Raw genomic sequence first — 112832 nt, 5'->3', positions numbered from 1 at the left:
GAGGTCGGCCTGCAGAAGGACGTGGTCGAGGGGCTCGGGCAACCGCGCGGCGAGCAGCGCGACGGCCCGGGCGCGCCGGGCGGCATGGGCGTCCGGGGCGGTCTCCCCGGCCCGATAGGCGACGGGGCCGGGCCGCGGGGCGGTGGCGACGACCGTCCCGGATTCGCCTCCGGTCCCGGACGACGGGTGGGGCGGCATGCCGGACGGGCCGGGTACGAAGGGAACAGGTCCGGATGCGGCCGCGTCCCCGGACGAGCCCGCGGTCTCGGTCCCCTCCGGCAGGGCCAGCAGTGCGCGGGCGTGGCTCGACAGCGCGCCGCGGCCTGTCATGCCGAGGAGTTCGGATTCCGTCAGGGTCCATGCCGCCAGGCGCGCGCGCAGGTCCGTGGTGCCGTCGCCGCGCAGGGGGCGCTCCCAGCGCAGGCGTGCCAGGAGCGTCTCCGGGTCGGGGGCCGTGCCCGCGGGGAGTGTGGACAGCAGGTGCAGGACCCGGTGGCGGACCTCGGAGGCGGCCGAACGGTCGAGCTCGGGGCCGAGGACCGAGAGGGTGCGGCCCTTGGTGTCCTGGGTGCCGACGAGGCCCGGCGTGCGGGTGGCCGTCAGCCAGGCCGTCGCCAGGTCCGCCCAGCGCTCCGCCGCCGGGCGGGTGAGCCACTCGTCGTAGGCGGGGGTGGGCGCGTACCGCTCGTCCGCCTCGCCGTCCGACGCCAGCAGGCCCGCCGCATAAGCCAGTTCCAGCCAGAACGCCGCCAGCTGCTCGGTGGTGTCCAGCGCCTGCGCCGTCCGCTTGAGGTCACGTACCGACAGGCCGCCCGCGCGCAGCACCGCGGGGCCGCCCTCGTGCCAGTCCTTCAGCAGGTCCTCGATCGTCGCCAGCGCCGTGTACGCCTGCCCCGCCGCAGCGTTGTCCACAACCTGTGGACGGTATTCGGCGCCGGGCCCGACGGAAGGCGGGGCCGGCTCGGGCGACCGGTGCGCGCGTCCCGCGCGCAGATGCAGCGCCGCCTCGCGCGGCAGCACCACCGTGCGCAGGGTTGTCGGCAGCAGCAGTCCGCGGTCCCGCAACCACTGCACCGGCGGCGTCGGGCTGGCCGTGACCTCTCCGTACGGCGGCCCCCACACCAGCCGGTCCAGGACCGCCAGCGCCTCGGGCGGGGCCGTGTCCAGCAGCGCTGCCATGCGCGTGCGGTCCGTGAACAGCGCGCTCAGTGCCGTCACGGCGGACACCGGGTCATGCGTGGTCGGGAGCCCCGCGGCTGCCAGGATCTCCTGCAGCCGGCCGGGTGACATCCCGGCCGTGGCCTCGGCGACGGTCGGGCCGAGTCCCGTCGGCGACGGGCGGGTCGGCGACGGGGCGAGCAGTTCGCGCGCCGTGCGCACCAGACGCAGCCGGTCGTCGCCGCCCCACACCAGCGCCTGGTCGCGCAGCACGCCCAGCGCGTGGGGCAGGGCCGCCTCGATGTCCCCCGTCGCCGTGCCGGCATGGGAGGTGCCCCCATCGCCCTCGTCGCCCGTCAGCAACGCGAGCAGCGTGTCGTAGGGGGCGGGGTCGGGGGCCACGGCCAGCGCCTCGGCGGTCTGCAGGGTGAACCGGTCGAGACGTTCCAGAGCGCGTATGACGGAAGCCCGGGTGCCGGCCCTGGTGGCGAGCTGGGTGACGTCGTTCGGCACCGGATTCAGCAGATCGGGGCGGGCGCGCAGCAGCGCGGCCAGCTTCTCGTCGTCGCGGCCGCGCAGCGCTTCGGCGAGCGTGCGCGGGCTGCCGCCGCTGCCGCCGCTTCCTTCGGGCATGGTCCCCATCCGCCCCACGGTAGCCCCTGGAGCGCTACCGTCGGGGGCAGGGCGGCCCCGGCAAGAGGGGGCTTCCGCGCTGGGGAACGTCAGGGGAACGCCGGTGGGGATCGAGAGCGACCAGCTCGTCTACGACTATCTGAGCCGTGTCGGCGACCTGGCGCAACAGGCCCACCTCCCGTCCGGCACCCGGATGCGGCTCGTGACGTCGCTGCGCGGCGAGATCGACAAGCAGCGGGCGACGGCCGACGACGACAGCCCGGCTGCGGTACGCCGGCTCCTCGGGCGGCTCGGTACGCCGGACGAGGTGGTCGCGTCGGCATCGCCCGACGGCGGCGGACAGCCCTTCGTGTCGCAGCCCCCGGCCGCGTACGACGAGCCGGCGCGGCCCTCCGGGTCCGCCCGGTCGGCCAGGCCCCCGGGTTCCTCGAACTCCCCGGGCTCGTCGAATTCCGCCGACTCCTCGAAGTCCGCGCTGCCGCGTCAGCGCGGCCGCCGCCGTGTGCCTCGGCCGCGCAGCGCCGAGACGCCCGTGTACGACCCCCCGCCCCGCGCCGCCGCATCGCCGCCGCATCTCGCCAGGATGGACGAACTCGGCGTCTCCGGCAGTGAGCCGGACTGGTGGCGGATCGAACCGGGGCCGATCGGCGCGGGCGACAGCGTCGCCGGGTTCGTCGGCGGTGTCGAGATCCCCGAAATACTGAAGCCCCCGCCGTCGAAGGACGCCGTGGAGGACGAGCCGGCGGACGAAGGCGCCGAGGCCGACGAGGACAGGGCGCCGCGGCGATGGCGGCTCCGGCTGCGCCGACGCTCCGCGGTGCCGGCCGTGCCCGAAGCCCCGGCCGCCGCCCGCCCGGTCAGCCCGATGCTCCTGCTCGCTGCCGCGCTGCTCGTCGTGGGCGCGATCATCGGTTCTCTGCTCGCGCTCGCAGGCGGCTGGCTCCTTGCCTACGGCTCACGCAGACTCTCGCGCGCCGAGGCGAAATGGGTCGTCGTCGGCCTGCCCGGAACGGTGGCCGCCGCCGGGATCCTGTGGCTGTGGGGCCGTATCAACGGGCATTGGGGAGACCCGATCGCCGACGACGGGATGCGCGAGGCGCTCTCCGGCACCTGGCCGTGGGTGCTGCGGTCGGCGGCCGTCGCCTCCGCGCTCTACCTGGGGTGGCGGGCACGGAGGCGTTAGCAGGCCGCTGGCCCGCTGGTTTCGTGCGGCCGGTCCGCGGCTCGTCGAGGATCTCGGCGACGGTCGTGCGGACGCTGTCGTGGTTCAACTGGCGTACGAGATCCAGCACCTCGACCTGATGTGCGACGCCGAGAACGTCGTCGGCTCGTCGAGCAGCAGCAGGTGCGTCCCCCTGCACGGGCGCCATGGCGATCCCCCACGACGGCGGGTGACTCCCCGCCGGGCCCGCGAGAGTGAGTAACTTTCCGGCCGTACGGTCGTCGTGTCACCGCTCCTGCGTGCCCCCTCGTGCGGTACGCGGATGCGGTGGGGAGCCGCCGTGAAGCCCGTCCGGCGATCGAGGGCGTAAACGGACGAAGGTCGCATGCGTCGGATCCGGGGCTTCCCCGGTCCGGGAAGGGGCGGATCGGGGAAGCGGTAGCGGGAGCAGCATTCCCACCACCCGGGCCCGAGCGCTCCCACGGGCACAATGGCCATCATGGCTTCCCACCCCGCACCGCGGACGCTGACCGTCGGATTCGACCTCGACATGACGCTCATCGACTCCCGGCCCGGCATCCATGCCGCTTACCGGGCGCTCTCCGCCGAGACCGGTGTCCGGATCGACGCCGACCTGGCGGTCACCCGGCTCGGCCCGCCGCTCGAGCAGGAGCTGGCGCACTGGTTCCCCGACGAGCGGATCCAGGAGGTCGGCGACCGCTACCGGGAGATCTACTCCGCGTACGCCATCGAGCCGACCCCCGCGATGCCCGGCGCCCGCGAGGCCGTCGCGGCGGTCAAGGAGCTCGGCGGCCGCGCCATCGTCGTCACCGCCAAGCACGAACCGAACGCCGAACTCCACCTCGCTCATCTGGGCATAGCCCCGGACGAGGTCATCGGGTGGCTGTGGGCCGAGGCCAAGGCGGAGGCGCTGCGCGAGCACGGCGCGAGCGTGTACGTGGGCGACCACATCGGAGACGTACGGGGCGCGCGTGTCGCCGAGGCGCTGTCGGTGGCCGTACCGACCGGGCCGTGCGACGCGGCGGAACTGCGCGAGGCCGGGGCGGACGTGATCCTGGACGATCTCACCGCGTTCCCGGCGTGGCTGCGCGACCACTGCGCGGCAGCCGCCTGACGGCAGGCACCGCGCGGACCTCACCTCGCGACGCCCTCCCTCGCGGACCCGCTCCGCGAGGGACACGGCAGACCCGCCCCGGCGACGCGCTACGGCGTGGATCTGGCCTGACGGCGCTGTGCACCGATCGAGCGCAGCACCCCCGCCGCGGCGATCAGGAACCCGACACCCATCAGCATGCAGACCGCGTACGCGACCGGCGGAAACGGTTCGGTGCCCAGGAACAGCGGGGCCACCGTGACCAGAGTGGCCACGGCGCCGACGATGAAGACGATCGCACCGGCGCGCACCAGGCCGTCACCCGGGGCGGGAGGAGTAGCAGTCATTCGGCCAGGGTAGTTCCCTTGCGCGCAGGAACCGATCGGCAACGTCTTGTCACCAGCCTCTGGACCATTAGCCTTGGGGGTGGCGGGTCAGGCGACCCGCTGTAGTGCTATCAAGAGCCGTTTTTCGGTGCCCACATCCGGGTGCCTCAGCGCCCCGACGAGTACGAGGACGAGGACAGACGTGCCTACCGGCAAGGTCAAGTGGTTCAACAGCGAGAAGGGCTTCGGCTTTCTCTCCCGCGACGACGGCGGCGACGTCTTCGTGCACTCGTCGGTGCTCCCTTCAGGAGTCGATGCCCTCAAGCCGGGCCAGCGTGTCGAGTTCGGCGTCGTAGCGGGGCAGCGGGGCGACCAGGCACTGTCGGTGACGCTTCTCGACCCGACACCGTCGGTGGCGGCGGCGCAGCGGCGCAAGCCGGACGAACTGGCATCCATCGTCCAGGACCTGACGACTCTGCTGGAGAACATCACCCCGATGCTGGAGCGCGGCCGGTACCCCGACAAGGTGCACGGGGGGAAGATCGCGGGACTGCTGCGGGCGGTGGCGGACCAGCTGGACGTATGACCGCCGACCGTCAGACGAAGCTGAGCGCATCGCGGCCGAGGGGAGGCACAAGCCCCTCGGCCGCGGCGCGTGTCAGAAGGCCGCGCACCGCCGCGTAGCCGTCGTCGCCGAGGTCGTGGGTGAACTCGTTGACGTACAGCCCGATGTGCTGGTCGGCCACTGCCGGGTCCATCTCCTGGGCGTGCTCGATGACGTACGGCCGGGAGGCGTCCGGGTCGTCCCATGCCATCCGCACCGAGGTGCGGGCCGAATCGGCGAGCAGGCGCAGCGTGTCCGCGCCCAGGGACCGCTTGGCGATGATCGCGCCGAGGGGGATCGGCAGCGCCGTCGTCGACTCCCAGTGCTCGCCCAGGTCGGCGAGGCAGTGCAGCCCGTAGTTCTGGTAGGTGAAGCGGGCCTCGTGGATCACGAGACCGGCGTCGACCTTGCCGTCGCGCACCGCCGGCATGATCTCGTGGAACGGCATCACGACGACCTCGCCGACGTGGCCGGGCAGGACATCCGCCGCCCAGAGCCGGAACAGCAGATACGCGGTCGAGCGCTCGCTCGGCACCGCGACCGTCTTTCCGCTGATGTCCATGCCCGGCTCGCGTGTGAGCACCAGGGGGCCGCAGCCCCGCCCCACCGCGCCTCCGCAGGGCAGCAGGGCGTACTCCTCGAGAACCCACGGAAGCACGGCGTACGACACCTTCAGCGCGTCGGACTCGCCGCGCTCGGCCATCTGGTTGGTGATGTCGATGTCCGCGAACGTCACGTCGAGCGCGGGCGCGCCCGGGATGCGGCCGTGCGCCCAGGCGTCGAAGACAAAGGTGTCGTTCGGGCAGGGTGAGTACGCGATCTTCAAGGTCACGGCGACTCCTGGAGGACGGGGGCGAGCTGCTGGAAGGCGTGCCGCAGCGCATCCAGGGCCTCGCCGATGCGCCAGGCGGCACGGTCCCGCGGACCGACGGCGTTGGAGACGGCGCGGATCTCGACGACGGGTACCCCGTGGGCCGCGGCGGCCTCGGCGACGCCGAAGCCCTCCATCGCCTCGGCGGCGGCACGCGGGTGGCGGGCGGTCAGCTCGGCGGCGCGGGCGGCGGTGCCGGTCACGGTGGAGACGGTGAGGACGGGCGCGTACGCGGCGTCCAGGGCCTCGGCCATCCGCGCGGCGAGCTCGGCGGGCGGCCGGTGCACGGTGCGTCCGAAGCCCAGTTCGTCGACGGGCAGATAACCGGCGGGGGTCTCGGCACCCAGGTCGGCGGCGACGATCGCGTCGGACACGACAAGGGAACCGATGGGAGCGTGCGGCGCGAAGCCGCCGCCGATCCCGGCACAGACGACGAGGTCGTACGGGTGGGTCGTGAGCGCGGTCGCGGCGGCCGCGGCGGCGGCCGCGGGGCCGACGCCGCCCGCGAGTACGTCGGCCGCCGGGGTGCGCATGAGCGTGTACCCGCCGGCCAGCGCGACCCGGTCCGTGACGCCTGCGGCGACGGAGTCCGCCTCCGCCGCCACCGCGGTCACGACGAGTACGCGCACAGGGTCAGGAGGCCTTCTCGAACTGGAAGTGCCAGATGCCGATGACCTTCTTGCCGCTGGTCTCCATGATGCTGACCATGGTCTTGCTGGTGGGCTCACCGGTCTGCGAGGAGAAGAAGGCGCTGCCGGGGATCGTCCGGTACGTCTTCTTGTACGGTTCCGGCTCGACGGGCTGGCCGCCGAACAGCAGGGTCCAGCCGTTCTCGGCGATCTCCGGGTCGACGCCCATGCGGACCTTGTCGTCGATGGCGACCTTGATGGTCTTGGCCGGCTTCTTGGTCAGGCAGCCCTGCAGCAGGGACTCCTTGATCGCCTTGCCGTCGTTGTAGCAGGCCGCCTCGGTGTGCACCGAGTCCGTGCCGACGGTCACGGTGGCGAGCGGGGTCGGCTTGTCACAGGCGGAAAGGACGAGGAGCCCGGCGGCCACGCCACCGAGGGCGGCGGCGGCCCGGCGGCGCTTGCCGGAGAAGAACGCAACGGTCATGTCCGGAAGGCTATCGGGCCTCCCTGCGCACGCCACCCCCGGGTGCGGCGCGCCGACCGCCACACCCCGGGGTTACGCCACCGGGGCTACGCCACCCGCGATCGGGGCTGGCTTCTTCGTGAGGCGTCCAGCAGCCCCCGGATCGCCGCCAGCGCCCCCACCCCCACGATGCTTGCGGCAACCGACATGCCCAGCACGCCGTTGAGCGGCAGCGCGATGCCGATCGCTCCGCCGACCACCCACGCCATCTGCAGCAGCGTCTCGGAGCGGGCGAACGCCGAGGTGCGGACCTGTTCCGGGACGTCGCGTTGGATCAGCGCGTCCAGGGACAGCTTCGACAGGGCCTGGGTCAGGCCCGCCGTCGCGCCCAGCACCGCCACCATGGCCGCGCTGAAGAAGACCGCCGCGCAGATCGCCGCCGCCAGCACCACCGTGATCATCGTCGCGATGATCACCTCGGGACCGCGGGACTTGAGCCAGGCGCCCACGGCCGTGCCCAGCGCATTGCCCACCCCCGCCGCGACGCCCACCATCGCCAGCGAGACCGCAGCGCTCTGGCCGGGCAGCGGATGCTCGCGCAGCAGGAACGCCAGGAAGAAGATCAGGAACCCGGACAGCGCCCGGTGCGCCGCATTGGCCTGCAGCCCGTGCAGCACGGACGGGCCGACCGTGCGCAGGCTGGGCTTCTTCTCGCCGTGGGTGAGGATGTGCGCCCTGCGCTCGCCCTTCGCCGAGTCGACCTTGGCCGGCATCGTGAAGGCCCAGTACGCACCGAGCAGGAACAGGACGCACGCTCCGTACAGAGGCCACTCGGGACCGATCCGCTGCAGCCCCACGCCGATCGGCGCCGCGATGCCCGTCGCCAGCAGGCCGGCCAGGGTGACCCGTGAGTTCGCCTTCACCAGCGAGAATCCGGGCGGCAGGAGTCGCGGCACGACCGCGCTGCGCACCACTCCGTACGCCTTCGACGACACCAGAACGCCCAGCGCCGCCGGATACAGCTGCAGGCCGCCCGTGACGACAGCCGTGGACATCGCCACCGCCAGCACCGCGCGGGCCAGCATCGATCCGGACATCGCCGCCCGCCGGCCGTGCGGGATGTGGTCGAGCAGCGGGCCGATGACCGGGGCCAGCAGGACGAAAGGGGCCATCGTCACGAGCAGGTAGAGCGCGACCCGGCCACGCGCCTCGTCCGTCGGTACGGAGAAGAACACGGTGGACGCCAGCGCCACGGTGATCATGACGTCGCCGGCGCCGTTCACCGCATGCAGCTCGATGAGTTTGCCGAGGCCCGACTCGCCCGCTCCGTGCGCATGTGTCGCTTTTCGGATACCGCGTGCCGTGCCCGTGAACGGAAGATGCAGGGCGCGGCCGATCGTCCGGCCCGCTCTGGCCATCGGCCCGGATGTTTCGGACGACCTTGCGGCTGTCACCCCGTCATAGTGCCCCAAGGCCCGTCGAGGCGAACCGTGACAGGCCCTGTTCGTCCCATGTTGGGGCGGGCATGTGGGCGCAGGGCGGCAGAGGAGGTAGCGTGCGTAGCGCGCCACCGGCGGTTGTTATCGGCCGCGCGCCTCTTCGGCATCCCGCAGAATGGATGACGTTGGGTGTGCCCGAGACAGGTCGGTCTGGGCGCGGACGTCGATGCGGCCCTCTGGTCCGCTCCGCCCGCGGCTCGAACCTCCGGAATCGGCCGGCGCACCCGTGAGACGGCGTAGGAGAGAAGCGAGACCTGTGAGTGCTGCGACGACGCGAAGCCGTACCCCCGACCGTCTGTGCGCCGAGGCGGTAGACCTTGCCCGGGAGGCGGCCGAAGAGGCCGCCGCGCCGGGCCTGGTCGGTGAGCATGTGGGCCTGGTCCCGGAGGGTGACCGGGTCGTCACACACTTCTTCGAGGCCAAGGAGCCCGGCTACCGCGGCTGGCGCTGGGCGGTGACCGTCACGCGCGCCTCGCGCGCCAAGCTCGTCACCCTCGACGAAACCGTTTTGCTGCCCGGCGAGGACGCCCTGCTCGCCCCCGAGTGGGTGCCCTGGAGCGAGCGGCTGCGGCCCGGCGACATGGGACCCGGCGACCTGCTGCCCACCGAGGCCGAGGACCTGCGCCTCGAGCCCGGCTACACCGGCGAGGACGAACCCCCGCCGAATTCGATCCTGGCCGAGCACCCCCCGTCGCACGATCTGGTGGAGCGTGTCGAGTCGGAGGACGCCGAACTCACCGACCGCAGGCCCGCGATCGAGGCCACCGCCGGCAACGGCCGCGGGGCGATCGCCTCCCTCGCCGAGGAGCTCGGCATGCGCCGCGCTCGCGTGCTGTCCCGCTACGGGCTGCACACCGCGGCCGACCGCTGGGAGGAGTCCTTCGGAGCCAAGACCCCGATGGCACAGGCCGCCCCGGCATCGTGTGCGACCTGTGGCTTCCTGGTGCCGATCGGTGGTTCGCTGGGGCAGGCCTTCGGTGTGTGCGCGAACGAGTTCTCGCCCGCGGACGGACGGCTCGTATCCCTCTCGTACGGCTGCGGCGCGCACTCCGAGGCCGCCGTCATGCCGAAGCCGCCGATCCCGCCGCCGCCGGTGCTCGACTCGATGACCGCGGACGAGTTCCTGCTGCGGCCGGCCCGCGACGGCGGATCCGTCTCGCCCGAGGCCGACACCGCATCGGAGGATCTCGGCCACTCGTAGCCCGGCGCCCGGAGCTCCCCGGTTCCCCGTGGCGTGGTGACCGGGCAGTACGCGGTACCTTCGCCCACAGGGACATGGCATCGGTATCGGTACTGCAGAGAGCGGAGTCGCAGCGTGAGCGTCAGGACGACGGAGTGGGCCGATCCGTTCGGGACGGCGCGGCTGCGGCGCGGGGTGCTCAACGCGTGGGGCGCGAGTCCTGCCCGCTTCCGTGAGGACGCCAATGCCGAGGAGGACCTCGCCCTCGGCGGCTACCGGGACCGTCTGGTCGTCGAGCTCGCCCAGAACGCCGCTGACGCCGCCGCGCGCGCCGGGCTGCCGGGCCGGCTCCGGCTGACGCTGCGGCCGGCCACCGCCACCGACCGGGCGGTGCTCGCCGCCGCGAACACCGGCGCTCCGCTCGATGCCACCGGCGTCGAGTCGCTCAGCACGCTGCGCGCCTCCGCCAAGCGCGAGGGCCATGAGACCTCCGTCGGCCGATTCGGTGTCGGCTTCGCCGCGGTGCTCGCCGTCAGTGACGAGCCCGCGGTCGTGGGCCGGCACGGTGGCGTGCGCTGGTCGCTGGCCGAGGCCAGGGAGCTGGCGGGCGAGGCGGCCAAGGGCAGCCCGGGCCTGGGTGACGAGCTGCGCCGCCGTGACGGTCACGTGCCGCTGCTACGGCTGCCGCTGCCCGCCGAGGGCACTGCCCCCGACGGATACGACACGGTCGTCGTGCTGCCGCTGCGGGACGGGGCCGCGGTCGACCTGGTGGAGAGGCTGCTCGCCGGGGTCGACGACGCGCTGCTGCTCGCGCTCACCGGGCTCTCCGAGATCGTGATCGAAACCCCGGACGGCGTACGGGAGTTGCGACGCTCCACCGACGGCGCGTACGTACGCATCGACGACAGTGCGCAGGGCAGCCGGAGCTGGCGGGTCGTCAGCCACGGCGGCCCCATCGAGCCCGCGCTGCTCGCCGACCGGCCGCTCGAGGAACGGCTGCGGCCACAATGGTCCGTCACCTGGGCCGTGCCCGTCGACGACGAAGGCGCGCCGGTCCGGCCGCGTACCGCACCCGTCGTGCACGCGCCGACCCCCACCGACGAACCCCTCGGCGTACCCGCGCTGCTGATCGCCTCGCTGCCGCTGGACACCACGCGCCGTCACCCGGCCCCCGGGCCGCTCACCGACTTCCTGGTGCAGCGCGCGGCGGACGCGTACGCCGAGCTCCTCGGCGACTGGCAACCGGTGACGGTCGGCACCATCGACCTGGTACCCGGCCCGCTCGGCAAGGGCGAGCTGGACGGGGCGCTGCGGGCCGCGATCCTGCAGCGGCTTCCGCGCACCGCCTTCCTGGAGCCCGCAGCGCCGCGTCAGGTCTCCGGCGACGACTCGGGTCTGCCCGGCCGCGAGCTGCCCATGGGTCTCCGGCCGATCGAGGCGGAGGTTCTCGAGGGTGCGGGCGCGGAGACCGTAGCCGTACTGGCCGAGGTGCTGCCGAGCCTGCTGCCCGCAGGACTCGAGCGCCGGGTCGAGCTGCGCACGCTGGGTGTCGCGCGGGTGCCGCTGACCGAGGCGATCGACCGGCTGGCGGGGCTCGAGCGTGAACCCGACTGGTGGCGGCGGCTGTACGACAGCCTGGCCGGGGTGGACCCGGACCGGCTGTCGGGGCTGCCGGTGCCCCTCGCCGACCGGCGTACGACGATCGGGCCGCGCCAGACCCTGCTGCCGCTCGCGGACACCCCGCAGCATCTGGCCCGTCTCGGCCTGAAGGTCGTGCATCCCGACGCCGCACACCCGCTGCTGGAGAAGCTGGGCGCGCTGCCCGCGACGCCGCGTGCCGTGCTGACGACTCCACAGGTGCGGGCGGCCGTTGCCGGCTCGCTGGATGCCGGCGAGGTCTGGGACGAGGACATGCTGGACGCGGACGAGCTCGCCGAGACCGTGCTGGCGCTCGTACGGGACGCGGGGCTGGAGCCCGGCGACGAGCCGTGGCTGGGCGCGCTGGCCCTCCCGGACGAGGACGGCGAACTCGCGCCCGCCGGTGAACTGGTGCTGCCCGGCAGCCCGTTCGCTACGGTGATGCGCGAGGGCGAACTGGCCCTGTGTGATGCCGAACTGGCCGAACGGTGGGGCGAGCAGCCGCTGGCGGCGTGCGGCGTACTGGCCAACTTCGCGCTGGTGAGGGCCACCGATGTGGTGCTCGACCCCGATGAACTGGAGCCTCGGGATGGGGACTTCGCCGAGCCCGACGACGCCGGCCTGCTGGACGCGGTCGACGTGTGGTGCGAGGACGTGCTCGACCGGCTGCCGGAAACGCCCGTGCCGCCCGTCGCCACGGAGATCGTCGCGGTGCGTGACCTCGACCTGGTGGACGACGACTGCTGGCCGCAGGCCCTGACGCTGCTGGCGCAGCCGCCACTGCGGGACGCGCTCACCCAGTCCGTACGGATCCTGCTGCCGGACGGCACGACCGAGACCGTACGGCCGTACACGGCGTGGTGGCTGCGGGACCATCCCGTACTGGACGGGCGGCGCCCGGCCGGCCTGCGCGCTGCCGGTGCGGACCCGCTGCTGGAGGGCTTGTACGAGTCCGTCGACACCACCGGCTTCGAGGACTCCCAGGTGCTGCGCGCGCTCGGAGTACGTACCTCGGTCGCCGCGCTCCTGGACGAGCCGGGCGGCGCCGCCGAGCTGCTGTCCCGCCTCGCCGACCCCGACCGCCCGGTCCGCGCGGCCCAGCTCCACGCCCTGTACTCCGCGCTGGCGGACCTCGACCCGGAACAGGTCACGCTCCCCGACGAGCTGCGCGCGGTCGTCGACAGCGAGGTCCGGATCGTGGACGCCGCCGACGCGGTCGTCGCGGACGCCCCCGACCTGCTCCCGCTGACGGAGGGCATCCCCCTCCTGCCGGTCGCCCCGACGCGCGCGGCGGACCTGGCGGAGCTGCTCCAGGTACGCCGCCTGAGCGAGACGGTCGATGCGGAGGTCACGGCGTCCGGCGAGGAGCACGAGGTCCCGGAGTCGGTCCGCGTCCTGCTCGGCCCGACGACGCCTTCGTCGTACGTCGAACATGAGGAACTGATCGTCGCGGGCGTGGAGCTGAACTGGCGCCGGACCCCTGACGGCGTCCTCCACGCCGCCACGCTGGAGGGCGTGGCGGCGGCCCTGGCCTGGTCGACGGGCCAATGGCCGCGCCGCTTCGAGGTTGCGGCGCTCCTGGAGGACGACTCCCGCACGGAGGAACTGGCACGGGACCGCTGGTTCGACGCGTAGCCCGGTGGCGGCGCCCGCAGCCTGATCCCCCGGGCGTGGACCACCTCACCGACCCCACTGAACGGGGGGCGCCGCTCGTCCCGGGCACCGGCCTCTGCGCGGCAGGCACCCGGGGCGTGTACGCCTGAAGGTCAGCGCACGGTTGCGGTGCCCGCCAGGCCATACTTGAGGTGGCCCTTGCCGTCGTCGGCGACGTCGGCGTAAATGGTCCCGTCCGCGGTCCAGTTGGTGCTGGTGGTCCGCACGGTGGCGCTGTCGTAGAAGGCTCCGTACGAGCCGGCTTCAGAGTCGTTGATCTGGCTGGTCACATATTCGTCGGCGTGGTCCTTCGAGGTCCCGTAGTGCTCGAGACGGACGCGAACGTAGATCGAGTTGAACCGTTGGCCGCCGGTGTAGAAGCCGGTCCCGTCCCACGAGACCTTGTCCACCCATGCCTCGTAATACCGGTACCCACTGGTCACCTGGTCCAGCCGCACGCAGATCTTCGCCGTCACCTTCACATCCGGCTTGCCGGGCAGCGCAATCGTCGACGACGTCGACTTGCACGCCGACGTAGCCGCCTGGGCCGGACCCGCAGTGATCAGCCCTGACCCGGCGAGGGCGGCGGTCAGGGACAGAGCAGTCATGGCTCGACGTGCAGGCAATGGATTCCCCGTTTGCTTCCTGCATCTCATCGATGACTTTGCGAATAGATGGCGTCGAGTGAAGATCATACGAGCCGAACACGTCAATATCGGCCGGGTTTTGATCCGGCCGTCCGTCGACAGCGGGTCCCAGGTCCGGTCGAGGCCGTGGGCGGTCCAATCGCCGACGGCCCGCGCCGCTTCGGGAAGGTGCTGACCCAGCAGCTGCGGGAACTTGAGACGGACGGGATCGTGCACCGTTTGCCGTCGGCGCGGCAGCCCGCTGTCACGGCAACGTGCGCTCGAGGCGGTCATGCCGTACGGCAGAGGCGGCGGGGCCGCCCTTCTCGATGGCCCGGTACATCGCGGCGGCACACGCCCGGCTCAGCATGCCGCTCGCAGGCGATCGCCGTGGGTGATGTCACGTCGTCGGGCGGTCAGTCACGGCAGTGGCCGGGCTCGGCGGCGCGGAAGGCGCGTTCGCAGTTCTGCCACGGCAGGACGCGAGGTACGGCGGGCGCGGCGACGGGCAGGTCACGGAGCCGGAAGGCCAGGATGCGGGCCGGACGCGCACGGAGGCGGTCCGGGAGGCCCGGTAATGAGCAGCTCGGTGATCTCCTCCTGCCCGACCCACTGGGTGACGGCCGGGGCCAGCCGGGCGACCTCTCCTCGGGACAGGATCAGCCGGCGGTCGCGGATGCGCAGTGAGGCGAGGACGGCGACGGCTCGCGGGTCGGGCTCCGTGAGCGGGGGAGGAGGCCCGGTGCCGACTTCGGGGCCGGATGCCGGTGGGACGACCGGAGTGACCCGAGTCGGCTCAGCGGGTGGCGCTGGTCTGTGGGTTGGGGTTCAGGACCGCCGGTCAGTCTTCGGTGGTGGGGGCCGGGGTGTGGGGACCAGTGGGGCGTCGCCGGGCAATCCCTGTGGGGCAAAAGGGGCATAGTGACCCCCTTCCTGAGTTCTTGTACGCGGATTCCGGTCTCACCGGAATCCGTGTACACGACCTGATCCATACACGGGATATTCAGGTGCATTTCGGGCAAAGGTTCTGCCTCCGAGCCCGCCCCGCGCCCCGATCACCCGCAGCCGCCCCCGCACCCCGGCCCACGCCGGCCCTCCCCCCACCCCGGACGGTGACCAGCGGGGCCTGAACCCCAACTCCCCGACGGCCGACAGCCGCCGAGCCGGCGTGCCACCGCCCCATTCAACTGCCGCGCAACCCACCACCGGCCGGCGGACCGCGCACGGCGAGCGGCCCCAGTCCACCTCCAGCGGCCCCCTTCCCCCGGCCGCCCTCCCAAGTGCATTTCCCGGCGGTGGAGGGGCGGGGGTCAAGGGTGAAGCGCAGCGAAATCGCCAACGGCGACGCGACGAAGGAGCGCCCTTGACGCCCGACCCGCAGCCGCCACCATCAAGACCAGGAGGGCGGCCCCACGTTCACCAGGCCAACCTGGCCGTCCCCCGGACCTGGCCGTCCCCCGGACCTGGCCGTCCCCCGGACCTGGCCGTCCCCCGGACCTGGCCGTCCCCCGGACCTGGCCGTCCCCCGGACCTGGCCCCACGCCGGCCCCCACTCCGCCGGGAGTCGCTGAGCCGGTCCTCCGCCGCCCCATTCAACTCCCGTGCACTCATTGTCGCTTGATTGAGCGATTGATCAGTCTTTGCCCGCTGATTTCTGCTAATCCTATGACCGGGTTCCGGGCGTCAGCCCGTCGCAGCGCCGGTGCGCTGTCTGGAGGGGATACACGTGAGCACGACATCACGGGACGCGGTCGTCGCCGTCGAGCAGAAGGCCGTGGACCGAGCCTACGACTGTTATGAGGCCCGCCTCGCGGAGATGGCCGAAGAGTCGCCCGCGTCGGCGGCGGCCAGTGGCAAGGACGCCATCGCCGCCCGCAAGGAGGCCGAGGACAGGGCTGAGGAGTACGGCGGTCTGGGCGAGGAAGCCCTGGTCGTCAGCAGGGTTGATGTGCAGGAGCCGAACACGCGAGAGCCTGCGACCTACTACGTAGGACGCCGGGGCGTGTCCGACGCCGGCACCCAGGAACGGGTTGTCGTCCTCTGGACCAGCCCCCTGGCCAAGCAGTGGTACAACGCGTTACCGGAGGATCCCGGAGAGGTGCTGCTCCGGAGGCAGTTGCGCTGTACGCAGCGTACTGTCGAGGACTATCTGGACGAGATATCCGTCGATGCCGCTGACCAGGGCGCGGCAGATCCCGCCCTCCTGGAGCAGGACTCGGCCGTGCCGCGTTCTGCCGAAGGCAGTGGCCCGGAGCCCGCAGATGCCGAGGACCACGAGCCCGGCACCGCCCCCTCACCTCGTGACTCCGTCCGCCGGCGCAGGAAGAAGCCGCAGCAGGTGGACGAGTTCCTGCTCCGGGAGCTCCACCGCTCCCGCAGCGGGCGGATGCGGGACATCGTCGAGACGATCCGGCGCGACCAGATGGCTCTGGTCACCGGCTCACCGGCAGATGTGCTCGTGATCCAGGGCGGCCCGGGCACCGGAAAGTCTGCGGTCGGCCTGCACCGCGTGACCTGGCTCGTCAACAACGACCACTTCCGCGCGCAGGACATCCTGGTCGTGGGACCGCATCAGACCTTCCTGGAGTACGTGGGGAAGGTGCTGCCCACACTCGGCACCAGGAACGTCAACGCGGTTCAGCTCGCGCGTCTCTGGGAGGGCGAGGTCCGCGCTACGGACCCCCTCAGGACGCGGCTGGTCAAGTCCGACGACCGGATGGCGACCGTCCTACGGCGGCGCGTGGAGAACGAGTGCAGACCGGAAGCGCTGGATGCCCTCACCACCGCACCCTCGCACGAGGACGACGAGCCGGCCTTCACCGTGGCCGTCGGCGGTACGTCGCTGCGTCTTTCGCGCTCGGAGGTGCTCGACCTTCTCCGAGAGTCTCGCGAGGGTGCCGGGGCCTACCGTGTGCGCCGGGACCGGTTCCGGACCCGGCTGGTCGACCGCCTGCTGAGCGCACTGTTCGAGCTGGCCCCGCGTCGCGGCGCGGACGAGACGATACGCAGGGATCTGGAGCGCAACCGGCAGGTGGTGGCGCTCGTCGACCGGACCTGGCCGGCGCTGAGTCCCGAGGACGCTCTGCGGAGTCTGCTCAACTCGCCGGACAGGCTGCGGGAGTGCGCGTCGCAGGTCCTCGGCGACAGCGAACAGGCCGCGTTGCAGAGGCCGAAGGCCGAGAGCGCGGCGGAGGAGCCCTGGACCCTCGACGATCTGGTGTGTCTGGAGGAGCTGCGCTTCCTCATTGCCGGTGAGACCCCGCAGCGCTACCGGCACATCGTCGTCGACGAGGCCCAGGACCTGACGCCGATGCAGGCGAGGTCGTTGCGGAGGCGTTGCCCGACCGGCTCGATGACCGTACTCGGCGACCTGGCACAGGCCACCGGCCCTCACACGTACGCGGCTTGGGGCCGGCTGGGCGGGCTTCTGTCCGGTCAGGGCGACTGGAATGTCGAGGAGTTGAACACCAGCTACCGAGTGCCCGCTCAGATCATGGAGTACGTGGCTCCCCTCGCCCGGGCGGTCGCGCCGTCGCTTCCCTTTCCCACCGCTGTCCGCCGGTCCGACGGGGATGCCGTGCGGCTGGTTCCGACGACACCGGCGGAGTTGCCGGACGACGTCGTGGCCCGCGTGATCCGCCTCATCGGTACTGATGACGGCCGGTCGCCGAGGTCGGTCGCCGTCATCGTGCCCGACGAATCCCCTTGGCCGGACCGGATCCGCGGGCGGGTGGACGGTGTGGAGGGCGTGCCCCCGGAGCGGCTGCGAGCCGTGTCCGTGCTGGCGGCGGCCGAGGCCAAGGGCATGGAGTTCGACCACGTCCTGGTCGTGGAGCCGACGGCAATCGCCGACAGCGGACCCGCGGGGCTGCGCCGGCTGTACGTGGCACTGACCCGCAGCACGCAGAGCCTGACCGTCTTCCACACCGCACCCCTGCCGGAGGCGCTCGTGGTGGATTCCGACGACGCGTCCGGCGAGGACGCCCCTCCGGTCGGCACCGACGTCCGGGTCAAGGTGCTCGGACCGGGCCCCGGGTCCCACTGGCGGGTCCAGGCGGTTTCGCCCGCGAGTGAGCGCACGTTCCTCCTCGTCCCGCGTCACGGTTCACCCCTCCCCGTCGCCGGATCCACGCTGGACGGCTGGGTGATCCGCAACGAGGCCCGGGTGAGTCTGATCTCGGTCGGCGACTTCGGCCGCAGGCCCATCTCTCTTGGCATGGCGGCCCGCTACGCGGCGGCGCTCGAGGTGCTGGACGAGATCGTGTGCGGCGGCGGCACGGTCCCGGCCGATGCCATGGCCCGGCTTTCTGAGCTGAAGGGGATGGCCAACCGCTGCCTGCGCCGGGACCAGGCGGACTGGCTGAGCGTCTGGCAGTTGCTCGGACGCCCGGACGCAGGTCGGCTGCTCGTCCTGCGCGACCTCGCGAGGAGCGCGCGTGACGCGGTCGCCGCGGGTGATCCGGTGCTCGCGCTCGCGGTCGCATCGGAGGTGACGCGCAGCGGATGGGCGGACTCGCTGGCCGAAGCCGGGCAAGGCCTGCGGCGTGAGCTCGGCACCACGGACGAGCCCGGTGCCGGGCACGAGCCTGCTGACGGCGTCGAGCCTGTTGCCGGGCACGAGCCTGCTGACGGGCCCGAGCCTGCTGCCCCGACCGCGCCCGACGCCGCCGCGCCGGCCGAAATCGAACCCGAATCAGCAACCGACACCGCGACCGGCCCCCGACCGGAACCCGCCGAGCCGCCGGTGACAGAGCACCAGAAGGAGCACGAAGTGCAGGCCATCGCCCTCGATGACAACGAAGTGACAGCCACCGGGCTGCTGCACGACCTGTTGATCGCGTCGGAAGCCGACCGGAACTGCAACACCCATGAGGCAGTGCGGTTCGAGCTGATGGCTGCCCTGCTGCGCGCAGGGCTGAAGCCGTCCGATGCGCCCCTCGTCGACGTCAGCCGTATCGGCCAGGACGGTCACTTCCTCTACGAAGTCCTCGGCGCCGGACGCTCGGCGTATGCGGACATCCGTGCCGGAGCCACCCGTCTGCTGGAGGTCAACCACACTCAGCAGCGCACCGCCGACCGCCTGTACCTGGTGCTCTGCGAACCGCCTGCCGAGGAGTGGGCGGCGGACACCGTACGAGCGGTTTTCGGTGTCCATGTCCTGTGGCGGACGGTGGACGGGTGGGGCGGGGAGGACAAGGAGACGGCGCTCGGCGCCGGGGCGCCGCCCGCTCTCTGAGAACGCGAGGCAGCGGCCCGCACCGAAGCGGCGGCCGCCCAGTGCCAGGAGCGCTGGGCGGCCTCCGCTTCGGCATGTCGGGGCGGCATCCCCGCGCCCAGGAAGGCGAAGAGATGCCCGGCGCGGCCACCCCGCAGAGCGGCATCCCCGGTTCGGTCGACCCTGGGTCGGTTCTCGGCCATCTTCCCGCTTTACTGCGACGCTACTGGATCTCTACAATCCGTTCACCATTCAAGATTCCGTCGGGGGGACACGACGGGATCGTCTTCCCGTGGGGACACATACATGCGCATTCGCGCCACTGGCGCCGCCCTTGTCGGCGCCCTGGCTCTGACCGCCCTTGCCGTTCCGGCCGCTCAGGCCGAAGAAGGGCCGGCGGACCTCAGGAGCTCCATGTTCGCCGCCAACGCACCGGCGGACGACGTCATCGGTGACACCCAGATCACCGGCGTGACGGTGAACGGCGGCAAGGACATCGTCCTGGGCACCACCGTTCCCAAGACCATCACCGTCTCCGTGACCGCCACCGACCCGGAGGGCATCGAGGATGCCTACGTCCACCTGTGGCACGGCACCAGCATGGACGACCCGGACAGCGTGGACGGCGTTCTCATCCCGAACGAGGACGTGGCCGGCTGCACCCCGGTCAGCGCCACCACCTCGACCTGCAAGCTGACCTTCACGATCGACCCGCAGTTCGACCTGGCCGACAACGCCCTCGCCGGCACGTGGAAGGTCACTGCCGCGGCGCTGGGCAAGGACGGCGACATGGTCTGGAAGGACGCCTACAAGACGCACCGTGTCCAGCGCGCCTCGAAGCTCACCGTGAACGCCGGTCCGGAGCCGGTCACCAAGGGCAAGCAGCTCACCGTCACCGGCAAGCTGACCCGGGCCAACTGGCAGACATTCACCTACGCCGGCTACACGGGCCAGCCGGTGAAGCTGCAGTTCCGCAAGGCCGGCACCAGCACGTACACGACCGTGAAGACGGTCAACACCAACTCGACGGGCAACCTGTCGACGACGGTCACGGCCTCGGTCGACGGCTACTGGCGCTGGTCCTTCGCCGGCACGTCCACCACTCCGGCGGTCAGCGCCACGGGTGACTACGTCGACGTGAAGTAACGATCACTCGCCGGCAGCGGCGAAGCGGCGGTCGACCCAGCGCCAGGAGATCTCCAGAAGCGCTGCGGCGGCCGCCGCTATGGCGACTGCCGCCCATGGCATCGTCGTGCCCACCAGCTTCAGTGCGAAGAAGTGCTGGAGCCAGGGCACGACCAGCACCAGCAGGAAGGCCCCGGCCATCGTGGCCACGAGGGCGATCCGCCACCAGGTGTACGGGCGGGCGATGATCACCAGGACCCACATCGCGACCAGGAACAGTGTCAGCGTCGCCGCACTCGTCTCCGCGTCGAGGGCGTCCGGGCCGCTGTAGTGGGAACGGGCCAGCAGGTACGTGCAGAAGGTGGCCGCCCCGGCGATCAGGCCGGCCGGGATCGAGTACCGCATCACCCGGCGCACGAAGTGCGGCTTCGCGCGCTCCTTGTTGGGGGCCAGCGCCAGGAAGAACGCCGGGACACCGATCGTCAGGGTGGACAGCAGGGTCAGATGGCGGGGGAGGAACGGGTACTCCACCTGGCTGCACACCACCAGGATCGCCAGCAGCACCGAGTACACCGTCTTGGTCAGGAACAGGGTGGCGACCCGGGTGATGTTGCCGATCACCCGGCGGCCCTCGGCGACGACCGACGGCAGCGTGGCGAAGCTGTTGTCGAGAAGGACGATCTGGGCCACGGCCTTGGTCGCCTCGGAGCCCGATCCCATCGAGACACCGATGTCGGCGTCCTTGAGGGCGAGGACGTCGTTGACGCCGTCGCCCGTCATCGCCACCGTGTGGCCGCGGTACTGGAGGGCGCCGACCATGTCCCGTTTCTGCTGCGGGCTCACCCGGCCGAAGACGGTGTTCGCGTCGAGTTCCTGGGCCATCGCAGGCCGCTCGGCCGGCAGCCGTCGCGCATCCACCGTGTTCGCGGCGCCCGCGAGCCCCAGCTTGCCCGCCACCGCCCCCACGGCGATCGCGTTGTCACCGGAGATGACCTTGGCCGCGACGTTCTGTTCGGAGAAGTACCGCAGCGTGTCCGACGCCTCGGGCCGCAGCCGTTGCTCCAGCACCACCAGCGCCGCCGGCCTGGCACCCGCCGCCACGTCCGCCGCGTCCAGCTCGCCGGCCGTCCGGGCCAGCAGCAGCACCCGCAGGCCCTGCCGGTTGAGCTGGTCGACCTCCGCGAGCGTCGTATCCGCGGGTGCCAGCAGCACATCGGGCGCGCCCAGCAGCCATGTGGAGTGCTCGCCGTTGCCTTCGCTGAAGGTGGCCCCGCTGTACTTGCGCGCAGAGGAGAAGGGCAGCGACTCGGTGCAGCGCCAGTCCTCGCTGTCCGGATACGCGTCGATGACGGCCTGCAGGCTGGCGTTGGGCCGCGGGTCGGATTCGCCGAACGCGCCCAGCACCTTGCGTACGTAGGTCTCGTCCGAACCGCCCAGCGTGCGCAGCTCGGTGACGTCCATGCCGCCTTCGGTGAGCGTGCCGGTCTTGTCCAGGCAGACCACGTCGACGCGGGCCAGGCCCTCGATCGCGGGCAGCTCCTGAACCAGGCACTGTTTGCGGCCGAGCCGGATGACCCCGATCGCGAAGGCCACCGATGTCAGGAGCACCAGTCCCTCGGGGATCATCGGCACGATCCCGCCGACCGTTCTGGCCACCGAGTCCTTGACGTTGGTGTTCTTGACTACCAGTTGGCTGATGACCAGCCCGATGGCGGTCGGGATCATCATCCAGGTCACGTACTTGAGGATCGTGCTGATGCCGCTGCGCAGTTCGGAGTGGACGAGGGTGAACCGGGACGCCTCCTCGGCGAGCTGTGCCGCGTACGCCTCGCGCCCCACCTTCGTGGCCGTGAACGCGCCGCCGCCCGCGACCACGAAGCTGCCGGACATCACCAGGTCGCCGGGCCGTTTGACCACGGGGTCGGCCTCACCGGTCAGCAGCGACTCGTCGATCTCCAGGCTGTCGGCCTCGCAGATCTCGCCGTCGACCACGACCTTGCCGCCCGGACCGAGTTCGACCAGGTCGTCGAGGACGATCTCGGAGGTGGAGACCTCGGCGGCCACCCCGTCGCGCCGTACCGTCGGTTTCGCCTCGCCGATGACGGCGAGCCCGTCCAGGGTCTTCTTGGCGCGCAGTTCCTGGATGATGCCGATCCCGGTGTTGGCGATGATCACGAAGCCGAAGAGGCTGTCCTGGATCGGCGCGACGAAGAGCATGATCACCCACAGCACGCCGATGATCGCGTTGAAGCGGGTGAGGACATTGCCGCGGACGATGTCGACGGTGGAGCGGGAGCTGCGCAGGGGTACGTCGTTGACCTGACCGCGAGCCACCCGCTCGGCGACCTCGGCGGTCGTCAGCCCGGTGACGGGGGCGACGCGGCGGGTCCGGGCCGCTCCCGGTGGCCGGGCGGGGTGTACGGGGTCGAGTTCGGCGCCCGCGCTGATGACGGGACCGTCCGGGTCGGGGCCTTCCCTGCCGAGTCTCGACCGCTGAGTCATGGTTTCGACGGTACGGCCGCGGGGGCCGGTTCACCCGCCGAGCGCGGCAAGGATCGCGACGGGACGCGCGCGGTCCCGTGGGCATACGGGGGGCCGGGGTCAGGAGTTGTTGCTCGCCGGGGTGCCGCCCGCCGGGTCGTCGCCCGCCTGTGCGCGCTTGATCGCCGCGTCCCGGCTGCGTACGTACCAGATGCCGATGAGCCCGAGGCCGGCACCGGCCAGGCAGGTCCACACCCACCAGGTCAGATCGCGGTCCTCGAACCAGCCGTAGAACGGGAGCTGGGCGAGGAACATGACGAACCACAGGATCGTGCCGCCGGTGATGGTGGCGACGATCGGCCCCTCAAGGGGTTCGGGTGCCTCGTGCCGGGGGGTCCACTTCGCCATGCGGACAGTGTAGGCGGCAGCGTTTTCCGTTTCGTCGGGCAAGGTAGCACCGGTATCTACGCGCGGAGATACCGTTCTTCCCTTTATGTGTTCATACTGAATGAGTTTGTGCCCGACCGGTTTCATTCGTATGAACATCCAGAAGTCGGTCAAGAAATGCCACGACATTCGACGAGGTCTTGCATGCCCCCTACCGCCACCGCTTCTGCGGACGCCCGGCAGCCGCAGAAGCAGCAGCGGCCGGACTCCGGTCCCGTCGGCGCTCTCGACCGTTTCTTCAAGATCTCCGAGCGCGGCTCCACGCTCGCCCGTGAGGTCCGGGGCGGCTTCGCCAGCTTCTTCGCGATGGCCTACATCATCGTGCTGAACCCGATCATCCTCGGCAGTGCGAAGGACATGTACGGGCATCAGCTCGACGGTGGCCAGCTGGTCACCGCCACCGTGCTGACCGCGGCCTTCTCCACCCTGCTCATGGGGGTCATCGGCAATGTCCCCATCGCGCTGGCGGCCGGCCTCGGCGTCAACACCGTCGTCGCCCTCCAGCTGGCGCCCAGGATGTCCTGGCCTGACGCCATGGGCATGGTCGTGCTGGCCGGCCTCGTGGTGATGCTGCTGGTCGCCACCGGGCTGCGCGAGCGCGTGATGAACGCGGTGCCACTCGGCCTGCGCAAGGGCATCGCGATCGGCATCGGCCTGTTCATCATGCTCATCGGCCTGGTCGACTCGGGCTTCGTCTCCCGTATCCCCGACGCCGCCCAGACCGTCGTCCCGCTGCAGCTCGGCACAGGCGGCCAGCTGCTCGGCTGGCCGGTCCTCGTCTTCGCCGTCGGCGTGCTGCTCACCCTCGCGCTGATCATCCGCAAGGTGCCCGGCGCGATCCTGATCTCGATCGTCGCGATGACGGTCGTCGCGATGGTGGTTCACGCGATCGCGGACATTCCGTCCTGGGGTCTGACCACGCCCGAGTGGCCCGGCAACCCGGTCGCGACCCCCGACTTCGGGCTGGTCGGCGAGGTCAGCCTGTTCGGCGGCTTCGAGAAGGTCGGTCTGCTGACCGGCTCCCTCTTCGTCTTCACCGTGCTGCTGTCGTGTTTCTTCGACGCGATGGGCACGATCCTCGGGGTCGGCGACGAGGCCGAGCTGATGGACAAGGACGGCAACTTCCCCGGCATCAACAAGGTGCTGATCGTCGACGGCATCGCGGTCGCCGCGGGCGGCGCGGCCTCCGCCTCCGCCAACACCTGCTTCGTGGAGTCCACGGCCGGTGTGGGCGAGGGGGCCCGGACCGGTTTCGCGTCCGTCGTCACGGGTGCGCTGTTCTCGGTGGCGCTCTTCCTCACGCCGCTCGCCACGATGGTGCCGTCCCAGGCGGCCACGCCCGCGCTGCTGGCGGTCGGCTTCCTGATCCTGGCCGGCTCCGTCAAGGACATCGACTGGAGCGACTTCACGATCGCCGTCCCGGCGTTCCTGGCGATGGTGATGATGCCGTTCACGTACTCGATCACCAACGGCATCGGGATCGGCTTCATCGCGTTCAGCGTGCTGCGGCTGGCGGCCGGGCGCGGCCGCGAGGTGCCGGCCGCGATGTACGCGGTCTCGGCGGTGTTTGTCTTCTACTACGCGATGCCGGCACTCGGTCTCACGTAAGCGGGGCTTCGCGTAACGGGAGTCCCGCGTAACGGCGGGCGGCGTGCGGCCGCGAGCGCGTCATGTGACCCCGTAGAACTTCTCCGTCTCCTCGACGGCCGACTTGAAACGTTCGTCGAAATCGTCCCGAATGAGCGTCCGGACCACATAGTCCTGGACGCTCATTCCTCTTTTGGCGGCATGCTGCCTGAGCCGGTCGAGCAGCTCACCGTCCATCCGAAGGCTGAGCACTGTCGATCCCATGCCAGTCAGGGTCGCCGCACTCCCCTCGCCCGTGCGTCGCTTTTTGGATACCTCTCACTCATACGGGTGATCCACTCCTGTCGGCCGTTACCTCACGGCATGCATCATGATGCAGCGGTGGTATTTAGGCTGGGTAATGAGTTACGCTAACGATATGCCTGACCTTCGCCACGGTACTGACGTCGACGTCGCCGCCGTGAACTCCCTCCGCTCGGCCGTCATGCGGCTGGGCAGGCGCCTGAAACACCAGCGCGTCGACGAATCGCTGAGCCCCACCGAGATGTCGGTGCTCGGCACCCTCGCCCGTTGCGGCTCGGCCACCCCCGGTGAGCTGGCCCGCAAGGAGCACGTACAGCCGCCGTCGATGACCAGGATCGTCGCGCTGCTCGAAGCCAAGGGACTGGTCCGGCTCGAGCCGCACCCCGACGACCGTCGGCAGAAGGTGGTCAGCCAGACCGAGCAGGCCGAAGCCATGCTCGAGGAGAGCCGCCGCAAGCGGAACGCCTGGCTGGCAGCCCTCGCCGAGGGTCTGAGCGATGACGAATGGGCCAAGCTGCGCGCAGCCGCTCCCGTACTGGAGAAGCTCGCGCACCTGACGCCTGCCGCCCGGGGCTGAGACCCCGGGACCCCGCGATTTCCCTACGCCGAGGAGGCGAATCCTTTTGAGTACGGGACCCGGAGCAGACTCCGCCCCCGCACCGACCGCCACCGACACCCCCGCCCGCAAGGCGACCATGTTCAGCTCGCTGAAGATCCGTAACTACCGGCTCTTCGCCACCGGGCAGGTCGTCTCCAACACCGGCACCTGGATGCAGCGCATCGCCCAGGACTGGCTGGTCCTGAGCCTGACCGGATCCGCGTCCGCCGTCGGCATCACCATTGCGCTGCAGTTCCTGCCCATGCTCCTGTTCGGCCTGTACGGCGGGGTGCTCGCGGACCGGCTGCGCAAGCGACCGCTGCTGATCGCCACCAACTCCGCGATGGCCCTTACCGGCATCGCGCTCGCCGTCCTCACCCTGAGCGGCCATGTCCAGGTCTGGCACGTCTACCTCACGGCCTTCGTCCTCGGCCTCGTCACCGTCGTCGACAACCCCGCCCGCCAGTCCTTCGTCGCCGAAATGGTCGGCCCTGCCCAGCTCGGCAACGCCGTCAGCCTCAATTCCGCGAACTTCCAGTCCGCGCGTCTCGTCGGGCCCGCCGTCGCCGGTGTGCTGATCACCGCCGTCGGCAGCGGCTACGCCTTCCTGTTCAACGGCCTGTCGTTCCTCGCCCCCATCGCCGGCCTGCTGCTGATGCGCCCCCGGGAGCTCCACAAGGTCGAGCGCGCACCACGCGGCAAGGGCCAGCTGCGGGAAGGGCTGAGGTACGTCGCGGGCCGGCCCGAGCTGATCTGGCCGATCGTCCTCGTCGGCTTCATCGGCACCTTCGGCTTCAATTTCCCGATCTGGCTCTCCGCCTTCGTCGACGACGTCTTCCACGGGGACGCCGGTACGTACGGCCTGCTCAACACCCTGATGGCGGCCGGTTCACTGGCAGGCGCACTGCTCGCCGCCCGGCGCGGCACCTCCCGTCTGCGGGTACTGGTCGGCGCGGCCGTGCTGTTCGGCCTGCTGGAGATCGTGACCGCGTTCGCCCCGTCCTTCTGGATCTTCGCGGCGCTGCTGGTGCCCATCGGTATGTTCGGTCTGACCGTCAATGTCACGGCCAACTCCAGCGTCCAGATGGCGACCGACCCGCTGATGCGGGGCCGTGTGATGAGCCTGTTCATGATGGTCTTCACCGGCGGCACCCCGCTCGGCGCACCGCTGGTCGGCTGGGTCACCGACACCTACGGGGCCCGGATCGGCTTCGCGGCGGGCGGCGGGGTCGCCCTGCTCGCGGCGATCGGCATCGGGGTGATGCTCGCCCGGGTCGGCGGCCTGCGCCTCTCGGTGGGCTGGTATCACGGTCACCCGAGGCTGCGTTTCGTGCCGCGGGAACAGCTGGCGACGGCGGCGTAGGGGCGGGCGCCTCGTCGTGGTGCGGCGCTTGGCGAAATGGCTACGCCGCGCGGCCACCCCCACGGCAGACTGGCCCGCATGAGACTCTTCGCCGCCGTCATCCCGCCCGCCCGGGAGGTCGACGAACTCGGCCTGACCGTCGAACGGTTGAGGTCCCTGCCCGGCGCCGACGCACTGCGCTGGACAGGCCGGCCCGGCTGGCACTACACCCTCGCCTTCATGGGGGAGGTCGACGAAAGCCTCCTGCCCGAGCTGCATGAGCGGCTCGGGCGGGCCGCCCGGCGCACTCCCGTGTTCCCGCTGCGGATACACGGTGGCGGGCACTTCGGGCGGCGCGCCCTGTGGGTCGGGGCAGCGGGCGGACTGGAGGAGATGCGGCTGCTCGCCGAACGCGCCGACGCGGCGGCCCGGCGCTCAGGCGTCGGCATGGAGGAGCACCGCCGCTACCAGGCCCATCTGACGATCGCCCGCGCCCGCGCCGACGCCGACATGCGTCCGTTCGTCGAGGAGCTGGACACCTTCGAGGGCACGCCCTGGGACGTGGCCGAGCTGACGCTCGTCCGCAGCAATCTGCCGGTGAGCGGGGTACGCGGCGAGCAGCCCCGGTACGAGGTGGTCGGTTCCTGGTCCCTGGGCGGCGCGGGTTAACCTCGTCGGGTGAATCCCAAGACCAGAAACCAGATCATGGCCGGTGTGCTGGTGCTCATGTTCGTGATCATCGCCGCGGCGGCCGTGGCAGGCCAGTAGGCCCGTACCGGCACGGCCTGCGCACGGACGCGCCGCAGGACGGGTGATCACCAGGCGAAGGCCTCCGGGGACGGGCCGGGACCGGGGAAGATCTCCTCCAGTCCGGCCAGCACCTCCTCGCTCAGCTCCAGCTCCACCGCGCGCAGCGCGCTCCGGAGCTGCTCCACGGTCCGCGGACCGACGATCGGGCCGGTGACACCGGGCCGGGTGAGCAGCCATGCCAGCGCGGCCTCGCCCGGCTCCAGACCGTGCTTGCCCAGCAGGTCCTCGTACGCCTGGACCTTCTCGCGCACCGAGGAGTTCGCGAGCGCGTCCGCGCTGCGGCCGCTCGCCCGCCGTGCGCCCTCGTTCTCCTTCTTGAGCACGCCGCCGAGCAGTCCGCCGTGCAGCGGAGACCAGGGGATGACCCCGAGGCCGTACTCCTGCGCGGCCGGGATGACCTCCATCTCGGCGCGGCGCTCGGCGAGGTTGTAGAGGCACTGCTCGCTGACCAGCCCGTACGAGCCGATCCGGCGGGCGGTCTCGTTGGTCTGGGCGATCTTCCAGCCGGGGAAGTTGGAGGAGCCCGCGTACAGGATCTTGCCCTGCTTGATCAGGACGTCGACCGCCTGCCAGATCTCCTCGACCGGGGTGCGGCGGTCGACGTGGTGGAACTGGTACAGGTCGATGTGGTCGGTGTGCAGCCGCTTGAGTGAAGCGTCCACCGCGCGGCGGATGTTGACGGCGGAGAGCCGGTCGTGATTGGGCCAGGCCTCGCCGTCGGTGCCCATGTTCCCGTAGACCTTGGTGGCGAGGACGACCTTGTCGCGCCGGCTCGCGTCACGCGCGAACCAGTTCCCGATGATCGACTCGGTACGGCCCTTGTTCTCGCCCCAGCCGTAGACATTGGCGGTGTCGAAGATGTTCAGACCCGCGTCGAGCGCGGCGTCCATGATCGTGTGGCTGTCGGCCTCCTCGGTCTGCGGCCCGAAGTTCATCGTGCCGAGAACAAGCCGGCTGACCTTGAGTCCGGTGCGTCCGAGCTGCGTGTACTTCATGGGCCTTAGCCAACGCCTTCGAGCGCACTCGAGGCAAGGGAAGCCGGACTGCGGCGGGTTGCGTCGCGCGCGGGGTCGCGGTGTGATCTGCCGGGACGGAGGGCGGTCAGTCGCGGGGGAAGTCCGCGGTGGTGAGGGTGATCCTGTCGTCCACGACGGACATCGTGGCGCTCCTCCCCGCTGCCGCTCGATCGCATGCAGCGCGCAGTACAACGATACGCACGGTGACGGGGACACACCCGGGCCAGCGGTCGGCCAGCGGTCGGCCACGGTCGCCGTCAGGCGCCCAGCCAGCCGGCCGCGTCCAGGCGGAAGCTCTCGGGCGGGACCATGGTCCGCAGGGCGTCCTCGAGGTCGGTGACCCGCTGCGTGCCGAGCGTGCGGGCCCAGTCCGCGCGCAGCTCGTCGAAGATCGCGGCCGAGCGGGCCAGGGCGTCCAGGCCGTGCGGGGTGAGGCGGACGAGCTTGCGGCGGGCGTCGGCGGGGTCGTCGGCGCGCTCCGCGTAGCCGAGGGTCACGAGGCGGTCGACCGTCTTGCCCGCCGCCTGCTTGGAGACCCCTAGCCGCCGGCCGATCTCGCTCGCACTCGCGCCGGACAGGCCGATCGCCTGCATGGCGAAGCCGTGGGCGGGCCGGCCGTCGGGGTGGCCCTGCTCGGCGAGCCGGGCGTGCAGCGTGTCGATCAGCGACCGGAACCCGGCAAGGAGGAGCAGGGGCAGCTCGTAACCGGGCGTGTCGTAACGAGGCGTGCCGGAAAGGGCGTTGCGCCGATCGACAACCTGGTTTACCTTTTCTGTGTCGTCAACCATGTTGTCCATCATAGGAGTGCGCCTTGTTCGTCGATCACACCCTGGAGACCGCCCCGGCCGCGTCCCGCCGTTCCATGGAGGCCGTGACCCGCAACCTGGGGCACCTGCCGCCGGCGGTGGCGAGACTCGCCGCCTCGCCGCACACCCTCGACGGCTTTCTGAAGCTCAGCGCACTCTTCGAGCAGACGACGCTGGACCCCCTCGCCCGTGAGGTCGTCATCATGACGGTCGCCTCGCGCAACGAATGCCACGTCTGCGTAGTGATGCACACCGGCAAGCTGCACAAGCTCGGAGCTGACGACGAGCTGATCGCCGCGGTCACCGAGCAGCGACCGCTTTGCGACGAACGCCTCGAAGCGGTACGGCAGTTCACGCTCGATGTGCTGGCCACGTCGGGCGGGGTCGGGGACGAGGGGCTGCGCGCCTTCTTTGCGCGCGGTTTCACCTCGCAGAACGCACTGGAGGTCGTGATGGGAATCGGTACATACACGATGTCGACGCTCGCCAACCGGCTCACCCGTGCAGGGCTCCGGTAGGGGTCAGTTTTGGCCGTTGCATGTCAAGGGCTGCTGTGTCGCTATTGCCTTCTCGAAGGGTGCGTGCAACCAATGGACAACCGTCACTGACTACCCGTCATCCCCATGTGCTCGGCCGCGGAAATGAGCACTCCGAACGGCATCGGTGGCGCCGGCCCGTGACCCCCACACGAAGGCGGGACTCCCATGAAGCACGGCACACTCGGAATCGGCACCCTTCTGGGCATTGGTGCCATGGCTGCAAGCACCCTGGCCATGGCACCTGTTGGCCATGCGGTGACGCCGGAGACGGCAACGTTGTCATTCGACTGCGGTTCGTACGGCTCCGGTACGGCGACGCTCACCGCGACCCAGGACGGCACGGCGGCGACCATCACTCTCTCCACGTCGGCCATCACCTCCCCGTTCCCCGTCTCCGCGAACTCCGTCAGGTCCACGCTCACCCTGTCCAAGAACGGCACCGGAACGACGACGTTCACCGGCAGGTCCAACCCGGCGATCCCCGCCGGTGGCGCCATCTCCACCGGGGCGCTCAACGGCACGGTCGCCGCGGGCGACAGCCTCGAGGCGAAGTCCCTGACCGTCGTGGTGTTCGGCATCACCGTGATCTGTACGGCCACGTCCCCGCAGGATCCCGGCCCGTTCGTCTTCTGACGGTCGGCCGACCCGCACGGCAAAGGGCGGCGTCACCCCGGCACGGGTGCCGCCGCCCCGCTCTGCGTCCGGTAGCGGCCGGGCCGGCCCGTGGTGCTGACGGCCCCCTCGTCCATCCAGGCCCGGATCGTGCAGACCAGCAGCAGATCGAGGAGACCCGGCACGACCACGCCCCCGCCGGGGCGGGCGGCCCCGGCCTCGCGGCCCAACAGGTCGATGGCCGCGCGGTCGGCGTGGTGAACGTGGGCCGGTCTCGGGGGTGGGCCGGGTTGGTGTGCGTGGGGCGCCGGTCTCGGCCTGGGCCCGGTCGGGTTGCTGGGTGTGGCGTGGGCCGGTCTCGGGTTTGGCCGGGTCCGGGGGTGTGGTGTGGGGCCGTCCCCGGGCCGGTCTCGGGGGTGGCCGGGTCCGCGGCTTCGACGAAGGGGCCGGTCCCGGGTTGGCTGGGGCTGTCGGTTCGGCGTGGGCCGGTCCGGGGGTGACCGGGTCCGCGGCTTCGACGAAGGGCCGGTCCGGGGTTTGGCCGGGTTGGTGGGTGTGGTGTGGGGCCGCCCTCCTGGTCTTGATGGTGGCGGCTTCGGGTCGGGCGTCAAGGGCGCTCGGTCGTTCCTCCCTCGCGTCGCCGTTGGCGATTTCGCTTCGCTTCACCCTTGACCCCCGCCCCTCCACCGCCGGGAAATGCTCTTGGGAGGGCGGCCGGGGGGAGGGTCGGCGCAGGGGGTCCGTCCGGTGCCGTTCGTTTCGGGCGGCTGCGGGCCGTGGGTGGGTTGCGCGGCAGTTGAATGGGGCGGTGACGGCTGCGCTCAGCGACCGCAGGCATGTTCCGGGCTGAGGTTCGGGACCGCTGGTCACTGTCCGGTGGGTGGTGCACGGGGGTTGAGTGGGGTGGCCCGGGTCTGCTCGGTGGGTGACGCTGGTCTGTGGGTGGGGGTTCAGGCCCGCTGGTCACTGTTCGGTGGTGGGGGAGTGGGTGTGTGGGGGGCTGGTGGGGCGTCGCCGGGCATTCCCGATGAACAAAAGGGGCGTAGTGTCCCCTGTCTGAGTTCTTGTACGCGGATTCCGGTCTCACCGGAATCCGTGTACACGACCTGTTCCATACACGGGACATCAAGGTGCATTTCGGGCAAAGGTTCTGCCTCCGAGCCCGCCCCGCACCCCGACCACCCGCAGCCGCCCCCGCACCCCGGCCCACGCCGGCCCTCCCCCCACCCCGGACGGTGACCAGCGGGCCTGAACCCCAACCCACCGACGACCGACGGTCGCTGAGCTCGCCCGTCACCGCCCCATTCAACTGCCGCGCACCCACCCACGGCCCGCAGCCGCCCGAAACGAACGGCACCGCACGGGCCCCACGCGCCGACCCTCCCCCCGGCCGCCCTCCCAAGAGCATTTCCCGGCGGTGGAGGGGCGGGAGTCAAGGGTGAAGCGCAGCGAAATCGCCAACGGCGACGCGAGGGAGGAACGACCGAGCGCCCTTGACACCCGACCCGAAGCCGCCACCATCAAGACCAGGAGGGCGGCCCCACGTTCACCACGCCGACCTGGCAACCCCCGGGGACCGGCCCACGCCACACCGCGCCACACCCACCGCCCCGGCCACCCCTGAGACCGGCCCCCCACCACACACCCCGCCACGCACCCCAACGCCCCGGTCCAACCCACCCCGCCGTGCGCCACCCCGGTCCAACCCACCCCGGTCCAACCCACCCCGCCCTGCGCCGCCCCGCGCAAGGCAGGCGCGCTCATGGCTTCCGAGTACGACTCCACAGGGGCAACGGCCCGAATCCGCGGGTCACGCCCGCCGGAAGCTCAGCGTCTCCCCCGACACACCGTGGCGCCACAAGTCCTGGCACGCGTCCGCCATCTCGTCGAGGCCGTCGACCACGGTGCCCCAGACAATCCCCGGCACCCACCCCGTATCCCCGTTCAGCAGCAGGTTGTTGCGTTCGTAGAACAGGGCCAGGTCCACGGTCACCGGGCCGATCGCGTCCCGGCGCTCGTAGCCGTGCGACGCGGTGCCCAGCTGGACGTCCGAGAACGTGAAGTAGCACAGGTCGCCCGGGATGGGCGTCACCGTGGGGTTCTCCAGCGGTGGCTCCTGCCCGGCAAAAGCTGGAAACAGCGCATAGATCTCATTCCGGGCATACTTCGCGTGGTAGACGTCCCCGGTGAGCGGCAGTGCCTGCCACACCGCCTCACAGGTCAGCGGTGCTTTGTCGGTCAGCAGCCGGGCGGTGCACCGCACACCGCGCTTGTCGAGGGCAACGGTCAGGTATCGGTCGGCCATCTCCTACGCATACCCCGAGCGGCCCCGGGTAGCCGCGCGCCCATGGCTCGAACAAGACAACCAGGATCGATGAGCAGACGCACCATGCTGCTCGGTACCGCGGCCGTCGGCGCGCTGGGTCTCGCCGGGACGGCGGGGTGCAGCAGAGTGCCCTCCGGCGACGCGCTGGCCCGGCTCAAGTCACAGGGAACGGTGCGGCTCGGCATCGCCGGCGAGGTGCCGTACGGCTATGTCGACAGCCAGGGCGAGTTCACCGGCGAGGCGCCGGAACTGGCCCGGGTGATCTTCAAGCGTCTGGGCATCGACCGGGTCCAGCCGGTCGCCACCGACTTCGCCTCCCTCATACCGGGCCTGAACTCGCAGCAGTTCGACGTGGTCTCGGCCGGGATGTACATCAACAAGGAGCGCTGCCAGCAGGTCATCTTCGCCGACCCCGAGTACCAGATGCTGGACTCCTTCATCGTGCGCAAGGGCAATCCGAAGAACCTGCGCAGCTACGAGGACGTCGTGAAGTCCAAGGCCAGGTTCGCCACCGGCACCGGCTATGCGGAGGTCGACTACGCCGTGGCCGCCGGGTACCCGGAGAAGGACATCGTCATTCTCCAGGACCAGGTGGCAGGGCTGAACGCCGTCGAGTCCGGCCGCGTCGACGTCTTCGCAGGCACCGCGCTGACCGCCCGCGAGGTGGTCAGGAAGAGCGCCAAGGCCGAGGCGACCGAGCCGTTCGCCGCCGTCGTCGACGGCAGGAAGAAGATCGACGGCGGCGGCTTCGCCTTCCGCCCCACCGACACCGAACTGCGGGACGCGTTCAACACCGAGATCCACAAGATGAAGAAGAGCGGCGAACTCTTCCGCATCCTGAAGCCGTTCGGCTTCACGAAGAACGAGATGACCACGCTCACTGCCGAGGAGCTGTGCCGATGACAGCCGGACTCTGGCAGACCTGGGTACTCCCGGGCATCTGGACCACCGTGCAACTGCTGGTGTACAGCGCGGCGCTGGCCGCTGCCGTCGCCTTCACGGTCGGCATCGCCCGCACCCACCGCTCCCGCCCGGTCCGCTTCCTGGCGGGCTTCTACACCGAGGTGTTCCGAGGTACATCGGCGCTGGTGCTGATGTTCTGGCTGTTCTTCGTGGTGCCGCCGCTGGCGGGCTGGCAGCTGGTCCCGATGTGGGCCGCGGTCCTCGCGCTCGGTCTGTCCTACGGCGCGTACGGCGCCGAGATCGTGCGCGGCGCGCTGAACGCCGTCCCCGTCTCCCAGCAGGAGGCGGGCATCGCGCTGAGTCTCACGCCCTGGCAGCGGATCCGGCTCGTCCTGCTGCCGCAGGCGGTGCCGGAGATGATCCCTCCCTTCTGCAACCTGCTCATCGAGCTGCTCAAGGGCACCGCCCTGGTGTCACTGCTCGGCGTCGGTGACGTCTCCTTCGCCGCCTACCTGGTGCGGCTGGCGACCCAGGAGAGCGCGCAGATCTACACCATCAGCCTGGTGATCTACTTCGTGCTCGCGTTCGTCCTGACCCGCTCGATGAAGGCACTCGAGAGGAAGACCAAGCGCAATGTCGGCATCGAGCCCGAGCCGGGTGTGCTCGGCGGGATGTTCGCCAAGCGCGCCGAGGCCGATGCGGCCGGCAGCACGGTGACGGGGGGTGTCGCGAAGTGACATGGGACTGGTCCGCGGTCGCGGACTTCATGCCGCGCTTCTGGGAAGGCGTGCTGCTCACGCTCCAGGTGCTGGTGCTGGGCTCGCTGATCTCGTTCACCCTCGGCCTGGTCTGGGCGATGGCATTCAGGGCGCCGACGCGTTTTGTGCGCTGGCCGGTGAACGTCTTCACCGAGTTCATCCGCACCACCCCCCTGCTGGTGCAGCTCTTCTTCCTCTACTTCGTGCTGCCGGAGTGGGGCATCCAGTTCTCCGCCCTGACCACCGGCACGATCGCGATCGGACTGCACTACTCGACGTACACCGCACAGGTCTACCGGGCCGGCATCGAAGCCGTGCCGGCCGGTCAGTGGGAGGCGGCGACGGCACTGAGTCTGCCCGCCCACCGCACCTGGTTCGCGGTGATCCTGCCCCAGGCGGTCCGCCGGATCACCCCGGCGCTCGGCAACTACGTCATCGCGATGCTGAAGGACACTCCGCTGCTCGCCGCGATCGGCGTGCTGGAGATGCTGCAGCAGTCGCGGCTCGAGAGCGCCTCGACGTTCCAGTACACCGAGCCGCTGACGCTGATCGGCATCGCGTTCATCCTCATCGCCTATCCGGCTTCTCTGCTCGTACGAACCCTGGAGCGCCGCCTTGTCCGCTGACACCACGACCCAAGAACTGATCCGCTTCGAGAACGTCACCAAGCGCTTCGGCGACAACACCGTCCTCGACGACCTGTGCTTCTCGGTGAAGCCGGGCAGGCACGTGACGCTGATCGGCCCGTCCGGCTCCGGCAAGACGACGATCCTGCGGCTGCTGATGACGCTGACGTCCCCCGACGAGGGAACGATCCAGGTGAACGGGCACCGGCTGTTTCCGGCCGGTGAGAAGGAACGCCGCGAGGCGCGCAAGAAGATCGGCATGGTCTTCCAGCAGTTCAACCTGTTCCCCAACATGACCGTGCTGAGGAACATCACCGAGGCGCCGGTGCGGGTGCTCGGCCTGTCCAAGGACGAGGCCGAGGAGCGCGCCCGGGAGCTGCTCGAGATGGTCGGACTCGGCGACCGCTGCGACGCCCGGCCGACCCAGCTCTCGGGTGGTCAGCAGCAGCGGGTGGCGATCGCCCGCGCGCTGGCGATGCGGCCGCAGGTGCTGTTGCTGGACGAGGTGACCTCGGCGCTCGACCCCGAGCTGGTCGCCGGCGTGCTGGACGTCCTGCGGGACATCGCGACCACGACGGACATCACCATGCTCTGTGTCACGCACGAGATGAACTTCGCGCGGGACATCTCGGACGAGGTGCTGATGTTCGACTCCGGCAAGGTCATCGAGTCCGGTGCGCCGGAAAAAATCTTTTCCGATCCCGAGCAGGAACGTACCCGCGAGTTCCTGGGTGCGGTGCTCTGACCTCCCACTCTTTCAAGCACCCGCGCCTCTGGCATATGCCATGGTGATGCGCCCCAGCGTATACGGCTGGGGCGCCGCATCATTTGCGCCAACAGCCCACCCTTGAACGGCTCTTGGACGCTATCGTGGTACGAAAGCTTGCGGTCCTAACCTGCTGGGGGGAAACCGTGGCGCTGAAGCCCGAGCCGACCGCGCCGTTCCATTCGGTGCAATACGTCTTGCGCGTCCTGGAGACGATCTCCAAGCACGGCGGCGGTGTCACCGACGCCCAGATCGCACGCGAGACCGGTCTGCCGACCGGCCATCTGGCTCCCCTGCTGTCGATGCTGCGCCGCGAGGGCTATGTCGAGCAGGTCACCGACGGCGCCTATGTGATCGGTGACTCCCTGGTTCTGCTCGGTTCGGGCGCCACCCGCCAGCAGGCCCTGGAGGCCAAACTCCAGGACACCCTCACCCAGCTCCGCGACTCGGTCGGTGCGGCGGTCTACATCAGCCGGTACATCGACGGCGAGGTCAAGATCACCCAGTACGCCGCGGGCCCGCGCACCCCGGCGGTGAACGAGTGGGTGGACTTCCGCTCGGCGGCCCACGCGAGCGCGGTCGGCAAGTGTCTGCTGACCCAGCTGGATGTGAACGGCCGCCGGGACCATCTGTCCCGCCACAAGATCGCGCGGCTCACCTCGCGGACGATCACCAGCGAGAAGCTGCTGTTCTCCAAGCTGGACAGCCAGCCGCCGACCGTCCCCGTGCTGGATCTGCAGGAGTACGCGGTGGGCACGGTCTGCGCGGCGGTGCCGCTGACGGCCGGTGCGGCGGTGGGCTGCCTGGCCCTGTCGCTGCCGATCGAGCACGCGCACCGGCTGCGCGCGGCGGCCGACACGCTGAACCGCAGAGCGGCTCCGGTGGTCCTTTCCCTGGCGATCTAGGACGGCGACGCCGGGCGGCGGTGGATGGTCCGGAGCACCCCTCGGGACCAGGTAGTATTACTTCCGTCGTCAGCCGCCGCGCGCGGTGAGAACGGCAGCCCGCGCCGCTAGCTCAGTTGGTTAGAGCAGCTGACTCTTAATCAGCGGGTCCGGGGTTCGAGTCCCTGGCGGCGCACAACTTCGGATGAGACCCCTCGCATCACGCGAGGGGTCTCATCTGCGTGATCAGGCAGCCGGGGCGTCGGCCGACGCGGAGTACCCGAAGACGGACACCGCGCGGTAGTACGTCCATGCCGTGGCATTGCACGAGGAGAGCGTGGCGCCCGAGTAGCGCGCGCACACCCGCTTCAGGTCCTCGTAGAACGCCGAGTCGAGCCTCGCCTTGTTGGCGCTGAACGTGCCGGCCGCCTTGTAGTTGCGGTAGCCGAAGTCATGACGGGCACATGACAATGCAAAGGGGAAGCCGAACGGGTTGTCGGGCGAGGAGGAGCAGTAGTCCGTCGACCAGTTGAAGCCGTAGGCGCTCCAGGCGGACTGGTTGGCCCGGGCGGCGGCCCAGGTGTTGTAGCTGGATGCGCTGGTCTGTGTCCAGGAGCTGAGCACCTGGGGCTTGTCGGCGGGTGCGGCCGAGGCGGACGCGGCCGGAATCAGGGCGCCGGGCAGAGCCAGCGCGAGGGAAGCGAGCGGAAGGGCGAAACGGCGACGCATGCAGAACCTCCGTGCGTGAGACGGGAGTTGGTGCACGCCTCGTGGCCAGTCCACGGGCGGATACAGAGTCCCGCCCTACGCGCGTCATGCACAGCCTTTGCGCCATATGCGTCAGGTGAATTTCTTTCGAACCACTCCGACCGACGAACCGGACGAGCCGGGTGGGCCGGCCGGGTGGGCTCGAGACCGGCGACGGCGGCCCCGGTGAGGGCCGCCGCGCTGACAGCAGGTCAGAACTGAACGTCCGAGCAGGCGTAGAAGGCGTTCCCGGTGTCGTGCACCGTCCACACCGCGAGGATCAGATGCCGCCCGGACTTCGACGGCAGGTTCCCCGAGTGGCTGAGCGTGGCCGGCGGGCGCTGGCCGTTGTACGGGATCGTGAGGAACGGCTGCGACTCGAGGGAGGCGCGGGTGAGCTTCTGGCTCGGGTTCCAGCCGTTCCTGGTGATGTAGTACTTGAAGTCGGTCGTCGCGTGCATGGCGGTGAACTGCCACCGGAAGGTGTAGTTCTGCCCCGACGAGACCCGGGTCGTGGGCCAGGTGCCGCCCCGCGGGTCGTCGAGCTGCGCGAAGCGGCTGTTGCCGCCGGCACAGAGCGTTCCGTCGGCCGGGCCGGCCGACGGGAAGCCCTTGGGGCCTTCGACGCTCTGGGGTTCGTAGATGATTTCGCCGCAGTTGGCGACCGTGCGGTTGGCACAGAGCTTCTGGCGGCTGATGGGCGAGTCGGTGTAGCCGTGGCTGCTGGCACTGCCGGTGGCGAGCAGGGTCGCGCCCGTCACGGCGAGGCCGACCACGGCCGCGCCTATCTTCTTTCGCATGCTTCGCTCCAGGAGAACGTGGGGGAGTTCTGGGCCGTGCTGCACGCGTGCGGTGGCTCGGTGGTGAGTGGTGCGGTGCTACCGATCGTGAATCGGGGATGGAGGTAGCACCTGTTCCGGTCTAGACCAAGTCCCAATGTATTGATGCCCGTTCAACATGTCCAGACCAATCACGAGGCCTCGACCACGCCCGCCCGGCCCGTGTAGAACGCAACGGTCAGATCCTTGACCAGTGCCTTGCGCTCGTAGTCGTCCAGGTCCATCAGACCCCGCTCGGTCAGCCGGCCGACCGTGTCGTCCACCGCGTCCACCACCGAGGTCAGCACGGTGTCCCGGTGCCGGGCATCGATCTCCGCGATCCTCTTGCGCTGCAGCGCCGCCGCCATCTCGGGCGCGTACTCGATCGAGGTCGGCTGCGCCGAGAACACCTCGATCCCCACCGCGTCGCACTCGGCCGCCAGCAGCCGGGTCAGCGCGTCGCCGACGGCTCCGGCGTTGCGCAGCGCCGAGGTGTCCTCGTCGACCGGCAGTTGCGAGAGCACCCGCGCCATCGCCGCCACCACCTGCTCGCTCAGATACGACTCGTGATGAGCCACGCCGAGCGTCGCGCGCACCGTGTCCTTGACCTGCCACACCACCAGCACGACGACCCGCAGCGGCGTACCGTCCGCGTCCACGACGGGGATCGGCTCGCTGCGCCAGTGCCGCAGTCGCACGTCGACCCGGCGGCGCAGGACCAGCGGGCTGACCCACACCAGTCCCGTACGCCGCACACTCCCCCGGTAGTCGCCGCACAGGGTGAGCACCCAGGCGTGGCCCGCCTTGCCGCGCCCGAGGCCGCCGAAGGAGAACAGCGCCAGGACCACGCCGAGCGTGAGCAGACACCACAGGCCGAAGCCGATGCCCCGGAAGGGGTGCGGCGGCGTCAGCCCGAGCTGCGCGGCGACCACCTCGGGCACGGCTCCGGTACCCCAGAGCACCGCGCCGATCCCGGCCAGCGAGAAGCTGCCCGCGACCAGCGCGGTCCATCCGGACAGCGCGGGTCCGGGCCGTTCGACGAGCTCCGGGTCGCCGGGCGGCACGGGCCTTGCCGGTGCGAAGGCCGGAAGCGGCGGCACGGGTCCGCTGCCGACCTTCGGCTGCTCGCCGGTGCCCTGACGGCGGGCCACGATGTCCGGCTTCACGGTGAGCGGCATGGCGTCGTCCCGGAACAGCAGATGGACCGGGATCTCGGTCGTCGTCTCGGCCGCGATGACCGGGTGGTGCCGGGGGGCGTCGGACGGCACGGCGTCCTCCGGCTCCGCCGTGATCGTGGTCATGCCTGCCGCCTTGGCTGATTGCGCTGTTCGGTCGTCGTCCATTACGTCGTCGTCCATAACGTCGTCGTGCCCTTGTCGGGTGTCTTCGTGAGTGGTCATGAGTCGTCGTGCGCTGCTCTCTCGTGCGTAGCTGTCTCGTACGGCGACGCCTCTTGCGCCGCCGTGGCCTCATGCGCCGCCGTCGCTGCCGCTCTGCCGGCAGACGGGACGTCAGGAGAAGAGCCGTCGCCAGGTCTCCGGGCCCGGGTAGCCGTCGGCCGCGCTGCCGCGCCAGCCCTGTGCCCGCTGGAACGCCTCCACATTGCGCCGGTCCTCCTCGCTCCAGCTCGTCCCGGGACCGAAGGTGTAGTACCTGCCGTAACCTCGCTCGACCAGCTGCCGTCCGAGCTGGCTGACGTACGCGCCGGACCGGCCGGGCCTGAAGTGGCCGGGCCCCGGATAGGCGGGCGCCTTCGTGGTGGGGCTCGCGGGTCCTGCCGTCGAACCGGCCGCCCCGGCGGCCGGGATGCTCCTGCCCTTGCCGCTTGACAGCAGCCGCCAGGTGTCGGGGCCGGGCAGTCCGTCGGCTTCCGCGCCCCGCCAGCCCTGCGCCTGCTGGAACGCCTGGGTCGCACGCCGGTCCGCCTCGCTCCAGCCCGTCGCGGGTCCCTGCTCGTAGAACCGCTCGCCCCCGCGCCGGGCGAGCAGCTCGCCGAGCCGGGTGACGTACTGGTTGTACGTACCTGGCCCGAAGGCCGAGAAGCCCGGGTAAGGCATCGCTGCGGGGAGGGGCACGGGTGGCGGCGCGGGGGCAGGCACAGGCGCGGCTGCGGGTGCGGGTGCGGGGGTAGACGCAGGCGCGGCTGCGGCTGCGGGTGCGGGTGCGGGTGCGGGTGCGGGGGTAGACGCAGGCGCGGCTGCGGGTGCGGGGGTAGACGCAGGCGCGGCTGCGGGCGCCGGCACAGCCACAGGCGTGGGGGTGGACGCGGGGGTGGGCGCAGGTTCGGGGGTGAACGCCGGCGCGGCCACCGGCGTGGGGGTAGGCACAGGCGCGGCTGCAGGCGCGGCCACCGGCGTGGGGGTAGGCACAGGCGCGGCTGCAGGCGCGGCCACCGGCGTGGGGGTGGGGGCAGGTTCGGGGGCCATCTCGCTGCCGCCGGCCGCGCTGACGACTCCCTTGTAGCGGTAGGCCACATAGCTGTCGGAGTTGTTCCAGTACGCCATCGGCGTCGACTGGACGCGGGTGTGCGGCTTCGTCTGCTCGTAGGCCACGTAATAGGTGTGCGTGTAGTCGGTCCAGCCGCCGAAGATCGTGACGTGCGACCCCCGGGACGGATTGGCCAGATTGTGGAACAGCAGGATGTCGCCGGCCTGCAGATCATCACGCAGGATCCGGGTGCCGAACTCGGCCAGGCTGCCGGTCCACTCGTTCCCCGCGAGGTTCCAGGCCATCGACACATAGCCGGAGCAGTCCTGGCGGTAGCCGTCGGACCAGTACTTCTCCATGCTGTACGGCACCTTCGCCTCCACCCACCGCTTGGCGCGGTCGATGATCTCGGCCCGGGTGGACTTGCGCAGGGGGGCCTGGGCAGGGCCGGGCTGCCCGCCCGACGGCCCATGCAGCGGCCCGGCCTTGCCCTGCTCGGTCCCCGGCTCCGGATCGTCGGCGACCAGCGCGGCTCCCGCCGTACGGACCGGTCCGACACCACCGCCCGGGCCGTCGGCCGCGGCGCCCTCGACAGCCTGGGCCGCCGCCCCGCCGCCGCCCAGCACCACGCCCGCCGCGGTCAGCAGCACCAGTGCCCGCCGACAGCCGTGCGCCGACGGATGCCCTCCGGCGGCGAGATTGCGACGCCGCCGGGCGCAACCGGCGCAGCCGCAGTCACCGGCGGGCTCGTACTCCTCGAAGACCGGCACGCTCATACGCGTCGTCCCCTCCGTACTCAGCAAGATCTTCTGACGATGCTTCACGGACGTCAGTGTTCCAACCGTGCAGACAAAACGCATTTTGACGGAAGAAAGGTACAAAACGACGACCCGACAGGCCGAAGGCGGGCAGGGACAGTCGGGAGCATCGTCGGCCGTCCGGTAGAGTTCTCCGGGTCAGCAGGCGCCGCTAGCTCAGTTGGTTAGAGCAGCTGACTCTTAATCAGCGGGTCCGGGGTTCGAGTCCCTGGCGGCGCACGCGAGGCCGAAGCCCCTTCACCGCGAGTGAGGGGGCTTTGGTCGTATCCATGACACTTTTCGGCCGATGACGCCCGAACACCCGCATCACGCTCACGTGAATCCAATTCGCGCATATGACCGACAAACGGTCGGTTTCACCCTTGCGATCAATGCAGGGGTCGTAGACCCTATCCTGAAGCCGACCACCCCAACGGGTCGTCCGGTTTGCGCAGTTGGGGGCGGTTGAAGCGGTCGATTCCGTTGCGGTAACAGGGGACCTGGCCCCCGTTCACAGAACGAACACGTAACGGGCATCATGCAACCGAACGGTGACTGTTTCCTGTCTCAAGGAACGGTGGCCAGCCCACCACTCACTCGTCCGGGCCGGTACAGGGGACCCTGGCCCGGACGACACGAACCGACCACAACACGCAGCCAGGATGCGTGCGGGGGGATGAATCATGACGTCGACGCCAGACGGCGCCGAACAGCCGAACGACCCTGCGCGGACCACGCAGCTCCGGATCCCCGCGCATCTGCGCGCGGCCGGCGCCCGACTGCGCCCCAAGAAGGCGCTTCCGCGGTACGACTACGAGCACTACAGCCGCCTCGCCGGTCCCCTCACCCAGCCGGATCCGACCCGGCCCTACAAGGTGCAGTACCGCTCCCTGCTGTCCCAGGAGCCGCACCGCATCCGGGCCGCCCTGCTGCTGGGCGCGGCCCCGCTGGTGTCGCTGGGCCTGTTCGCCTGGCTGATGCAGCCTCAGCACTGGACCGAGCGCGACCCGAACCTCAAGAACGACACGCTGCTCATCCTCGACATCGTCATGCTCGTCTCGATCGGACTGATCGAGCTCTTCAGGACGATGAACGTGCTGTCGAACGCGCACGCGACCCTGGTGGCGCGTGACCCCGTCCCCGTGGTTCCGGAGACCGGCACCAAGGTCGCCTTCCTCACCTCGTTCGTCCCGGGCAAGGAGCCCCTGGAGATGGTGACGAAGACCCTGGAGGCGGCGGTGAAGATACGTCACCGCGGGCTGATGCACGTCTGGCTGCTCGACGAGGGCGACGACCCGGCCGTCAAGGAGGTCTGCGCCCGGCTCGGCGTCCACCACTTCTCCCGCAAGGGCATAGCGAAGTGGAACCAGGCCAAGGGAGCCCACCGGGCCAAGACCAAGCACGGCAACTACAACGCCTGGCTCGAGGCGCACGGCGGCGACTACGACTTCTTCGCCTCCGTCGACACCGACCACGTCCCGCTGCCCAACTACCTGGAGCGGATGCTCGGCTACTTCCGGGACCCGGACGTCGGCTTCGTCATCGGCCCGCAGGTCTACGGCAACTACGACAGCTTCGTCACCAAGGCCGCCGAGTCGCAGCAGTTCCTCTTCCACGCCCTGATCCAGCGCGCGGGCAACCGCTACGGCGCCCCCATGTTCGTCGGCACGTCCAACGCCGTACGCATCAGGGCGATCAAGCAGATCGGCGGCCTCTACGACTCGATCACCGAGGACATGGCGACGGGCTTCGAGATGCACCGCGCCAAGAACCCGGCCACCGGCAACAAGTGGCGCTCGGTCTACACCCCCGACGTGCTGGCCGTCGGCGAGGGCCCGTCCGCCTGGACGGACTTCTTCACCCAGCAGCTGCGCTGGTCGCGAGGCACGTACGAGACGATCCTCAAGCAGTACTGGAAGGGCTTCGGGACGCTGCCGGCCGGCAAGCTCTTCAACTACACCATGATGATCATCTTCTACCCGATGTCCGCGCTCAACTGGATCCTGGCGGCACTGAGCTGTGCGCTGTTCCTCGGCATGGGCGCCTCGGGTGTGCAGATCGACCCGGCGATCTGGATGATGCTGTACGGCAACGCCTCGGCGCTGCAGATCGGCCTCTACATCTGGAACCGGCGCCACAACGTTTCACCGCACGAGCCCGAGGGCTCCGGCGGTCTGGCCGGCATGGTGATGTCCGCGCTCTCCGCGCCGATCTACGCCCGCTCGCTGATGGACGCCGTGCTGCGCCGCAAGAGCAAGTTCGTGGTGACCCCCAAGGGCGACTCCTCCAGCCCGGACACCCTCTTCGGCACGTTCCGTATCCACCTCTTCTTCATCCTCGTCTTCGGTGGATCGCTCGCCTCGTCGTTCTACCTCGGACACGACCACCCGGCGATGATCACCTGGGCAACCCTGGCCCTGCTGATCACGGCGGCGCCGATCTTCGCCTGGCGGCACGGCATCCGCGCCGAAAAGAAGAAGAAGCGCGGCAAGCGGCGCGCGGACGGGCGGCCGCCCGGCGGGACGGGCGCAGGGGCGGAGCAGTCCCATGTGCCGCAGCAGAAGCCTCACTTCGCAGCCACCGACCAGACCATGCAGATCGCCCTTGGGGGACGTAAGAAATGAGCACGATGCCCGCGCGGCCGAACCACCGCAGGAACCGCGCGCGCCGCATAGCGATAGGCACGGCGGTCATCGTGGCGGTGGCCGGGTTCAATGGGCCCGCCATGTGGCGCTTCGGCTCGGAGCAGTACCACAACTACAAGATCAACAAGCCGGAGTACAAGGCGGCGAACGGCCACTGGGACTACCTCGAGGTCCCGGCCGAGTACAAGATCAATTCGATCCACGCCGCCCTGCTGCACACCGGCAAGGTCCTGCTGATCGCCGGCTCCGGCAACAACCAGAAGAACTTCGACGCCAAGAAGTTCGAGTCGGTGCTCTGGGACCCGAAGACCGACACCTTCAAGAAGATCGCCACGCCCAAGGACATGTTCTGCGCCGGCCACACCCAGCTGCCCGACGGCAAGCTGCTGGTCGCGGGCGGCACCAAGCGCTACGAGAAACTCAAGGGCGACACCACCAAGGCCGGCGGCCTGATGGTCGTCCACAACGAGGACCCGGACGCGCCGAAGACCCTCCCTGCCGGCACCAAGTTCACCGGCAAGAAGAACGGCAGGACGTTCGTCTCCAAGGACCCGGTCCTGGTCGAGAAGGCGAAGAAGGTCTTCGACCCGGCCACGGGCAAGTTCCTGCGCAACGACCCCGGCCTCGGGCGTATCTACGTCGAGGCCGAGAAGTCCGGCAAGGAGTACGAGACCGGCACCGAGGACAACTACCGGGTGCAGGGCCTCAAGGGTTCCGACGCCCGCAACATCTACGGCATCGCGCAGAAGCTCGCCCTCGACAAGAAGGACTTCCAGGGCATCAAGGAGGCCTACGAGTTCGACCCGGTCGCGGAGAAGTACATCACCGTCGACCCGATGAACGAGGCCCGCTGGTACCCGACGCTGACCACCCTGAAGGACGGCAAGGTCCTGTCCCTGTCCGGCCTGGACGAGATAGGTCAGATCGTCCCCGGCAAGGACGAGATCTACGACCCGAAGACCAAGACCTGGGAGTACACCGGACTGATCAGGAAGTTCCCCACCTACCCGGCGATCTTCCTGATGGACAACGGCAAGCTCTTCTACTCCGGCTCCAACGCCGGGTACGGGCCCGCCGACGTCGGCCGCGACCCCGGCGTCTGGGACCTGGACACCAACAAGTTCCAGAAGATCCCCGGCCTCAGCGACCCGGACCAGATGGAGACCTCGGCGACGGTCATGCTGCCCCCAGCCCAGGACCAGCGGTTCATGGTCATCGGCGGCGGCGGGGTCGGCGAGTCCGAGAAGTCCAGCGAGAAGTCCCGGCTGGTCGACCTCAAGGAGGCCTCGCCGCGCTTCGAGGACGGCGCATCCCTCGACAAGGGCACCCGCTACCCGAGCGCCTCGCTGCTCCCCGACGACTCGGTCCTGGTCACCGGCGGCTCCGAGGACTACCGCGGGCGCGGCGGGTCCAATGTGCTCGAGGCCCGTACGTACGACCCGAAGTCCGGCACCTACACGCGGGTCGCCGACCCGCAGGTCGGGCGCAACTACCACTCCGGCTCGGTGCTGCTCCCCGACGGGCGCATCATGATCTTCGGCTCGGACTCGCTGTTCGCGGACGACGCCAACACCAAGCCGGGCGTCTTCGACCAGCGCATCGAGATCTACACCCCGCCGTATCTCTACCGGGACACCAAGCCGGAGGTGACCGGCGGGCCGAAGTCCCTCAAGCGGGGTGACACGGGCACCTTCACCGTGAAGAGCGCGAACGGCGTGAAGACCGCGAAGCTCATGCGGCCCAGCGCGGTCACCCATGTCACCGACGTGGACCAGCGCTCCGTCGCGCTGGAGGTGAAGAAGACCGCGGACGGCATCCAGGTCACCGTGCCCGCCAACCGCGCGCTGGTGCCGTCGGGCTGGTACATGCTCTTCGTGACGGACGACAAGGGCACACCGTCCCAGGGTGTCTGGGTCGAGGTGCCATAGCCGCCGGGGTGCCGTAGTCGCCTCCCGTTCGCACAGCGACCGGTCAAGCCAAGTATCCGGGCGCTGCACCCGGGTCACGCCGTGACCCGCCGGTGAGCCACGAGAGCCGGCCTGAAGGACGTCGGTGGCCCGGCCGGCAGCCGGTCTGGGCCGGGTATACGCATGGCAGAAGGGGTGCCCCACCCGGGGGCACCCCTTCCGACGTCGCGTCTACTTGCTGTTGCGGGCCAGCTCGAGTGCGTACTCGGGATACCAGTCGCCGGCCTTGGGGCCGCCCTTGCAGTCGCCGTCCGACTCCCCCGGCCGCTTGATCCACAGATAGCCGTCGACGAGCGGATCACCGGTTTTCGTCGTGGGCGGCTCACCGAGCGAACGCCCCGGCGGGTTGCACCAGTTCTCCTTGGGATCGCCCTGCGTGTACGGGCCGTTGCCGTTACGGCTGGTGTCGATCACGAAGTGCTTGCCGCCGACCTTCGCAGAGAGCTTGCGGCCGAATTCCTTGCTGGCCGCCGTGGTCTGGAAGTTGGAGACATTGACCGCGAAGCCGTCGGCCTTGGCGATACCGGCCCACTGCAGGGGCTCGAAGAGCGAATCGGGCTGCGACCAGCCCGCATTGCCCGCGTCCAGGTACACCGTGGTCGCGGGCTGCCGCTTGAGCCGCTCGATGGCGCCCTTGAGCAGGTCGTACCGCTCCTCGTGGTACTCGTCCGGGGTGCACCCGTCGACCAGGTGCAGCACGGCGTCCGGCTCCAGGACAACGGTGGCCCGACGGTCGCCGATGCCCTTGGCGACCTTGTCGATCCACTCACGGTAGGCGTTGCCGTCGGCCGCGCCGCCCTTGGAGAACTGCCCGCAGTCGCGGTGCGGGATGTTGTAGAGCACCAGCAGCGCATCCCGGTCGGCCTTCTTGGCCGCCTCCGTGAAGCCCTTGGCCTCGGCCTCCGGGTTGTCGGGGCCGATCCACTCGGCGACCGGCTGCTCGGCGATCTTCTTGATCAGCTCGGCGTTCTTGTCGTCGCCGTCCTCGCGATAGGCGACGATCTGCCGGGCCGCCTTCCCGTCGGGGTTCACCCAGTACGGATCGTCCGCCTTGGGCCGCTGGCCCACCGGCGGCTGCTTCGCCGCGTCGCCGTCACCGTCGGAGGAACAGCCGGCCAGCAGCAGAACCGCTCCCGTGGCCGCCAGGGACACGCCCGCCCGGACACGCCGGACGAACAAACTGCCGTACATCCACTCCCCCTTGGTGCACTGTGCTGGAGACCGTCCCCCAGGCTCCCCCCTGGCAGGGCCGGTCGAATCCATCCTGGCACACGCCGGCGGCGGGCCACGAGGCGTGCCTGTGCTTCGTCGAGATCCTGTGACCGGCCGCAGGCGCGGGCGCTCAGGGCTCGGTTACCCCGCTCAGATAGGCCGACACGACCATATGCGCCGTACAGCCGCGGGTGGCACGGTCGACCGTGTCACCACAGGTGATCAGCCGCAGCTCCGCGCGGCCGCCGCCCCGCGGGCCGTAGCCCTTCCGCGGATCGGACCGGTCCCCGCCGAAGACCTGGACGTCGTCGATGGTGAACTCCGCGACCGAGCCGTCGACCCTGGCCACCCGGATCTTCTGGCCCGCACGGGCGGCGCTCAGCCCATGGAGGGCCGTCGGCTCGCTCCCGGTGCCGGCACGCCCGACGAGCAGCGCGGCACCCCGCGCACCCGGACGGGGCCCGCCGTCGTACCAGCCGACGCCGCGCGGCATCCCGTACGGCGGCGGTTCGACCGAGCCCCTCGCGCCGAGGCCGCGGGGGATCACAGGAGCCGTGATGCCCAGGGCGGGGACGTCCACCCGGCTCGGTGCGACAGGCTCCAGCGGCTCGTGCGCCGGGGGCATGGCGACACCCAGCGGGCGGCCGACAGCGGCCACGTCCCCGGTGGTGGGGCCGAAGCTCCCCCCGGGACCTGCGGCGATGTCCCGGCCCCAGAGGCACAGTCCGACCACCAGGACCGCCCATGCCACTCCGGTGAGCAGCCGGCCCGAGCCCGCCGGGCGTTCTTCGCGGGAGGGGGGCATGTCACTCGGCACCCGTACGACGGCGACGGCGCGTACTGCGCAGGGCCACGGCGACGGCCGCCACGCCCGCGAGCACCAGGCCGACCACAGCATCCTTCAGGCCGGGACCGGTGTCCTTCTGGTGGGCGGGGGCCTCGGCGACCGCGGCCCGCGCGGCGGTGGCGGCACCGCCCGCCGGGACGGGGGCCGCGGTGTTCTCGTACGCCTGGTGGGGCCCTGCCTGCCGGGGCGGCATGAGGGGCGGGCCGGGGAGGATCCCGGCGCCACCGTGGGGGAGGAATCGGATCCCGACCTCACCGCCGGGCAGGATCGGGGACGGGGAGAGCCCGGGCTTCACCCCCTCGGCCGCCCTGGCGGCCGCGGGTGGCATCGCCAGGGCGAGCACCGCGGCCGTCCCCGCGGTACGCACAGCAATCGAACCGACGCGCATCGTGAACCTCCTGACATCGTCAGGTTCACGCGCGCGGCCCGTTTCCGCATCCGCAGGAACGGCTCCACGGCCCGCCCAGGTCGCTGACCTGCTCAGATACGGTCGACGAGATCCGCGATCGAGTCGACCACGGTGGACGGCCGGAACGGGTAGCGGTCGACGTCGGCCGGGGCGGTCAGGCCGGTGAGCACCAGGAAGGTCTCCATCCCCGCCTCCAGGCCCGCGAGCACATCGGTGTCCATCCGGTCGCCGATCATCGCGCTGGTCTCGGAGTGCGCGCCGATCGCGTTCAGCCCGGTGCGCATCATCAGCGGGTTGGGCTTGCCCGCGAAGTACGGGTCCTTGCCGGTGGCCTTGGTGATGAGAGCGGCGACCGAGCCGGTGGCGGGCAGCGGGCCCTCCGGGCTCGGACCGGTCTCGTCCGGGTTGGTGCCGATGAAGCGAGCCCCCGCCTTGATCAGCCGGATGGCCTTGGTGAGGGCCTCGAAGCTGTACGTCCGGGTCTCGCCCAGGACGACGTAGTCCGGCTCGTGGTCGGTCAGGACGTACCCGATGTCGTGCAGGGCGGTGGTCAGCCCGGCTTCGCCGATGACGTACGCCGTGCCGCCGGGCCGCTGGTCGTCCAGGAACTGGGCGGTGGCGAGCGCCGAGGTCCAGATGTTCTCCACAGGCACGTGAAGACCCATCCGCGCCAGCCGGGCGTGCAGGTCGCGCGGGGTGTAGATGGAGTTGTTGGTGAGGACCAGGAAGGGCTTCTCGGCCTCCCGGAGCCTCTTGAGGAACGCGTCCGCGCCGGGAATCGGTACGCCCTCGTGGATGAGGACACCGTCCATGTCGGTGAGCCAGGATTCGATCGGCTTGCGCTCTGCCATGGGGGCGGACTCCTGCCGTACGGGGTGTGCGTGCTGGGGCGCCGCGACAGCGCTGTGGCGACGCCCCCAGCGTAGTCAGGATGCCGTGACCTTCACCCCGTCGATCACCCAGTACCAGTTGTTGGCCCCGGTGCAGCGAAAACGTAAGCTCACGGTGGAGGCTCCGGCCGGGACGGCGACGGAGACCGACTCCGGCCGGGAGACGACGTCCGCGGTGTACCTCTTGACGACGGTGGGCGTGCCCGCGTTGAAGGAAGCCAGGACCTGGGCGGTCTGGCTGCCCTCCTGGCGGTAGAAGGTGGTGAAGTCGACTGTGACCGTGCTCTTTCCGCTCACGTTGTACGCGGGGCTGACCAGCGTGGAGTCGTAACCGCCCGAGTTCGCCCTGTCGTCCCACTCGTCGGAGTCGGCGACCGCGAAGACGCCCCGCGCGCGGACGTTGAGCTCACGCCACTGGTCGCGGTGCGTGCGGGACCAGAACTCGTCGGTGGTGAACGACCAGCCGCGCCACTCGGTCACCCCGCCGGTGCCCATGGCGTTGTTGATGACGGACCAGCCGCTGGGCGCGGTGTGCGTGAAGCCGAGGACCGAGGCCGGGATGCCGGTCTCGTCGACGCGGGGCGTCAGGGAGGACTGGAGCGCGTCGAACGGGTCGGCGGAGCGCTCCTGGACCGCCTTGCCGTCCAGCCCCCACGCCGGATCGGGTGTGATGCCGAGCTGCTTGAAGACCGTGGCGGCCACGTCGACCAGGCGGGTGTCGATCGGGCGGGCGCCCGCCGCGATTCCCGGGCCCTGGGCGAGCACGAACGTGCGCCGTTCCTCGATGGAACTGCCGCCGTGGCCGCCGGTGTTCACATGGCCGTGGTCGGTGGCGACGATGACGGTCCAGCGCTCTGTGGCGTACGTCGGGCGGGCCTTGACGGCGGCCCAGAGGCGGCCGACGTAACCGTCCTGGACGGCGATCGCGTCGAGGTACTTCTGACCGGTGCCGAGCGCGTGCGCGACCACATCGGTGTTGCCGAAGTAGACGAAGAGCACATCGGGGTTCTGGTGGCGCAGGATCGACTCGGTGTCGGCGGCGATCGTCGCGTCGTGGCCGGGGTAGCCGTCCGCGTCCCCGTCCAGGACCAGCTTGGCGTCGGCGCCCGGGGTGACGGTGCCCTGGGCGTCCAGCGGCTTCCAGTCGACGGCCGCGTACGTGGAGAGCTCGGGACGCACCTGGGCGAGGCGGGCGAGGAATCCGGGGTATCTGCCGTAGTTCTTGCCGGCGAACGAGTTGTCCTTGACGCCGTGTTTGTCGGGCCAGACGCCGGTGGAGATGGTCGACCAGCCGGGGCCGGAGGAGGTGGCGGCCATCGGGGGCGCGTACAGCAGGGACACACCGTAGGTGCCGTTGGCCATCATCGCCTTGAGGTGGGGCGCGTTCGCGGCGTCGATCCGGTCGTGACGCAGCCCGTCCATGCCGATGACGAGGACCTTGTCCTTGCTGGTGCCGTTCGGGAGGGTGGGGGCGGCCGCGTGTGCGGCGGGGGCAGCGAGTATCTGGGTGGCGGCGACAGCGGCGGTCGCGGCGCCGGCGGCGAGAACGGTGCGGCGTGGTATGCCGTTGATCGGCATGGGTTCCTCCGTCGAAGGGTCGGCGTACACGTGGGACGACCTGCACGCCAACGCCCCTGACGATGCAGGGGCGTTGGATCCGTACGCGTTATCCTTTCGCGACATCTGACGGGTCGCCAGAGGCAGCTCCCGGCCACTCGTGGCGACTTCGCTGCACCGATGGACGACGGACAGGGCGCCTTCGCCGAGGCGGCGCCGGGCGCGTTCGGGTGGGCCGCGGGCAGCTGCTCACAGATCCATGTGGACACTCAGCGGGGCGCGACACGCGCCGTGCGATACGCGTTGTGCGGTGCTTCGGCTCACGCCTGCCGGTCAGCGCCGACCCGAGCCGACGCGCCGCCGGGCCATGAGCACCAGGGCCCCGGCACCGCACAGGAGGATCGCTCCCGCGGCGGCTCCCATCATGACGCGGGTGCCCATGCCGGTGGTGGCGAGCTGGTCGAGGGTGCTGGCCAGCGAGTCCTTCTTCGCCTCGACGACGGCGAACCTGTAGTCGCCGGACGCGCCGACCCAGTCGCCGTCGTTGCCCCGCCGCTGGACGACTGCGGCGTTGACGGTGACCTTGTTGGGCGCGGTGCCGGGGGCGAGCGCGAGTCGGACCTTGACGGTGACGGTCCTGCGGGCCGGGACGACGAACCCGCGGAAGCCTTCGTCGAAGGCTCCGACGAGCTCGTCCCGGCTGGTCCCCTCGAGCACGACAGGACGCCAGCGGGCCTCGGCCTCGTCGTAGAACTCCATGGTGATCCGGTCCGGGGTCAACCCGGGGCTGCTGCCGGTGAGGATGATCACCGGGTGGATGTGCCGGCACATCTCCGGGGTGGTGTTCTTGAGATCCACGGACCATGCCTGCACGCCGGTACCGGGGTGCTGAACACCCGGACCGCCGTGGATGCGGGTGTCGATGGGGAAGGCGGGGTCGGCCGCCTTCCCGCACGTGGGCTGCCGGTCGGCGAACCGGTCGACGGGCCGGGCCTTCGCCCGGGCCTTGGCCGGGTCGGGGGACGGGACTCCGGCTTCGGGGGCCTCGGACGGGCCGACGAGCGGGTCGCCCGGACGGGCCTGGGACCGGCTTCCCGCCCGGACCTCAGCACGGTCGCCCGGACGCCCTTGCTGCCGTCCTGTTTCCGGTACGGCGAGGGCGCCCGCCGCGCGAGCGCCCGGCGCCCGGCCGGCAGCACCCCAGGCGTCGCGTGCCGCCCGCGCCGCGGGCGCGGTCGCCGCGGTGGTCGCGCCTTCGGCGACCGTCGCGGCCGCCGCCGGGCCGGTCAGCGCCACCGGCGTGATCGTGGCCGCGGCAACCGAAAGAGCCAGTGCATTGCGCAGTCGCATAAGGGGCCTTTGCTGCTCGCGGTCCGCCGGGGAGGGGCCCCGGCCATGGCCGGGACCTGCCCCCATCAAATCCGTCCGGCCGCGACCGACGCGGCCCCGTAGGGCCGAACAGCGGCAATACGCCCCACCTATCAGCGTATTTTCGCCCCGCAGCGCTTGGACTCGGCCGCAGAGGAAGCCGGCCACGACCCGCCTCAGCCGCGACGGCGCTCGGACGCCACCCCGCCTCAGCCGCGATAGGACGCGAACGCCACCTCGGCCCGCCCGAACACCGGCGCGAGCACCATCTGGGCCGCGCCCTCGGCGACCCGGTACGCACCACCGCCGGCCGGGGCGACCCGCACCCGGGTGCGGGAGACGAGCATGGCCCGCACCCCCCGGATGAACTCCGCCTCGGCCATGGCGACCACGCGGCCGCCGAGCAGCACCTGGTCGATGTCGAGCAGCTCGACCAGGTTGGCGACGCCGGTCCCGAGCACCCGCGCGGCCCCGGCGATGTCGCCGCGGGCGACGGCGGAAAGGCACAGCACTTCGAGGCACCCCCGTCTGCCGCAGTCGCACGGGGGACCGTCGAGCTGGACGACCTGGTGCCCGAACTCCCCGGCCCCCGTCCGCGCTCCCCGGTACAGCGTCCCGTCGAGGACGAGCCCCGCCCCTATCCCGGTGCCGAGGTGCAGATACGCGAAGGAGTCACCGGTCCCGCGCAGGGAGAGCCCGAGGACGGCGGCGTTGGTGTCCTTGTCGAGAACGACCGGGAGTCCGAGCCGGTCGGCCAGCTCGTCGCGCAGCCGGTATCCGTCCCACTCCGGGAACCCGGTGACCCGGTGGGGCACCCCGGCCAGGTGATCGAGCGGCCCGGGCATGGCGACCCCGACCCCGAGCACCTGCGTCCCCGGCCCTGTCCGCACCCCGCCGACGCTCTCCCCGCCGACAGGCCCCTCACCGACGCTCTCCTCACCGACGCTCTCGCCGCCTTCGGCCTCGTCCAGGAAGTCGGAGAGCAGTTCCTTCACCTCTTCCGCGGCGCGCGCGGTCACCACTTCCGGGCCGGCGCCGAGGTCCAGGGAGACCACCCGGGTGGCCACCCGGGTGCCGGAGAGGTCCAGCAGGACGGCCGTCATCTCGTCGCGGTCCAGCTGCACACCGACCGCGTACCCCGCCGACGGCACGAGGTTCAGCACGGTACGGGGCTTGCCCCCGGTCGATGCGCGGCGGCCCGCCTCCGTCACGAGGCCGTCGTCCCGGAGCCGGGCCGTGATCTTGCTGACGGCCTGGGGGGTGAGGCCCGTGCGCTCGGCGAGTTCGAGCCGGCTGATGCCGCCCTCGCCGGCGGTGCGCAGCAGGTCGAGCACCAGCGCCGCGTTGTGGTTGCGCAGCAAGGGCAGATTGACGCCCAGGCCGGGGCCGCCACCCACGGCTGCCCCCGCACCCGGGCCGCCGCCTGCACCCACGACCTCGCCCGCTGCCCTGATCGCCCTGGTCCTGTTCACCCTCACCCTTCCCATTGTGCGCCCCGCTTGCAGTTTGGCAACAGCGTTGCTTAAGTGGGAGGCATGACTGGTACCGGCTCACCCCTCCGCGTCGGACTCGTCGGCTACGGCCTGGCGGGCTCCGTTTTCCATGCCCCGCTGATCGCCTCCACCGAGGGCCTCGCCCTCGACACGATCGTCACCTCGAACCCCGAGCGGCGGGAGCAGGCCCGCGCCGACCTCGGCGACGGCGTGCGCTTCGCGGACTCGCCGGAGGAGCTGTGGGCGCGCGCGGACGAGCTCGATCTGGTCGTGATCGCCTCGCCGAACAAGACCCATGTCCCGATCGCCACCGCCGCCCTGGAGGCCGGCCTCCCGGTCGTCGTGGACAAGCCGATCGCCGGCACCGCCGCCGAGGCGCGTGAGCTCGCCGCCCTCGCCGAGGCGCGCGGGCTGCTGCTCTCCGTCTTCCAGAACCGCCGCTGGGACAACGACTTCCTGACCCTCCAGCAGTTGATCGCGAGCGGCGAGCTCGGCGACGTACAGCGCTTCGAGTCCCGTTTCGAGCGGTGGCGTCCGCAGCTCAAGGGCGGCTGGCGCGAGTCCGGCGACCCGCAGGAGATCGGCGGGCTGCTGTTCGACCTGGGCAGCCATGTCGTCGACCAGGCCCTGGCGCTGTTCGGCCCGGTCGTGCGCGTGTACGCCGAGGCCGATGTGCGCCGCCCCGGCGCCGAGACCGACGACGACACATTCATCGCGCTGACCCATGCGAACGGCGTCCGCTCGCATCTGTACGTCAGCGCCACCACCGCCCAGCTCGGCCCGCGCTTCAGGGTGCTCGGCTCGAGCAGCGGATACGTGAAATACGGCCTCGACCCGCAGGAGGGGGACCTGCGCGACGGCAGGCGCCCGGCCGCGGGCGAGGAGTGGGGCGTCGAGCCCCAGTCGATGTGGGGCCGTATCGGGGCGGGCGAGTCCCCCCTGACCGGCGGCGGGGGGCCGGTCGAGACCGTGCCGGGCGACTACCCTGCCTACTACGCGGCCATCGCCACCGCCCTGCGCGAGAAGGGCGCCCCGCCGGTCACCGCCCGTGAGGCGGCCGCCACGCTGGACGTCCTGGAGGCCGCCCGCCGTTCCGCCCGTGAGGGCGTCACCGTGGAGATCCCCGTATGAGCAACACGCCCAAGCCCCATCTGTCGGTCGACGAGATCGTCGCCCAGGAAGCCCGGCTGACGCTGCGCCGGTTCACGTACGACGACGCCTGGAAGCTGGGCAGTCTGCTGGTCGAGATGGCGCATCTGCGCGAGGCGCCGGTCTCGATCGACATCCGCCGCGGCGCCCAGCAGGTGTTCCACTGCGCGCTGGCCGGCTCGAGCGCCGACAACGACGCGTGGATCGACCGCAAGCGCCGGGTCGTCGAGCGGTACGGGGTGAGCTCGTACCTGGTCGGGGCACGGCACCGCGCCAAGGGCACGACGTTCGAGGAGCACTCGCGCCTCGACCCGGACCTGTACGCGGCCCACGGCGGTTCTTTCCCGATCACGGTCGAGGGTGTGGGTGTCGTCGGCTCGGTCACGGTCTCGGGCCTGCCGCAGGCCGAGGACCACTCGATGGTCGTCGAGGCACTGGAACGCTTCACCGCGTCGTAGTCCCGCGGGTCCGTGCGGTACGGCGCGCCCTGCCCGCCGTCCCGCACGTCCTGCGCTCACTTGCCCGGCGTACTCACGCGTCCTTGAGTTCCTGGCGCTGCCGCCCGAGCCCCTCGATCTCCAGCTCCACCACATCCCCGGCCCGCAGGTACGGCTTCGGCTCCGGCTGCCCGAGCGCCACGCCCGCAGGCGTACCGGTGTTGATGATGTCCCCCGGGTACAGGGTCATGAACCGGCTGACGTACCGGACGACTTCGGCCACCGGGAAGATCTGGTCCGCAGTGCTGCTGTTCTGCCTCAGCTCACCGTTGACCCACAGCTTCAGCGGCAGGGCCTGCGGGTCCGCCACCTCGTCCGACGTCACCAGCCACGGCCCCAGCGGGTTGAACGTCTCGCAGTTCTTGCCCTTGTCCCAGGTGCCGCCGCGCTCGATCTGGAACTCGCGCTCCGAGACGTCATGGGCGACCGTGTACCCGGCGACGTACGACAGCGGGTCCTCGTCGTCGCCGATGAAGCGGGCCGTACGTCCGACGACCACCGCGAGCTCGACCTCCCAGTCGGTCTTGCGGCTGCCGCGCGGCACGAGGACGGTGTCGTACGGGCCGACGACCGTGTCCGCTGCCTTGAGGAAGACGACGGGCTCGGCCGGGGGCTCGGCGCCGGTCTCGGCGGCGTGGTCGTGGTAGTTCAGCCCGATGCACACGACCTTGCCGATCCGGGCCAGCGGCGGCCCGACCCGCAGCCCGGCCGCATCCAGTACGGGCAGCCCGCCCGCGTCCGCCGCGGCCCTGATGCCCTCGAGCGCGGCAGCGTCGGCGAGCAGCGGCCCGTCGATGTCGCCGACAAGGCAGGACAGGTCGCGCAGCGTCGTCCCGTCAGGATCGAGCAGCGCGGGGCGCTCGGCGCCCGCCGTACCGACACGCAGCAGCTTCATGGTCGCTCTCCCCTGGTCGAGTGCGAACCCGGGCGATGGGTAGCGGCCATCGCCAGGGTTCGGAGGATTGGCTGATCCTCCAAGACACCTGACCACCCCGCAAGACCCTGTTCACAACCTGGACCGTTACGCGGCAGTAGCCAGCGCTCCGGCCGTCGGCATGTCCCGGTACAGGAACGCCCGCTCGATCGCGCTCCACGTCATGCTGGTGACGACGTACAGCGCGGCCGCCAGCGGCACGACGGCCACGGTGACGAGCGTGGCGAACGACAGCAGAGGCATGACCTTCACCATCGCCCCCATGCCGGGCAGCTGCTCCTGGCCGCCGGCCATGGAAGCGGCCGCCATCTGCTGCTGGCTGCGCCGGTAGTTGAACGTGGCCACGGCGGCGACGATCACGAAGAGGGCGACGTAGACGAGACCCGCCCCGCCGAACGCCCCTCCCTGCGTGAGGGCGTCGGCCCAGCGGTCACCGAGGGGTGCGTCGAAGAGGGTGTGGGTGAGCAGGGAGTTCGGCTCACCGCCGATCCGACCGCTGGAGAACAGGTGGTACATCAGGAAGAACGCGGGCGCCTGGAGCAGGCTGGGCAGACAGCCCGCGAGCGGGGAGACCTTCTCCTTCGTGTGCAGCTCGAGCATCGCCTTCTTCAGCCGCTCCGGATTCTTGGCGTGCTTCTTGCGCAGCTCGGCCATCTGCGGCGAGAGGCGGATGCGGGCCTTCTGGCCGCGGGCTGAGGCGCGGGACAGGGGATGGACGGCGAGCCGTACGAGCGCGGTGAAGACGACGATCGCGGCGGCCGTGGCCGAGGCGTGGAACAGCGGCTGGAGCAGGTCGGCGAGCTGCTCGACCAGGGTGGAGAAAACGGACATGAGTGGGATGAGCCCTTCGGGTCTCGTCGTGCCGGGATGCGTACATGGCGGCGTGACGACCCACGGGGGCTGCGTGCTGTGCTTGCTTCCCTACGAGGCCGTCAGGACGGGACGGCCCGGGGCTCGGGGGCGCCTGCGGCCCCTGGCATCGGGATCGCGCTGCGGCAGGAACGCGGTGCGCTGCTCCCGGTCGCGCAGGGCTGTGCGGATGCGCGTACGCGGCACGGCGGGCGCGCTGCGTGCGCTGATGACGGCGCAGAGGACGAGCGCCGATCCGGCGGCAGCGGTGGCGGTGGCCGCGAGCGCGAGGGCGGCAAGGATGCCGCCGCCGTCGATGACGAAGAACTCGACGAGGAGCAGGACCAGCAGCGCGGCAGGGCGCATCAGAGGCCGGACGGGTTGTCCGCTCATGCTGTCGCCCTCCTCCGGCCGCTCGGCTCTCTTCCCCTGCAGACCATACCGACGTCCGGTCGCGCCGGACAGTTCCCGATGGCCGCGACGGGTTCCCGACGAGTGGCGACGGGCTTCCGATGCGTGTTCCCGACGGGTAGGAGTGCCTCCACAGCGTGACGTCAACGTCACTGCCCTAACGAACAGCCACCGCTGCTATCACGTTTTCGTTCATCTCTTGACGCTTTTTGTCGGTACACGGTTGCATTCAGCCACCTCGGCCGATAATGACGCGGCCTGTCCCGGAGGTTGATTTCCACTGATGAACGCACATCTGCGTCGCGCCGCCGCTCTGGCCGCCACCGCCACGATGGCCGTATCGCTCACCGCATGCGCCGAGACGGAGAAGCAGATCCCGCAGACGCTGCGCGACGACCTCGTCGTCGGCCTCCTCCTTCCGGACGACGAAGCTGCCCGCTACGAGAAGTTCGACAAGCCGGTCATCGAGGAGCGGATCGCACGGCTGACGAACAGCAAGGGCAGGGTCCTCTACGCCAACGCCAGGCAGAGCGCCAACGCCCAGGCGCAGCAGGTCGAGAACATGATCAAGAACAAGATCGACGTGCTGATCGTGGACGCGGTGGACTCCAAGGCGATCGCCGGCAGCGTCGAGAAGGCGAAGAAGGCCAACATCCCGGTCGTGGCCTACGACCGCCTCGCGGAGGGCCCGATCGACGCCTACACCTCCTTCGACAACGAACAGGTCGGCCACGTCCAGGGCAAGGCCCTGCTGAAGGCCCTGGGCCAGGCGGCAGGCGACGGTCAGATCGTGATGATGAACGGCGCGGTCACCGACCCGAACGCCGCCATGTTCAAGAAGGGCGCGCACACCGAGCTCGACGGCAAGGTGACCATCGGAGCCGAGTACGACACCAAGGACTGGAAGCCGGAGAACGCCGGCGCCAACATGCAGACGGCGATCTCGGCCCTCGGCAAGGACAAGATCATCGGTGTCTACTCCGCGAACGACGGCATGGCGGGCGGCATCATCACCACCCTGAAGGCCGCCGGCTACACCAAGCTCCCGCCGGTCACCGGCCAGGACGCCGACCTCGCCGCCGTGCAGCGCATCGTCGCCGGTGAGCAGTACATGAGCATCTACAAGCCGTACGGGTACGAGGCCGCCGCCGTGGCCGACATGGCGATCCTGCTCGCCAGGGGCATGTCCCTCGACCTCGCGGCCCAGACCGACGTCGACAGTCCGACCAAGAAGGCCATCCCTTCCGTGCTCGTCCCGGTCATCGCACTGACCAAGGACAACATCAAGGACACCGTCATCAAGGACGGCGTCTACACCGCTCAGGAGATCTGCACCCCTGAGTACGAGACCGCCTGCGACGAGCTCGGGCTCCGCTGACGGGCCCTGGGCCGCGCGTCGGTTGACGGGCCTGGCCGCGCGGTTGACGGGCCCCGGTCGCGTACGACCGGGGCCCGCCAGGGCTGAGATCAGGCTTCGGGGACAGGCGGCCGCCGCGCACGGCAGGACGGCGCCATGGGCGAAGTCCCTGCCCGCGCCGAGCAGTTACCGAAAGAAATCTTGCGAACATGTCATCCGACCGCGGTGCGGGCGGAGTTGTCAGGAGTGGAGAGGCGCCCTCCTCCATGTTCACTCCCGTTCGCAAGGAGATGTTTCGTCCATGACGAGGATGAAGAAGTACGTGGCAGCAGCGGCGGTCGTCGCCGCTGCGCTGGCGGGGGCGCCGGCCGTCGCGCACGCGATCGGATCCGGGTCCGGATCCGCGACCGCTTCCCCGTCCGGCTCCGGACCGGCTTCGGGGAAGTCCGCGGTGCCCGCCGTGCCCGCACCGGCAGCCGCCGATGCGCGCACGGCACCCGCCGCCCAGGCGTCCCGCCCGTCCTCGGGGGTACGGACGGTCACGCCAGGGCAGCGGGTGCAGGCCGCGCCCGGCGTCCAGCTGTGGCTGACCGAGCAGGGCAAGCACTGGTCCACCCCCGACCAGCCCGACCAGTTCCGCAGCGTCGTCGACGGCAACCTCGACATGAGCACCCCCGGTGTCAGCCTGCAGGCGGAGACCGTGGACGGTCCCCGCGGCCGCTCCTACTTCCTGTCCGGCGTGTTCTACGGCTCCCGTGACGCTGCCCGCGTCGACGTCGTCACCGCGAAGGGCAGGCTCACGGCCACGATGGTGACGCTGCCGAACCGCCCCGGCTGGGGTGCCTGGTACACCACCGGCCCGCTGCCCGACAGCACCGCAGGGGACCGACCGGGCAAGGACAGCTTCCTGCGCAGCGTCACCCTGTACGACCGTGCGGGCAAGCAGCTCGCGCGGCTGGACCTGAGCTAGCCGTACGGGGACCCGCACCGCCGGGTCCCCCTGCGCCCGCTTCCCCTCCGTTCCCCCTGTGCCTACGCCGAAGGAATCGCCAGCTGTGATGCAGGAGAGCCAAGGTGAACCCGACGATTTCGCCGAGTTCGCCGTCGTGGCCTGGCCTCGTCTGGTGCGCACCGCGACGTTACTCACCGGCGACTTCCACGAGGCCGAGGATCTCGTACAGACCACGCTGGCCAAGGTCTACTCCCACTTCCGGCGCGTACCGCGCGACGAGATCGACGTGTACGTACGCCGGGCGCTGGTGAACAACAACATCAGCCGGGTCCGCAAGAAGCGCGTCGTCCACCTGCTGATGCCGTTCCTGCCCGAGGCCGCGCACCGCTCCCACGGCGGCCACGCCGAGGCGGTCGAGCACCGCGCGGCGGTGCTGCAGTCCCTGGCCACGCTGCCGGCCCGCCAGCGCGCCGTGGTGGTGCTGCGCTACTGGGAGGACATGAGCGAGCCGGACATCGCCGCGGTCCTGAACTGCTCGGTGGGCACCGTCAAGACCCACGCCCGGCGCGCGCTCCAGGCTCTTCGTTCCCACCCCCTGTTCGCCGAGGACACGTCCCACTCCGGAGCACCCCGATGACTTCCCGTTCCGATACGGAGCGCCTGCGTGAGGTGTTCGCCGACACCGCCCACGACATCACGCCGTCACCGGTCCCCCTGGCCTCGATCGCCCGGGCGGCCCGTACCCGCCGTCGCCGCCGTGCCGCGGGACTCGCGGTCGGCGCAGCCGTGCTGCTCGCGCCCCTGACCGTCACAGCGGCCCACTTCTCCTCGTCCGACCACGTGGTCGTACCGCCTGCCACGCCCGACCCCACTCCGACGACCGCCCGCCCCTCGACGCCCCCGCCCCCGGACAAATCCCCCCTGCGCCTGGTCACGCCAGGCCAAAGACTGCGGGTCGCGCCGGGCACGGAGCTGTGGCTGACGAAGGAGGGCAAGCACTGGTCCAGCCCCGACCAGCCCGACCAGTTCCGCAGCGTCGTCGACGGCAACCTCGAGACGAGCACCCCCGGGATCAGCGCGCAGACCGAGTCCGCGGACGGGCGCTACTTCCTCTCCGGGGTCTACTACGGTTCGCCCGACGCGGCCCGCGTCGAAGTCGCCACCGCCGACGGACCGGTCACCGCCACCCTGGTCACGCTGACCGACCGCCCCGGCTGGGGCGCCTGGTACGCCACCGCGCAGAGCGGCGAAGGGGCGGGCGAGGACTTCATCCGCAGCGTCACGCTGTACGACACCGCAGGCAAACCACTCAGCGAGCTGCCGCTCGCCATGGGCGGCGGACCCTCCTGACGCGCCCTCCTGACGCGGCCCTCCTAACGCGGCCGCATCGAGACGAGCTTCCCCCAGACCACGAGCCGGTACCTGGAGCTGTACTCCGGCGTACAGGTGGTCAGCGTCAGGTAGTAGCCGCGCTCGCCGTACCCGGCGGCGGGCTTCACCAGACTGCGCGGGACCGGCGCGATGACGCCGGTGTCGCGCGGCGTGGTCCGCGGGAGCGCGGTGTCGACGGCGTACACGAAGACGGCGTCGCGGGTCGCGACCTCGATCCGGTCGCCGCCGCGCAGCCGGTCGATGTACCGGAACGGCTCCCCGTGCGTGTTGCGGTGCCCGGCGACGGCGAAGTTCCCGGCCTGCCCTGGCTGCGCGGTCTGCGGATAGTGCCCGACATACCCCTTGTCGAGGACGCCTCGCTTCCCGATGCCCTGCGCGACGGGTGCGGTGACGCCGAGCCGGGGGATGCGCAGGACGGCGTAGGCATGGTCCCAGCGGCGCGGTGACGGCCGCCCGTTCCCGCCCCCGGCCTGCTGCTCCCCCTGCCTCCCACCTTCCCGCTGTCCTTTCCCGTCCCCCGCCCCTGTGCCGCGCCCTGCCCCCGTATCGCCCACCGTCTCCCGCCCCCGGTCCCGCTCCCACTCCCGCTCCAGGACCTGCACCTGCCGCCGGGCGTCCTCCCGGGCCTGCCGGTTGGTCCACCAGAGCTGATGGACGACGAGGAGGAGGACGACGACGCCGAGGGTGACGGCGACCTCGGCGGCGGCCCACAGCCCCCGCGCAACGGCCACCCGCCCGCGCCGCCCCTGCACCACAACTCGTAGCTCCCGCACGGGCGCAGGGTAGGGGCCGCCCCCTCAACTCACCAGCACTCGGCGCCACTCACACCACTCACCGCCACCCGCCGCCCCGTACAGCAGTACGGTGTTCTGCATGCGCCCCGACACGCCTGCCGACCACATCGCCGAAGCCGAGCGCCTGCTGCGTACCGCCGCGCAGTACCCGCAGGACGACGAATCGCTGCTCCTCCAGGCCGCGGCCAACCTCGAACTGGCCGGCGACCGCGAACGCGCCTCCTCCCTCTACGACCGCCTCCTCGCGTCAGAGCCCGAGCACCCCGCGCTGATCAAGGCGCTCCAGGCGGCGAACCTCTGGGAGTACGGCCACGAGGCCGAGGCCCGCGCCCTGATCAACGGCATCCGCACCTCGGCCCCGTCCGAGGCGGCGCCCTGGGAGATCATCGCCGAGACCCTCGAGTCCCACGACGAGCTCGAGGCGTCCCACGAGTGCTTCACGACAGCCCTGACCCTGCTGCTCCCCGAGGACGACGAGGTCCCGTACGCCACCCAGCCCCTGCTCACCGGCCGCCACCGCGTCCGCCGCCTCCTGGGCCTGGCCCACGACGACTGGGACACCCTGGCCGACCGGGTCCACACCGCCCACACCCCGGACGTCACCCTGGACGAACTCCACGACCCGAAGCGCCTGTGGGTACTCGGCTCGGACAACCCGGCCGAACTGAAGGCGGAGATCGTCCGCCTCCGCTCGGAACTGGGCTCCTACCGCTCGGCCCTGTCCCGCCCCTTCCCGGTGGCGGTGCTGCACTGGCCGGCGACGGAACTCGCGGAGCTGGTCGAGGCCTACCCCGAGCTCGAGTCCGAGTACCCGACCCACCCGTCCCACCTGACGGACATCGAGGCCTCCCTGCGCGACCTCGCGGCGACGGGCACGGAGAACCTGGGCATCGTGACGGGCACGGTCCCGTCCTACGAGGCCTTCGCGGCCTCGGAACAGTCCTCCCCGTCGATCACGGACCTGCTCCCCCAGTACGCCACGACCCTGGCGGCCCGCGGCCGCGCGGTGTCGTGGCCCCCGGCGAAGGGGGCACCGTGCTGGTGCGGGTCGGGGACGGCGTACCGGGACTGCCACGGGGTGTGAGCCCCCACGACCTCGCCGCGCAAACGCATGGTGGAGACTGTTTGCATGCGCCCCATTCCATCGTCACCGGCCGTCACCGCGCGCATGAGTCGCCAGGCGTCGCGTGACACGACACAGGAGTTGGCCGTTCGTCGACTGCTGCACGGCGCTGGCTTGCGCTACCGGCTGCACGTCGCCGTTCCGGGGATGCCGCGCCGGAGCGTGGACATTGCTTTCCGCACGCTGAGGATCGCGGTGTTCCTCGACGGCTGCTTCTGGCACGGCTGCCCGGAGCATGCCACGAGTCCGCGGGCGAATGCGGAATGGTGGCGCTCGAAACTCGACCGGAACATGGCACGTGACCGTGAGACGACCGATCACCTTCTCTCCGAGGACTGGACGGTCCTGAGGTTTTGGGAGCACGAGCCGGCCGAGGACGTCGCGCGCCGGATCTCCGCCGCTGTGGCGTCCAGGCGGTCGTCCCCGAGTGGGTCCTGACCCACTCGGGGACGACACCCGGCGCACTCGCCCCGGCCTTGTGTCGGCTGGGGCGAGTGCGGGTGCTCTCCTCCACCTGTCTCACGACTCCCAGCACGTGTGAGGTGGATCGTGACGTCGTTTAGTTCACCGGTGAACATCTCACCCAATAGGGTGTACGCACCATGTGTGAGGGGTGTGCCGATGTGCGTCCGGGACTGCCTGCGTCGATCACGGAGCACTCCGCGGCAACAGCACGGCTCTGCGGCAATCGGCTTCGGCGAACAAGAGCGGGGGACGGTCGACTTCCATGACCGAAGAATTCGACGGCATGTACGAAACCTTCAAGGCGATCTTGGACACGTTTCCCCCTGCTGAGGCGGTCAAGCGGCTGGAGCAGTTCGGCATCAGTCCGGACATCGTCCAGCAGATCCGTGAGCGGCACGAGCAGCAGACCATCCGCATCAAGGAGCTCGAGGAACCGCACGCGGTGGTTCTGGGCAACCGCGACACGTGGTACACAGGTCCGCAGGCCAAGGACAAGTGCTGGCCCGCAATCGTGGACCTGCTTCACAAGGACGGCTGGCCCCAGGAGCCAGCGATCCAGAGCCTTGATGACTCCTCCACCCGCGTCGTCTCACTCCTCAACCATCCGAAGGAGAAGGCGTTCTCCACCCGAGGCCTCGTCGTCGGGTACGTGCAGTCCGGCAAGACGACCAACTTCACCTCGGTCATGGCCAAGGCGGCCGACCGCGGCTACAAGCTCTTCATCGTCCTGGCCGGCATCCACAACGGCCTTCGGCGCCAGACCCAGGCCCGACTGGTGCAGCAGCTCGTGGAGCCGAATCCCTCGATGTGGTCCCAGCTGACCGGACTCGACAAGGACTTCACGCCGCAGGAGAACCCGGCCTCCTACTTCGGAAAGAGCAACAAAACGCGCGTGGTGTGCGTGGTGAAGAAGAATGCCACGGTACTGCGCAAGCTCGCCCGATGGCTCGAGAAGGCGTCCGACTACCTTGAGGACTGCCCAGCTCTGATCATCGACGACGAAGCCGACCAGGCCACCGTTGCTACGAAATCGATCAACCCACTGATCCTGGACATCATGGGCTCCCTGCCGAGGTGCGCCTACGTCGGGTACACGGCTTCGCCGTTCGCGAACCTGCTGATCGACCCGAGTGCCAAGGACCTGTATCCCGAGGACTTCGTCGTCAACCTTCCCAAGCCCCAAGGGCACTTCGGTACCGAGGTCCTCTTCGGGCGCTACGCGCTCGACGGTGAGGACCCGGAGCAGGTCGACGACGGTTACGACATGATCCGCTCGGTCCCCGAGGACGACGTGCCGTGCGTGCGCCCGGGGACGAGGGCCGACATCGAAGGCTTCGAGCCTGTCATCACCGACACCCTGCGTAAAGCCGTCGAGTACTTCTGGCTGGTCACGGCCGCACGGCGGATACGTGGTACCGGCACCCCGCACAGCACAATGCTGATCCACACCAGCGTCAACACCGCTGTGCACAACAGCTTCAAAAGGCCGCTGGAGCATCTGCGTGAGCAGTCCGCGCGGTCCTTGGCAGACGCCGGCTTCCTCTCCAGGCTGCGTGACCTGTGGGAGCAGGAGACCGACCGCGTACCGGCCGAGGACTTCAGTGAGAGGAAGGTGCCGTTCGAGCAGTTGGTGCCCGAGCTGCCGGGAGTCCTCAGCAGTTGTCGCGTCATCATGGACAACTCGAGCAGCGAGAACCGCCTCGACTACGAGAACGGTCAGGTCGTGGCGATCGCCGTGGGCGGTAACACCCTCTCGCGGGGGCTGACGCTCGAGGGCCTTTCGGTCAGCTATTTCGTCCGCGCCGTCTCGGCTTACGACACCCTGTTGCAGATGGGACGTTGGTTCGGCTTCCGGAACGGCTACGCCGACCTGCCCCGGATCTGGATGACGGACGAGCTGACCGAGTGGTTCCGGCACTTGGCCACTGTCGAGACCGAGATGCGCCGCGACATCGACATCTACATGACCGAGGACGAGACCCCTCTCACCTTCGCCGTCCGCCTGCGTACACATCCTGCCCTGCGTGTGACCGCCGCTGCCAAGATGCGCAATGCCGTTACGGCGGCCTCGTCCTATGGCGGCAAGCGGGTCCAGACCCACTATTTCCACACCAACGCCGATTGGCTGCGCGGGAACATCGAGGCCGCCCGCGACCTGGTCGCTGCCTCGCTCACGAACGCAGTCAGGATCGAGGAACGCTCCGCAGAAGGCCGGTACGTCTTCCGTGACGTGCCGCACAACGTCGTGACCGACTTCCTGTCGAGCTACCGGTTCCATGAGAAGTCCCCAGAGAACGACGCTGACCTGATCATCGATTACATCCGGAAACGAGTCGCCACAGCCGGCTCGCTGGGCCGATGGAACGTGGCAATCGTCGGCAACCTCAGGGGAGAGAATGACTTCACTTTTGCTCCCGGCGTGACCGTCGGACGCAACATCCGTGCCCGCCTCGACGTCACCAACCCCGCCCCGGACTTCGCCGACATCAAGACGCTGATGAGCCGTCGCGACGCCGCAGTGGACCTGGACGGGGACACGGCGAAGCTGACCGAAAAGGGCATCATGGACATGCGTCGCGCCAAACTTCCGGATACCGGTCTGCTGGTCCTGTACCCGATCGACAAGGTGTCCGAGCCGAGCCCGTCGAAGAAGCTGCGTACGCCCCTGAACGCCGAGGAGCACGTGATCGGTGCCGGCCTGGTCTTCCCCGAGCCGCGGGACGGAGACAGCGAGGTGGAGAAGTACATCTCCGCCGACCTGTCCAACGTATGGATCGAGGAGGAGGACTACAGCCTCCTCGACAGCGAGGACGCATGAACGACGACGCACTCCGCAAGCTCGTCGAGGAGCGCTGGGCTGTGCTCGATGCCGAGCAGACGACAGGTGAAAGTCGCCTGCGAGTCTCCCAACTGCCTGTCGTCGCCGAGCACGGCCCGCTGGCGGTGGCCGTCGACCACGACGGACACCGCCATGTCCTGGTGCCGATACACGCTCACCGCAAGATCCGTCCCGGCCTCGACGGTCCGGTGCTGCGGTTGCGCAAGCGGGCGCTTGAGGACGAGGAGACCTACCAGACCTACGCCGATCTCGCCTGCCTGCGGAACGACCTCAGCGATCTGTTCACGGAACTGTGCGTGGACGTGCTGGGCGCGGTCGAAGGGCTGCCCGAGAACCCCGTCAAGGCGCTCTATCGTGTTCTCGACCGCTGGAAAGCCCTCTTCCGAACGCAGCAAGCACCGCTAGGGCCGGAGCAACTCGCTGGACTATTCGGCGAGTTGACCGTTCTCAACCGGCTTCTCGAGAAGGACCCCAGCGCACATCGGCTCTGGCGCGGCCCCGAGGGGCACCGCCACGACTTCTCAGCCGGGACCACCGCCGTCGAAGTGAAGTCGAGCACGGGCGGCGAGGGGCGGAGGCCACGAATCCACGGGCTCGACCAACTCGAAGTACCGGAAGGCGGGACGCTCTGCATGGCCTGGTTCCGGCTGCAGGGCACCACCGTGAACGGTTCTGGCATTGCGTTCGTGGACCTGGTCGCGCAGACGCTCCGGTTGTGCGACGACGAGGGTGCGCTCCTCGAACTGCTCGCAGGTGCCGGATACAGCGCGTCCGACGCCGACCGCTACCACGATGTGCGCTTCGTGATCAGCGAGGAGAGGTGGTACCGGGTCGACCCCGATTTCCCCGGCTTGACCGGCCAGGCACTCGTCGCGGCAGGCGTGCCGGTTTCGGCGCTGGATGTCGAGTACACCATCGATCTGTCCGGTGAGATCCCCGTCCCTCTGATGCCTGGTCAGGTAGCCCAAATGATCGACAGCTTGATCAAGGAGTCCGCGTGACGGAGCCCCGCTGGTTCTCCCAGCCCTATCCGCCGGAAGGCGCGAGCGCCGCCGAAGGCATCCGTAATCAGCTCGGGCGCCCGGAGCTCGACCTGCTCACCATCCTGGTGCGCGAGTCCGCCCAGAACAGCTGGGACGCACGTCTCAGGACGTCCTCCTCTCCGGTCGACTATCGCATCGACACGTGGACGGTCGGCCCGGCGCATGCCAGCGTGTGGCGAGAGCTTCTGCTCGACGGCGCACCTGTGGGCACGGAGAAGTTCCCGCTGCGCGAGACACTCAAGCGCGGCCCGGCCCGGGTCCTCGCCGTCTCCGACCGCGGCACCCGAGGACTCGGAGGACCCACTCGCGCCGACGAAGCCGTGGGCGCCAACCGCGACTTCGTCTCCTTCATCCGCAACATAGGCGAGCCGCGCGACGCCGCGCTGGGCGGCGGCACCTACGGCTTCGGCAAGGGCATCTTCTACTTGCTGTCCAAGTCCGGAACCGTCCTCGTGCACTCCCGCTGCCGTACCGCGCAGGGAGGCCACGAAACGAGGCTCATCGGCTGCACGCTCTGGAAGAGCTACGTCGCAACCGAGGCCGAAGGGGACCGCCGGTACACCGGTCGACACTGGTGGGGCGACGTGTCGGGGGACGTCGTCGAACCGCTGGTCGGCACGGAGGCGGAGGCCACGGCTCAGCGTCTGGGGCTCAGACCCTTCGGGCCCGAGGAGACCGGGACGACCATCATCGTCATCGATCCGAACCTGGACGAGCTCGAGCCTGCTGCGGCGGCCGATTACCTGGCCGACACCATCGCCTGGCACCTCTGGCCCAAGATGATCTCCACGGGCGGCAACTCTCCCGCCATGCGCTTCACCGTCACCAGCGACGGCATCGAACACCCCGTGCCGGATCCACGAGAGACCCGTCCGCTAAACATGTTCGTCGCCGCCTACGAGATGATGACCGGCCAGGACGGCAGCGATCTGGGGTGCATGAAACCCAAGCGGCATCTCGGGCGCCTCGGGCTGGTGAAGCGGATCATGCCGCCCCTGGAGCCGACCCGCGCCTCCCGCATGCTGGACATCGAGGACCTCGTCCACCACGTGTGTCTGATGCGACCCGCCGAACTCGTCGTCACTTATCGTCCGGGACCCAAGCCGCCCAGTGCGAACCAAGGTTACGCCGGCGTCTTTCGGGCCGACGAGGCCATGGACGAGATCTACGCAAAGGCCGAACCGCCCACGCACGACGCCTGGAACCCGCAGTCGCTGGAGAGACCCGAGAGCACTTTCGTGCAGACGACGTTCCGGCGCATCAGTGAGGCTTTGGACGGACTGCTCTCCCTTGGTGGGGTCGCGCGTCCCGGGGCCAGCAATGTCGCGTTGGGCGCGGCCAGTTCGCTGTTCTCCGGGTTGGTCGGCGGAGCCTGGGGGATCGGCGGAGCCACTGCCTACTCCAAGCCCGGCAGCACTGCCACCCGTGCCTCGAAGGAGAACGAGGAAGAGAACCTGCGCCGGCCGACCTCGGGCCGTCCCGTTCCCAAGGGGGCCCATTCCGATACGGAACAACCAGCCGCCGCCGACTGGACCGCCGGCCCAGGCGGAACCGGCACGGCGCGCCGTCGTCCGCGCGTCCAATACGTCGGCGAGCCGTACTACGACGATCGCGGCGACGATTCGGTACTTGTCCAGGAGTTCCGGCTGCCCGTAGCGGGTCCGCAGCGGGTACGGATCGACCTGGCCGTCACTCTCCCCGGCACCGGAGGGAGGGAGACGGATCCCCCCATCGGAGCGAGCATGCCGGTGCTCATCGCCTGGGAAGACGGTGACGGTCTCCAACACGCCCCAGAAGGATGCGTGATCGAGGGCGGTGAGTCCGTCTGGCGGGCTCTGGTGCGTCCGGCCCCGGACACCATGACCGAGATCGGCATCAAGGTCGAGGCGGTGAAGGGCTCGTGAGTCGGCGCGTTCTTCCCTATCGCATTCCGTCCGAAGGTGTCGTCCTCGCCGAGGGGTGGTTGCTGGTGGCCGAGGACGGCGAGGTCGCCATGCCCGAGGCGCTGCCGGACTGGGACTATCAAATGGACCTGCATCTGCGCAGGACCGTCCGTGTCGACCTCGATCGGGCGCGATCGCAGTCGGGCCTTCCGACCGACGCGGCGCTCGCACTCGCCGTGGTGTGGACGGCCACCGGGTCCAGCCTCAGTGGACCGGCGGAACACGCGCGCTTGACGGCGAGCGGCGTGATCACGGCGGAATTCGATGTCCGCCTCCGCGGTGCCGACCTCGGTGGCCTGCTCCTCCTCGACACAGCACTCGTCCTGGCCGAGCGCCGGACCGATGCCCGCCCCTCCTCGCCCCGCCGGGCCGGCTCCGTGCTGTGGAGCGATCGAGAGTCGCTGCGCCTTCAGGGCGACGCGCCGCAGTTCCCCATGGCGGTGATCGACTTCGCTCGGACATCCTTCCCCGATGACGCAGCCTGGCACCTGCAGATCAGCGGTGGCCTGGAGAGCGCAACCATGGGGTCCCTGCTCCTGCTCGTGAACGAACGGAACACGGTCACCGCCACCGCATTCGAGAACGCGGGCAAGCCACGCCCGATCGATCGGATCGTGCTCTCTGCGGTGTATGCGGACGCCGCCCGAATCATGATCGAGCATGCACTCGGCAACGGCGACTTCGCCGAGGACGGCGACTTCCCCGACGGCTCACTGGGTGCCACCCTGCTCAGTCTGTTCGACCAGCTCTTCCCGGGGCAGTCGGTCACCGACATCCGCCTGCGTCAACGACAGTCTCCCGCCTTGTTCGCCTCGGATCTGCAGGCGGCGGTCAAGATCTTCGAGGTGCCATGATGAGCTTCCTCTACCCACGGTTGCTTGCCGAACAGGCCGGACCGCTTTTCGAGGAGTACCGGCACCTGACGATCGGCGAACTCACCGGTCGCGTAGCCGTCGCCCATGACTCGTCGGTGTACGTGGCCACGGGCGGCGACCGTGTTTCCGCTGCTCGGCTCCGGGAACTACGCGGAGGCGTCCTCGAGCTCGCCGCACGGGCAGGCTTCCCCAACGACTCCGACCGCGCACGCAACGCCGATTTCGACCTCGAACTCGCCGCTCTGCTGCATGCCGAGATGGGAATGGTTCCCGCAGAGGCCGCCTCCCGGGACGTCTGGGCCTTCCTCGCCCTGGTTCTGCTCCCGGACGTCGCCTTCTGGCGCTACCCCCAGCCGCCGAAGGATCGTGTCCTCGGCACGGACCTCACCCGGCACGTCTTCGGCCGTTTGTGGTGGCGCGCCCAGCTCGTGCGCTCACCTGACGCCCCGGAGCCGTACGGCGCTCTCAAGATCCTGGGCGAAGCCGCATTCGACCAGATCTACGCACGACGAGCCGCGCTCGGCGGAAGTCCGCACATGGTTCGAGCCATCCTCCGCGTCTGGAACGACCTCGACCTGGCTGGCTTCAACGAACGTGAGGCCCTACGCGACTTCCTCAAGAGACTGCTCCGGCTCGCCCCGTTCGTGCTCTTCGACGGCATCGAGGAACACGCCTTGGACGACGAACTGCGCACGGTCGCCCAGGAGTCTGTCGATGCCCAGCGCCGCCCGTCCTCCCCCGCCGGAGTCGACATCGCGCGGAGACGGCAGGACATCGCCCGAAACCACGTTGCCGATGAACATTCCGCGACCGATCCCCGTCGATTCAGGTCGATGGAGATCTGTGCCGGGACCGGAGCGCAGGCCCTTGGGCTCGAGCGTGCCGGGTTCGATCCGGTACTGCTCATCGACAGCAAGGCCGATGCCTGCTTCACGATCGACCTCAACCGGCCCAAGTGGGATGTGGTCTGCATGGACGTCGTGCACTTCCAGCCCACTATGCGCCCGGAGACGCTGGGCATCGATCTCCTCAGCGGTGGACTCCCTCGCGTGAAATCCTTGGCCACCGTCGGCCGCGACGAGGACAGGGAGGAGCGCGGCATCCTCAGGGCTGTGATCCGCCTGGCACGCGACATCGGACCGAGGGCCGTACTCCTGGAGAACGTCCCGGACCTGGTCGAGAGCCCGAACTTCGATGCCGATCGCTCGTGGATCGAGAACGAGCTCCGGAATGCGGGCTACCAATCGAGCTGGCGAATCCTCAATGCCGCAGACTTCGGCGTGCCGCAGAACCGCAGCAGCGGCTTTCTGGTCGCTCTTCAAGCCCCGTACTTCTCCCGATTCTCCTGGCCTGAGCCGGACGACATGCCACCTCCGACCGTCGGCCAGGTACTCGGCCCCTCCATGTCCGCAAGTGGCTGGACCGGCGCGGAACGCTGGATCAAGGGAGCAGACCGCATTGCCCCGGCTCTCGTCGGAGGCTCCGACCGCCGTGGTGGTGCCGATCTCGGTCCCACCGGCAGCAAGAAGGCGTGGGCTGCGCTCGGTGTGAACGGCAACAGTCTCGGCGACGCCCCGCCGGACGCCGACTTCCCCGCCGACGGCATGCCCAAGCTGACCATTGCCCAGACCGCGGTGCTCCAGGCGATACCGACGGACTGGCGCTTCTTCGGTGGCAAGACCTCCAGATACCGCCAGATCGGCCACGCCATGCCTCCGCCCCTCGCGACAGCCGTCGGACGGGCAATCGCCGCGGCTCTCCGAGGCTAGGATCACCCCATGCACACGCCCCGCCCCCTGGACCTCGTGCCCATCACCGTCGTTGATCTGTTCGCCGGCTGTGGTGGCTTCACCCAGGGGTTCCACGAGTTTCGACCGGAGGGGGCTCAGGCCGGCCAACCGGCCTTCCACAGCATTGCTGCCGTCGAGCACAACGCCGCGGCAGCTGCCACATACGCTGCGAACTTCGGAAGTGGCCGACAGGACAAGAGGCTTCCGCCCGCCCGTATCCACTTCGGGGACATCGAGAAGTGGGAACCAACACCGGAGGCCCTCCACGCGGACGTGGTGGTCGGAGGACCGCCCTGCCAGGGGTTTTCCGCCTTGAACCGTGCAAAGAAGGGCAGCGAGCGTAACCGCCTCTGGGAGGAATACGTCCGCATCGTTGCTGAAATTCGCCCAAAGGTCTTCGTCATCGAGAACGTGGACCGTTTTCTCAAGTCGGACGAATTCCGCAATCTGTTGGCTCAGGTGGAGGAAGGCGGCCTGCTCGCCGAGTACCGACTCGTCGATCCTCCCGGCCACGAGCCGAGCGAGACGGACGAGCAGAAGAACAAGCGTTATCTCCTCAACTCCGCCGACTACGGTGCAGCCCAAGCACGGCGGCGAGCCATCGTCATCGGCGTACGTCGCGACATAGTCGACGGTCGCACATTGACGTACCCCGTCCGGACACATGTCCGGCGCCCGAAGCACAGCACCGGCATCTCCCCCCAGCCACTCGAGGTCTTCGACGCAGGGCGGCCCTCGTACTGGGAAGCCGTGGACAGCGTTTTCGACGAATCCGAACGGCTCGCGCTGCAAGGCACAGAACTGCCGGACGTCAAGGAGTACATCGCTGAGATCGACGCAGTGCTCCCCGGTGTTTTCGCGACTTCCGATCTCCACTTCGGCCGTAATCCAAGGCCGCTTTCCATGGCGCGCTACAAAGCCATCCCCCCGGGGGGAAATCGCAAGGACCTGCGGGGCAAGTGGTTCACGGTGGACGAGTTCGGCAAGATCCACATCCTCGACAACCCGAATCCCTCGGGCGTGCGGACACCGGTCAGCTATTTGTCGACCGCGAGTTGGGACAACCACAACACCGGCACCGGCGACGTGATGGGCCGGCTGCGTCTGGGCGAGCCGTCGGTCACCATCCGAACCGAGTTCTTCAAGCCCGAGAAGGGTCGCTACCTCCACCCGACAGCCGCGCGTCCGATCACCCATTACGAGGCCGCTCGCATCCAGGGTTTCCCCCCTGGATTTCGCTGGTGCGGCTCGAAGACCGACATTGCGACTCAGATCGGCAACGCGGTACCCATCCCCCTCGGCACGGCCATTGCCTCGGCGCTTCACTCCTACCTGCGCACCTGATCGAGACAGTGTCCGCCCGCCTGTGAGATCGGTCATTCAACAAGGGATCACCGGGGACACGGGGCACGAACCGTGATGCTTGATCCAGTTCGCGCTTCCCGGCTTCCAGCGCATCCACACTGGGGCTGATCTTCACGGCACCGCTCCGCGCGCCTCGTTGACCGACGCTTCCCCCGCGTCCGCATGCAGCTGCGCCTGGCCCAGCGCCTCGTCTGGGTCGCAGCCGTGGGCTTGAAGCCATTGGAGGAGGTCGGCCATCACGTCGATCGCCGCCTCTTCTGCAAAGGTCAGGTTCAGGCGCGTCGTGCCCGACCTGGACAGACGCGCAGCGCCGTACAGGCCGAGCAGCGCCTCAGCCCGAGCGATGGCGGGGCTACTTACATGGCCGTTGGGCGAGGTGAGCCCGGTGGACAACTCGCACCACGTGACCTTCGAGTCGGCACGGAGGATGACGCCCCAGCGGTCGGCCGTGGCCTCCACCAAGGCCATGCCTCGGCCGGACTCGTCGTCGACCTGTGCCGAGATCAGCGTGGGCAACGGCCGGGTGTCGGGGTCGTGCACCTCGATGCGGAGGTGCGTCCCGTTCATGGAGACCGCGAGCGTGGTTGGCGTGTCAGTACCGACATGCCGAATCACGTTGGCAACCAACTCGGTCACGCAAAGCTGAGCCGCGTCAACCAGGGACGAGAGGCCCCAGCACTTCAGATGGAGACGCATGACCCTCCGCAGGCCGGCCAGCTCTGCCGCCTCGGCCAAAAAGGGCAACTCCCAGGCCTTCCTGGGCACTTCAACTCGACACGCATCCATGTCCATCCACCCCTCCTCCATACGCACAACCGATCGCTGTACGTAGCGTGATGCCCTCATATCGTGACGCTGGAACTCTCAAAATGGAACTCTCACGGCATGTCTATGGGAGCGCGCATGGCCGCTTACGCCCCCGGCGCACGCCGTCTTGTCTCCCCGGTGCGATGGAGGCACGCTCTGAGTGATCGACACGGAGGGCCTTGACCATGGCAGTTGGACCGACCACCCGCAGGCGACAACTCGGCGCCGACCTGCGCCGCCTCCGGGAGCGCAAGGGCCTCACCCTTGAGGACGCGGGCGCGCGCGTCGGCATCTCGAAGGCGACTCTCAGCCGCTACGAGACCAAGGAGGGGACCGTCAAGTGGCCTGCTGTTGACGCGCTTTGCCGTGAGTACCAAGCCACGGAGGAGGAGCGACAGTCCCTCGTCGAATTGGCGAAGGGCGCGAAGATTCAAGGGTGGTGGCGATCCCTCGCCGACCCGATCCCCGAGTCGATGAACCTCATGCTGACGCTTGAGGACGAGGTTGTACGAGAGGACCACTACGCCAGCATGTACGTCCCCGGGTTGCTCCAGACCCGCTCGTACGCCGAGGCGGTCCACCGCGCATCCGAGATGCGATGCAGCGATCAAGAGATCGCGCACATGGTCGACATCCGCATGAAGCGCCAGGAACTACTGACCCGAGAAGACCCGCCCCACATCTGGGCTGTGATCGACGAAGCGGTCATTCGGCGCCTGGTGGGCGGACGCGAGACCATGCGGAAGCAGTTGCAGCACCTGATCTCGCTGACGGACTCACCACACATCACCATCCAGATACTGCCGTTCGCGAGCGGCGCGCACGCCGCTGCCGTCGGCAGTTTCGTCATCCTGGGAGGGCCTGCACCTGAACTCGATGTCGTGTACGTGGACATCATCGGCGGCGGTCTCTTCATGGAGAAGCCCGAGGAACTCGAGCGCTATAAATTGGCGTTCGAATATCTGCGCGCCCAGGCGTTGGACATCCCTTCGTCGGTCGCGCTACTCGACGCGGCAGGCAAGGAGCTGTGATGGATCGCGAAGACCTCCAGTGGTTCAAGTCCTCGTACAGCGGTGGCAGCGGTACCGAGTGCGTGGAGGTCGCGCGACCGGCCACCGTTACGGCCGTACGCGACAGCAAGGCCCCGCACAGGGCACGGCTTTCGTTCTCCGGTCCGGCGTGGGAGGACTTCGTCGGTGCAGTCGCCGAGGGCCGACTGCGTTGATCCCGGCGGTGCCGCCGGCGTGAGCAGATAGCCGAGTTGTGCGGCCATCGGGTCCGAGTGGCCCAACCGGTAGCGCAGGAAATGCTTTCCGACGAGAGGGACGAACCGGGGCCGGCTGCGATCAGATCGGGAGCCTGATCAGCGCCGGCCACCCGGCGCGGGCCGGCACCATGCGCAGCTCGTTCTCCGGCATCGCAGTCCTCCCTCACAGGGGCACCACAAGGGCGGGGATACGGATCACGGTCTCGCGGGAGGGGATGTGCGCTGATGTGCATCAACATTTTCCCGGAGCGACTCGAAATGAAGGCCGCTTATCAGCCACCTTTACTCTCGAAAGACTGTGCGCAGATCGATGGGGTGAGCGCGCATCGTGGCCTTACGTTCATCGCCAGCGGCAGCCGTAGCCGTCCGCCTGCGCTCGCGTCGCAGGCCGCTCCCTGCGGAGGGCATCCAAATGATCACTCGACACAGAAAGCTGCCGCCGATCGGCGAGCTGTCGCGGCGGCAACAGCGTGGCATGGACTGCGTGTGGTGCGGCATCGTCCTGACGCCGCAAACCGCGATCAACCTCGGACCGCGCATGGTACGCATCGCCAGCGGGGTCACCCAGTGGTTCCCGAGGGCATGCACGCGTCACAACGAGGGGGCCGAGTCATGACAACCGAGGGCGGCATCCGGTTCTGCGTCGTGTGCGACAAGCCGATCAGCGGGCACGCCGAACGCATACCGCAGTTCTCGGCGTCCGGCGCCCGTCCCGACAACTGGCGGCATCCCACCTGCTGCTCGCGCCGCCGATGAGCCCTGGTGGTTACACGCCTCGGCGCCTGCGGGCCGCTGGGTGGGGCGAGCCGCGGAACTGCGCCTGAAACGGCACCCGTACCCCTCCACCCGGTCGAGTACGCGCCCCCTTTCGCTCAGTCCCCCGGCGTCCGCCCCGCCCCCGGCTGCCGGCCGATCAGCCGTGGCAGTCCCGCGTGGTCGGAGCCGACCTTGCGGTACACGTCCGACAGCAGGCGCGTCACCACCACGTCCTGAGCGCCCAGTTCCTCGGCTATGCGGGCGTTCGACCAGCCGCGCGCGGCCCATTCGGCCACCGTACGCTCCTGCGCGGTGAGCGAATCCGTGGCCGCCGTGCGCAGCTGGATCGGCCACAGACCGGCCGCGTCCAGCTCCTCGCGGGCCTGTGCCGCAAGCGCGTCGGCCCCGCACTGCACGGCGCCTTCCATGCCACGGTGAAGCCGCTCCGTGGCCTCTTGCGGCAACCCGGCACGGCGCAGCGCGAGACCGTGGTCCACCAGAGCACACGCCAGGTCGTAGGCGGAAGGAGAGCGCTCGAGGTGTTCGACGGCCTCGGCCAGCAGGGCGACCCGCTCCGCACCGTGGGACACCGCAGCCGTGGCCCGCAGCGCTTGACCGATGGCGGACCGGGTGCCGAACCGGCGGGCCCTCTCAACGCCTTCGGAGGCAAGCTCGAGAGCCCGTTCCGGGTCATCCAGTGCCTGGGCCAGGTGGAGCTGCCAAGGGCACCAGGCGGGGTTGCGCATGCCGCGCGGTTCGAGCCGCAGGCCGACCTGGGCGAGCTGCTGCTCCGCCTCCCGGCGCATGCCGAGGGCGAGCAGCAGCTCGCTGTAGACGGTCTGGGAGTCCGGGTACACGACGGCGCTGGGCACGACATCGCCGTATCTGTACCTGGTGGCGAGCTCATGGGCGTCCTGGGTGCGGCCGCGGGCGAGCAGGATCTCGATGAGGATGCCGATGGCGAAGTACTGCGCGGGCACCTGGTGCCCGACCCTGTCCGCGATCCGCAGTCCGCCGCGGACCAGGGCCTCGGCCTCGTCGAGGCGTCCGCGGCGATAGCGGATATAGCCCAGAAGCGTGTATCCGAACGACAGATGGGCGCCGCGCCAGCCCTTGCTCTCGCATTCCGCGATGCCCCGGTTGAAGAGTTCCTCCGCCCGCCCGGGCTGGTCGCAGTACATGAAGGTGAGAGCGACCAGGACGGGGACCTCGAAACCCCATTGCTCGTCGGTCCACCTGAGGCCTTCGCCCAGGGCTTCTTCCGCGTAGTGGAGCGCCGTGACGGCGGGCTCGCCGCGCACCATGGCGTCCCAGGCACGCAGCCCCAGGATGTACCGCTCCGCGAGGCCCCGGCCGGTGACGTGCTCCGCGAGCCGGGCCAGCCTGCGTGAGCGGGCCGGCGAGTCCAGTTCATCGGCCCGGAAGGCGTTCCACATGAACTGCTCCGCCTGCATGCGCAGCCGGGTCCTGGCGTCTGTGGCGTCCCGGGCCGCTTCTGCGACCGTCTCGGCGGCCTCGGCCATCCGGTCCGAGTGGCCGAGGGCCTGTGCCAGCCGATAGACGATCGCCTCACGCAGGGCCGGGTCCAGGACAGGCTCGTCCAGTGCGGCGCGCAGATGGTTGACCGTGGTCGCGGGTTCGGTCAGCAGGGCGGAGCAGCCGAGTTCGAACAGCACGTCGGCCCGCTCGTCCAGGGCGGGTGGCTCGCGAAGCGCCCGGGCGAGGCAGCGCCGGGCGGCCTCGGGAGCGCCTGCCCTGAGGTATTCGCGGGCGGCCTGGCGCAGCTGCCGCACGGCCCAGGGGTCGCTCTCGGGGTGCATCTCCAGCAGGTGCCGGGCAGCCGCGGTGGCGCCCAGGCCCGCGCCGGAGACGATCGCGGCGGCCTGGCCGTGCATGGCGACGCGGAACGCCGCGGGAATCGCGCGGTAGACGGCCGTGGCGACCAGCGGGTGGAAGAACTCCAGGCGGTCGTCCTCGGGTGCGTCCGGAGCCGGTTCGGCGAGGATACGGGCTTCGCGCAGCCGGGCGACGGCGTCGGCGGACTCGGCCTCGCCCAGTCCGCCGACGCTCGCGGCCAGGCTGCGGGACGCCTCGGCGCCCAGCACAGCGGCACTCCAGGCGAACCGGACGGCGGAGGTGCCGAGCCGCTCCAGCCGCTCGACGAGCCCGCTGCCTTTCAGCGCGGAGGCGAGCTCCCGCAGTTCGGGAACGTGGACGACCTGCGGCTTCAGCCCGCGATCGGCGACCTTGGCGGCGAGTTCGACGGTCTCGAAGGGGTTCCCGCCGGTGACCGCCCAGGTCTCACGGCAGAAACCCTCGTCGGCTTCCTCCCCCAGGATGTCCCGGACGATGCGGCTGACCGCGCCGGGTGTGAACGGTATGAGGTCGAACGGGTGCGAGCCATGGCGCTCGGCAAGCCTGGCGAACGCGGCGGCATCGCCGGGGAGTTCATCGGAGCGGTACGCCACGACGAGCAGCATCGGCAGCTCGGTGACACGTGGCGCGAAGCCGGTGAGCCAGGCCAGCGATTCGGCGTCCGCCCAGTGGGCGTCGTCCAGCATGACCACCAGCGGCGCGTGCTGCACAGCGAAACGGGTGGCGATCCAGTCCAGGCCGTCCCGCACGCCCTGCGGATCGGGGGAGCCGTTGTTCCCCGCCACCAGGCCCACCGCGGGCGCGACGATGTCGTACCAACTGCCCAGTATCTTGCGGTGCTCCTTCTCGGTCCCTGCAGCCAGGACGGGCTGGACGAGCTGGCGTACGACATGGAACGCCACGCCCTGCTCCTGCTCTCCTCCACGGGCGAAGAGCACCGTGCAGCCTCGGGCCACGGCTCGTCTGCGCATCTCGGTGAGCAGTGTGGTCTTGCCGAGTCCGGCCGGCCCGGCGAAGGCCAATAAGCCCCCGGCGCCGGGTGCGGCTGAGCCCTTGGGCGACGCTCTCAGCTCCGCCAACAGGGCGTCCACGGCGGCAAGTTCTGCGTCACGTTCCAGCAGCAGTCGGCGCGGGCGCCCTGGCCGCTCTCCCGTGTAGGCCACATCAGTTCCTTCGACCGTGTGTCGTCCCCGAGTACACGCGAAGCGTACGCCCGTGGAGACGGTCCGTAACCGTTTGCGGATGTTCTGCCCAACGGAGACCCACGGTTCTGGTAACGGCGTCGACCTCGCGGCGGTGCCACTCTCGCCTCACCTCCCCCACAGCATGCCCGCGGGGGGCGCGCGCGCCGTCTCGTGCGCCGTACCCACGCCACTTCACACCCGTCGATCACGGCCGTCCAGGTGGTGCGGCACCTAGCCTCATAGGCGCGAGAACACGCCAGGCCTGCACGGCCGAGCCGGTGGGACGTGCGGCGATTCCCCAGGGGGCTTGCATGGCGAACGCGACGGCTTCCGGCCACCACCCAGTGCCCTCGGACCCTACGCGGCGCACCGCCGCCATCAGGATTCCGTTCCCCGCCCGCTTCAGCCCGCATGCGGAGCGCGCACGGAGACACACACTCCAGTGGCTCCAGGAGACAGGCCTGCTGACGGGGGAATCCGCGACGGTGGAATACGACGCGCTGCGGCTCGAGCGGCTGATGGCGTACTTCTATCCCGACGCCACGGGCAAGGACCTCGAACTGGCTGCCGACTTCAACGCCTGGTTCTTCATCTTCGACGACCAGTTCGACGGCGGGCTGGGGATGCGGCCCGAGGCGATCGAGCGCGTGGTGGCCACCCTCGGACGGACCATGGCGACGGACGACGCGCCCCAGGCGTCCGGCATGGCAGGCGGGTCAGGCCTGTCCGGACCACCGCTAGTCCGGGCGTTCCGGGACATCTGGCGCCGGGCCACCGCCGGCACACCGGAGGACTGGCAGCTCCGGTTCCGTACGCACTGGCATGCCTACATGGCCGCCCATCAGGGAGAAGCACACAACCGCAACGCGGACCGCCTGCCGACTCTGGAGCAGTTCCTCAGGGTCCGGCGGCACTCCATAGGCGTACAGCCCTGCCTCGATTTCATCGAGCGGTGCGGTGGCTACACCCTGCCGGACGAACTGCACGGCTCCTCTCCACTGCGGGAGATGCGGGAGATCACCGGCGATGTGGTGATCTTCGTCAACGACATCGTCTCGCTCGTCAAGGAACTGGCGGCCGGGGATGTGAACAACAGCGTCGTCGTCCTGCGCGAACAGAAGGACTGCACCCTGGAGCAGTCCGTCGAGCACATCGCCGCCCTCGCCAACGCGCAGACAGCCCGCTTCGACCGGCTCGCCCTCGACCTCCCCAAGACGCTGAGCGAACGGGGCGTGCTTCCCGAGGTGCGGGGGCACATCGACCACTACGTGGAGGGCATGGGCCACCTGATGGCGGGCAATCTGGCCTGGTCCCTGGCGACCGCCCGCTACGACGAGACCGGCATCGCCGCCGTGAGCGGCGGGCGGCAACGCCCTTGGGCGTATCTCGCCGCGCCACCCGAGTGCTCTGCAACGCCCCAACGGGGGGTGCGAGAGTCCGCGGATGAGCGCAGAAACCGACGGCACAGCCGAAGCCATCGCGGGTGAGCTGCGGCTCATGGATCCAACGGTACGGGCAACACGGGCCGTTGCCCGGCGGCTGCTGGACACGGAGTTCGGGGAGTTCGGGGAGTTCGGGCCGGCGATGGACGCACGAGGAGATGCCTGCGGGCAGGGCGGGGCCGGTCTGGGGTTTGGCCGGGTCCGGGGGTGTGGTGTGGGGCCGGTCTGGGGTTTGGCCGGGTCCGGGGGTGTGGTGTGGGGCCGGTCTGGGGTTTGGCCGGGTCCGGGGGTGTGGTGTGGGGCCGGTCTCGGGTTTGGCCGGGTTGGTGGGTGTGGTGTGGGGCCGGTCTCGGGTTTGGCCGGGTTGGCGTGGTGAACGTGGGGCCGCCCTCCTGGTCTTGATGGTGGCGGCTTCGGGTCGGGCGTCAAGGGCGCTCGGTCGTTCCTCCCTCGCGTCGCCGTTGGCGATTTCGCTGCGCTTCACCCTTGACTCCCGCCCCTCCACCGCCGGGAAATGCACTTGGGAGGGCGGCCGGGGGAAGGGTCGGCGCCAGGGGCCCGTGCGGTGCCGTTCGTTTCGGGCGGCTGCGGGCCGTGGGTGGGGCGCGGCAGTTGAATGGGGCGGTGACGGCTGCACTTAGCGGCTGTCGACCGTCTGTGGGTTGGGGTTCAGGACCGCTGGTCACTGTGCGGGGCATGGGTAGGCATGTCACGGGGTGAGGTGGTGGGTGGCTGCGGGTGGTCGGGGGTGCGGGGCGGGCTCGGAGGCAGAGCTGTTGCCCGAAATGCACCTTAATGTCCCGTGTATGGAACAGGTCGTGTACACGGATTCCGGTGAGACCGGAATCCGCGTACAAGAACCCAGGAAGGGGGTCACTATGCCCCCTTTTGTTCATTGGGACTGCCCGGCGACGCCCCACCAGCCCCCACTCCCTTACCACCGAAGAGTGACCAGCGGGCCTGAACCCCCACCCACAGACCAGCGTCACCCACCGAGCCGACCCGGGCCACCCCACTCAACTCCCGTGCACCACCCACCGGACAGTGACCAGCGGTCCCGAACCTGAGCCCGGAACATGCCTGCGGTCGCTGAGCGCAGCCGCCACCGCCCCATTCAACTGCCGCGCACCCACCACCGGCCCGCGGACCGCGCACGGCGAACGGCCCCAGCCCACCTCCAGCGGCCCCCATCCCCCGGCCGCCCTCCCAAGAGCATTTCCCGGCGGTGAAGGGGCGGGAGTCAAGGGTGAAGCGCAGCGAAATCGCCAACGGCGACGCGAGGGAGGAACGACCGAGCGCCCTTGACGCCCGACCCGAAGCCGCCACCATCAAGACCAGGAGGGCGGCCCCACGTTCACCACGCCAACCCCGCCAAACCCGAGACCGGCCCACACCACACCCACCAACCCGGCCAAACCCCAGACCGGCCCCACACCACACCCCCGGACCCGGCCCACCCCGGGACCGATCGGCCCGGCCCACCATCCCGACCCGGCCGCCCCCGCAAGACGTCAGGCGCCCACCCCATGACCCGCCCCCGTCACCACTCCCGTCGCCGCCTCACCCGATCGGAGCGCGCCTCGGAGGGCATTCAGCAACTCCGTCGGGTTGGTGCGGAGTTGGGCCGGGGATACCGACAGGACCGTCAGGCCGTGTTGGGTCATGCGGTTGCGGCGGGCCATCGTACGTTCCCAGTCGGCCGGGCTCAGGTGCCATTCACGGGAGTCGATCTCGAGCACCACGCCCGCGTGGGGCCAGTAGGCATCGGGGCGGGCCAGGAACGTGCCGTCCAGCAGGTAGAGGTTCGGGTTCCACAGCGGGCTCGGCAGGTCCGTCGCTCCCAGGACGAGGCGGGCGTCCGCCTCTGCAACCGAGCGGACACCTGCCGTCAGGCCCTCGATCGTCCTGGCCACACATGGGTCGCTCGCACGGTGGCCTGAGCGCAGTGCCCCGGTGAGTTCATCAAGGGTGCAGCGTCCGCGCTGGACGAGCTCGGCCAGGAGTGCCGTCACCGCCCGGGGGCCGGTCACGTAAGGGATCGCGTCGGCTGCCGCCCGGGCCGGTGGGGCACAGGGCAGTCCCTCCACCGGAAGGCCACGGCAGGGGCGTTGGGTGCGGTGGATGCGGACGAATCCGAGGCTGCGCGGGTTCCGGCCGCCGGCCACGAGAACGTCCACCGCGCCCGTCGGGGACCGGCCGCCCACCGCCCGGACTCCGTACAGCGAGAGCGCCGCCACACCCGTGAGCAGGGCGCCCTCCCCCGCGTACAGGAGTGCGGCACGTAATCGTTGGCGGTGACTCGGGGCTCCGGTCTGGAGCAGGACCACGCGTGGCAGGAGTTTCTGCCAGGGGCCGCCGGGGCGGCACCGGTCGGCAATGGTCGAGGTGGGGCAGCCCGCGGCGGCCAGTTGGGAGGTGGTCGCGAGGCCGTCCGTGGCAAGGGTGATCGAGGCGGTGCATGTACGCATGCGATCTTCCTGCCCAGCGGGCAGCCGCCATTACCCGACGTAACCGGTTTCTTGTACGCGGATTCCGGTCTCACCGGAATCCGCGTACACGACATCGGCTTCGGCTTCGGCTCACCGGCGGATATCCGGAATTGCCGGAGGGCACGGCGGCAGACTTCCCTTTGGTTTCCGGAAGGTTAAAGGAATCTCACAGCAGCACCAAGGCAAAGGCGACCGGTCATTCGGTCTCCGCCGCCGTCCTGACGAGCTTTCCGTCCGCCGCGATGACGAACCATTCGTCGTCCAGGCCCTGGCCGTTGACCTCGCCCGCGGCCACGTCGCCCACGTAGTAGTACAGCGGCCAGTCCCCGTACACCGCCTGTTCCACGCCCTCGCTCAGCTTCGTCTCCTTCAGCAGACCGGGGTCGGCAGCGCCCGTCGCCGTGACGTCCTTGGCCGAGGTGAGGGCCGGCCATACCGCGATGCATTCGGCGTCGCAGTTGACCGCGCCCGGCTTGTCCTTGGTGAAGCCGTAGAGCGTACGGCCCTTGTCGTCGACCAGGATCGTGCCGAGCTCGGACTCCGCCGTGGTGACGGAGACCGTGGCGGGGGCCTTGGCGGCGGGCTGCTTGCCGCCCTGGCCGGCACCGGCCGCCGCGGACTTCTGCGGTGCCCCGTTCGACGAGCCCGATTCGCCCGAGCCTCCGCACGCGGCCATGGTGAGCAGCGCCAGTCCGACCAGCGGGGCGGCGAACAGGGGCGTGATCCGGGTGCTGCGCATGTCGATTCCCTCGAAGTCATCCGGTGTGATCGCTACGGATACTGGTACGCGGTCAACTGACCTCTCGTTCAACTGAATTGCGGGATTTTGCGATTGAACCGTGCGCCATGTCCACCCGTACTCCCTTACGACCGAACCCACCATCGAGTGGGCCCCAACGGGAGGTTCACCCCCATGCAGAAGCGTTCCCTTGCCGTGCCGGCCGCAGCAATTGTGCTCGCCACGACCGGAATGGCCCCTGCCCTCGCCCACGACAATGCAAGCCACACGAGCCCCACGAATCAGACGGCCCAAGCAGACCATGAGAGCCGGGCCGGTCATATGGGCCAAGCCGGCCAGGCCGGCATGCCGAGCCACAAGAGCAAGGCGCGCGCCGTCACCTTCGCCGCCGTGCTCACCGGTGCGCACGAGGTGGCGGTCGAGGGCGGGCCCGCCGTGAACGACCCGGACGGCAAGGCCGTCGCCCTCGTCAAGGTCAAGGGCGACCGGGTCGTCTTCTCGATGCAGTGGAAGGGGTTCCTGCCGAACGCGGGGCACATCCACGAGGGTGCCGCCGGGCAGAACGGCGACATCAAGGTTCCCCTCTTCGGCACCGCGATGCCGGACACCATCCACTCCGCTGCCGGGCAGACGGTCCTCACCGATGCCAAGCTCGCCGACAGCCTCCGCGACAACGCCTCCGGGTTCTACGTCAACCTGCACAGCGAGGAGTTCCCGGGCGGAGCCGTACGCGGGCAGCTGAGGCGGCTGCACAAGAACGTCAACCCGCTCGACATCATCCAGGGCGGCAAGCTGCGGGCGCTGGCCAACGGCGACCAGGAGGTCCCGGTCGAGGACGCGCACAAGGTGGGTGACGACGACGGGCACGCGATCACGTTCCTGCACCCGAAGGGCAGGAACGTCGACTTCTCGCTCGCCTGGGTCAACATCCAGGCGCCCCAGGCCGCGCACATCCACAAGGGCGGGTTCGGCAAGAACGGAGACGTCGTGCTCGGTCTTCTCAACAAGCCGGTGCCGGAAGGGTTGTTCGCCGTCTCCGGGCGGCTGGAGGACCAGCACAAGGGACTGCTGAAGGAGATCCGGCACAGCCCGGAGTCGTTCTACTCCAACATCCACACGAAGAAGTTCCCGGACGGGGCGGTGCGCGGGCAGCTCTTCGACTGACGGGTGGCCGGGCGGCGGAAGGGGCGCCGTAGGCTCAGGGGACATGCTTGACCAGGTTCGGCAGGCAGCACGGACAGCACAGGAAACGAAAGGCGGCAGGTACATGCGCAGTGTTCCCGCGGGCGTGGTGGCGGCAGGCGGACTCGTCGGCGGGTACGGCGTCGCCCGGTGGACCCGGCAGCGGCCCCTCGGCGGGGTCGCCCTCGCCGCCGCGGGCGCCGTCGCCGCGCGTCGGTGGCACCATGACGCCGGGCCCCGGGCAGCGGCCGGGCTGAGCGCCGCGTACGTCGCCGCGTTCGCCGGGTCGCATCCGCTCGCCAAGAAGGTGGGCGCGTGGCCCGCCGTCCTCACCGTGGCCGCCGGGGTGGCACTCGCCTCCTGGACGGTCACGCGCCGGGCGCGCTGAGCAATTCGGCGAACGTCACCAGAGGTCTGAACACTCCCGCGGTGACGTACGTACTACAGGGCACCTCCCCTTAGAGGCGCTGGGCGCGTGACCGTCAGGCAGGGACGGGTCACGCGCCCAGCGCATGTGCGACGGTGTAGATCAGCAGGCCGGCCAGCGCACCGACCACCGTGCCGTTGATCCGGATGAACTGCAGGTCCCGTCCGATGTGCGCCTCGATCTTGCGCGAGGTGTGTTCCGCGTCCCAGCTCGCGACGGTGTCGGAGATCAGCGAGGTGATCTCGGCCCGATAGGTGGTGACCACGTACACGGCCGCATCCTCCACCCAGCCCTCCACCTTCGCCTGGAGCCGGCCGTCCGTGGCGAGGCGCGAGCCCAGGGACAGCAAGGAGGCGCGGGCGCGCAGCCGCAGTTCGCTGCGGTCGTCCTCCGCCGCCGAGATGATCATGGCCCGTACGGAGGCCCAGGCGGACGCGATCACGTCCTGCACCTCGGAACGCGACAGCAGCTCCGACTTCATCCGCTCCACGCGCACCCGTGTGTCCGTGTCCGACTGCAGATCGGCCGCGAAGTCCGTGAGGAACCGGTCGATCGCGGCGCGTGCCGGATGGCCCGGCATGTCGCGCATCTCGGTGACGAAGCGCCGCAGCTCCTTGTAGACGCGTTCGCCGACCTTCTTGTCGACGAAGCGCGGGGTCCAGCCCGGCGCGCCGCCCTCCACCGCGTCCATCACCGACTCCGAGTGCAGGACCAGCCAGTCGTGGGCGCGGGCGCAGATCAGGTCGACCGCACGGTGGTGGGCACCGTCGGCCACGACCTTCTCCAGGGTCTTCCCTATGCCGGGAGCGATCTCCGCGCTCTCCGCGCGGCGGGTGATCGCCTCACCGACGACCGCCTGGATGTCGGCGTCGCGCAGCACGGTCAACGCACCGCGCAGGGCGGTGGCGAGCTCCGCGGTGACCCGGTCGGCATGGGCCGGCTCCGCCAGCCAGGCGCCGAGGCGGCCGCCGATGCCAAGACCGCGCAGCCGGGCCCGTACGACGTCGGCCGACAGGAAGTTCTCGCCGACGAACGAGCCGAGCGAGGCGCCGAGCTGGTCCTTCTTGGTGGGGATGATCGCGGTGTGAGGGATGGGGAGGCCGAGGGGGTGGCGGAAGAGCGCGGTGACGGCGAACCAGTCGGCCAGCGCACCGACCATGCCCGCCTCGGCGGCGGCGGCGACATAGCCGGCCCAGCCGCCCAGGCCCGCGTTCTTCGCCCAGGTGGCGAAGACGAAGATGAGTGCGACGAGGAGCAGCATGCCGGTCGCGGTCGTCTTCATCCGGCGGACGCCTCGGCGCTTCTCCTCGTCGGCCTCGGTGTACGCGAAGGGGGGCAGGGAGCGCCCCCGGGTACCCGCCGCGCCCCTGGCCGACCGGGCGGGAACGGACCCGGCCGCGTCGCTGGGGCCGTTCGCCCCTGCCGCCGTCCCGGCGGCGTCCTTCGCGCGGCCCGCGTCCTTCCCGTCGGCCGTGCCCTTCCCGTCGGCCGCGTCCCTCAGGTCGGCCGCGTCCTTCGCGCCGACGGCATCCTTCCCGCCGGTGTCGTTCCCGCCTGCCGCGCCGGACTCGGCGGGTACCGCCCCGGCGGCGCCCGATGCGGCCGCCCCGGACCCGGCAACACTCCGCCCCGCGGCGTCCTTCGACCCGGCGGCGCCCGCCCCCGCCGGGCCCGCACCGGGGTCGTCCGGCTCGTCCCGCTCTGTACGTTCCATCCGCTCCACCCGTCCGCGCGTGCGTACCGTACGCAATGTCCTTACCTCTGGTACTCCTGGGCCGCATCTCGAGTTCCCCGGCCATGCCGGATGATGTGGTCATGAAGAAGCGCCACGGGTATGCGAGCCTCGCCGCCCTCATGGCCGTCGTAGCCCTCATCTGCGTCGGCATCTACCTGAGTGTCGGTACCGCCAAAGGCCGCCCTGCCCTCCGTACGCCCCCGGCGTCCGCCAACCCCGTCTGGATCGGCACCTGGTCCGCGAGCCCCGTCTACGCGGCCCCCACCACGACGGCGCCGGGGGCGCCGAGCGGCAGCGCCGGCCGTTCCGTACGCAACATCGTGCACACCAGCATCGGCGGCACCGCGGCCCGCGTCACCCTGTCCAACCTGGCCGGGACAGCGCCGTTGAAGGTCGACTCGGTCTCCCTGGCCGTGCGGGCGGGCAACGGGCCCGCGGCCCTGCCGGGCACCCTGCGCCGCGTCACGTTCCAGGGCGCGCCCCACGCCACCGTCGCCGGCGGCGGACAGCTGGTCAGCGACCCGGTCGTGCTCCGGATCCCGTACGACGGCGATCTGCTCATCTCCATCCACACACCCGGCCCCGGCAGTGTGGTCACCACCCACCCGCAAGCGCGCCAGACCTCCTACCTGGCAGAGGGCGACCACACCCTCGACGAGCGCGGCGAGGGCTACACCGGGCGTACCACGTCCTGGCATCACATCAGCGCCGTCGACGTGCTGACCGCGGAGGCACGCGGCACGGTCGTCGCCATCGGCGACTCGATCACCGACGGCGTCTCCTCCACCCGTGACACCAACCGCCGCTGGCCGGACGTGCTCTCCGACCGTCTCGGCGGCCGCTACGGCGTGCTCAACCAGGGCATCAGCGGCAACCGGCTGCTCACCTACGGCCGCGGCCCCAGCACCCTCGAACGCCTCGACCGTGATGCGCTCGAGCGCCCCGGTGCGCGGACGGTGATCGTCCTGATCGGCATCAACGACCTGCTGCACGCGCCCTACTCCCCGACAGCCGACCGGCTCATCGAGGGACTGGGCGAACTGACCCGCCGCGCCCACGCACGCGACCTGCGCGTCGTCGGCTCGACGCTGATGCCCTGCTACGGGTACCCGCTGTGCACCCCGGCCCTGGAGGCCGAACGCACCAGGGTCAACGCCGCCATCCGCTCGGGCCGGATCTTCGACACGGTCGTCGACTTCGACCGGGCACTGCGCGATCCGTACGCGCCGCACCAGCTGTACCCGGCGTACGACTCCGGGGACCATCTCCACCCGAGCGACGCCGGCTACGAACGGATGGGCAGGTCCGTGGACCCGGCCCGGCTCTGAGCCCCGCACAGCCGTCCGGGCTCCGCGCACCGTGCGGCCCGGATGCAACTCTCAGCTGTGCGGAGCAAGGACCCGGCCGTGCGCCGTACGAAGGCGGGCTCACGGCCGGGGGCCGTACGGAGCCCGGCTCACCGCTCGGGGGCCGTACGGAACGCGACTCACGGCCGGCGCCCGGGCGACACCATGCCTCAGCCCAGCTCCTTGCGGCCCCCGCCCTCACCCTCGCCCTTGTCCAGGCGGCCCTGGTCCCGGCTGTCCAGCTGCTCCGCCTTCTGGGCCCGCTCCGCCTTCAGCCGCTGCTTCTCGGCCCGGGTGCGCTTGCGCTCCACACCCACCCCGCCCATCAGCGCCAGGCCCTTGATGATCACTCGTGGCGCGGACGGGTCCGGCGTACCCTCCACACCACTGTCGCCCTCGCCGAAGCCGCCCATCAGGCCGATGCCCCGGATCTCGACGTTCAGGTCCGGCGGTACGACGATGTGCACCCCGCCCATGAGCGCCACGCAGTTGATCACGGTCTCGCCGGCCTCGAAACGGGCCTCGCGCAGATCCAGTTCGCCGCCGCCCATCAACGTGAACGCGGTGAACCTGCGGCCGACCGTCCAGGTGCCCTTGCGCCCGAACCCGCCCCAGAAGGCGAACGCCCCTTTCGAGGTGGCAGGGCCTCCGACCCGCCCGGCCCAGTCGCCCGTCGCCGGGGCGGCCGCGGCACCCGGCACGGAGCCGCCTACCGGCAGGTCGCGTACCAGCGGCGCCAACTCGCCGTGGGTGCGCGCTTTGTACGCCGCGTCCAGGCGCTGCCCGAACTCGTCCATGTCGAGCCGTCCCTCGGCCACGGCCTCACGCAGACGCTCGGCGACCCGCTCCCGCTCGGAGTCGGAGGCGCGCATCTCGGGGAGTTCACTCGTCATACCGCCAGCCTAGTGGCGCCCGCCGACCTTCACAGGGGTGATCACACAGTTGATCGAACGCACGGTTGAGGCATGAGCTGTTGATCGATCACAGCCCCGGCCGCTCCTGGTACAGCTTCGCGATCACCGTCTCGATGTCCGGCTCCCGCACCGACAGATCGACCAGCGGATACCGCTCCGCCAGCGCGGCAACCAGCGGCGCCGCCGATCCGGACGCCGGGAACGCAAGCCACTGCCGCGGCCCGTCCACCTTCACCGTGCGCGCCCCGTCCAGCTCGATCGCCGGCAGCTCGCGCTCCAGATCCACCACAAGGGTGCGTTCGCTCTCCCCCACCTCGTGCAGCCCCGCCAGCGCCCCGTCGTACATCAGCCGCCCGTGGTCGATGACCATCACCCGCTTGCACAGCTGCTCGATGTCGGTCAGATCGTGCGTGGTCAGCAGTACCGTCGTGCCCTGCTCGGCGTTCAGGTCGCGCAGGAACCCGCGGACCTTCGCCTTCGAGATCACATCGAGCCCGATCGTCGGCTCGTCCAGATACAGCACCTCGGGATCGTGCAGCAGCGCCGCCGCGATGTCCCCGCGCATCCGCTGGCCCAGCGACAGCTGACGCACCGGCACCTGCAACAGCGCGCCCAGGTCGAGCAGTTCGACACACCGCTCCAGGTTCCGGCGGAAAGCGGCGTCGGGGATCCGGTACATCCGGTGCATCAGACGGTACGAATCCCGCAGCGGCAGGTCCCACCACAGCGTCGTACGCTGCCCGAACACCACACCGATGCGCTGCGCCAGCCGAGTGCGCTCCCGGGACGGGTCGATACCCGCGACCCGCAGCCGGCCGGCGCTCGGGGTGAGGATCCCCGTCAGCATCTTGATGGTGGTGGACTTACCCGCGCCGTTCGGGCCGATGTATCCGACCATCTCACCGCGCGGCACCGCAAAACTTATGCCGTCGACCGCCCGCACCGACCGCTTCTCGCGGCGCAGCCGGCTGCCCGCCACCTTGCGCCGTACCTCGAAGACCTTCTCGACCCCGTCGAGCTCGATGAAATCCATGCCCACCCCCCACTCGGTCCGTCGTTCAGCTTCCGGTGCTGCGGTACGAACGCAGTCCCGCCCGCCAGGCCAGCGCGGCGAGCCCGCAGCACCCCGCCGCGACCACGGGCGGCAGGAACGCCAGCCAGGCCGGCAGCCCGAGAGGGTCCTCGCGGCCCAGCACGTACAGCGAGGGCACCCAGTTGACGAAGGCCAGCGGCACGACGAACGTCACCCCGCGCACCAGGTCCTTGGCGAAGATCGACGGCGGGTACTGCAGCAGCGTGTTCCCGCCGTACGTGAAGGAGTTCTGCACCTCGGACGCGTCCTGCGCCAGGAACTGGAACGCCCCGCCCGCCACGAACACCGCGGAGAAGATCGCCCCGCCGCTGAGCAGCATCAACGGCACCATCGCCACCTTGACGGCCGTCCACTCGACGTCCAGATTCGCCAGCCCGTAGCCCAGCACCAGCAGCCCCTGGCTGATCCGCCCGAGACGGCGCAGCGCGAAGCGGTCGGCCGCGACCTGGACGAGCACCGGCACCGGCCGTACCAGCAGGGTGTCCAGCGTGCCGTCGCGCACCCGCCGCCCCAGCCGGTCCATGGACCCCATCACCAGATCGGCGAGCCCGAAGGCGGTGCTCGTCGTCCCGTACAGGAACGCGACCTCGGGCAGGGAGTACCCGCCGAGAGCGTCCACATGAGTGAACATCAGCAGGATCGTGACGAAGTCGAAGCCGGTGGCCGCGAAGTTCCCGAGCGCGGTCATCGCGAACGACGCGCGGTACGCCATCGTGGAACGGATCCACATCGCCGCTATCAGCCCGTACGCCCTGATGGCCTCACCCACCCTGGACCACCACCCTGCGCGTGGCCGCCGACTGCAGCATCCGGCCCGCCGCCAGCAGCGCGAGCGCCCACCCGGCCTGGAAGGCGTACGCCTCGACCAGACCCCACCCGCTGCTCCTGCCGAGGAAGATGTCCGCCGGAACCTGGAGCAGCGACGACCAGGGCAGCGCCCGCGCCACTTCGCCGAGGACTCCCGGGAAGAGGTTCAGCGGCAGCATCATCCCGGAGAAGAACAGCGCCGCCAGCCAGCAGATCTGCATCACTCCGGCGCCGTCCATCAGCCAGAACGCGGACAGCGCCACCAGGAAGCGCACCGCGAAACTCACGACGACTCCGAGCGCGACCGAGAAGAGGAAGGCGAGCCAGATCAGCGGCGAGGCGGGCAGCACCAGCTCGAAGGCCAGCCCGCCGAGCACCATCGGCACGATGCCGCGCGCCAGCAGATGGAAGGCGGCCCGCCCCAAGTCTCCCGCCAGCCACCACATCTGAAGGTCGGCAGGACGGTAGAGGTCGATGGCGATGTCGCCGGTGCGGATACGTTCGATCAGCTCGTCCTCGAAGCCGCCGCCCAGCATGGCGCAGGTCATCAGCAGCGCCTGGCCGAGCCAGACATAGGTGAGCGCCTGGGACAGGTCGTACCCGCCGAGCTGCGGGCGCTCGTCCCACAGGGCTATATAGGTGTACGCCACGATGAAGCCGAAGACGGTGTTGGTGAACACCCCGGCCGCCGTGGCCACCCGGTACGTCGCATGGCGCCGGAACCCACCCGCCGCGACCACCGCGTAAAGCCGCACAACAGCTCCTCTCCACGCGTCACGCCACCGACAGGGCCAGGCACCAAAGCGCACGACCCTAGCCGAGCGCGGCGGAGGACCGCGAGCGGATTTCCGGCCGGAAGAGGTCCAGATCCAAGGGATATCGGCCTAAAAAGTGCACTATGAGCGATATGAGAGACGAGTCGCAGCAGGGCTGGGCACTCAGGGACGCGACGGCACCCGGTCCACCCGCCACCGCCCCCGCCCTCGTCACGGCAGGAAAGAAGCACGACAAGCCCCAACGCGGGCGCCCCGGACGGCGTCGCATCCTCCCCACCTGGCGCATCGCCCTCGGCGCATTCCTGCTGCTCGCACTCGCCCTGATCGGCGCATTCGGCGTCGGCTACCTGCTCGTCGACATCCCGCCCGCCAACGCCGCCGCGACCTCGCAGTCGAACGTCTACCTCTACAACGACGGCACACCCATCACCCGCAACGGCGAGGTCAACCGCGAGAACGTCCCCCTCGCCCGCGTCCCCAGAGCCGTCCAGCACGCCGTACTCGCCGCCGAGGACCGGGACTTCTACTCCGAACCCGCAGTCGACCCACAGGCCATGGTCCGGGCCGCCTGGAACACCCTGCGCGGCAAAGGCAGACAGTCCGGCTCCACCATCACCCAGCAGTACGTCAAGAACTACTACCTCGGCCAGGAACAGACCGTCACCCGAAAAGTGAAGGAGTTCTTCATCGCCGTGAAGCTCGGCCGCGAGGTGAGCAAGAGGGACATCCTCGAGGGCTACCTCAACACCAGCTACTTCGGACGCAACGCCTACGGCATCCAGGCCGCGGCCCACGCCTACTACGGCAAGAACGTCGACGACATCGACGCCGCACAGGGCGCCTACCTCGCGTCACTGCTCAACGCGCCGAGCGCGTACGACATCGCCACCCACCCCGAGAACATGACCTCGGCGCTGGGCCGCTGGAACTACGTCCTCGACGGCATGGTCAAGGAGAAGTGGCTCTCCCCCACCGCACGCGACGACATGAGCTTCGTCATGCCACAGGCGGCCAAGCCCACGACCGGCCTGTCCGGCCAGCGCGGCTACATCGTGCAGGCCGTCACCGACTACCTCACCAGCAACAAGATCATCGAGGAGAAAACGCTGGCCGCCGGCGGCTACCGGATCACCACCACCCTCCAGCGCGACAAGCAGGACGCGTTCACCGAAGCCGTCGACGACCAGGTGATGTCGAAACTCGACCCCGGCCGAGCCGTCGACCACCACGTCCGCGTCGGCGGGGCATCCATCGACCCCGGCACCGGCAAGGTCGTCGCCATGTACGGCGGCATCGACTACACCAAGCAGTACGTCAACAACGCGACCCGCCGCGACTACCAAGTCGGCTCCACCTTCAAACCGTTCGTCTTCACCGCAGCCGTCCAGCACGGCGCCACCACCCAGGACGGCCGCCGCATCACCCCCCGCACCGTCTACGACGGCGGCAACGGGCGCGAGATCCAGGGCTGGGCCGGCGCGCCGTACCACCCCCAGAACGAGGACAACGCCTCCTACGGCAACATCACCGTCAGCACCGCCACCGACGACTCCGTCAACGCGGTGTACGCGCAGATGGCCGTCGACGTCGGCCCCGCCCGAGTGAAGAAGACCGCGATCGACCTCGGCATCCCCAAGAGCACCCCCGATCTCAACCCCTCCCCCTCCATCGCACTCGGCGCCGCCACCGCGAGCGTCCTCGACATGGCCGAGGCCTACGCGACCCTCGCCAACCACGGCAAGCGCGGCACGTACACACTCGTCGAAAAGATCACGCGGAACGGCGAGGGGATCACCCTGCCGAAAAAACCCGGCCGCCAAGCCGTCAAGCGCGAGGCCGCCGACAGCACCACCGCCATGCTGCAGAGCGTCGTCGCCGACGGCTCCGGCATGGGGGCCCAGTCCGCGGGCCGTCCGGCCGCCGGCAAGACCGGCACCGCGGAACAGGACAAGGCCGCCTGGTTCGCCGGCTACACCCCCGACCTGGCCACCGTGGTCGCCGTGATGGGCCAGAACCCGGTCACCGGCGCACAGACACCGCTGTACGGGGCACTGGGCCTGCCGCGCCTCAACGGCGGGGACGCACCGGCGCAGATCTGGGGGCAGTTCACGGCAGCCGCGCTCGAAGGCAGCGAGATCCGGGACTTCGAACTGCAACCGGGGGAGGGCGCCGAGGAGATGGACTCGCCCTTCGACCCGGACCTGCCGTTCGGCTCCCGCGAACCGGGCAACCACGGCCGGCGGGACGACGGCGGCAGGCACGACGGCGCGGAGCCCGGCGCACCGAACGAAGACACCACCGCCGTACCGAGCGGCGGCGCCACCAGCGGCCCACCCACAGCGCCCGGAAGCCCGCCCGGCTATCTCCCCGGCTATCTCCCCGGCACACCGCCCGCCCACAGCACCGGCCCCGCGGGCGCAGCCGACCACAACCCCGCCGCCGGCCCCGGACCCGGTCCCACCGGCCAACAGCCCTCAGTGGCCCGAGGTCGCCTTCAGCCCCACCACAGCGACCAGCAGCAGACACACGAAGAAGATCCGGGCGGCGGTCACCGGCTCGTTCAGAACGAACATGCCGACCACCGCGGCACCGGCCGCACCGATACCGACCCAGACGCCGTACGCCGTACCGATCGGCAGCGTCCTCGCGGCACGCGACAACAGCAGCATGCTGGCGACGATCCCCAGACCGGTGAACACACTCGGCCAGAACCTGGTGAACCCGTCGGTGAACTTCATCCCGATCGACCAGCCGACCTCGAGCAGACCGGCGACAACGAGTAGAACCCAGGCCATGACGGCACCTCCGACACACGCGACTACAGGGGGTGCGTCGTCTTTGCCAGCCCGGTACGGCGCGTCTCGTCGGGGTCACTCCAACCTAGCAAAAGAGTGACAAAAGGGCCGGTGACACCCGCCACCAGCCCTGATCGCCGCGCCCTCGCTACAGATACAGCCCCGTCGAGTCCTCCGACCCCTGGAACCTGTCCGCGGCGACCGCATGCAGATCACGCTCACGCATCAGGACGTACGCCACGCCCCGCACCTCGACCTCGGCCCGGTCCTCGGGGTCGTACAGCACCCGGTCCCCCGGCTCCACCGTCCGCACGTTCTGCCCGACCGCGACCACCCCGGCCCACGCGAGCCGCCGGCCGACCGCCGCCGTGGCAGGAATGACAATGCCGCCACTGGAACGCCGCTCACCCTCCGGGATGTCCGTCCGTACCAGTACGCGGTCGTGCAGCATCCGGATGGGCAGCTTGTCGTGCTGCGGGCCGTACTCATGACTGTTGGCGCTCACACCTCGAACCTACCTGCCCAGGGCCGCCGCGTACGCCTCAGGGTCACCGGCGCCGACGCGCCGACATCGCCAGCAGCCCCACCAGCCCGGCCGCCACCAGCGCGACCGGCACCAGCCGCTCCAGCCGCGGCGCACCGTCGTCGCGCACGAACTGGGCCCTCACGTCCGACATCGTCCGGTTCACCGCGACGAAGGCGCGCCCGGCCGTCTGGTCCACCGTCGAGGCGACCCTGGCCTTGACATCACCGATGACCGTCTTCGGGTGTATACGCACACCGATCTCGTCGAGCGTCTCGGCGAGCTGCTCGCGCCTGCGGACGATGTCCGCCTCGATCTGCGCAGGGGTCCTGGCGTCCGACACCGCGCCGCCTCCGTGGTCGTTTCCGGTAATCCGTCATCGACAGTCTGTCAGCTCTACCCCGCCCGCACGCCACGGCACCCCTATTACGCTCGTCGGCGTACACCCGCACGCCTGCGCACGCCCCCGAGGAGAACCATGAGCGAGCGACTGCAGCCCGGCGACACCGCCCCCGACTTCACCCTGCCCGACGCGGACGGCAACGAGGTCTCGCTCGCGTCCCACAAGGGCCGCAAGGTGATCGTCTACTTCTACCCGGCCGCCATGACCCCCGGCTGCACGAAGCAGGCGTGCGACTTCACCGACAACCTCGACCTGCTGACGGGCGCGGGCTACGACGTCATCGGCGTGTCGCCGGACAAGCCGGAGAAGCTGGCGAAGTTCCGCGAGAAGGAGAGCCTCAAGGTCACGCTGCTCGGCGACCCGTCGAAGGAGGTCCTCGAGGCGTACGGCGCGTTCGGCGAGAAGAAGCTGTACGGCAAGACGGTCACGGGCGTGATCCGCTCGACGATCGTGGTCGACGAGGAGGGCAAGGTCGAGCGCGCGCTGTACAACGTGAAGGCGACGGGCCATGTCTCCAAGATCATCAAGGACCTGGGCGTCTGAGACCGACGCCGGGGACGGTCCGCCCCGTGCAAGCGGCGCGGACCGTTCCGATTTTCGGACGTGACTGTCCGACTATCGGTTCGTTACTCCGTACGAGGCTGCGAACGGGCGGCCGGGACGGAGGGGACGATGCCGGTGAAATACACCCGCGAGCTGCTGGCCGAGGCCGCACGAAGCACGAATGACTGGGCCGAGGCCCTGCTCTGGTGCGGTGCCACGCCGACCCCGGGGAGCAGGCGCTACGTGCGCCAGAGAATGGCGGAGCTGGGCGTGGACACCTCCCACTTCCGCACCGCGCGGGTGCGGCACACGGAAGAGCGTCTACGGGAAGCCGTCGCACAGTCCTCGAGCATCAAAGAAGTCCTATGCCGCCTCGGCATCAACCCTGTGGGTGGCAACCAAGCACACATCAGTCGCCGTATCACCACGCTCGGCATCGACATTTCTCACTTCGTCGCTGTGCGACGGGGCAGCCGGAGGGCCTCATGTGGCGACGCTCTGACGCTGCGTACCCCAGAAGAAGGCAGGATGCCGGGCAGCCGACTCCGCCGCGAACTTCTGCGGATGGGGTTCCCCGAATCGTGTGCGATGTGCGAAATCGGTACTGAGTGGAATGGACATCCGCTACGCCTGGAAGTCGACCACCGCAACGGCCAGTGGTGGGACAACCGGCCGGAAAACCTGCGGCTACTGTGCCCCAACTGCCATGCCGTGACGGACACATACCGTGGGCGGAAGCGGAGGTCCGTGGCATGAGCAGCAAGTATCCGTGCGATCTGCTCGCCAGGACCGCGGCCGTATCCAGCAGCGTCGTCGATCTGATGCGCCGAATCGGCGCGCCCTTGGGCAGCATCTCGCGCCGATATTTAGTGGGCCGATTGGAGAAGTACGGCATCGACACGTCCCACTTCGTCGAGGAACCGCTGCCCGAGCGCGAGCGTCGCGCCTACCCGAAGGAGCAGCTTGCGGAAGCGGCAGCACATTCGCGCAGTATCCGAGAGGTGCTGGAGTACCTGGGGTTCCCTCCGGAGGACAGCCCGTACAGTCATATCCGCAAGAAGCTCGACCAATTCGGCATCGACACCTCGCATTTCACCGGGTGGGGACGCGGCCCGCGCATCCTTCCAAGCGAAGAGCTGGCACCGGCGGTCGCGGCGTCCTCAAGCCTGGCCAACGTCCTCAGACTCCTCCACCGGGCAGACAACGGAGCATCTCGCCAACTCGTGCAGCGGAGCATCGAGGCACACGGTCTGTCCGTCGCTCACTTCACGGGTCAGGCGCACCACCGAGGCGTCTCTTCCCGATTCCCGAGGTCAGCGGCAGACGTGCTGAAACACATGGAGACCGGCTCGCCACGGACGAAGACCGTGATGCTCCGGCGGGCGTTGGATGATCTGGGCGTTCCCCACACCTGCACCGAGTGCGGCATCGGGGACGTCTGGCAGGGCAAGAGACTCGTTCTGGAGATCGGCCATGTCAATGGCGATCGGCTGGACAATCGCCGGGAGAATCTCCGCTACCTCTGTCCCTCCTGTCACAGCCAGACAAGCACCTTCTCGAAGCGGTCTCGGCGCACGACCGGCAGAGCGCGACCAGTACAGTAGGCAGCCGCGGGTCCGTACCCCAGCTGGCCAAGAGGGCGCCGGTTTAGGTCCGGTGTGTCGTGGGTTCGAGTCCCACCGGGCCCACGAACAAAGGGCGTGGTACCGAGGCGGTACCGCGCCCTTTGGTGTACAAGGAGCTCAGCCCAGCAGCTCCCGCACCACCGGTACCAGCGCCCGGAACGCCTTCCCCCGGTGGCTGATCGCGTTCTTCTCCGACGGCGTCAGCTGCGCGCAGGTGCGCGTCTCGCCCTCCGGCTGGAGGATCGGGTCGTAGCCGAAGCCCCCCTCGCCCTCGGGTGCGTGGCGCAGCGTGCCCAGGAGGCGGCCTTCGACCACGCGCTCGGTGCCGTCCGGGAGGGCCAGGGCGGCTGCGCAGGCGAAGTGGGCGGCGCGGTGGGCGGCGTCGATGTCCGAGAGCTGGGCCAGCAGCAGGTTGAGGTTGGCCGTGTCGTTTCCGTGCGTGCCCGCCCACCTCGCGGAGAAGATGCCGGGCGCGCCGCCGAGGACGTCGACGCAGAGGCCGGAGTCGTCGGCGACGGCGGGCAGGCCGGTGGCCTGGGCCAGGGCGTGGGCTTTGAGCAGGGCGTTCTCGGCGAAGGTGACGCCGGTTTCCTTGACGTCGGGGATGTCGGGGTAGGCATCCGCGCCGACGAGGTCGTGGGTGAGGCCCGCGTCGGCGAGGATGGCCTTGAGTTCGGTGATCTTCCCGGCGTTGCGGGTGGCGAGGATCAGGCGCGTCATGTCCCCAGTATCTACGGCTGTTACGGGGTGCAGACCTTGCCGATCTCGGTGGCCGCGTCGGTGACGGGGCTGATGTCGGGGGTGGCGTCGCCGCCTTCGATGGATTTGCGGACGTTGTCGACGCCCTTGCCCAGGTCGTCGACGGCCTTGGTGAGGTCGGCGTTGTCGGTCTTGTCGCCGAGGCTGTCGAGTTCCTTGTCGATGTCGTCGAGGGCTTCCCTGGCCTTGGTGGGGTCTTCGGCAGCGCTGGAGACGGCCTGCTGGAGTTTGTCGACGCTGGTGGCGATCGCGTCTGCGGTCGCTACGCAGTCGAGCGCCTTGTCGAGGGCGCCGCAGCCGGCGGCTGTGGGCACGACGAGTGCGGCGGTAACGATCGTGAGGGCTATGCGGCGGCGCGCAGACATGGAACGGTCCTCCCCGGGTACGGACGGGCGCACGGTTCGGCCCGTGCGCCCGTGACTCTAACGACGCCGTGGGCGCCGTTTTTGGTTGCCCTGTTACTCGGCGGTGCCGAGGGCGGCGCGCTGGAGGGCGGCGCGCTGGAGGGCGGCGAGGTCGGCGCAGCCTCCGGTGGCGAGGTCGAGGAGTGCGTTGAGTTCCTTGCGGTCGAAGGGCTCGGCCTCGGCGGTGCCCTGGACCTCGACGAAGCGGCCGTCGCCGGTGCAGACGACGTTCATGTCGGTTTCGGCGCGTACGTCTTCCTCGTAGCAGAGGTCGAGGAGGGGGGTGCCGTCGACGATGCCGACGCTGACGGCGGCGACGGTGCCGGTGAGGGGCTTGCGGCCGGCTTTGATGAGCTTCTTGCCCTGGGCCCAGGTGATGGCGTCGGCGAGGGCGACGTAGGCGCCGGTGATGGCGGCGGTGCGGGTGCCGCCGTCTGCCTGGAGGACGTCGCAGTCGAGGACGATGGTGTTCTCGCCGAGTGCCTTGTAGTCGATGACGGCGCGCAGGGAACGGCCGATGAGGCGGCTGATCTCGTGGGTGCGGCCGCCGATCTTGCCGCGTACGGATTCGCGGTCGCCGCGGGTGTTGGTGGAGCGCGGCAGCATCGAGTACTCGCTGGTGACCCAGCCTTCGCCGCTTCCCTTGCGCCAGCGGGGGACGCCTTCGGTGAAGGAGGCGGTGCAGAAGACCTTGGTGTCCCCGAAGGCGATGAGGACGGAGCCCTCGGCGTGCTTGCTCCATCCGCGTTCGATGGTGACCGGGCGGAGCTGTTCGGGGGTGCGGCCGTCGATTCGAGACATGTGCCGAGCCTATCGGCATATGGGTGAGGGGCCGTTCCGGGTGGAAGGCCCCTCGGTCGAGCTCAGCGCGGCGTGCGGCGGCAGGTCACATCATGTCTTCGATGTCGGCGGCGATGGGGTCGGCGTCGGTGCCGATGACGACCTGGATCGCGGTACCCATCTTGACGACGCCGTGGGCGCCGGCGGCCTTGAGCGCGGCTTCGTCGACCTTGGCGGGGTCCACGACTTCGGTGCGGAGGCGGGTGATGCAGCCTTCGATCTCTTCGATGTTGTCGATTCCGCCGAGCCCGGCGACGATCTTCTCAGCCTTGCTGGCCATGTCTTTCTCCCTGCGTTCAAGAGCGCTGAGCGCTGCCTCGGCCCACGTAGGTCCGCTTCGTCACGGTAACGCACGGTTGGCCCAACTTCGCGGGCGTGTAACCACCTCGTACCGAATGATGACGATCACCAGTGCCCTGTCGTCGACGGGGCCATCGGGACCGTACCGCAACTGGTCTACACCAGTCTGCGACTCCTGCCAAACCTGGCATGCTCCGGGAGGACGCCGATGAGCACCGAGAGCGCTTCCGCGCCGCGGCCGAAGCGGCGGCACGGTCTCTTCCAGGGACTGCAGAAGGTCGGCCGGAGCCTGATGCTTCCCGTGGCAGTCCTCCCGGCGGCCGGTCTGCTGGTCAGCCTCGGCCGACTCCTCGAGGCCTCTCTCCACGGCGACTTCTGGGACAGGACGTCCGAGGTGCTCATCAAGGGCGGCACCGGCATCCTCGACGGCAGCCTCGGCCTGCCCCTGCTCTTCTGCATCGGTGTCGCGATCGGCTTCGCGAAAAAGGCCGACGGCTCGACCGCACTCGCCGCCACCGCGGGCTTTCTCGTCTACTACAACGTGCTCAAGGCGTTCCCGGTCGGCGGTACGGAGACCAGAGCACTCCCGGACGGCATCCCGCAGAATCCGGGCGTGCTCGGGGGCATTACGATCGGCCTGCTCACCGCCGTCATCTGGCAGCGCTACCACCGCACCAAGCTGGTGGACTGGCTCGGCTTCTTCAACGGACGCCGGCTCGTCCCGATCATCATGGCGTTCGTCTGCTGCGTGCTGGGCGTGGTGTTCGGACTGCTGTGGGAGCCGGTGGGGGACGCGCTGACATGGTTCTCCAAGCAGCTGATCGGCCTCGGCGCATGGGGTGCTGGCCTGTTCGGTGTCGCCAACCGGCTGCTGCTCCCCGTCGGCATGCACCACTTCCTGAACATCTTCGTCTGGCTCCAGGCAGGTGAGTTCACCACGCCGGAGGGCACCGTGGTGCAGGGCGACCTGACGCGCTTCTTCGCCGAGGATCCGAACGCGGGGCAATTCATGTCCGGCTTCTTCCCGATCATGATGTTCGGCCTGCCGGCCGCCGCACTCGCGATGACGCACTGCGCCCGCCCCGAACACCGCAAGCGGGTCGGCGGCCTGATGTTCTCGGTGGCACTCACCTCCTTCGTCACCGGCGTTACCGAGCCGATCGAGTTCTCCTTCATGTTCGTGGCACCGCTGCTGTACGGGATGCACGCGCTGCTCACCGGCGCATCGATGGCCATCACCTGGGCCCTCGGCGTGCATGCGGGCTTCACTTTCTCGGCGGGGCTGATCGACTACGTCGTCAACTGGCACCTGGATACGAAGCCGTGGCTGATCATCCCGATCGGTGCGTGTTTCGCGGTGGTCTATTACGTGCTCTTCCGGTTCGCGATCACGGTCTTCGACATTCCGACGCCGGGGCGGGGGCCGGAGGAGCTCGAGGAGGAACTGGAGCGGGACTCGACCAAGGCGTAGAGCGTGGAGCGGCGTCGCGGGCGGGTCCTCCGACCCCGTCCCGGCACGCACTGAAGGCCCCCGGACCGTACGGTCCGGGGGCCTTCAGCCGTGTTTTGGCACGTATGGCCCGGCCACAAAATTCGCAGGTTCCTTATCGAACCCTCACGTGCTAAAACTGGTCTACACCTCTCAGAGGTGTAGACCACGCGGTCCAGACCAATGCCGCGTTTCCCCTTTGAGACGCCGCCCTCCCCGTTGTCCCTGTCCCCTGGCGGCGCCTTGCCCACTGGAGGAAGTTATGAGTACGGCTACCGCGGCCACGGCCCCGCCCGCCAAAAAGTGGAGCTCAGGCCTGTTCCAAGGTCTGCAGAAGGTGGGTCGAAGCCTTCAGCTGCCCATCGCCGTTCTGCCCGCTGCGGGCATATTGCTGCGCCTGGGCCAGCCGGACGTGTTCGGCGCCGACGGTCTCGGCTGGGACAAGGTCGCTTCGGTGTTCGCCACCGCCGGTGACGCCGTCTTCGCCAATCTGCCCCTGCTCTTCTGCATCGGCGTGGCCATCGGCTTCGCGAAGAAGTCCGACGGATCCACCGCCCTGGCCGCGCTGGTCGGCTTCCTGGTCTACAAAAACGTCCTCACCGCGTTCCCGGTCACGGAAGCCGTGGTCAACACAACCGAGAACAAGGGCGTGGATGTCGCCGCGACCTACAACAACCCGGGTGTCCTCGGGGGCATCATCATGGGTCTGCTCGCCGCGGTCCTGTGGCAGCGCCTCCACCGCACGAAGCTGGTGGACTGGCTCGGCTTCTTCAACGGCCGCCGGCTCGTTCCCATCGTCATGGCCTTCGTCGGTGTGATCGTGGGTGTCTTCTTCGGCCTGGTCTGGGAGCCGATCGGTGGGATCATCTCCGACTTCGGTGAGTGGATGACCGGGCTGGGCGCCGGCGGCGCCGGCCTCTTCGGTGCCATCAACCGCGCGCTCATCCCGATCGGCATGCACCAGTTCGTGAACACCGTCGCCTGGTTCCAGATCGGCGACTTCACCAACGCGGCCGGCGAAGTGGTCCACGGTGACCTCAACCGTTTCTTCGCCGGCGACCCTGAGGCCGGCCTGTTCATGTCGGGCTTCTTCCCGATCATGATGTTCGGTCTGCCTGCCGCCGCGCTGGCCATCGCGCACACCGCCCGCCCCGAGCGCCGCAAGGCCGTGACGGGCATGATGGTCTCGCTGGCCCTGACCTCGTTCGTCACCGGAGTGACGGAGCCGATCGAGTTCTCCTTCATGTTCATCGCGCCGCTGCTGTACGCGATCCACGCCGTCCTGACCGCCGTGTCGATGGCCGTCACCTGGGCGCTGGGGGTCCACGCGGGCTTCACCTTCTCCGCCGGCCTGATCGACCTCGGCCTCGGCTGGAGCAAGGCCACCCAGCCCTGGATGATCATCCCGATCGGCCTGGTGTTCGCGGCGATCTACTACACGGTCTTCCGCTTCGCCATCACCAAGTTCAACCTCCCCACCCCGGGCCGCGAGCCCGAGGAAGAGGTCGAGGACCTCACCAAGGCGTGATCGTCCGCGCCGCACACGTCGAAGCCCCTGTCCTCCGCGCGGAGGACAGGGGCTTCGGCCATTCGTTCTCAGATCTCGTAGATCGCGCCCGGGGCCGCGATCTCGGTCGGGCCGTCGTACACCGCGCGGGCGTCCGCCAGGTTCTGCTCGGCGTCCGTCCACGGCGGGATGTGGGTCAGCACCATGCGGCCGACGTTCGCCCTGCGGGCGTGCGCCCCGGCCTCCCGCCCGTTGAGGTGGAGGTTCGGGATGTCCTCCTTGCCGTGCGTGAAGGACGCCTCGCACAGGAACAGGTCCGTGCCGTCGGCAAGGTCGTGCAGGGCGTCGCAGACGCCGGTGTCACCGGAGTACGTGAGCGACCTGCCGGCGTGCTCCATGCGGATGCCGTACGCCTCGACAGGGTGGCTCACCCTCTCCGTACGCACGGAGAACGGGCCGATGTCGAAGCTGCCGGCCTTCAGCGTGTGGAAGTCGAAGACCTCGCTCATGGAGGAGGCGGTGGGGGTGTCCCCGTAAGCCGTGGTCAGTCGCTGCTCGGTGCCCTCGGGTCCGTACACAGGGATCGGCGCGGGGCGGCCGCCCTCGTAGCGGTAGTAGCAGGCGACGAAATATCCGCACATGTCGATGCAGTGGTCCGCATGGAGATGGCTGAGGAAGATGGCGTCGAGGTCATAGAGACCGCAGTGGCGCTGCAGCTCGCCCAGGGCTCCATTGCCCATGTCGAGGAGCAGCCGGAAGCCGTCGGCCTCTACGAGGTAGCTCGAGCAGGCCGATTCCGCGGACGGGAACGACCCCGAGCAGCCGACGACGGTGAGCTTCATGGAGCTTGAACCTCCGTTGACGGGGAGGGCTGGGGAAAGTCGTGCGGTGCGTCGAGCGTAAGGCGCGAAAGGGCTGGTCGCTCCTCCGGGGCACGGCGTTGTGGGGCAACTCACCCCCTTGACCAAGGCAGTATGCGGCCAGGTCCGGGCCTTGACCGGTCCGGGGTCGACCAGGGCCCTGCCCGGTCCGGGTCGACCAGGGCCTTACCCGGTCCGGGGCGGCCAGGGCGGGGGCCGTTGGTGGTTGCGCCCCTGGGTGGTTTCCACCTTGCCAGGGCGGGCTTCCCCGGGCACGGCCCGGCCCCGGGGGCCGTGGGAGCGCGTGGCTACGGGGGCGAAGGTACCGTCGGCGGTATGGACACGTCCTGGTGGCTCGCGGTGGCCGCGGTGGTGGTGCTCGCGCTGCTCGCCGCGGTGGTGGACGGCCGCGGGCGAGGTGGCGGCCGGCCGGGTGGCCGCACGCGACCGCCGGGGCGGCCGGGTGAGCGGGGGCGCCGGCCGAAGGGCGGTCCGGCGCCGGGCGAGATCTGGTGGGCGGAAGTGCCCTACGAGGACCGGCAGGGATCGAAGGACCGCCCGTGTCTGGTGCTGTCGGTACGGGGCGATACGGCCCAGGTCGCCAAGATCACCAGCCGGTACCACGACGAGCGTCCGGGCGTGATCGCGCTGCCGCCGGGGACGGTGGCGGATGCGCAGGGCCGCCCGAGCTTCCTGGAGACGGACGAGCTGCGGGACGTGGGGCTGTGGGAGTTCCGCCGCCGTGTGGGGGTGGTGGACCCGACGGTCTGGGACCAGGTCAGACACTTGGCCGCGTGAGCGGGTCCCCGGACCCACGGGGTGGCGGTTCGTGGGGCTGACGCCCCCACCCCCATCCGCCGGCTCCGCAGTGGGCCCCGGCACGCGGGCCGCGTCCCGGGCCCTGCGGGACATCAGCGGCCGCGGCCGTCCCGCGCCGGCCTCAGGACCGCCCGACCCCAGCAACACGGGGCCGCCCGCCCCATGCGGCCGGCCCCGGGAAACCCACCGGCAACAACATCCAACGGCCCCCGCCCCTGGCCAACCGCGGACCACGTCAGGCCCAGAGCTGGCCCTGCAGTGCTTCGATCGCCGCCTCCGTCGTCGGGGCCGTGTAGACGCCCGTCGACAGGTACTTCCAGCCGCCGTCCGCGACCACGAAGACGATGTCCGCGGGTTCGCCCGCCTTGACCGCCTTGTTGCCGATGCCGATCGCCGCGTGCAGCGCCGCGCCCGTGGAGACGCCCGCGAAGATGCCCTCCTGCTGGAGCAGTTCGCGGGTGCGGGTGACCGCGTCCGCGGAGCCCACCGAGAAGCGGGTGGTCAGGACCGAGGCGTCGTACAGCTCGGGGACGAAGCCCTCGTCCAGGTTGCGCAGGCCGTAGACCAGGTCGTCGTAGCGCGGCTCGGCGGCGACGATCTTGATGTCGGGCTTCTGCTCGCGCAGATAGCGGCCGACGCCCATGAGCGTGCCGGTGGTGCCGAGGCCCGCCACGAAGTGGGTGACGGAGGGCAGGTCGGCGAGGATCTCCGGGCCGGTGGTGGCGTAGTGCGCGCCCGCGTTGTCCGGGTTGCCGTACTGGTAGAGCATCACCCAGGAGGGGTTCTGCTCGGCGAGTTCCTTGGCGACGCGCACCGCGGTGTTGGAGCCGCCCGCCGCCGGCGACGAGATGATCTCCGCTCCCCACATGGCGAGCAGGTCCCGGCGCTCCTGGGAGGTGTTCTCCGGCATGACGCAGACGATGCGGTAGCCCTTGAGCTTCGCCGCCATGGCCAGGGAGATGCCGGTGTTGCCGCTGGTGGGCTCGAGAATGGTGCAGCCCGGGGTCAGCCGGCCGTCCTTCTCCGCCTGCTCGACCATGTGGAGCGCGGGGCGGTCCTTGATCGAGCCGGTCGGGTTGCGGTCCTCGAGCTTGGCCCAGATCCGGACGTCGTCCGAGGGCGACAGTCGCGGGAGCCGGACCAGCGGGGTGTTGCCGACCGCCGCCAGCGGGGAGTCGTAACGCATCAGCGCATTCCCACCCGTCGCCCGGCCGCCACCACGGCAGGACGCGGCTGCGCCGCGTCGGATCCGCCGGCGACCGCGGGGAGGATGGTGACGCTGTCGCCGTCGGCGAGCTTGGTGGAGATGCCGTCGAGGAAGCGGACGTCCTCGTCGTTGAGGTAGACGTTGACGAAGCGGCGCAGCTGGTCGCCGTTCGCCTTGTCGACGATCCGTTCCTGGATTCCTGCGTGGCGGGTCTCGAGGTCGGCGAAGAGCTCGGCGAGGGTCTCTCCGTTGCCTTCGACGGCCTTGGCGCCGTCGGTGTAGGTGCGGAGGATGGTCGGGATGCGGACCTCGATGGCCATGGAGTGGGCTCCTGTCGGGAGGGTGGCGTAAGGGCGCGGCTCTGGCCCCCGCGCGGGGGGGGGTGGTGCTTGAGGTGCGTCCGGTCCGGGGTGCGGAGGCTGGTCAGGACGCGGTGCGGGCCGTACACATCGCGCTGGCGAGGCGGCACAGGTCGACGTGCAGCCGCGCCACGAGCAGCAGCGTGCTCGGCGTCTTGTCGCTCACGTCAGGGGGAACCATGCGGTCATCGTATCGATTCCCGCTCCCTACCCCGGAGTGTGATCCCACATGTTGGGCACATGGTGCTCGCCATTCGGACGGACCGGTGCTGCCCCGGCCTCAGTAGGCCTCGACGACCTCGACCTCTTCCTCGGTGATCTCGCCCTCCACGATGCGGAACGAGCGGAACTGGAAGGGGCCCGCGCCGTCCGCGTCGGCGGTGGAGACCAGGACGTAGTGCGCGCCGGGCTCGTTGGCGTAGCTGATGTCGGTGCGCGAGGGGTACGCCTCGGTCGCGGTGTGCGAGTGGTAGATGATCACCGGCTCCTCGTCGCGGTCGTCGAGCTCGCGGTAGAGCTTGAGCAGATCGCCGGAGTCGAATTCGTAGAACGTGGGCGAGCGGGCTGCGTTCATCATGGGGATGAAGCGCTCGGGGCGGCCGCTGCCCTCGGGGCCGGCGACCATGCCGCAGGCCTCGTCGGGGTGGTCCTGGCGGGCGTGCGCCACGATCTGGTCGAACAGAGCACGGGTGATGGTCAGCATGGTGACGACAATAGGCGGCTGATCCGCGGTTCTGAGATCCGGGGATCAGCCGGTGAGATCGCTCAGGAGACCGGCGAGGGCGGGTCGGTGGCCGCGAGCAGGGCGTGCACGGCGGTTTCCATCGCACGCCGGGCCGCCTCGATGTCCAGGCCGCCGCTGCGCCAGTGGTACCAGGCACCCCATGTGGTGACCGCGTCCAGCCCGTTGAGCAGGTCCGTCCTGCGGTCCTCGGGCACCCGGTCGAGCTCCGCGGCGAAGACCTCGGCCAGTCGTCCACGGGCGAAGTCCAGGACCTGCCGGGTGGCCTCCTCGACGCGCTCGGAGGGCTGGTCCATGCGCAGGATCGCGAGCCGGGCCGGGGTCATCCACTCCAGGATCCGGGCGCGCTGTTCGGCGAGAGCGGTCACCCGGGCCGCGCGCGGGCCGTCCGTGGGCAGCGGCTTGATCCGGGCGGTCAGCTGTTCCAGCCGCCGGGTGATCGCGGTGTCCGCCAGTTGGGCCATGTCGGCGAAGTGATGGAACACCAGGCGCCGGGACACGCCTGCCCGCTCGGCGACCCGGTCCGCCGGGAAGTGCGACTCGCCTTCGTCGAGCAGAGCCAGCAGGGCGTCGGCGATCTTCTCGCGGGTCTGCCGCCCGCGCTCGGTACGGCCGTCCGGAGCGCGGCCCCGGGCACGGCCATGAGCACTGTCCGGTGACTGTCCGTCCGGCTGCTTCACCGCGGCACCTCCTCGCCTTCTCGTTGACATTGTTGCACTCGTGATGCAACGGTTTGATTGCACGCCGAGTGCAATAAGTTCCTTACGAGAGGGCGGCGTTCCCGATGCTCCTGTCCGCCGGGCGCTGGTGTGCCCGCAGACCCAAGCGAACCGTGGCAGCGTGGCTGCTCCTGCTCACCGTCCTGGCCGTCGCCGTCGGGGTGTTCGGGAAGGTCACCACCGAGGCCGTCACCATCCCGGGCAGCGACAGCCAGGCGGCGCGCGACGCCGGGGACGTTTTCCAGGACGCGGCCTCCGGCAGGCAGCCCGTCGTCCTCCACGCACCCGCCGACGAGGCGGCCCTCACCTCGGCTGTGCACCGGCAGGCGGTCGAGGCGGCGGCACGGGCCATCGCGGACGTGGATCACGTGGTGGCCGTCACCACTCCCTACGATCCGGCGGGCGGTACCGCACTCAGCTCCGACGGCCGCACCGGCCGCATCTTTGTCGAACTGGACCTCACCGGGCGGGACATCACCCCCGGGATCACCCGAAGCATCGTCGACGCAGCAGCTCCGGCCGCCGAGGCCGGCATCGAGGTCACCGCGGGCGGCGATCTCGCCGCAGCCGCGGACAAGGGCTCCAGCGGCCGCAGCGAGATCATCGGGCTCGCGGCCGCCTTCGTCATCCTCGCCGTGGGCTTCGGCAGTCTCGCCGCCGCCGGAGTGCCGCTGCTCGCGGGGGCGCTCGGCCTGGCGGTCTCCCTCTGTCTGATCGGCCTGGTGGGGCACCTCGTCGACATGCCGTCCTCGGGTACCACCATCGCGGCGATGATCGGCCTCGGCGTGGGCATCGACTACACGCTCTTCTGCCTGACCCGCTTCCGTGAGCTCCTGGCGGCCGGCGCAGGCGTCGAGGACGCGGCCGCCCGTACCATGGCCGGCTCCGGCAAGGCGGTGGTCTTCGCGGGCAGCGCGGTCGTCGCCGCGCTCGCGGGTCTGGCCCTGGGCGGGCTGCCCCTGCTGCACGCCCTGGCGCTGGCGCCGGGCATCGCCGTGCTGGTCGCCGTAGCGGCGACGCTGACCCTGCTGCCGGCCGTACTGGCGTTGCTCGGGCCGCGGCTCACCCCGAAGCGCTCCGATAAGGAGCGGGCGTGTCCCGGCCAAGGGGCCCCCGCCCGCCCGCGCGGCTGGGGCCGCATCGCCGGGTACGTCGCCGCGCGGCCATGGCGCGCTCTGGCTGCCGGTCTCGTGCTGACCGGTGTACTGGCTGCGCCCGCCGCCCAGTTGACGTTCGGCCAGCTCGACGCGGGCGACAAGCCCGCGGGTACGGCGAGCCGTACCGCGTACGACCGGCTGGCCGCGGCCTTCGGCCCGGGGGCCAACGGACCGCTCCAGGTCACCGACGCCCTGCCCACCCCGGCGGCCACGCCGGGCGACACCCGGATCACGGCGGTCACCGCCGCCCTGCGGGCGGCCCCCGGCGTGGCCTCGGTGGGACCGGTCCAGCTGAGCGCCGACGGCGCTCACGCGCGGTGGCAGGTCACGCCCACCACGGCGCCCGGGGATCCGGCCACCGCCGAGCTCGTGCACCGGCTGCGCGACCACACGCTGCCCGAGGCGACCGCCGGCAGCGGACAGGTCACCCATGTCGGCGGCTCCACAGCCGCCCAGGCCGACCTCAACGAGCGCCTGGCCCGGCGGATGCCGCTGGTGGTCGGTTTCGTCCTCGCCGTCGCGGCACTGCTTCTGCTGCCGGCCTTCCGGTCCCCCGTCATCGCGGTGAAGGCCGCGGTGATGAACCTGGTCTCGGTCGCGGCCGCCTACGGAGTGCTCACCGTGGCCTTCCAGTGGGGGTGGGGCGCGCCCCTGATCGGCCTCGAAGGGCCCGTGCCGATACCCGGATACGTCCCGCTGCTGATGTTCGCCGCGTTGTTCGGACTCTCCATGGACTACGAGGTCTTCCTGCTCAGCGCCGTCCGGGCGGCCTATCTGCGCGACGGCGACAACCGCCGGGCGGTGATCGGCGGGCTGGCCGGGACCGGGCGGATCATCACCTCCGCCGCGCTGATCATGGTCAGCGTCTTCCTGGGTTACCTGCTGTCCGACGACCCCGTGGTGAAGATGTTCGGCATCGGGCTGGCCACGGCCGTGGCCCTGGACGCGACGGTCGTTCGCGGCATCCTCGTCCCCTCCACGATGGTCCTGCTCGGTCGCGCCAACTGGTGGCTGCCCGCATGGCTCGACCGGCTGCTGCCGCACCTGGACATCGAGGACGACGGCCACGACGCGGCCCCGGCCTCGCCCACGCCGGTCACGGCTGCCGGTACCGCCCCGACGAGCACCGGAGGGGCCTCATGACCGGCACGTTCGCGCGGCTGCGCGGGCGACGGCTGTGGACCGTGACGGCTCTGGGTGCGGTGCTCGCCGCGCTGCCCGTCGCCGACCGGGTCGCCGCCGCCCGGGCCGAGGGCCGGCTCGCCGAGAGGATCGCCGGGCGCCACAGTGCGGTGGTCGGCACACCGCAGGTGCGGATCGACGCGTTCCCGTTCCTCCTGAGCGCAGCCGAGGGGACCTTCTCCTGCGTCGAGGTACGGGCGGACGCCGTCACCGGCGAAGGGCGCCCCGTACGGGCGTCGGTGAAGCTGCGCGGCGTCTCCGAGAAGGCGGGTACGTACACGGCGGCGAGCGCCGACGCGCAGTTCACCGCGCCCTTCGGTTCACTCGTCACCGGCCTCGGACCGGACGTGTCGGTGTCCGCGGCCGGCGATCGGCGGCTGCGTATCGACCGCGAGATCCTCGGTCTGCCGCTGACCGTCACGGCCGAACTGCGGCTCGCCGGGCACACCGTCACGGTGGTGCCGGTCTCCGCTGCGATCGCTGGCCGCCGGATCGACCCCGCCGACCCGCGTGTCGCCAGGGTGCTCGCGGGCCGGGAGCGTGTCGTGCCGGAGCTGCCCGCCGGTCTCGGCCCGACGGATGTCTCGGTCACCGACGCGGGCGTGACACTGCATGCCCGCGCGGACGACGTCCGGCTCACTCGCGCCCTCTCCCGGACCGGGTGAGCGGAGGGCGCTCGGAACATGCGGGCGGGCGGATCCGTACCGAAGAGTGGTACGGGTCCGCCCGCATGCTGGACCGGTGGGGCTCAGGTCCGGGTCAGGACCGCTTGGCGAAGGCCGCGCCCTCGGGGTTGCGGCGCTTGAGCACCAGGTAGGAGGCACCGAGGATCAGGGCCCACAGCGGCGCGCAGTACAGCGAGATCCGCGCGTCCTTGTCGATGCCCATCATCACGATGACCATGATGATGAACAGCAGTGCGAACCAGCTGGTGTACGGAGCACCCGGGGCCTTGAAGGTGGACTCGGGCAGCTCGCCGCGGTTCGCCTTGGCCCGGTAGCGGATCTGGCAGACCAGGATCATGATCCAGGCCCACATGCCGGAGATGGTCGCGAAGGAGACGACCTTGTTGAAGGCGTCGCCCGGCCACTGGTAGTTGATCCAGACGCCGACCATCATCAGCAGTGCCGAGAAGGTGGTGCCGATCAGCGGGGTGCCGCTCCTGGTCAGCCGGGTGAAGAGCTTCGGGCCCTGGCCGTTGAGGGCGAGGTCGCGCAGCATCCGGCCGGTGGAGTACATGCCCGAGTTGCAGGACGACAGGGCCGCGGTGAGGACCACGAAGTTGACGATGCCGGCGCCGAGGGCGAGGCCCATCTTGTCGAACGCGGCGACGAACGGTGAGACACCCGGCTCGAAGTTGGTCCAGGAGACCACCGACAGGATCATGATCAGCGCGCCGACGTAGAAGACGGCGATACGCCACGGGACGGTGTTGATCGCCTTGGGCAGGGTCTTCTCCGGGTCCTTGGACTCACCGGCGGTGACGCCGACCAGCTCGACCGCGAGGAAGGCGAACATCACGATCTGCAGGGTCATCAGCGTGCCGCCGATGCCCTTGGGGAAGAAGCCGCCGTCGGCCCACAGGTGGGTGACGGACGCGGTCTCACCGGCGTCGGAGAAGCCGAGGGTGAGGATGCCGAGGCAGATCAGGATCATGCCGACGATCGCGGTGACCTTGACCATCGAGAACCAGAACTCGAGCTCGCCGAAGAGCTTCACGGAGATGAGGTTCGCCGCGTAGAGGATGATCGTGAAGATCAGCGCGGACACCCACTGCGGGATGGCGAACCAGTACGTCATGTACTGGGCGGCCGCGGTGACCTCGGTCATTCCGGTGACGACCCAGAAGAGCCAGTACGTCCAGCCGGTGACGAAGCCCGCGAAGGGGCCGACGAATTCGCGCGCGTACTCGGAGAAGGAACCCGAGACCGGGCGGTACATGAGCAGTTCACCCAGTGCCCGCATGATGAAGAAGATGACCAGGCCGGCTATGGCGTAGGCCAGGATGAGGCTGGGTCCGGCCATCGAGATGGCCTTGCCCGCGCCGAGGAAGAGGCCGGTCCCGATGGCACCGCCGATCGCGATCATCTGGATCTGCCGGGCAC

Annotated in this window: 101 protein-coding genes, 3 tRNA genes, 1 pseudogene and 1 riboswitch (2 of these 106 cut by a window edge); of the genes and pseudogenes, 53 read left to right on the top strand and 52 right to left on the bottom strand. The window is 70.0% G+C overall.

The window, feature by feature from the left end; genetic code table 11:
* Positions 1 to 1800, bottom strand: the 5' portion of a protein-coding gene (locus ACFYWI_RS07900) for a helicase-associated domain-containing protein (RefSeq protein WP_389226884.1). 873 nt of this gene lie to the left of the window's left edge; the window shows 1800 of its 2673 coding nt (coding positions 1–1800); the start codon lies at positions 1798 to 1800; its stop codon lies off the left edge, out of view.
* Between the two features lie 94 nt (positions 1801 to 1894).
* Here ACFYWI_RS07900 and ACFYWI_RS07895 point away from each other — a divergent pair, with 94 nt between their 5' ends.
* On the top strand, positions 1895 to 2974 hold the full coding sequence (locus tag ACFYWI_RS07895) for a hypothetical protein (protein ID WP_389226881.1): 1080 nt from the start codon (positions 1895 to 1897) through the stop codon (positions 2972 to 2974).
* A gap of 478 nt (positions 2975 to 3452) precedes the next feature.
* On the top strand, positions 3453 to 4088 hold the full coding sequence (locus tag ACFYWI_RS07890) for an HAD family hydrolase (protein ID WP_389226878.1): 636 nt from the start codon (positions 3453 to 3455) through the stop codon (positions 4086 to 4088).
* Positions 4089 to 4177: 89 nt separating this feature from the next.
* On the opposite strand, the gene ACFYWI_RS07885 is transcribed toward ACFYWI_RS07890, so the two are convergent.
* Positions 4178 to 4414, bottom strand: coding sequence for a hypothetical protein (locus tag ACFYWI_RS07885; protein WP_389226875.1), 237 nt, complete (start codon positions 4412 to 4414; stop codon positions 4178 to 4180).
* A 181-nt stretch (positions 4415 to 4595) separates the two neighbouring features.
* On the opposite strand from ACFYWI_RS07885, the gene ACFYWI_RS07880 reads away from it, so the two are divergent.
* The gene (locus ACFYWI_RS07880) at positions 4596 to 4979 is read left to right on the top strand and encodes a cold-shock protein (protein WP_389226873.1); all 384 of its coding nucleotides are present in this window, start codon (positions 4596 to 4598) and stop codon (positions 4977 to 4979) included.
* Between the two features lie 10 nt (positions 4980 to 4989).
* Here ACFYWI_RS07880 and ACFYWI_RS07875 read toward each other — a convergent pair whose 3' ends face one another.
* The 4 genes from ACFYWI_RS07875 to ACFYWI_RS07860 all read right to left on the bottom strand — a co-directional run bounded on the left by ACFYWI_RS07875 (position 4990) and on the right by ACFYWI_RS07860 (position 8414).
* Positions 4990 to 5829, bottom strand: coding sequence for a 1,4-dihydroxy-6-naphthoate synthase (locus tag ACFYWI_RS07875; RefSeq protein ID WP_389226870.1), 840 nt, complete (start codon positions 5827 to 5829; stop codon positions 4990 to 4992).
* Complete coding sequence (locus ACFYWI_RS07870) at positions 5826 to 6497, bottom strand: futalosine hydrolase (protein WP_389226867.1); 672 nt, start codon at positions 6495 to 6497, stop codon at positions 5826 to 5828. The genes ACFYWI_RS07875 and ACFYWI_RS07870 overlap by 4 nt, the downstream gene beginning before the upstream one ends.
* Before the next feature lie 4 nt (positions 6498 to 6501).
* Positions 6502 to 6981: a DUF2771 domain-containing protein gene (locus ACFYWI_RS07865; RefSeq protein WP_389226864.1), complete on the bottom strand. Its 480-nt coding sequence runs from the start codon at positions 6979 to 6981 to the stop codon at positions 6502 to 6504.
* Between the two features lie 86 nt (positions 6982 to 7067).
* Complete coding sequence (locus ACFYWI_RS07860) at positions 7068 to 8414, bottom strand: MFS transporter (protein WP_389226861.1); 1347 nt, start codon at positions 8412 to 8414, stop codon at positions 7068 to 7070.
* Positions 8415 to 8715: 301 nt separating this feature from the next.
* Between ACFYWI_RS07860 and ACFYWI_RS07855 the strand changes: the two genes are divergently transcribed.
* Together ACFYWI_RS07855 and ACFYWI_RS07850 are read left to right on the top strand one after the other, a co-directional pair.
* Complete coding sequence (locus tag ACFYWI_RS07855) at positions 8716 to 9660, top strand: DUF3027 domain-containing protein (protein WP_389226858.1); 945 nt, start codon at positions 8716 to 8718, stop codon at positions 9658 to 9660.
* Positions 9661 to 9774: 114 nt separating this feature from the next.
* The gene (locus ACFYWI_RS07850; protein WP_389226855.1) at positions 9775 to 12912 is read left to right on the top strand and encodes a sacsin N-terminal ATP-binding-like domain-containing protein; all 3138 of its coding nucleotides are present in this window, start codon (positions 9775 to 9777) and stop codon (positions 12910 to 12912) included.
* A gap of 131 nt (positions 12913 to 13043) precedes the next feature.
* On the opposite strand, the gene ACFYWI_RS07845 is transcribed toward ACFYWI_RS07850, so the two are convergent.
* The gene (locus ACFYWI_RS07845) at positions 13044 to 13538 is read right to left on the bottom strand and encodes a hypothetical protein (protein WP_389226852.1); all 495 of its coding nucleotides are present in this window, start codon (positions 13536 to 13538) and stop codon (positions 13044 to 13046) included.
* Positions 13539 to 15282: 1744 nt separating this feature from the next.
* Between ACFYWI_RS07845 and ACFYWI_RS07840 the strand changes: the two genes are divergently transcribed.
* Together ACFYWI_RS07840 and ACFYWI_RS07835 are read left to right on the top strand one after the other, a co-directional pair.
* Entirely contained in the window at positions 15283 to 18792 is a 3510-nt protein-coding gene (locus tag ACFYWI_RS07840) for an ATP-binding domain-containing protein (protein ID WP_389226849.1), read from the top strand.
* A gap of 285 nt (positions 18793 to 19077) precedes the next feature.
* On the top strand, positions 19078 to 19917 hold the full coding sequence (locus ACFYWI_RS07835; RefSeq protein WP_389226846.1) for a DUF5707 domain-containing protein: 840 nt from the start codon (positions 19078 to 19080) through the stop codon (positions 19915 to 19917).
* A 3-nt stretch (positions 19918 to 19920) separates the two neighbouring features.
* On the opposite strand, the gene ACFYWI_RS07830 is transcribed toward ACFYWI_RS07835, so the two are convergent.
* Both ACFYWI_RS07830 and ACFYWI_RS07825 read right to left on the bottom strand, forming a co-directional pair.
* Positions 19921 to 22398 carry an HAD-IC family P-type ATPase gene (locus ACFYWI_RS07830; RefSeq protein WP_389226843.1) on the bottom strand — a complete coding sequence of 826 codons (2478 nt, stop codon included), beginning with the start codon at positions 22396 to 22398 and terminating at the stop codon, positions 19921 to 19923.
* 99 nt (positions 22399 to 22497) lie between these two features.
* The gene (locus ACFYWI_RS07825; RefSeq protein ID WP_389226840.1) at positions 22498 to 22785 is read right to left on the bottom strand and encodes a DUF2530 domain-containing protein; all 288 of its coding nucleotides are present in this window, start codon (positions 22783 to 22785) and stop codon (positions 22498 to 22500) included.
* Positions 22786 to 22968: 183 nt separating this feature from the next.
* On the opposite strand from ACFYWI_RS07825, the gene ACFYWI_RS07820 reads away from it, so the two are divergent.
* Entirely contained in the window at positions 22969 to 24432 is a 1464-nt protein-coding gene (locus ACFYWI_RS07820) for an NCS2 family permease (RefSeq protein WP_389226837.1), read from the top strand.
* Between the two features lie 60 nt (positions 24433 to 24492).
* Here the strand turns inward: ACFYWI_RS07820 and ACFYWI_RS07815 are convergent, their stop codons facing one another.
* Positions 24493 to 24675, bottom strand: a complete 183-nt coding sequence (locus ACFYWI_RS07815) for a ribbon-helix-helix protein, CopG family (protein ID WP_389226834.1) — start codon at positions 24673 to 24675, stop codon at positions 24493 to 24495.
* Positions 24676 to 24829: 154 nt separating this feature from the next.
* Here ACFYWI_RS07815 and ACFYWI_RS07810 point away from each other — a divergent pair, with 154 nt between their 5' ends.
* The 3 genes from ACFYWI_RS07810 to thpR all read left to right on the top strand — a co-directional run bounded on the left by ACFYWI_RS07810 (position 24830) and on the right by thpR (position 27323).
* Positions 24830 to 25291 (top strand): MarR family winged helix-turn-helix transcriptional regulator, encoded by a 462-nt coding sequence (locus ACFYWI_RS07810; RefSeq protein WP_389226831.1) that lies wholly within the window; start codon positions 24830 to 24832, stop codon positions 25289 to 25291.
* Positions 25292 to 25337: 46 nt separating this feature from the next.
* Positions 25338 to 26675: an MFS transporter gene (locus tag ACFYWI_RS07805; protein WP_389226828.1), complete on the top strand. Its 1338-nt coding sequence runs from the start codon at positions 25338 to 25340 to the stop codon at positions 26673 to 26675.
* A gap of 78 nt (positions 26676 to 26753) precedes the next feature.
* The gene (thpR, locus tag ACFYWI_RS07800) at positions 26754 to 27323 is read left to right on the top strand and encodes an RNA 2',3'-cyclic phosphodiesterase (protein WP_389226825.1); all 570 of its coding nucleotides are present in this window, start codon (positions 26754 to 26756) and stop codon (positions 27321 to 27323) included.
* 146 nt (positions 27324 to 27469) lie between these two features.
* Here the strand turns inward: thpR and ACFYWI_RS07795 are convergent, their stop codons facing one another.
* A complete protein-coding gene (locus ACFYWI_RS07795) occupies positions 27470 to 28459 on the bottom strand; it encodes an aldo/keto reductase (RefSeq protein ID WP_389226822.1) in 990 nt (329 codons plus the stop codon).
* Between the two features lie 278 nt (positions 28460 to 28737).
* Entirely contained in the window at positions 28738 to 29268 is a 531-nt protein-coding gene (locus ACFYWI_RS07790) for a MarR family winged helix-turn-helix transcriptional regulator (protein WP_389226819.1), read from the bottom strand.
* A gap of 74 nt (positions 29269 to 29342) precedes the next feature.
* Between ACFYWI_RS07790 and ACFYWI_RS07785 the strand changes: the two genes are divergently transcribed.
* Both ACFYWI_RS07785 and ACFYWI_RS07780 read left to right on the top strand, forming a co-directional pair.
* The gene (locus ACFYWI_RS07785) at positions 29343 to 29804 is read left to right on the top strand and encodes a carboxymuconolactone decarboxylase family protein (RefSeq protein WP_389227333.1); all 462 of its coding nucleotides are present in this window, start codon (positions 29343 to 29345) and stop codon (positions 29802 to 29804) included.
* A gap of 186 nt (positions 29805 to 29990) precedes the next feature.
* Positions 29991 to 30458 (top strand): hypothetical protein, encoded by a 468-nt coding sequence (locus ACFYWI_RS07780; RefSeq protein WP_389226816.1) that lies wholly within the window; start codon positions 29991 to 29993, stop codon positions 30456 to 30458.
* Between the two features lie 32 nt (positions 30459 to 30490).
* On the opposite strand, the gene ACFYWI_RS07775 is transcribed toward ACFYWI_RS07780, so the two are convergent.
* Entirely contained in the window at positions 30491 to 31048 is a 558-nt protein-coding gene (locus tag ACFYWI_RS07775) for a cupin domain-containing protein (protein ID WP_389226813.1), read from the bottom strand.
* Positions 31049 to 32247: 1199 nt separating this feature from the next.
* Positions 32248 to 32742, bottom strand: a complete 495-nt coding sequence (locus ACFYWI_RS07770; protein ID WP_389226810.1) for a DUF3830 family protein — start codon at positions 32740 to 32742, stop codon at positions 32248 to 32250.
* A gap of 69 nt (positions 32743 to 32811) precedes the next feature.
* On the opposite strand from ACFYWI_RS07770, the gene ehuB reads away from it, so the two are divergent.
* The 6 genes from ehuB to ACFYWI_RS07740 all read left to right on the top strand — a co-directional run bounded on the left by ehuB (position 32812) and on the right by ACFYWI_RS07740 (position 36896).
* The gene (ehuB, locus tag ACFYWI_RS07765) at positions 32812 to 33666 is read left to right on the top strand and encodes an ectoine/hydroxyectoine ABC transporter substrate-binding protein EhuB (protein WP_389226807.1); all 855 of its coding nucleotides are present in this window, start codon (positions 32812 to 32814) and stop codon (positions 33664 to 33666) included.
* Complete coding sequence (ehuC, locus tag ACFYWI_RS07760) at positions 33663 to 34403, top strand: ectoine/hydroxyectoine ABC transporter permease subunit EhuC (protein ID WP_389226804.1); 741 nt, start codon at positions 33663 to 33665, stop codon at positions 34401 to 34403. The genes ehuB and ehuC overlap by 4 nt, the downstream gene beginning before the upstream one ends.
* The gene (gene ehuD, locus ACFYWI_RS07755) at positions 34400 to 35050 is read left to right on the top strand and encodes an ectoine/hydroxyectoine ABC transporter permease subunit EhuD (protein ID WP_389226801.1); all 651 of its coding nucleotides are present in this window, start codon (positions 34400 to 34402) and stop codon (positions 35048 to 35050) included. Before ehuC ends, ehuD begins: the two co-directional genes overlap by 4 nt.
* A complete protein-coding gene (gene ehuA / locus ACFYWI_RS07750; RefSeq protein WP_389226798.1) occupies positions 35040 to 35795 on the top strand; it encodes an ectoine/hydroxyectoine ABC transporter ATP-binding protein EhuA in 756 nt (251 codons plus the stop codon). Before ehuD ends, ehuA begins: the two co-directional genes overlap by 11 nt.
* A 167-nt stretch (positions 35796 to 35962) precedes the next feature.
* Positions 35963 to 36721, top strand: coding sequence for an IclR family transcriptional regulator (locus ACFYWI_RS07745; RefSeq protein WP_389226795.1), 759 nt, complete (start codon positions 35963 to 35965; stop codon positions 36719 to 36721).
* Between the two features lie 101 nt (positions 36722 to 36822).
* A tRNA-Lys gene (locus ACFYWI_RS07740) sits at positions 36823 to 36896 on the top strand.
* 50 nt (positions 36897 to 36946) lie between these two features.
* Here the strand turns inward: ACFYWI_RS07740 and ACFYWI_RS07735 are convergent.
* The 4 genes from ACFYWI_RS07735 to ACFYWI_RS07720 all read right to left on the bottom strand — a co-directional run bounded on the left by ACFYWI_RS07735 (position 36947) and on the right by ACFYWI_RS07720 (position 41468).
* Positions 36947 to 37429, bottom strand: coding sequence for a phospholipase (locus ACFYWI_RS07735; RefSeq protein ID WP_389226792.1), 483 nt, complete (start codon positions 37427 to 37429; stop codon positions 36947 to 36949).
* A gap of 230 nt (positions 37430 to 37659) precedes the next feature.
* A complete protein-coding gene (locus ACFYWI_RS07730) occupies positions 37660 to 38247 on the bottom strand; it encodes a lytic polysaccharide monooxygenase (RefSeq protein ID WP_389226789.1) in 588 nt (195 codons plus the stop codon).
* A 170-nt stretch (positions 38248 to 38417) separates the two neighbouring features.
* Positions 38418 to 39566: an SPFH domain-containing protein gene (locus ACFYWI_RS07725; protein WP_389226786.1), complete on the bottom strand. Its 1149-nt coding sequence runs from the start codon at positions 39564 to 39566 to the stop codon at positions 38418 to 38420.
* 210 nt (positions 39567 to 39776) lie between these two features.
* Complete coding sequence (locus ACFYWI_RS07720) at positions 39777 to 41468, bottom strand: peptidoglycan-binding protein (protein WP_389227330.1); 1692 nt, start codon at positions 41466 to 41468, stop codon at positions 39777 to 39779.
* A gap of 187 nt (positions 41469 to 41655) precedes the next feature.
* Here ACFYWI_RS07720 and ACFYWI_RS07715 point away from each other — a divergent pair.
* The 3 genes from ACFYWI_RS07715 (at position 41656) to ACFYWI_RS07705 (ending at position 46062) form a co-directional block, all read left to right on the top strand.
* Positions 41656 to 41729, top strand: a tRNA-Lys gene (locus tag ACFYWI_RS07715).
* A gap of 443 nt (positions 41730 to 42172) precedes the next feature.
* A complete protein-coding gene (locus ACFYWI_RS07710; protein WP_389226783.1) occupies positions 42173 to 44113 on the top strand; it encodes a glycosyltransferase family 2 protein in 1941 nt (646 codons plus the stop codon).
* A complete protein-coding gene (locus ACFYWI_RS07705; RefSeq protein WP_389226780.1) occupies positions 44110 to 46062 on the top strand; it encodes a galactose oxidase-like domain-containing protein in 1953 nt (650 codons plus the stop codon). Before ACFYWI_RS07710 ends, ACFYWI_RS07705 begins: the two co-directional genes overlap by 4 nt.
* 210 nt (positions 46063 to 46272) lie before the next feature.
* Here the strand turns inward: ACFYWI_RS07705 and ACFYWI_RS07700 are convergent, their stop codons facing one another.
* From ACFYWI_RS07700 to ACFYWI_RS07670, 7 genes are all read right to left on the bottom strand, one after another.
* Positions 46273 to 47292: a glycoside hydrolase family 6 protein gene (locus tag ACFYWI_RS07700; RefSeq protein ID WP_389226777.1), complete on the bottom strand. Its 1020-nt coding sequence runs from the start codon at positions 47290 to 47292 to the stop codon at positions 46273 to 46275.
* A gap of 151 nt (positions 47293 to 47443) precedes the next feature.
* Positions 47444 to 48118, bottom strand: a complete 675-nt coding sequence (locus ACFYWI_RS07695) for a sortase domain-bontaining protein (RefSeq protein WP_389226774.1) — start codon at positions 48116 to 48118, stop codon at positions 47444 to 47446.
* A gap of 1 nt (position 48119) precedes the next feature.
* On the bottom strand, positions 48120 to 48548 hold the full coding sequence (locus tag ACFYWI_RS07690) for a hypothetical protein (RefSeq protein ID WP_389226771.1): 429 nt from the start codon (positions 48546 to 48548) through the stop codon (positions 48120 to 48122).
* Between the two features lie 92 nt (positions 48549 to 48640).
* Positions 48641 to 49420, bottom strand: a complete 780-nt coding sequence (locus tag ACFYWI_RS07685) for an HAD-IIA family hydrolase (protein WP_389226768.1) — start codon at positions 49418 to 49420, stop codon at positions 48641 to 48643.
* 75 nt (positions 49421 to 49495) lie between these two features.
* The gene (locus ACFYWI_RS07680; RefSeq protein ID WP_389226765.1) at positions 49496 to 51037 is read right to left on the bottom strand and encodes an alkaline phosphatase family protein; all 1542 of its coding nucleotides are present in this window, start codon (positions 51035 to 51037) and stop codon (positions 49496 to 49498) included.
* 312 nt (positions 51038 to 51349) lie between these two features.
* Entirely contained in the window at positions 51350 to 52366 is a 1017-nt protein-coding gene (locus ACFYWI_RS07675) for a hypothetical protein (RefSeq protein ID WP_389226761.1), read from the bottom strand.
* Positions 52367 to 52593: 227 nt separating this feature from the next.
* Positions 52594 to 53856 (bottom strand): ROK family protein, encoded by a 1263-nt coding sequence (locus ACFYWI_RS07670; RefSeq protein WP_389227327.1) that lies wholly within the window; start codon positions 53854 to 53856, stop codon positions 52594 to 52596.
* Between the two features lie 63 nt (positions 53857 to 53919).
* Between ACFYWI_RS07670 and ACFYWI_RS07665 the strand changes: the two genes are divergently transcribed.
* Positions 53920 to 55008 carry a Gfo/Idh/MocA family oxidoreductase gene (locus ACFYWI_RS07665; RefSeq protein ID WP_389226758.1) on the top strand — a complete coding sequence of 363 codons (1089 nt, stop codon included), beginning with the start codon at positions 53920 to 53922 and terminating at the stop codon, positions 55006 to 55008.
* Positions 55005 to 55484: a heme-degrading domain-containing protein gene (locus tag ACFYWI_RS07660; RefSeq protein ID WP_389226755.1), complete on the top strand. Its 480-nt coding sequence runs from the start codon at positions 55005 to 55007 to the stop codon at positions 55482 to 55484. The genes ACFYWI_RS07665 and ACFYWI_RS07660 overlap by 4 nt, the downstream gene beginning before the upstream one ends.
* A gap of 73 nt (positions 55485 to 55557) precedes the next feature.
* Here the strand turns inward: ACFYWI_RS07660 and ACFYWI_RS07655 are convergent, their stop codons facing one another.
* The 3 genes from ACFYWI_RS07655 to ACFYWI_RS07645 form a co-directional block, all read right to left on the bottom strand.
* A complete protein-coding gene (locus tag ACFYWI_RS07655; RefSeq protein WP_389226752.1) occupies positions 55558 to 56418 on the bottom strand; it encodes a fumarylacetoacetate hydrolase family protein in 861 nt (286 codons plus the stop codon).
* A gap of 126 nt (positions 56419 to 56544) precedes the next feature.
* Positions 56545 to 57288: a YidC/Oxa1 family membrane protein insertase gene (locus ACFYWI_RS07650; protein WP_389226749.1), complete on the bottom strand. Its 744-nt coding sequence runs from the start codon at positions 57286 to 57288 to the stop codon at positions 56545 to 56547.
* 90 nt (positions 57289 to 57378) lie between these two features.
* A complete protein-coding gene (locus ACFYWI_RS07645) occupies positions 57379 to 57699 on the bottom strand; it encodes a DUF6412 domain-containing protein (protein WP_389226746.1) in 321 nt (106 codons plus the stop codon).
* Positions 57700 to 58000: 301 nt separating this feature from the next.
* Here ACFYWI_RS07645 and ACFYWI_RS07640 point away from each other — a divergent pair, with 301 nt between their 5' ends.
* The 4 genes from ACFYWI_RS07640 (at position 58001) to ACFYWI_RS07625 (ending at position 61376) form a co-directional block, all read left to right on the top strand.
* Complete coding sequence (locus tag ACFYWI_RS07640) at positions 58001 to 59095, top strand: sugar ABC transporter substrate-binding protein (protein WP_389226743.1); 1095 nt, start codon at positions 58001 to 58003, stop codon at positions 59093 to 59095.
* Between the two features lie 280 nt (positions 59096 to 59375).
* Complete coding sequence (locus ACFYWI_RS07635) at positions 59376 to 60044, top strand: hypothetical protein (protein WP_389226740.1); 669 nt, start codon at positions 59376 to 59378, stop codon at positions 60042 to 60044.
* Positions 60045 to 60132: 88 nt separating this feature from the next.
* Positions 60133 to 60663 carry a SigE family RNA polymerase sigma factor gene (locus ACFYWI_RS07630; RefSeq protein ID WP_389226737.1) on the top strand — a complete coding sequence of 177 codons (531 nt, stop codon included), beginning with the start codon at positions 60133 to 60135 and terminating at the stop codon, positions 60661 to 60663.
* Positions 60660 to 61376: a hypothetical protein gene (locus ACFYWI_RS07625; protein WP_389226734.1), complete on the top strand. Its 717-nt coding sequence runs from the start codon at positions 60660 to 60662 to the stop codon at positions 61374 to 61376. Before ACFYWI_RS07630 ends, ACFYWI_RS07625 begins: the two co-directional genes overlap by 4 nt.
* 23 nt (positions 61377 to 61399) lie before the next feature.
* Here ACFYWI_RS07625 and ACFYWI_RS07620 read toward each other — a convergent pair whose 3' ends face one another.
* Positions 61400 to 62191, bottom strand: a complete 792-nt coding sequence (locus ACFYWI_RS07620; protein WP_389226731.1) for a class E sortase — start codon at positions 62189 to 62191, stop codon at positions 61400 to 61402.
* 100 nt (positions 62192 to 62291) lie between these two features.
* On the opposite strand from ACFYWI_RS07620, the gene ACFYWI_RS07615 reads away from it, so the two are divergent.
* The 8 genes from ACFYWI_RS07615 (at position 62292) to ACFYWI_RS07580 (ending at position 73634) form a co-directional block, all read left to right on the top strand.
* On the top strand, positions 62292 to 63296 hold the full coding sequence (locus tag ACFYWI_RS07615) for an SEC-C metal-binding domain-containing protein (protein WP_389226728.1): 1005 nt from the start codon (positions 62292 to 62294) through the stop codon (positions 63294 to 63296).
* Between the two features lie 45 nt (positions 63297 to 63341).
* Positions 63342 to 63773, top strand: coding sequence for a very short patch repair endonuclease (locus ACFYWI_RS07610; RefSeq protein ID WP_389226725.1), 432 nt, complete (start codon positions 63342 to 63344; stop codon positions 63771 to 63773).
* A gap of 289 nt (positions 63774 to 64062) precedes the next feature.
* Complete coding sequence (locus ACFYWI_RS07605) at positions 64063 to 66618, top strand: Z1 domain-containing protein (RefSeq protein WP_389226722.1); 2556 nt, start codon at positions 64063 to 64065, stop codon at positions 66616 to 66618.
* On the top strand, positions 66615 to 67640 hold the full coding sequence (locus tag ACFYWI_RS07600; protein ID WP_389226719.1) for a PD-(D/E)XK motif protein: 1026 nt from the start codon (positions 66615 to 66617) through the stop codon (positions 67638 to 67640). The genes ACFYWI_RS07605 and ACFYWI_RS07600 overlap by 4 nt, the downstream gene beginning before the upstream one ends.
* Complete coding sequence (locus tag ACFYWI_RS07595; protein WP_389226716.1) at positions 67637 to 69586, top strand: hypothetical protein; 1950 nt, start codon at positions 67637 to 67639, stop codon at positions 69584 to 69586. The genes ACFYWI_RS07600 and ACFYWI_RS07595 overlap by 4 nt, the downstream gene beginning before the upstream one ends.
* Positions 69583 to 70479, top strand: coding sequence for a hypothetical protein (locus ACFYWI_RS07590; protein ID WP_389226714.1), 897 nt, complete (start codon positions 69583 to 69585; stop codon positions 70477 to 70479). The genes ACFYWI_RS07595 and ACFYWI_RS07590 overlap by 4 nt, the downstream gene beginning before the upstream one ends.
* Positions 70479 to 72269, top strand: a complete 1791-nt coding sequence (locus ACFYWI_RS07585; RefSeq protein WP_389226711.1) for a DUF6339 family protein — start codon at positions 70479 to 70481, stop codon at positions 72267 to 72269. The genes ACFYWI_RS07590 and ACFYWI_RS07585 overlap by 1 nt, the downstream gene beginning before the upstream one ends.
* 9 nt (positions 72270 to 72278) lie before the next feature.
* Positions 72279 to 73634, top strand: coding sequence for a DNA cytosine methyltransferase (locus ACFYWI_RS07580; protein ID WP_389226708.1), 1356 nt, complete (start codon positions 72279 to 72281; stop codon positions 73632 to 73634).
* Between the two features lie 132 nt (positions 73635 to 73766).
* Here ACFYWI_RS07580 and ACFYWI_RS07575 read toward each other — a convergent pair whose 3' ends face one another.
* The gene (locus ACFYWI_RS07575) at positions 73767 to 74447 is read right to left on the bottom strand and encodes an ATP-binding protein (RefSeq protein ID WP_389226705.1); all 681 of its coding nucleotides are present in this window, start codon (positions 74445 to 74447) and stop codon (positions 73767 to 73769) included.
* Positions 74448 to 74647: 200 nt separating this feature from the next.
* Here ACFYWI_RS07575 and ACFYWI_RS07570 point away from each other — a divergent pair, with 200 nt between their 5' ends.
* The 3 genes from ACFYWI_RS07570 (at position 74648) to ACFYWI_RS07560 (ending at position 76485) form a co-directional block, all read left to right on the top strand.
* Positions 74648 to 75493: a helix-turn-helix domain-containing protein gene (locus ACFYWI_RS07570; protein ID WP_389226702.1), complete on the top strand. Its 846-nt coding sequence runs from the start codon at positions 74648 to 74650 to the stop codon at positions 75491 to 75493.
* On the top strand, positions 75493 to 75687 hold the full coding sequence (locus tag ACFYWI_RS07565) for a DUF397 domain-containing protein (RefSeq protein ID WP_389226699.1): 195 nt from the start codon (positions 75493 to 75495) through the stop codon (positions 75685 to 75687). The genes ACFYWI_RS07570 and ACFYWI_RS07565 overlap by 1 nt, the downstream gene beginning before the upstream one ends.
* Positions 75688 to 76341: 654 nt before the next feature.
* Positions 76342 to 76485, top strand: a complete 144-nt coding sequence (locus ACFYWI_RS07560) for a hypothetical protein (RefSeq protein ID WP_389226696.1) — start codon at positions 76342 to 76344, stop codon at positions 76483 to 76485.
* A 116-nt stretch (positions 76486 to 76601) separates the two neighbouring features.
* On the opposite strand, the gene ACFYWI_RS07555 is transcribed toward ACFYWI_RS07560, so the two are convergent.
* On the bottom strand, positions 76602 to 79523 hold the full coding sequence (locus ACFYWI_RS07555) for an ATP-binding protein (RefSeq protein WP_389226693.1): 2922 nt from the start codon (positions 79521 to 79523) through the stop codon (positions 76602 to 76604).
* A gap of 332 nt (positions 79524 to 79855) precedes the next feature.
* On the opposite strand from ACFYWI_RS07555, the gene ACFYWI_RS07550 reads away from it, so the two are divergent.
* Positions 79856 to 81031: an isoafricanol synthase gene (locus tag ACFYWI_RS07550; protein ID WP_389226690.1), complete on the top strand. Its 1176-nt coding sequence runs from the start codon at positions 79856 to 79858 to the stop codon at positions 81029 to 81031.
* Between the two features lie 1466 nt (positions 81032 to 82497).
* Here the strand turns inward: ACFYWI_RS07550 and ACFYWI_RS07545 are convergent.
* Complete coding sequence (locus tag ACFYWI_RS07545) at positions 82498 to 83454, bottom strand: hypothetical protein (RefSeq protein ID WP_389226687.1); 957 nt, start codon at positions 83452 to 83454, stop codon at positions 82498 to 82500.
* A gap of 217 nt (positions 83455 to 83671) precedes the next feature.
* A complete protein-coding gene (locus ACFYWI_RS07540) occupies positions 83672 to 84214 on the bottom strand; it encodes a hypothetical protein (RefSeq protein ID WP_389226684.1) in 543 nt (180 codons plus the stop codon).
* 174 nt (positions 84215 to 84388) lie between these two features.
* Between ACFYWI_RS07540 and ACFYWI_RS07535 the strand changes: the two genes are divergently transcribed.
* Both ACFYWI_RS07535 and ACFYWI_RS07530 read left to right on the top strand, forming a co-directional pair.
* Positions 84389 to 85378 (top strand): CHRD domain-containing protein, encoded by a 990-nt coding sequence (locus ACFYWI_RS07535; RefSeq protein WP_389226681.1) that lies wholly within the window; start codon positions 84389 to 84391, stop codon positions 85376 to 85378.
* Between the two features lie 103 nt (positions 85379 to 85481).
* On the top strand, positions 85482 to 85784 hold the full coding sequence (locus ACFYWI_RS07530) for a hypothetical protein (protein WP_389226678.1): 303 nt from the start codon (positions 85482 to 85484) through the stop codon (positions 85782 to 85784).
* A 109-nt stretch (positions 85785 to 85893) separates the two neighbouring features.
* Here the strand turns inward: ACFYWI_RS07530 and ACFYWI_RS07525 are convergent, their stop codons facing one another.
* A complete protein-coding gene (locus tag ACFYWI_RS07525; RefSeq protein ID WP_389226675.1) occupies positions 85894 to 87537 on the bottom strand; it encodes a DUF445 domain-containing protein in 1644 nt (547 codons plus the stop codon).
* A gap of 101 nt (positions 87538 to 87638) precedes the next feature.
* Between ACFYWI_RS07525 and ACFYWI_RS07520 the strand changes: the two genes are divergently transcribed.
* A complete protein-coding gene (locus tag ACFYWI_RS07520) occupies positions 87639 to 88886 on the top strand; it encodes an SGNH/GDSL hydrolase family protein (RefSeq protein WP_389226672.1) in 1248 nt (415 codons plus the stop codon).
* 188 nt (positions 88887 to 89074) lie between these two features.
* Here the strand turns inward: ACFYWI_RS07520 and ACFYWI_RS07515 are convergent, their stop codons facing one another.
* The 4 genes from ACFYWI_RS07515 to ACFYWI_RS07500 all read right to left on the bottom strand — a co-directional run bounded on the left by ACFYWI_RS07515 (position 89075) and on the right by ACFYWI_RS07500 (position 92473).
* Positions 89075 to 89797, bottom strand: coding sequence for a DUF1707 domain-containing protein (locus tag ACFYWI_RS07515; protein WP_389226669.1), 723 nt, complete (start codon positions 89795 to 89797; stop codon positions 89075 to 89077).
* Positions 89798 to 89885: 88 nt separating this feature from the next.
* Positions 89886 to 90851 carry an ATP-binding cassette domain-containing protein gene (locus tag ACFYWI_RS07510; RefSeq protein ID WP_389226666.1) on the bottom strand — a complete coding sequence of 322 codons (966 nt, stop codon included), beginning with the start codon at positions 90849 to 90851 and terminating at the stop codon, positions 89886 to 89888.
* Between the two features lie 25 nt (positions 90852 to 90876).
* Positions 90877 to 91680, bottom strand: a complete 804-nt coding sequence (locus ACFYWI_RS07505; protein ID WP_389226663.1) for an ABC transporter permease — start codon at positions 91678 to 91680, stop codon at positions 90877 to 90879.
* Positions 91673 to 92473 carry an ABC transporter permease gene (locus ACFYWI_RS07500; protein WP_389226660.1) on the bottom strand — a complete coding sequence of 267 codons (801 nt, stop codon included), beginning with the start codon at positions 92471 to 92473 and terminating at the stop codon, positions 91673 to 91675. Before ACFYWI_RS07500 ends, ACFYWI_RS07505 begins: the two co-directional genes overlap by 8 nt.
* 152 nt (positions 92474 to 92625) lie before the next feature.
* Here ACFYWI_RS07500 and ACFYWI_RS07495 point away from each other — a divergent pair.
* Positions 92626 to 94959, top strand: a pseudogene (locus ACFYWI_RS07495) (transglycosylase domain-containing protein); the annotation flags it as partial.
* A 9-nt stretch (positions 94960 to 94968) separates the two neighbouring features.
* Here the strand turns inward: ACFYWI_RS07495 and ACFYWI_RS07490 are convergent.
* The 3 genes from ACFYWI_RS07490 to ACFYWI_RS07480 form a co-directional block, all read right to left on the bottom strand.
* Positions 94969 to 95289 (bottom strand): DMT family transporter, encoded by a 321-nt coding sequence (locus ACFYWI_RS07490; RefSeq protein WP_389227323.1) that lies wholly within the window; start codon positions 95287 to 95289, stop codon positions 94969 to 94971.
* 31 nt (positions 95290 to 95320) lie between these two features.
* Positions 95321 to 95393: riboswitch (guanidine-III (ykkC-III) riboswitch) on the bottom strand.
* Between the two features lie 44 nt (positions 95394 to 95437).
* Positions 95438 to 95794, bottom strand: a complete 357-nt coding sequence (locus ACFYWI_RS07485; RefSeq protein ID WP_389226657.1) for a GroES family chaperonin — start codon at positions 95792 to 95794, stop codon at positions 95438 to 95440.
* 43 nt (positions 95795 to 95837) lie between these two features.
* Complete coding sequence (locus tag ACFYWI_RS07480) at positions 95838 to 96155, bottom strand: DUF3618 domain-containing protein (protein ID WP_389226654.1); 318 nt, start codon at positions 96153 to 96155, stop codon at positions 95838 to 95840.
* Between the two features lie 135 nt (positions 96156 to 96290).
* On the opposite strand from ACFYWI_RS07480, the gene bcp reads away from it, so the two are divergent.
* The 4 genes from bcp (at position 96291) to ACFYWI_RS07460 (ending at position 98446) form a co-directional block, all read left to right on the top strand.
* The gene (bcp, locus tag ACFYWI_RS07475) at positions 96291 to 96758 is read left to right on the top strand and encodes a thioredoxin-dependent thiol peroxidase (protein ID WP_389226651.1); all 468 of its coding nucleotides are present in this window, start codon (positions 96291 to 96293) and stop codon (positions 96756 to 96758) included.
* Positions 96759 to 96887: 129 nt separating this feature from the next.
* Positions 96888 to 97514, top strand: coding sequence for an HNH endonuclease (locus ACFYWI_RS07470; protein ID WP_389226648.1), 627 nt, complete (start codon positions 96888 to 96890; stop codon positions 97512 to 97514).
* On the top strand, positions 97511 to 98362 hold the full coding sequence (locus ACFYWI_RS07465; RefSeq protein ID WP_389226645.1) for an HNH endonuclease: 852 nt from the start codon (positions 97511 to 97513) through the stop codon (positions 98360 to 98362). The genes ACFYWI_RS07470 and ACFYWI_RS07465 overlap by 4 nt, the downstream gene beginning before the upstream one ends.
* An 8-nt stretch (positions 98363 to 98370) precedes the next feature.
* A tRNA-Leu gene (locus ACFYWI_RS07460) sits at positions 98371 to 98446 on the top strand.
* 54 nt (positions 98447 to 98500) lie between these two features.
* Here the strand turns inward: ACFYWI_RS07460 and rdgB are convergent.
* The 4 genes from rdgB to ACFYWI_RS07440 all read right to left on the bottom strand — a co-directional run bounded on the left by rdgB (position 98501) and on the right by ACFYWI_RS07440 (position 100666).
* Positions 98501 to 99103, bottom strand: coding sequence for an RdgB/HAM1 family non-canonical purine NTP pyrophosphatase (rdgB, locus tag ACFYWI_RS07455; RefSeq protein ID WP_389226642.1), 603 nt, complete (start codon positions 99101 to 99103; stop codon positions 98501 to 98503).
* Between the two features lie 20 nt (positions 99104 to 99123).
* Complete coding sequence (locus ACFYWI_RS07450; RefSeq protein WP_389226639.1) at positions 99124 to 99507, bottom strand: hypothetical protein; 384 nt, start codon at positions 99505 to 99507, stop codon at positions 99124 to 99126.
* A 93-nt stretch (positions 99508 to 99600) separates the two neighbouring features.
* Complete coding sequence (gene rph, locus ACFYWI_RS07445; RefSeq protein WP_389226636.1) at positions 99601 to 100347, bottom strand: ribonuclease PH; 747 nt, start codon at positions 100345 to 100347, stop codon at positions 99601 to 99603.
* 85 nt (positions 100348 to 100432) lie between these two features.
* Entirely contained in the window at positions 100433 to 100666 is a 234-nt protein-coding gene (locus tag ACFYWI_RS07440; RefSeq protein ID WP_246574262.1) for a glucose PTS transporter subunit EIIB, read from the bottom strand.
* Positions 100667 to 100894: 228 nt separating this feature from the next.
* Between ACFYWI_RS07440 and ACFYWI_RS07435 the strand changes: the two genes are divergently transcribed.
* Both ACFYWI_RS07435 and ACFYWI_RS07430 read left to right on the top strand, forming a co-directional pair.
* Positions 100895 to 102157 (top strand): PTS transporter subunit EIIC, encoded by a 1263-nt coding sequence (locus ACFYWI_RS07435; protein WP_389226633.1) that lies wholly within the window; start codon positions 100895 to 100897, stop codon positions 102155 to 102157.
* Between the two features lie 280 nt (positions 102158 to 102437).
* Positions 102438 to 103703: a PTS transporter subunit EIIC gene (locus ACFYWI_RS07430; RefSeq protein ID WP_389226630.1), complete on the top strand. Its 1266-nt coding sequence runs from the start codon at positions 102438 to 102440 to the stop codon at positions 103701 to 103703.
* 68 nt (positions 103704 to 103771) lie between these two features.
* Here ACFYWI_RS07430 and ACFYWI_RS07425 read toward each other — a convergent pair whose 3' ends face one another.
* Positions 103772 to 104524, bottom strand: a complete 753-nt coding sequence (locus tag ACFYWI_RS07425; RefSeq protein WP_389226627.1) for an MBL fold metallo-hydrolase — start codon at positions 104522 to 104524, stop codon at positions 103772 to 103774.
* A 354-nt stretch (positions 104525 to 104878) separates the two neighbouring features.
* Between ACFYWI_RS07425 and ACFYWI_RS07420 the strand changes: the two genes are divergently transcribed.
* Entirely contained in the window at positions 104879 to 105340 is a 462-nt protein-coding gene (locus ACFYWI_RS07420) for a type II toxin-antitoxin system PemK/MazF family toxin (protein WP_389226624.1), read from the top strand.
* Between the two features lie 256 nt (positions 105341 to 105596).
* On the opposite strand, the gene ACFYWI_RS07415 is transcribed toward ACFYWI_RS07420, so the two are convergent.
* The 5 genes from ACFYWI_RS07415 to ACFYWI_RS07395 all read right to left on the bottom strand — a co-directional run bounded on the left by ACFYWI_RS07415 (position 105597) and on the right by ACFYWI_RS07395 (position 108349).
* Entirely contained in the window at positions 105597 to 106547 is a 951-nt protein-coding gene (locus ACFYWI_RS07415) for a PLP-dependent cysteine synthase family protein (protein WP_389226621.1), read from the bottom strand.
* Entirely contained in the window at positions 106547 to 106888 is a 342-nt protein-coding gene (locus ACFYWI_RS07410; RefSeq protein WP_389226618.1) for a MoaD/ThiS family protein, read from the bottom strand. The genes ACFYWI_RS07415 and ACFYWI_RS07410 overlap by 1 nt, the downstream gene beginning before the upstream one ends.
* Positions 106889 to 106991: 103 nt before the next feature.
* A complete protein-coding gene (locus ACFYWI_RS07405; RefSeq protein ID WP_389226615.1) occupies positions 106992 to 107108 on the bottom strand; it encodes a putative leader peptide in 117 nt (38 codons plus the stop codon).
* Positions 107109 to 107207: 99 nt separating this feature from the next.
* Positions 107208 to 107630 carry a Mov34/MPN/PAD-1 family protein gene (locus ACFYWI_RS07400; RefSeq protein ID WP_389226612.1) on the bottom strand — a complete coding sequence of 141 codons (423 nt, stop codon included), beginning with the start codon at positions 107628 to 107630 and terminating at the stop codon, positions 107208 to 107210.
* A gap of 62 nt (positions 107631 to 107692) precedes the next feature.
* Positions 107693 to 108349, bottom strand: coding sequence for a TetR/AcrR family transcriptional regulator (locus tag ACFYWI_RS07395; protein WP_389226609.1), 657 nt, complete (start codon positions 108347 to 108349; stop codon positions 107693 to 107695).
* A 152-nt stretch (positions 108350 to 108501) separates the two neighbouring features.
* On the opposite strand from ACFYWI_RS07395, the gene ACFYWI_RS07390 reads away from it, so the two are divergent.
* Together ACFYWI_RS07390 and ACFYWI_RS07385 are read left to right on the top strand one after the other, a co-directional pair.
* The gene (locus ACFYWI_RS07390; RefSeq protein WP_389226606.1) at positions 108502 to 110688 is read left to right on the top strand and encodes an MMPL family transporter; all 2187 of its coding nucleotides are present in this window, start codon (positions 108502 to 108504) and stop codon (positions 110686 to 110688) included.
* Positions 110685 to 111392: a DUF2993 domain-containing protein gene (locus tag ACFYWI_RS07385; RefSeq protein WP_389226603.1), complete on the top strand. Its 708-nt coding sequence runs from the start codon at positions 110685 to 110687 to the stop codon at positions 111390 to 111392. Before ACFYWI_RS07390 ends, ACFYWI_RS07385 begins: the two co-directional genes overlap by 4 nt.
* 94 nt (positions 111393 to 111486) lie before the next feature.
* Here ACFYWI_RS07385 and ACFYWI_RS07380 read toward each other — a convergent pair whose 3' ends face one another.
* Positions 111487 to 112832, bottom strand: partial view of an amino acid permease gene (locus tag ACFYWI_RS07380; protein ID WP_389227320.1) — the 3' portion only. The gene runs 79 nt beyond the window's last position; only the last 1346 of its 1425 coding nucleotides appear in the window; the start codon falls outside the window, past its right edge; the stop codon is at positions 111487 to 111489.

Origin of the sequence: Streptomyces sp. NPDC002889 (assembly GCF_042888425.1) — a bacterium.
Lineage (GTDB): Bacteria > Actinomycetota > Actinomycetes > Streptomycetales > Streptomycetaceae > Streptomyces.
Note: the sequence above shows the minus strand (reverse complement) of the source record. Positions and strands in the feature narration are given on the sequence as shown.

What these genes read in the sequence shown, in the direction of transcription:
- ACFYWI_RS07415 (WP_389226621.1), bottom strand. Translation starts at nt 106,547, where the DNA reads ATGCGTTACGACTCCCCGCTGGCGGCGGTCGGCAACACCCCGCTGGTC.
- ACFYWI_RS07535 (WP_389226681.1), top strand. Translation starts at nt 84,389, where the DNA reads ATGCAGAAGCGTTCCCTTGCCGTGCCGGCCGCAGCAATTGTGCTCGCC.
- ACFYWI_RS07565 (WP_389226699.1), top strand. Translation starts at nt 75,493, where the DNA reads ATGGATCGCGAAGACCTCCAGTGGTTCAAGTCCTCGTACAGCGGTGGC.
- bcp (WP_389226651.1), top strand. Translation starts at nt 96,291, where the DNA reads ATGAGCGAGCGACTGCAGCCCGGCGACACCGCCCCCGACTTCACCCTG.
- ACFYWI_RS07385 (WP_389226603.1), top strand. Translation starts at nt 110,685, where the DNA reads ATGACCGGCACGTTCGCGCGGCTGCGCGGGCGACGGCTGTGGACCGTG.
- ACFYWI_RS07560 (WP_389226696.1), top strand. Translation starts at nt 76,342, where the DNA reads ATGACAACCGAGGGCGGCATCCGGTTCTGCGTCGTGTGCGACAAGCCG.
- ACFYWI_RS07720 (WP_389227330.1), bottom strand. Translation starts at nt 41,468, where the DNA reads ATGAGCGTGCCGGTCTTCGAGGAGTACGAGCCCGCCGGTGACTGCGGC.
- ACFYWI_RS07810 (WP_389226831.1), top strand. Translation starts at nt 24,830, where the DNA reads ATGCCTGACCTTCGCCACGGTACTGACGTCGACGTCGCCGCCGTGAAC.
- ACFYWI_RS07550 (WP_389226690.1), top strand. Translation starts at nt 79,856, where the DNA reads ATGGCGAACGCGACGGCTTCCGGCCACCACCCAGTGCCCTCGGACCCT.
- ACFYWI_RS07660 (WP_389226755.1), top strand. Translation starts at nt 55,005, where the DNA reads ATGAGCAACACGCCCAAGCCCCATCTGTCGGTCGACGAGATCGTCGCC.
- ACFYWI_RS07470 (WP_389226648.1), top strand. Translation starts at nt 96,888, where the DNA reads ATGCCGGTGAAATACACCCGCGAGCTGCTGGCCGAGGCCGCACGAAGC.
- ACFYWI_RS07790 (WP_389226819.1), bottom strand. Translation starts at nt 29,268, where the DNA reads ATGGTTGACGACACAGAAAAGGTAAACCAGGTTGTCGATCGGCGCAAC.
- ACFYWI_RS07865 (WP_389226864.1), bottom strand. Translation starts at nt 6,981, where the DNA reads ATGACCGTTGCGTTCTTCTCCGGCAAGCGCCGCCGGGCCGCCGCCGCC.
- ACFYWI_RS07465 (WP_389226645.1), top strand. Translation starts at nt 97,511, where the DNA reads ATGAGCAGCAAGTATCCGTGCGATCTGCTCGCCAGGACCGCGGCCGTA.
- ehuC (WP_389226804.1), top strand. Translation starts at nt 33,663, where the DNA reads ATGACAGCCGGACTCTGGCAGACCTGGGTACTCCCGGGCATCTGGACC.
- ACFYWI_RS07835 (WP_389226846.1), top strand. Translation starts at nt 19,078, where the DNA reads ATGCGCATTCGCGCCACTGGCGCCGCCCTTGTCGGCGCCCTGGCTCTG.
- rph (WP_389226636.1), bottom strand. Translation starts at nt 100,347, where the DNA reads ATGTCTCGAATCGACGGCCGCACCCCCGAACAGCTCCGCCCGGTCACC.
- ehuB (WP_389226807.1), top strand. Translation starts at nt 32,812, where the DNA reads ATGAGCAGACGCACCATGCTGCTCGGTACCGCGGCCGTCGGCGCGCTG.
- ACFYWI_RS07770 (WP_389226810.1), bottom strand. Translation starts at nt 32,742, where the DNA reads ATGGCCGACCGATACCTGACCGTTGCCCTCGACAAGCGCGGTGTGCGG.
- ACFYWI_RS07525 (WP_389226675.1), bottom strand. Translation starts at nt 87,537, where the DNA reads ATGGAACGTACAGAGCGGGACGAGCCGGACGACCCCGGTGCGGGCCCG.
- ACFYWI_RS07845 (WP_389226852.1), bottom strand. Translation starts at nt 13,538, where the DNA reads ATGACTGCTCTGTCCCTGACCGCCGCCCTCGCCGGGTCAGGGCTGATC.
- ACFYWI_RS07885 (WP_389226875.1), bottom strand. Translation starts at nt 4,414, where the DNA reads ATGACTGCTACTCCTCCCGCCCCGGGTGACGGCCTGGTGCGCGCCGGT.
- ACFYWI_RS07820 (WP_389226837.1), top strand. Translation starts at nt 22,969, where the DNA reads ATGCCCCCTACCGCCACCGCTTCTGCGGACGCCCGGCAGCCGCAGAAG.
- ACFYWI_RS07450 (WP_389226639.1), bottom strand. Translation starts at nt 99,507, where the DNA reads ATGTCTGCGCGCCGCCGCATAGCCCTCACGATCGTTACCGCCGCACTC.
- ACFYWI_RS07680 (WP_389226765.1), bottom strand. Translation starts at nt 51,037, where the DNA reads ATGCCGATCAACGGCATACCACGCCGCACCGTTCTCGCCGCCGGCGCC.
- ACFYWI_RS07410 (WP_389226618.1), bottom strand. Translation starts at nt 106,888, where the DNA reads ATGGCCATCGAGGTCCGCATCCCGACCATCCTCCGCACCTACACCGAC.
- ACFYWI_RS07440 (WP_246574262.1), bottom strand. Translation starts at nt 100,666, where the DNA reads ATGGCCAGCAAGGCTGAGAAGATCGTCGCCGGGCTCGGCGGAATCGAC.
- ACFYWI_RS07570 (WP_389226702.1), top strand. Translation starts at nt 74,648, where the DNA reads ATGGCAGTTGGACCGACCACCCGCAGGCGACAACTCGGCGCCGACCTG.
- ACFYWI_RS07710 (WP_389226783.1), top strand. Translation starts at nt 42,173, where the DNA reads ATGACGTCGACGCCAGACGGCGCCGAACAGCCGAACGACCCTGCGCGG.
- ACFYWI_RS07515 (WP_389226669.1), bottom strand. Translation starts at nt 89,797, where the DNA reads ATGACGAGTGAACTCCCCGAGATGCGCGCCTCCGACTCCGAGCGGGAG.
- ACFYWI_RS07520 (WP_389226672.1), top strand. Translation starts at nt 87,639, where the DNA reads ATGAAGAAGCGCCACGGGTATGCGAGCCTCGCCGCCCTCATGGCCGTC.
- ACFYWI_RS07490 (WP_389227323.1), bottom strand. Translation starts at nt 95,289, where the DNA reads ATGGCCTGGGTTCTACTCGTTGTCGCCGGTCTGCTCGAGGTCGGCTGG.
- ACFYWI_RS07635 (WP_389226740.1), top strand. Translation starts at nt 59,376, where the DNA reads ATGACGAGGATGAAGAAGTACGTGGCAGCAGCGGCGGTCGTCGCCGCT.
- ACFYWI_RS07575 (WP_389226705.1), bottom strand. Translation starts at nt 74,447, where the DNA reads ATGGACATGGATGCGTGTCGAGTTGAAGTGCCCAGGAAGGCCTGGGAG.
- ACFYWI_RS07405 (WP_389226615.1), bottom strand. Translation starts at nt 107,108, where the DNA reads ATGGTTCCCCCTGACGTGAGCGACAAGACGCCGAGCACGCTGCTGCTC.
- ACFYWI_RS07705 (WP_389226780.1), top strand. Translation starts at nt 44,110, where the DNA reads ATGAGCACGATGCCCGCGCGGCCGAACCACCGCAGGAACCGCGCGCGC.
- ACFYWI_RS07700 (WP_389226777.1), bottom strand. Translation starts at nt 47,292, where the DNA reads ATGTACGGCAGTTTGTTCGTCCGGCGTGTCCGGGCGGGCGTGTCCCTG.
- ACFYWI_RS07695 (WP_389226774.1), bottom strand. Translation starts at nt 48,118, where the DNA reads ATGCCCCCCTCCCGCGAAGAACGCCCGGCGGGCTCGGGCCGGCTGCTC.
- ACFYWI_RS07580 (WP_389226708.1), top strand. Translation starts at nt 72,279, where the DNA reads ATGCACACGCCCCGCCCCCTGGACCTCGTGCCCATCACCGTCGTTGAT.
- ACFYWI_RS07690 (WP_389226771.1), bottom strand. Translation starts at nt 48,548, where the DNA reads ATGCGCGTCGGTTCGATTGCTGTGCGTACCGCGGGGACGGCCGCGGTG.
- ACFYWI_RS07665 (WP_389226758.1), top strand. Translation starts at nt 53,920, where the DNA reads ATGACTGGTACCGGCTCACCCCTCCGCGTCGGACTCGTCGGCTACGGC.
- ACFYWI_RS07825 (WP_389226840.1), bottom strand. Translation starts at nt 22,785, where the DNA reads ATGGCGAAGTGGACCCCCCGGCACGAGGCACCCGAACCCCTTGAGGGG.
- ACFYWI_RS07400 (WP_389226612.1), bottom strand. Translation starts at nt 107,630, where the DNA reads ATGCTGACCATCACCCGTGCTCTGTTCGACCAGATCGTGGCGCACGCC.
- ACFYWI_RS07645 (WP_389226746.1), bottom strand. Translation starts at nt 57,699, where the DNA reads ATGAGCGGACAACCCGTCCGGCCTCTGATGCGCCCTGCCGCGCTGCTG.
- ACFYWI_RS07510 (WP_389226666.1), bottom strand. Translation starts at nt 90,851, where the DNA reads ATGGATTTCATCGAGCTCGACGGGGTCGAGAAGGTCTTCGAGGTACGG.
- ACFYWI_RS07630 (WP_389226737.1), top strand. Translation starts at nt 60,133, where the DNA reads ATGCAGGAGAGCCAAGGTGAACCCGACGATTTCGCCGAGTTCGCCGTC.
- ACFYWI_RS07795 (WP_389226822.1), bottom strand. Translation starts at nt 28,459, where the DNA reads ATGAAGTACACGCAGCTCGGACGCACCGGACTCAAGGTCAGCCGGCTT.
- ACFYWI_RS07785 (WP_389227333.1), top strand. Translation starts at nt 29,343, where the DNA reads ATGGAGGCCGTGACCCGCAACCTGGGGCACCTGCCGCCGGCGGTGGCG.
- ACFYWI_RS07420 (WP_389226624.1), top strand. Translation starts at nt 104,879, where the DNA reads ATGGACACGTCCTGGTGGCTCGCGGTGGCCGCGGTGGTGGTGCTCGCG.
- ACFYWI_RS07730 (WP_389226789.1), bottom strand. Translation starts at nt 38,247, where the DNA reads ATGCGAAAGAAGATAGGCGCGGCCGTGGTCGGCCTCGCCGTGACGGGC.
- ACFYWI_RS07600 (WP_389226719.1), top strand. Translation starts at nt 66,615, where the DNA reads ATGAACGACGACGCACTCCGCAAGCTCGTCGAGGAGCGCTGGGCTGTG.
- ACFYWI_RS07615 (WP_389226728.1), top strand. Translation starts at nt 62,292, where the DNA reads ATGCGCCCCGACACGCCTGCCGACCACATCGCCGAAGCCGAGCGCCTG.
- ACFYWI_RS07830 (WP_389226843.1), bottom strand. Translation starts at nt 22,398, where the DNA reads ATGACTCAGCGGTCGAGACTCGGCAGGGAAGGCCCCGACCCGGACGGT.
- ACFYWI_RS07585 (WP_389226711.1), top strand. Translation starts at nt 70,479, where the DNA reads ATGAGCTTCCTCTACCCACGGTTGCTTGCCGAACAGGCCGGACCGCTT.
- ACFYWI_RS07725 (WP_389226786.1), bottom strand. Translation starts at nt 39,566, where the DNA reads ATGACCACGATCACGGCGGAGCCGGAGGACGCCGTGCCGTCCGACGCC.
- rdgB (WP_389226642.1), bottom strand. Translation starts at nt 99,103, where the DNA reads ATGACGCGCCTGATCCTCGCCACCCGCAACGCCGGGAAGATCACCGAA.
- thpR (WP_389226825.1), top strand. Translation starts at nt 26,754, where the DNA reads ATGAGACTCTTCGCCGCCGTCATCCCGCCCGCCCGGGAGGTCGACGAA.
- ACFYWI_RS07735 (WP_389226792.1), bottom strand. Translation starts at nt 37,429, where the DNA reads ATGCGTCGCCGTTTCGCCCTTCCGCTCGCTTCCCTCGCGCTGGCTCTG.
- ACFYWI_RS07780 (WP_389226816.1), top strand. Translation starts at nt 29,991, where the DNA reads ATGAAGCACGGCACACTCGGAATCGGCACCCTTCTGGGCATTGGTGCC.
- ACFYWI_RS07685 (WP_389226768.1), bottom strand. Translation starts at nt 49,420, where the DNA reads ATGGCAGAGCGCAAGCCGATCGAATCCTGGCTCACCGACATGGACGGT.
- ACFYWI_RS07545 (WP_389226687.1), bottom strand. Translation starts at nt 83,454, where the DNA reads ATGCGTACATGCACCGCCTCGATCACCCTTGCCACGGACGGCCTCGCG.
- ACFYWI_RS07605 (WP_389226722.1), top strand. Translation starts at nt 64,063, where the DNA reads ATGACCGAAGAATTCGACGGCATGTACGAAACCTTCAAGGCGATCTTG.
- ACFYWI_RS07610 (WP_389226725.1), top strand. Translation starts at nt 63,342, where the DNA reads ATGCGCCCCATTCCATCGTCACCGGCCGTCACCGCGCGCATGAGTCGC.
- ACFYWI_RS07890 (WP_389226878.1), top strand. Translation starts at nt 3,453, where the DNA reads ATGGCTTCCCACCCCGCACCGCGGACGCTGACCGTCGGATTCGACCTC.
- ACFYWI_RS07435 (WP_389226633.1), top strand. Translation starts at nt 100,895, where the DNA reads ATGAGCACCGAGAGCGCTTCCGCGCCGCGGCCGAAGCGGCGGCACGGT.
- ACFYWI_RS07655 (WP_389226752.1), bottom strand. Translation starts at nt 56,418, where the DNA reads ATGAAGCTGCTGCGTGTCGGTACGGCGGGCGCCGAGCGCCCCGCGCTG.
- ACFYWI_RS07540 (WP_389226684.1), bottom strand. Translation starts at nt 84,214, where the DNA reads ATGCGCAGCACCCGGATCACGCCCCTGTTCGCCGCCCCGCTGGTCGGA.
- ACFYWI_RS07430 (WP_389226630.1), top strand. Translation starts at nt 102,438, where the DNA reads ATGAGTACGGCTACCGCGGCCACGGCCCCGCCCGCCAAAAAGTGGAGC.
- ACFYWI_RS07815 (WP_389226834.1), bottom strand. Translation starts at nt 24,675, where the DNA reads ATGGGATCGACAGTGCTCAGCCTTCGGATGGACGGTGAGCTGCTCGAC.
- ACFYWI_RS07625 (WP_389226734.1), top strand. Translation starts at nt 60,660, where the DNA reads ATGACTTCCCGTTCCGATACGGAGCGCCTGCGTGAGGTGTTCGCCGAC.
- ACFYWI_RS07640 (WP_389226743.1), top strand. Translation starts at nt 58,001, where the DNA reads ATGAACGCACATCTGCGTCGCGCCGCCGCTCTGGCCGCCACCGCCACG.
- ACFYWI_RS07650 (WP_389226749.1), bottom strand. Translation starts at nt 57,288, where the DNA reads ATGTCCGTTTTCTCCACCCTGGTCGAGCAGCTCGCCGACCTGCTCCAG.
- ACFYWI_RS07425 (WP_389226627.1), bottom strand. Translation starts at nt 104,524, where the DNA reads ATGAAGCTCACCGTCGTCGGCTGCTCGGGGTCGTTCCCGTCCGCGGAA.
- ACFYWI_RS07530 (WP_389226678.1), top strand. Translation starts at nt 85,482, where the DNA reads ATGCGCAGTGTTCCCGCGGGCGTGGTGGCGGCAGGCGGACTCGTCGGC.
- ACFYWI_RS07675 (WP_389226761.1), bottom strand. Translation starts at nt 52,366, where the DNA reads ATGCGACTGCGCAATGCACTGGCTCTTTCGGTTGCCGCGGCCACGATC.